Here is a 101,321-nt window from a genome sequence, read left to right on the forward strand (position 1 = left end):
CCGGTCGCCCCGGCCCGGTCGTGGTCGACATTCCGAAGGACGTGCAGTTCGCCAAGGGCATTTACGTGCCGCCGCAGACGGCGCCGCGCACCAGCTACCAGCCGAAGGTCCAGGGCGACCTGGAAAAGATCAAGGCCGCGGTCGAGCTGATGGCCGGCGCCAAGAAGCCGATCATCTATTCGGGCGGCGGCGTCATCAATTCCGGCCCGGAAGCAAGCCATCTGCTGCGCGAGCTCGTCGATCTCACCGGCTTCCCGATCACCTCGACGCTGATGGGTCTCGGCGCCTATCCGGCATCGGGCAAGAACTGGGTCGGCATGCTGGGCATGCACGGCACCTATGAAGCCAACATGGCGATGCATGATTGCGACGTGATGATCTGCATCGGCGCGCGCTTCGACGACCGCATCACCGGCCGGCTCACAGCCTTTTCGCCGAACTCGAAGAAGATCCATATCGATATCGATCCGTCCTCGATCAACAAGAACGTCCACACCGATGTGCCGATCATTGGCGATGTCGGCCGCGTGCTGGAGGACCTGGTGCGGCTGTGGCGGGCGACCGCCAAGACCGACAAGAAGGCGCTCTATCCATGGTGGGAGCAGATCGCGAAATGGCGCGCCAGGGATTCGCTCGCCTACAAGATGAACAACGACGTCATCATGCCGCAATATGCGATCCAGCGGCTCTACGCGCTGACCAAGGATATGGACACCTACATCACCACCGAGGTGGGCCAGCACCAGATGTGGGCGGCGCAGCACTATCACTTCGACAAGCCGAACCGCTGGATGACCTCCGGTGGGCTGGGCACGATGGGCTACGGCCTGCCGGCCGCGCTCGGCGTGCAGATCGCGCATCCCGATGCGCTGGTCATCGACATCGCCGGCGATGCCTCGGTGCAGATGACGATGCAGGAGATGAGCTCGGCGGTGCAGTATGAGGCGCCGATCAAGATCTTCATCCTGAACAACCAGTATATGGGCATGGTGCGGCAGTGGCAGCAGCTGCTGCACGGCAACCGCCTGTCGCATTCCTACACCGAGGCGATGCCGGATTTCGTCAAGCTGGCGGAAGCCTATGGCGGCCACGGCATCCGCTGCGACAAGCCGGACGAGCTCGACGACGCGATCCGGGAGATGATCTCGGTGAAGAAGCCGGTGCTGTTCGACTGCCGCGTGGCGACTCTGGCCAACTGCTTCCCGATGATCCCGTCCGGCAAGGCGCATAACGAGATGCTTCTGCCCGACGAGGCCACCGACGAGGCAGTGGCCAATGCCATCGATGCCAAGGGCAGGGAACTGGTGTAGGCAGCCACAAAGGCGGGGCTGTCGCGAGAAAGCCGTGCGCAAACAGAGAATTAGCTCAAAAGTCTGAAATCGAGATTCACGTCATGAACGCACAGCACCTTCAACCGACCGGCTCCGCCTATTTCATCGCCAAGGAAACCGAGAAGCCGGAAACGCATACGCTTTCCGTGCTGGTCGACAATGAACCGGGCGTGCTTGCCCGCGTCATCGGCCTGTTCTCCGGGCGCGGCTACAACATCGAAAGCCTGACCGTCTCCGAGACCGAGCACGAGAAGCATCTGTCGCGCATCACCATCGTGACGCGCGGCACGCCGCATGTGATGGAGCAGATCAAACATCAGCTCGAGCGCATCGTTCCGGTGCACCGGGTGGTCGACCTGACCGTGCGCTCGCATGAGCTTGGCCAGGAGCGGCCGCTGGAGCGCGAGCTGGCGCTGGTCAAGGTCGCCGGCACCGGCGATGCCCGTGTCGAGGCGCTTCGCCTCGCCGATGCCTTCCGCGCCTCGGTCATCGACGCCAACACCGAGCATTTCATCTTCGAGATCACCGGCAAAGGCTCCAAGCTCGACCAGTTCATCGCCATCATGAAGCCGCTCGGCCTGGTCGAGATCTGCCGCACCGGCGTCGCCGCGATGAACCGCGGCCCGCAGGGAATGTGATCGGGGGCGATCAGTCCGTTTTCAGCTTTTGGTCCGGCCGTTGCCCGCTTCTGGCTTTTGCGCGTTTGCTAAAAGGACAGTAGAGCTGACATATCTGGGAGGATATCATGTCGGCTGACGCCTTCCTTGGCCTTTTGGTCTATGCCCTCGTGACCTCGATCACGCCGGGGCCGAACAATTTCATGCTGCTGGCGTCCGGCGTCAATTTCGGCATCGTCAGGACGATTCCGCATATGCTGGGCATCAGCATCGGCTTCTTCGTCCTGCTGCTTGCCGTGGGCTTCGGCCTAGGCGCGGTGCTCACGGCGGTGCCTGCGCTGCATACCGCGCTGAAGGTCGCGGGCGCGGCCTATCTGCTCTGCCTTGCCTGGAAGATCGCGAAGTCGCGTTCGCTGAGCGGCAAGGGCGAGGCGGAAGCGAAGCCGATGCGTTTCATCGACGCGGCGGCCTTCCAGTGGGTGAACCCCAAGGCGTGGGTGATGGCGATCACCGCCATGGCCGTCTACACCAACGTCGACCATCCGTTCGTCTCGGTGGTGCTGATCTCCGCTGCCTTCGCCATCGTCAACCTGCCCAGCGTCTCCATCTGGGCCGGTTTCGGCACGGCGCTGCGCGGTTTCCTGTCGGATCCCGTGCGGCTGAGATGGTTCAACATCGCCATGGGCATATTGCTCGCGGCTACTCTGTGGCCGATGCTCCGTTAGATGCGTCGATATTCAGGTGAGGCCGGTCTGCAAACGCTGGCTTTCTGCGCTTCCGGTGCTCACGTACGAAAAGTACGCTCCGCTCCGGTTCTCGAAAGCCACCGTTTTCGACTCGGCCTGACCTGAATCTCAACACATCTGGCAGCTTTTCGGATAGCTTGGAGGGCGGTTCACGGACGGCTTAGCCGGCTGCCTAACCTTTGTGCACTGCACATTAAATCTTCGTAATGCCGCGTTTTGGCCCTTTTCCGCCAAAGCCTTGTCCTATCTATTCGGCGAAAATCGCGGCAAAGGGCCGTGAATCGAGCTAAGATGGACCACCGGGATCGGCGTGTCGGGTAGAGGGTTTATTTGTCGATGCGCGGGAAGATCGCCTTTGCAGTTGTTGCGGTCGCCTGTCTGGCGGGCGCCGGGCTCTATTATTCGCCCACGACGCTCGCCAAGGTCCAGCAGCTGATTTCGGGCAAGCAGGCCGCCGCGGACAAGACGGCGAGCGGCGACAAAACAGCCAAGGCCCCGGACAATTCGAAAGGCGACAATGCGAAGGGCGGCGGCGCGCGTTCCGCCTCGATCGTTTCGGCCACCGCAACGATCGCCGATTTCCCGATCCGCCGCTATGCCATCGGCTTCGTCTCCTCGCCGGCGGTGGTCAGCATCAATGCCCGGGTCTCCAGCCAGATCGTGTCGATCGCGGTCAAGGACGGTCAGATGGTCAAGGCCGGCGACCTTCTGTTCTCGCTCGACGACCGCGCGCTGAGGGCGCAACTCGCCAAGGACCAGGCGACGCTGGTCAAGGACCAGGCGATGCTGGTGAGCGCCCAGGCCGATCTGGAGCGCGCCAAGAGCCTCGTCGCCAAGCAGGCCGGCACGCAGCAGACCTACGATCAGGCACTGGCGGCCCAGAAGGCCGCGGCCGCGACCATCGACGCCGACAAGGCGACCATCGATGCCGATACCGTGCAATTGAGCTACGCGACCATCTCGGCGCCGATCGGGGGCAGGCTGGGCGCCGTGAACGTGTCGGTCGGCGATCTCGTCACCACCAGCAACGGCAACTCCAGCAGCTCGACGCCGCTGGTCACCATCACGCAGATGGACCCGCTGCAGGTGAATTTCACGCTGCCGGAAAGCAACCTTGCCTTGCTGCACAAGGCGCTCGCCGATCCGCAGCAAGGCGGCGTGACGCTGACCAAGGATGGGGTTCCGACGCCGATCGGCAAGGGCACGCTCGATTTCGTCGATTCCAGCGTCGATACGGCCTCCGGCACCATCGCCACGCGGGCGAGCATCCCGAACCCGGATCTCTCGCTGTGGCCCGGCCAGTATGTCAACGTCGTGCTCGACGCCGGCACGATGCCGCAAATGACCTCGGTGCCAACGGTGGCGGTGCAGCCCAGCCAGAAGGGTCCGTTCGTCTATGTCGTCAAGCCGGACAACACGGTCGAAATGCGGCCCGTGCAAGTGGCGCTGACGGTGGGCGACAACAGCGCCATCAGCGACGGTCTCAAGAGCGGCGAAAAGGTCGTCGTCGAGGGCCAGACACGATTGAAGAACGGCGCGGCGGTACATGAGGGCAAGGCCGCGGCCGGATCCGGCGACCAGGCTGCGCCCAAGGTCGCTCAGGCCGGCAAGCCCGGCGGGGCTGCCCAATGATCTCCGAATTCTGCATCCGCAGGCCTGTCGCGACACTCTTGATGTCGTTCGCCCTCGTGCTGGGCGGTATCTTTGCCTACAAGTTCCTGCCGGTGGCGGCGCTGCCCAGCGCCGAATTCCCGGTGGTCAACGTCTCGGCCCAATTGCCCGGCGCTTCGCCGGAAACCATGGCGACGTCGGTGGCGACGCCGCTGATCAAGCAATTCGCGACGATTGCCGGCATCGATTCGATCTCGACCACCAACTCGCTCGGCCAGACCTCGATCGCCATCCAGTTCGTGCTCAACCGCGATATCGACGCGGCGGCCGCGGACGTCCAGGCGGCGATCGCGCGCACGCAAAAATCGCTGCCGCCGGAAATGACGGCGCCGCCGAGCTACCGCAAGGTCAATCCGGCCGACGCGCCGATCCTGCTGATGTCGCTGGTGAGCGATACGGTCCCGCTGACCGATCTCGACGCCTTTGCCGAAAACGTCATCTCGCCCTCGCTGTCGACCATCGACGGCGTGGCGCAGGTCTCGATCTTCGGCCAGCAGAAATATGCCGTGCGCATCCAGATCGATCCGACCGCTCTCGCCGCGCGCGGAATCTCGATCGACCAGTTGCAGGCCGCCGTCGCTTCCGCCAACAGCAACACGCCGCTCGGCGTGCTGCAGAACGACAAGCAGCAGCTGACGATCACCGCCAACACGCAGCTTACCGACGCTGCCGGCTTCTCCAACCTCATCATTGCCACCAAGAACGGCCATCCGGTGCGGCTGGGCGAGGTGACGCGCGTCGTCGATTCCGTGCAAACCACGACGACGGCGAGCTGGTATGACGGCACCCGCGCGATCATCATGGCCGTGCAGCGCCAGCCCGACGCCAACACCGTCGACGTCGTCGACAAGGTCAAGGCGATGCTGCCGTCCTTCCAGGACCAGATGCCGGCGGCGGCCTCGATCAAGCTGCTCAACGACCGCTCGACCTCGATCCGCCAGGCCGTCGACGACGTCCAGTTCACGCTGCTCTTGACCATCGGGCTGGTGGTGATGGTGATCTTCGTCTTCCTGCGCAGGGTGACGGCGACGATCATTCCCGCGGTGGCGGTGCCGATCTCGCTCATCGCCACGCTCGGCGCAATGTTCCTGTTCGGCTTTTCCATCGACAACATCTCGCTGATGGGGTTGACGCTCGCGGTCGGCCTCGTCGTCGACGACGCCATCGTCATGCTCGAAAACATCTTCCGCCACATGGAGGAGGACGGGCTGTCGGCCTTCGATGCCTCGCTGAAGGGCGCGCGCGAGATCGGCTTTACCATCATCTCGATCTCGATCTCGCTGGTGGCGGTGTTCATCCCGGTGCTTTTGATGGGCGGCGTCATCGGCCGCATCTTCAACGAATTCGCCGTCGTGGTGACCGTCGCCATCCTGGCGTCGATGTTCGTGTCGCTGACGCTGACGCCGATGCTTTGTTCGCGGCTGCTGTCGGTGACGAAGGCGGATCGCGAGGCTCATGGCGCCGGCCACAGGCACGACATCGTCACGCGCAGCTATGACTGGCTGTTGAGCTTTTGCCTGCGCCACACCTTCCTGATTTTCCTGGTCTTCGTCGCCACCGCGGCGGCGTCGGTGTGGGTGATCCAGGTCTCGCCGAAGGGCTTCTTCCCGCAGGAGGATATCGGCCAGATCTCGGTGACGACGATCGCGCGCCAGGACATCTCGTTCGACGCCATGGCGAAGCTGCAAGGGCAGGTGGCAAGCGTGTTCTCGAAGTCGCCCTATGTCGACCATGTGGCGTGGTCGGCGGGCAGCGGCAACAATGCGCTCAACCAGGGGCAGCTCTTCGTCCAGCTCAAGAGCAAGGACAAGCGCCCCGACATCGAGAAGGTGCTTTCGGATCTGAGGCGCCAACTGGCCGGCGTGGCGGGCATCGAGACCTATATGCAGCCGGTGCAGAACCTGCGGCTGGGCTCCCGGCAGTCCGCCAGCGCCTACCAGCTCGTGGTTCAGGGGCTCGATACCGGCCAGACGGATATCTGGGCGCAGAAGCTCGATGATGCGATGGCGGCGGACCATACGACCTTCACCGACGTCACCAGTGACCTTCAGAACAACGCCTTGCAGGCGTCGCTGGTGATCGATCGCGACAAGGCCGCCCAGCTCGGCATCGATACCGATACGCTGCGTTCGGCCCTTTATGGCGGCTTCGGCACCGACCAGGTCTCGACGATCTTCGGTTCGGCCGACAGCTATCAAGTCATCACCGAGCTCGATCCCAAGATCGAGTGGTCGCCGGAGCATATGCTGGCCATCCAGGTGCGGACGACCAGCGGCAGCCTGGTGCCGCTCGGCGCTTTCGCCCGCGTCGACCGCACGGCCGGCGCCCTGACCGTCAACCAGCTTGGACAGCTGCCGGCGGTGACCATCTCCTACAATCTGCCGCAAGGCGTGTCGCTCGGCGACACGGTGACCCGCATCGATCAGCTCAAAGAGCAGATCGGCATGCCGACGGCGATCTCGACCAGCTTCGCCGGCACCGCCAAGACCTTCCAGGATTCGTTGGCCAACCAGGGCCTACTGATCGGCGGCGCCATCCTGACGATCTATATCGTGCTCGGCATGCTCTATGAGAGCTTCATCCACCCGCTCACCATCCTCACCGGCCTGCCGTCGGCGGTGCTGGGCGCGGTGGTGGCGCTGCGCTTCGCCGGCATGGATCTTTCGGTGATCGCGGTGATCGGCATCCTGATGCTGATCGGCATCGTCAAGAAGAACGGCATCATGATGGTCGACGTCGCGCTGGAGCTCAGGCGACAGGGCATGTCGGCGAAGGAGTCCATCCACAAGGCCTGCCTGATGCGTTTCCGACCGATCATGATGACGACGCTGGCAGCACTCATGGGCACGTTCCCGATCGCGCTCGGCACCGGCGCCAGCGCCGAATTGCGCCAGCCGCTCGGCGTCGCCGTGGTCGGCGGCCTGCTCGCCTCGCAGGCGCTGACGCTGTTCGTCACGCCGGTGATCTATGTCTATTTCGAAAACTTCTCCGGCTGGCTGCTCAGCTTCTCGCCGAAGAAGAGCCAGCCGGCGCTGCATGTGGTGGAGAGGGGCGAGCAACCCTCGCTGTTCGATGGCGAAGCCGAGCCGAAGAAGATGGCGGCCGAGTAGGAGCATGATCCCGAAAAGTTGCAGACTTTTCGGACAAGATCATGCCTCAGAAAACAAACCTGGAGCGAAGCCTCAGTTTCGCTCCAGTTCCACTGGCCCAAGGCGTGGCGCTTGCGGCCAACCGCGGCCGATCCTAGTTTGGGGTCATGACCCACGATCATGATCCCGACAATGAGCTCGACCCGTTCGCGGCGCGGGTGCGCGCGCTGGAGACGATCCTCACCGAAAAAGGCTTGATCGATCCTGCAGCCATCGACGTCATCGTCGACACTTACGAGACGAAGATCGGCCCACGCAACGGCGCCAGGGTGGTGGCGAAAGCGTGGAGCGATCCGGTTTACGCCGAATGGCTCAAGCGCGACGCGACGGCGGCGATCGAATCGCTCTCCTATAGCGGCCGCCAGGGCGAGCATATGCAGGCCGTGTTCAACACCGAGGAGACACACAACCTCGTCGTCTGCACGCTGTGCTCCTGTTATCCGTGGTCGGTGCTTGGCCTGCCGCCGGTCTGGTACAAGGCGCCGCCTTACCGCTCGCGGGCGGTGATCGATCCACGTGGCGTGCTTGAGGAATTCGGGCTGACGCTGCCGGCGCAGAAGAAGATCCGCGTCTGGGATTCGACCGCCGAGCTTCGCTATCTCGTGGTGCCGATGCGGCCCAAGGGCACGGACGGCTGGAGCGAGGAGCATTTGGCCGATCTGGTTAGCCGCGATGCGATGATCGGCACGGCTTTGGCCAGGGAACCGGCATGAACGGACCACAGGATCTCGGCGGGCAGATGGGTTTCGGGCCGGTCGCGCCCGAGATCGACGAGCCCTATTTCCATGCTGCATGGGAGCGGCGGGCGCTTGGCGTGACGCTCACCGCCGGCGGCATGGGCGCCTGGAACATCGACGAGAGCCGGCACGCACGGGAATCGCTGCATCCGGCCGACTATTACTCTTCGAGCTACTACCAGATCTGGATCAAGGCGCTGGAGACGCTGCTCAAGCGCCACGGCTTCGTCACCGAGCGCGACCTTGCCGCCGGCAAGGCGGTCGATGCAGCCGCCACGCCGAAAAGAGTTCTGATCGCGGCAGACGTGGCGGCAGTGCTCGCCAAGGGCGGGCCGTGCGACCGTCCGGTCGATACCCCGGCTCGTTTCCGGGTAGGCGATCGCGTGCGGATGAAGAATTTCAACCCGACCGGACATACGCGCCTGCCACGTTATGCACGTGGCAAGATGGGCACCATCGAGGCCGTCCGCGACGGCTTCGTCTTTCCGGACAGCAACGCGCATGGGCGCGGCGAGAACCCGCAATGGGTCTACACGGTGGTATTCGACGGAACGGAAGTCTGGGGCGAGGGCGCCGATCCGACATTGACCGTCTCCATCGATGCCTGGGAGAGCTATCTTGAGCCGGCATGAAGGCGCGTTGCCGGCAGGTTTCGACGAGCCGGTCTTCGCCGAGCCGTGGCAGGCTGAAGCGTTCGCCCTGACGGTTGCGCTGCACGGCAAGGGCCTGTTTTCGTGGAGCGAGTGGGCGGAGGCCTTGTCGGCCGAGGTGAAGCAGCCGGGCGCGGCGAGTGATGGCCACGATTACTATGAGCATTGGCTGGTGGCGCTGGAAAAGCTGCTCTCGCGAAAAGGGGTTGCCGGCAAAGGCGAGGTCGATGAGCTGGCTGCCGCTTGGGAACGCGCCGCGCACGCCACGCCGCACGGGAAGCCGATCCTGCTGGAAAACGATCCCGGACGCTGACAACCCTGGCCGTGCGCCGTCTGATCCAGTTCAACTTCCGTTACCTTAGCCCCGGCTTTGTATCCGGCGCCCGGTTGCATATATTTGAGCTGCCTGCGACCATCCGGTCATTATGGAAAAACCCGGCGCTCCATGGCCTTTGCTGCAAATCGCGATCGAGGCGAAGTCCAAGGCCGATCAGGAGAAGTTTTTTATTGCCCTGACAACGCTGGCCGATGAGGATCCCGACTTCCGCATTGCATGGGATGAGGAGGCCGGCCAGACGATCGTCGCTGGCAGGGACGAGCGTCACTTCGACATAATCGTCCAGCGCCTGCGCGACGAGTTCGAAATCGGCGTCCATGTCGGCGCACCGCAAGTGGCCTATCGCGAGACGATCACCCGTGCCCGCGAACAGGACTATACGCACAGGAAGATTTTCGCCGGCCAGGGACAGTTCGCCTGCGTCAAGATTCTGTTCCAGCCGAACGGGCAGAACGCGGATTTCGTGTTCATGTCGAGAGTTCCCGACAGCGCTTTTCCGGGTGATTATGCCGCCGGAGTCGAAAAAGGGCTGCGCACCATCCTGGTCTCGGGTCCCTATGCCGGCTTCCCGATGATCGGTATCAAGGCGACGTTGGTGGATGCCGCCCACCATCACACCGACTCTTCAGCTTCCGCTTTCGAGAGCGCCGGCCGTGCCTGCTTCAAGGAAGCTGCGCCCAGCCTGGGCGTGCGATTGCTCGAGCCGATCATGAAGGTTGAAGTGGTGACGCGGCATGATTATGCCCGCGATATCGTCGTCGATCTGAAGAACCGCCGGGGCAAGATCGAGGGTCAAGAAACTCGGGGTATGGACATTGTAATCAATGCGCTTGTGCCGCTCTCGACCATGTTCAAGCTGGAAGATGCGCTCCGGTCCTGTTCGAAAGGCCAAGCGCGCTTGACGGTCAGTTATGCCGGATACGCACCTCTCCCGGACGACGATGACGACCCGCCCGCCGCCGCGATGGCTCTTGCCCGGCGCTGATGGGTTAAAACACTTTGTTCTCTTTACGTTCTAGTTTGCGGCTGATGGCCTGAATTGTTGGAAGCGCGAACGTCCGCAGCCGACAACGGCCGATATGTCGGCCAATCTTGTCTTTCGCTTGCGAATCCGGTCTGTCGCACTGATGGAATTTTCTCCCCAACAGGACGAGGCACTGAAGGCGGTCGGGCGCTGGCTCAAAGAGGGCCGGCCGCAGATCTTTCGCCTGTTCGGCTATGCCGGCACCGGCAAGACGACGCTGGCGCGCTATTTCGCCGAGCATGTCGACGGCCAGGTGCAGTTCGCCGCCTTCACCGGCAAGGCCGCCCAGGTGCTCCGCTCCAAGGGCGCCACCAATGCCCGCACCATCCATTCGTTGATCTACCGGCCGAAGGGCGAGGAATCGGTCGAGGACGAGGTGACCGGCAAGACCTCGATGTCGCCGACCTTTTCACTCAACCGGCAAAGCCCGATTTCGCGCGCGAAGCTCGTCGTCATCGACGAGTGCTCGATGGTCGATGAACAACTCGGCCGCGACCTGCAGAGTTTCGGCACGCCGATCCTGGTGCTGGGCGATCCGGCACAGTTGCCGCCGATCTCGGGCGGCGGCTTCTTCACCGAGCACGAGCCTGACGTGCTGCTGACGGAGATCCACCGCCAGGCGCGCGACAATCCGATCATCCGGTTGGCGCTCGACGTGCGCGAGGGCCGCGAATTCATGCATGGGGATTACGGCACGGCGCAGGTGATCGGCAGGGAAGGCGTCAACCAGGATCTGGTGCTCAAGGCCGACCAGGTGCTGGTCGGCACCAACCGCACGCGCCGGCGCTATAATCAAAGGCTGCGCGAGCTGAAGGGGTTCAATGCCGATTTTCCACAGGCCGGCGACAAGCTGGTCTGCTTGCGCAACGATCCTGCCAAGGGGCTGCTCAACGGCTCGCTGTGGAAGGTGATGACCTCGTCGCGCGAGACGGTGAAGCCGGGCATCAACCTGCTGGTCTCGCCGGAAGAGGACGATCCCGACCGCGGCGTCGCCAAGATCAAGCTGCTCAAGGCGGCCTTCGAGGATCCGGATGCCGAGATCCCCTGGCAGCAGAAGAAGCGCTTCGACGATTTCGACTATGGCTATGCGCTGACCGTGCACAAGGCGCAGGGTTCGCAATGGAACGACGTCGTGCTGTTCGACGAGAGCTGGGCCTTCAAGGAGACCCGGCAGCGCTGGCTCTACACCGCCATTACGCGCGCCGCCGAGCGGCTGACGGTCGTGCGCTGACGTTTGCTGGGCATCACGTCGGTCTCGCGCCGAGCCATTGCCAGGCGGCTTCCTCATCGCCCACGTCAAAGCGTTTGAATTCGAAAGGCAGCGCCTTGGGGAAAACGCCGGTGACGAGGGAAGCCCAACGCGGGTCGCCGATGACCACGCAGCGCACGACGTGCTCCATCGCTCCGGCCATGCCTTGCTTCAGCGTTTCTTCCGAAATGTTGGCCCAGTCGACGCTTTCCGCGTCGGTCAGCCGCACCAGCACGTCTATCCTCGGATGCAGCGCATAGGCGGCCTCGAGCAGGCCGAACAGGTTTTCCGCGTCGGCCGGCGAGACATCGCCGACGACGTCGATGGCGAAAAGCGCGTCGCGATTGGTTTCGATGCGGCGGACCGCCGGCACGGCTTCGAGGAAATTCAACGGCAAATCCTTATGTTGGCCACCATCTATCTCCTGGAACACCCGAAACCCTGTATCTGTTCCCTTGAAAGGCGGTATAGATGCCCGCCGATCCACTGGACCCCAGTTCATGCCCGCCAAGCTTTCGGTCAACCTCAACGCCATCGCCATGCTGCGCAACCGCCGCGACCTGCCGTGGCCGAGCGTCATCGGCATTGGCCGTCTGGCGCTCGCCGCCGGCGCGCATGGGCTGACGGTGCATCCCAGGCCCGACGAGCGGCACACCAGGCATTCCGACCTGCCCGAGATCAGGGCGCTGATCGACGACGAGTTTCCGAAGGCGGAATTCAACATCGAGGGCTATCCGAGCGAGGATTTCCTGGCGCTTGTCGAGAAGAACCAGCCCGAGCAGGTGACGCTCGTGCCGGATGATCCGGCGCAGGCGACATCGGACCATGGCTGGAACTTCGTCGCCCAGGCGGCGTTCCTCACACCGATCGTCAAGCGATTGAAGAAAAGCGGATTGCGCGTGTCGCTGTTTTCCGACGCGGACACGGAAGGGATAAATGCGGCCCGCGATACCGGCGCTGACCGTATCGAGCTCTATACCGGCCCCTATGGCGGCTTTCACTCCGATTCCGAGAAGGCGGCGAAAGAACTGGAACGATTGGGAAAAACCGCGGACGCCGCATTCGTGGCCGGACTTGGCGTCAATGCCGGCCACGACCTGACCGTGCAAAACCTGCCGGCATTGGCCAGACGCATCCCGGCATTGGCCGAAGTATCGATCGGACATGGGTTGACAGCGGATGCGCTGGAGTATGGCATGGCCGGCACGGTCGGGCGGTTCTTGAAGGCCTGCGGATGGTAGGGCGCCTTGCGTAATTTCGGCGGTTTTGGTGCGTCCGGCGCGTTGCGGCGACCCCGGAGCGTGGCGAATCCGGTGACGTGGGGTTCGTGGTGCTAGCCAACGCCGGCGAAACAGAATCGCTCGAACGTTCGGGCCATGCCGAAAGCGAGCGGCAGCACAGCACCAAGGTGCTCATGCTTGGCGCGCTGGGCGTCGTCTACGGCGATATCGGCACGAGCCCGATCTACGCCTTCCGAGAAGCGCTGCACGCGTCGTCGAGTTCGGTTGCCCGCCATGACGTGCTCGGCGTGCTGTCGCTGATCGTCTGGGCGCTGACGATCATCGTCACGATCAAGTACGTCGCCTTCGTGCTCAGGGCCGACAACAAGGGCGAGGGCGGCACGCTGTCGCTGATGGCGCTGGCGCGCAGCGCCTATCCGCCAGGCTCCAGGCTCATCCTGGTGATCGGCCTTTGCGGCGCGGCACTGTTCTTCGGCGATTCGATCATCACCCCGGCGATCTCGGTGCTGTCGGCGGTCGAAGGCTTGGAAGTCGTCACGCCGGCGCTCGACGCCTTCGTGGTTCCGATCACGCTCGTCATCCTGGCGGTGCTTTTCGCCGTGCAGCGCTTCGGCACCGGCAAGGTGGCCGCGGTGTTCGGGCCGGTGACGGCGACATGGTTCTTGGCGATCGGCGCGGCCGGCCTCTATCACATCGTCGACGATCCATCCGTCTTCCTGGCGATCAATCCGTATTACGCGATCTACTATCTCGCCACCACGCCGACGGGCGCCTTCGTCACCGTCGGCGCCGTGTTCCTGGCGGTTACCGGCGCCGAGGCGCTTTATGTCGACCTCGGCCATTTCGGCCGCAAGCCGATCGTGATGGCATGGTTCGCAATCGTCTTCCCGTGCCTGCTGCTGAATTATTTCGGGCAAGGCGCCTTCGTACTCTCGCATGGCGGCAAGCCGACCAACCCGTTCTTCCAGATGCTGCCCGAATGGGCGCTGATGCCGATGGTCGGCCTGGCGACGGCGGCCACCGTCATCGCCAGCCAGGCGGTCATTTCCGGCGCCTTCTCGCTGACCAGGCAGGCCGTGCAGCTCAACCTTCTACCGCGCATCGAGGTGCAGCACACGTCCGAGATGCAGAGCGGCCAGATCTACATGCCGCGGGTCAACCTGCTGGTGGCGCTCGGCGTGATGCTCCTGGTCGTCGGTTTCGGCAGCTCAAGCGCGCTGGCCGCCGCCTACGGCATTTCGGTCACCGGCGAGATGCTGATGACGACGATCCTTTTGTTCGTGGTGATGCGCTGGCTGTGGAAATGGCAGGTTGCGGCCGCGCTGGCCCTGGTGGTGCTCTTCGGCGTCATCGATCTCGGCTTCTTCTCGGCCAATGTCGTCAAGATCGTCGAGGGCGGCTGGGTGTCGATCACGGTCGCCTCTCTGATGGGGTTGATCATGTGGACCTGGATCCGCGGCACCCGCTATCTGTTCGACAAGACGCGCCGCAACGAGATCCCGTTGGACTTCCTGGCGGTGAACCTCCTGAAAAAGAAGCCGCAGCTGGTGTCGGGCACGGCGGTATTCCTGACCAGCGATCCGCTCAGCGCGCCCACGGCGCTGATGCACAGCCTGAAGCATTACAAGGTTCTGCACGAGAAGAACGTCATCCTGTCGGTGGTGACGGCGCCGCAGCCTGTGGTGCCGGACAGCGAGCGCGTGAAGATGGAGACGGTCAACGAGCTGTTCATGCGCATCACGCTGACCTTCGGCTATATGGAGCAGCCGAATATCCCGCGCGCTTTGGCCATCTGCCGCAAGCAGGGCTGGAAGTTCGACATCATGACGACGTCCTTCTTCTTGTCGCGTCGCTCGCTGAAGGCTTCGCCCAATTCCGGCATGCCGGTGTGGCAGGACAGGCTGTTCATCAGCCTTGCGCGCTCGGCCGCCGATGCGACGGAATATTTCCAGATTCCGACCGGACGGGTGGTCGAGATCGGCACGCAGGTCGCCATCTGATGAGACGATTTCCACCGGACGAACAAGCCCGGCCGTTCCGTATACTGAAAGCCGTGCGTCGGCGGCATGGGAGCCCTCACGCAAGGGCACTTGATATTGCACCGCAGCAAGCGTAGAGCACCGCGCGTTTTATCGGAGTGTCGTCCATGGCCCTTGCCAATGGTGCTGAGGCAGAACCCGCCGACCAGTCGAGCCACCCGGAAGTAGAGCAGCACAGCACCAAGGTGCTGATGCTGGGAGCGCTTGGCGTCGTCTATGGCGATATCGGCACCAGCCCGATCTACGCCTTTCGCGAAGCGTTGCATGCTTCCTCGGGCGGAGACGTCGCCAATCGCGCCGACATCCTGGGCGTTCTGTCGCTGATCATCTGGTCGCTGACGATAACGGTCACCATCAAGTACATCATGTTCGTGCTGCGCGCCGACAATCGCGGCGAGGGCGGCGTGCTGTCGCTGATGGCGCTGGCGCGCGGCACTTTTCCGACACGCTCGGCGATCGTGCTTGGCATCGGCATCGTCGGGGCGTCGCTGTTCTTTGGCGACGCGGTCATCACGCCCGCCATCTCGGTGCTGTCGGCGGTCGAGGGCATGAATGTCGTCACACCTGCCTTCCAGCCCTATGTCGTGCCGCTGACCCTTTTGATCCTTGCGATGCTGTTCGCCGTCCAGCGATTTGGCACCGGTGGGGTGGGTCTGGTGTTCGGCCCGGTGACGGCGGTCTGGTTTCTCGCCATTGGCCTGTCCGGCCTCAATCACATCATCGACGACCCGGAAATCCTCTGGGCCATCAGCCCGCATTACATCGTCGCCTTCCTGATCAATTCGCCGGACGTGTCTTTTGTCACCATCGGCGCGGTCTTCCTGGCCGTTACCGGCGCCGAGGCGCTGTACGCGGATCTCGGCCATTTCGGCCGCAAGCCGATCGTGCTGGCGTGGCTGGCGATCGTGTTTCCCTGCCTGCTTCTGAACTATGCCGGGCAGGGCGCCTATGTGCTCGCCAAGGGTGGCGTGGTCGGTCACCCGTTCTTCGAGATGAACGAGGGCTGGGCACTCATCCCGATGGTCGTGCTGGCGGCTGCCGCGACTGTCATCGCCAGCCAGGCGGTCATCTCCGGCGCCTATTCGCTGACCCGCCAGGCCGTGCAGCTCAACATGCTGCCGCGGCTCGAAATCCTGCATACGTCTGAGAAGCAGTCCGGCCAGATCTATATGCCGCGCGTCAACATGCTGATCGCGCTCGTCGTGATGATGCTGGTGGTCGGTTTCGGCGAATCCAGCAAGCTCGCCTCGGCTTACGGCATCTCGGTCACCGGCAACATGCTGGTGACGACGACCCTGCTGTTCATCGTCATGACCCGCATCTGGAAATGGAAAATCTGGCCGGCCGCCGCGCTGACGGCGGTGTTCGCGCTGATCGACGTCGGCTTCTTTGCTTCCAACATCGTCAAGGTGTTCGAGGGTGGTTGGGCCTCGCTCGCGGTCGCCTTCGCCATCATCCTCGGCATGTGGACCTGGGTGCGCGGCAGCCGCTATTTGTTCGACAAGACCCGGCGTAACGAAATCCCGCTCGATTTCCTGGCAGCCAACCTTCTGAAGAAGAAGCCGCAGGTGGTTTCCGGCACGGCGGTGTTCCTTACCAGCGATCCGCTCAGCGCGCCGACGGCGCTGATGCACAGCCTGAAGCACTACAAGGTGCTGCACGAAAAGAACGTCATCCTGTCGGTGGTGACGGCGCCGCAGCCGGTCGTGCCCGACAGCGAGCGCGTGAAGCTGGAGACCGTCAACGAGCTGTTCATGCGCGTGACGCTGACCTTCGGCTACATGGAACAGCCCAACATCCCGCGCGCTTTGGCGATCTGCCGCAAGCAGGGCTGGAAGTTCGACATCATGACCACCTCCTTCTTCCTGTCGCGGCGGTCGCTGAAAGCCTCGCCCAATTCCGGCATGCCGATCTGGCAGGACCGGTTGTTCATCGGTCTGGCGAAGACGGCGGCGGACGCGACGGAGTATTTCCAGATCCCGACCGGACGCGTCGTGGAGATTGGCACGCAGGTCGCGATCTGAGACACTGCATCGCATAGGCCGGTTCAGTGTCGAAGGGGAGGCGGGCATGAGCGGCGAGTTGGTGCTTGTGACCGGCGGTTCCGGCTTCCTTGGCGCTCATTGCATCCTGGCGCTTCTGAATGCGGGCTACCGTGTGCGCACGACGGTGCGGTCCGCCAAGCGCGAAGCCGATGTTCTCGCCATGCTGAAGGTCGGCGACGCCGAACCGGGCGATGCGCTTTCCTTCGCCCGTGCCGATCTCATGAACGACAAAGGCTGGCCCGAAGCGGTCGCCGGATGCCGGTACGTCCTTCACGTTGCCTCGCCGTTCCCGCCAGGCGTGCCGAAACATGAGGACGACCTGATCGTCCCGGCGAGGGAAGGGGCGTTGCGGGTGCTGCGGGCAGCGCGCGATGCCGGTGTCGAACGGGTCGTGCTCACCTCATCTTTTGCCGCCATCGGCTATGGCCAGACGCCGGTTGCCGGCCATCCGTTCACGGAAGAGAACTGGACCGATCTTTCGCAGAAGGTCAGCGCCTATGTGAAATCGAAGACGCTGGCCGAGCGGGCGGCGTGGGATTTCATCGCCGCCCAAGACGGCGCGTTGGAACTGGCGGTGGTCAATCCGGTCGGCATCTTCGGACCGGTCTTGGGGCCGGATCATTCGACGTCGACGGATTTCATCCGGCGTTTGATGGATGGCGAGATGCCGGGCCTGCCGCGCATGGTGTTCGGCGTGGTCGATGCGCGCGACGTCGCCGACCTGCATCTTCGCGCCATGACCAATCCCGCCGCCAAGGGCGAGCGGTTCCTGGCCATCAGCGGCGATTTCATGACGATGCTGGAGATCGCGCGGACGCTGAAGGCGCGGCTGGGCAACGCCGCATCGCGCATCACCACCAGAGTGCTGCCGGACTGGCTGGTCCGGATCGTCGGACTGTTCGACGGGCAGGCGGCCCAGATCGTGTCGGAACTGGGCAAGCCGAGGAACGCGACGAGCGCCAAGGCCAGGCGCTTGCTCGGCTGGACGCCGCGATCGCGCGAGGATGCGCTGGTTGCCACCGGCGAAAGCCTGATCCGGCTTGGATTGCTCAAGAAGTCGAAATAGCGCCCCGGGGAACTGATCCCGAGGCGCCGACATATTTAGCCGAGCAGGGCGGCCCTGTTCGCTTCGAGGAACTGCCTCAGCGTCCGCGACTTGCGTCCGGAGAGCATTTCGACCGTGTCGGTCACCTCGCCGATGCGGCCGGCGCGGGTGTTGGCGTCGAAGGAGACGATGATGCGGGCGAAATCCTCCGGGACGCCATTCGCCTTGATGCCTTCGGTCAGGCCTTCGTCCGGGACCTGGACGACCTCGATCGGCTTGCCGGTCACGTCGCTGACCATCGCAGCGACCTCAGTCGTGGTGTAGGCCTGCGGGCCGGTCAGCGTGTAGATGTGGCTCGCCTTCTCGCCTGAGGCGAGGCTGGCGGCGATCGCGGCGGCCATGTCGTCGCGCGCGGCATGGGCGACGCGGCCGTCGCCCGCCGACGTGTACCACTTGCCCGACGAAATGGCGTGCGGCAGCGCCAAGAACAGGTTTTCCTGATACCAGCCGTTGCGAAAGATGGTGTAGGCGATCCCGCTCGCCTTGATCGCCTGCTCGGTGCCGTAATGGTCGCCGGCGAACAGCACCGGCGAGCCGGGTTCGGGATTGGGCATCGAGGTGTAGAGCAGGTGCGAAACGCCGGCGAGCTTGGCCGCGGCCACCGCCGTCTCATGCTGCTTCAGGCGCCGGCCCGTCTTGAGGTCGAGGTCGCCGGTCGAGATGATCAGCACCCGGTCGGCGCCGGCAAAGGCCTTCTCCAGCGAAGCCTTGTCGTTGAAATCGGCGGCCCTGACGGTGACGCCGCGTGCCGCCAGATCGGCGAGGTTCTCGGGATTGCGGGTGGCGGCGATGATGCCCGCCGGTGCCACCTTTTGTGCGCCGAGCAGATGATTGATGACGCCGCGGCCGAGCTGGCCGGAAGCGCCGGTGACAAGGAGGGTTTCGGTCATGGGAGGGTTCCTGAATTGCGCCTTTTGGCGGGTGCTGTTGGCAGTCTCGAAAAGAGACCAGCACTAAATTAGGAATTGACCCCCGGCCGTAAAGAAGGCAGTTTTTCGGGAGGTAGGCACACGCAAGGAACCACCGATGGATGGCAAGATCGTCAATCTGAAATCGAAGCTTGAGATCTACAAGGCCATGACCGCCGGCGCCAATTTCGCCGATTGCCCGGTTCGCGACGTCATCAACGGCATCAACGGCAAATGGAGCCCGCTGCTGGTCATGGCGCTGGCGGAAAAGCCCTATCGCTTCGGCGAGCTGCGGCGGCTGGTTCCCGACATCTCGCAGCGCATGCTGACGCAAACGCTGCATGAACTGCAGCGCGACGGCTATGTGCATCGCGAAGTGTTTCCGACCAAGCCGCCGAGCGTCGAATACAGCCTCACCGATCTTGGACGGTCGATGTTCGTTCCGCTCTGTCACCTCGTCCAATGGGCCGAGCTCAACCATGACGCGGTGCGCGAAGCGCGAGCCGCTTTCGACGCCCGGATGTGAAGGTGGTCTTTTTCCCGGTGACAAGCGTCAAAGCGCCAAGTTGATTTGACGTCGTCGATCGGGAATTGTGCCCGTCAATCGGTCTGGGCGGGCAATGAGCAAAAATCTGGATATCGCGATTGCCGGCGCCGGTCCGGCCGGATTGGCCGCCGCGCTCTATCTCAAGCGGGCAGGGCACAAGGTCACCATCTTCGAGCGTTTCGACGCGCCGAAGCCGGTCGGCTCCGGCCTCATCCTGCAGCCGACCGGGCTGACGGTGCTCGCCGATCTCGGCCTGCTCGACGACATCCTGGCGCTCGGCAGCCGCATCGAGCGGCTGCATGGCACCGACGCCAGGAGCGGGCGCACCGTGCTCAATGTCCGCTATAGCGCGCGGCGCTTCGGCCTCGCGGTGCATCGGGCGGCACTGTTCGGCGTGCTCTATCGCGCCGCCCAGCGAGAGGCGATCGCAATCGAAACCGATGTCGAGATCGAGATGCTGGAGAGCGGCGAACGGGCAACGCTTGTCTGCGCCAATGGAAGACGGCTGGGGCCTTTCGACCTCGTGGTCGACGCCAGCGGGGCGCGCTCGAGGCTGCGGCACTATCTGGGCGACCCTGCCGAGCCGCGCCCGCTCGCCTATGGCGCATTCTGGGCGTCGCTCGGCTGGCGGGACGGCTTTGACAAAAGCGCGCTGCTGCAACGCTACGACAAGGCGAGCGTCATGGTCGGCGTCTTGCCGATCGGCCGGCCGGAGCCAGGCGCTGAAACCATGGCCGCCTTCTTCTGGAGCCTCAAACCGGCCGATGCCGAACAGGTGAAGGCAGAGGGGCTGGAGGCTTGGAAGGCGAGGGTGATCTCGGTTTGGCCGGCATGCGAGGCCTTCACCGGCCAGATCGACAGCTTTGAGCAATTGTCGCTCGCCCGCTACGGCCACCACACGATGACGCTGCCGGCCGGCCGGCGGCTTGCCGTCATCGGCGACGCGGCGCATTCGACCAGCCCGCAGCTTGGGCAAGGAGCGAACATGGCGTTGCTCGACGCGGCGGCGCTCGGCCATGCGCTGGCGCAGGTGAGCGGCGTCGATGAAGCGCTGGGAATTTATGCGCGCGCACGCCGTTGGCATGTGCGCGTCTTCCAGGCGCTGTCGCTTTCGCTGACGCCGTTCTACCAATCGGACTCCGCAGCCTTGCCCTTTGTCCGCGACCGAATGGTGGCCGCGCTTGCCGGAATTCCGCCGGGGCCGCAGTTCCTCGCGGCCATGGTCGCCGGCACGGTGATCGACCCGTTCAGGCGGATCGGGCTTGCGGAGTTTCAGTGGCCTGCAGCCGGATGATCTCTGACAGGTAAGATCCTTTTGCCCGAAGGAAGGCGTGCAGCCGCCGCGGATAGTCCGGGTTCACGGCTTCTTTGACCGACCGCCGCTCGCTCAAAGCGTCGCGCCAGGCCTCGACGAGCGGCTTGCGGTCGAAAATGCCGAAATCGCCGATGCGATCGAACGTGTCGAAATAGCGGAAAATTGGCCCGTAGACGGCATCGACCAGCGAGAAGCGCTCGCCGGTGAACCAAGGGCCGCTTTGCCTGACCGACAATTCCGCCTCCACGCGCGCGAACATTTCCGACAAGCCTCTGCTTTCGTGAAGGAAAGCAGCTTCGTCGGCGGCGGAATAGAAGCGGCCTATGGCACTGAGGATCGCCGAGCCGAATTCGATCCATGCGCGATGCCTGGCCCGCGCCAAAGGATCGACCGGGTGCAACGGGTTGGCCTCGGTCTCCTCGAGAAATTCGAGGATGACGGCGGATTCGAAAATCACTGCTTCCGCATTGCCATGCCGGACGCGAAGCAACGGCACCTTGCCGAGCGGCGAGATGGCCTTGAACCAGTCAGGCTTGCTGGACAGGTCGACATTGATCCGCTCGAACGTCACGCCCTTCTCGGCGAGCGAGATCGCGGCGCGCTGGACGTAAGGGCACAGATGATGGCTGACGAGGGCTAGCCTTGCGGTCATTTCACTCTCCCCAGACATAATTGAGCGCGCCATCTTCGATGTGGGTCGATAGGAACATCAGGCGTGAGCCTTTCGGCGCCGGTCCTTCTAGACGCTCACCACTCTCCAGGCTGAACTTCGCGCCGTGCCACTGGCAGACGAAGGCTCCGTCCTTGCAGTCCAGCGGTCCGCCGAAATGCAGGCAGGCATTGGCGGCGGCGCGGATGCGCTCGCCGCAGCGCCAAACATGGACTTCGCGGCCGAAGAAGGGTGCGATCAGGCTGCCGGTTTGCGGAATGTCGACGATCTTGCAGATTTCATGTTTCATGGGTCTTCTCCATATCGATGCATTTGCATCTATATGGATGCGTTTGCATCGATCGTCAAGCTTGATGCAATTGCATCTATCTTATAGACTTCTCCAATGGCCAAGAGATCCCCATCACCCGAAGCCGTCACCGCCTGGGCGCGCCTCATGCGTGTCTCGCGCCAACTGGTCGAAAAGACCGAGGATGCCCTGAAGGCCGGCGGGCTGCCGCCGCTCGCCTGGTACGACGTGCTGCATGAGCTTGCGGAGGCGGGCGAGGGGGGACTGCGGCCATTCGAGCTGATCGATCGCGTTCTCCTGGCTCAGTATGGCGTCTCGAGGCTGCTGGCTCGGCTCGAAGCGGAGGGCCTGGTGGAAAAACTGCCGGTCTCGGATGACGGCAGGGGCCAGACCGTGCGCATCACGCCGAGCGGCCGGGACATGCGCCGCCGCATCTGGACCGTCTATGGCGCTTCGATCGCCGAGCTGATGGGCGACAGGCTGTCAGCCGATGAGCTCAAGACCCTGGCAACGCTGCTCGCACGATTGCGGCATCCGCCAATCGGGAATTAGCGGCGAAGGGCCGGGGGCCAGGCTGCAGGTTCGAATTTTCGACATCTCCCCTTGCGCAAGAAACCGGAATGCGCCATAAGCCGAACCGTAACGTACGGTACGCACTTGAAGCGTATCCGGAATTGGGGACAGTCGTGTTGCTGCCGGCCGAGATCGACACAAGCGAGACGCTGACGGAGCGCCAGCAGGCGGTTCTGGATGCGGCGCTTCGCCTGCTGGTCGAAGAAGGCGACAACCTGACCATGACCGCAGTGGCGCGGCGGGCCAGTTGCTCCAAGGAAACGCTCTACAAATGGTTTGGCGACCGCGACGGGCTGCTGACGGCGACGGTGCAGTGGCAGGCGTCGAAGGTGCGTGTCGCGGCGGTCGACCGCGAGAAACTGGATCTCGTCTCGCTCATCGCTAGCCTCGAGCGCTTTGCCTCCGACTGGCTCAAGGTCATCTCCAGCGATACCTCGATCGCGCTCAACCGCGTCGCGGTCGGCCACGCCGGTTCCGGCAAGGATGACCTTGGCGCGGTCGTGCTGCAGAATGGCCGCTTCGCGCTTGCCAGGCGCTTGAAGCCGGTGCTTGAAGCAGGGCACCAAGCCGGGCTGCTCGATTTCGACGACGCCGAGACGGCGTTCCGTACCTTTTTCGGCTTGGTCGGCCGCGACGTGCAGATACGTCTGCTGCTTGGCGACCGGGTGGAATTGACTGAGGCGGCGATCGGCGGCGATGCCCGCCGCGCGACGCAACAGTTTCTCGCTCTCTTCGGAGCAAACAACCGGCCGAAAGGCCTCTGATCTTCAAAACGGGAAGGAAGACGAAAATGCGTGTCTATTACGATCGTGACGCCGATCTCAATCTGATCAAGGGCAAGAAGGTCGCCATCATCGGCTACGGCAGCCAGGGCCGCGCGCACGCGCTCAACCTCAAGGATTCCGGCGCCAAGGAGATCGCCATCGGCCTCAAGCCTGGTTCCGCCACCGCCAAGAAGGTCGAGGCCGACGGGCTCAAGGTGATGACCGTGGCCGACGCCGCCAAATGGGCCGACCTGATGATGATGGCGACGCCCGACGAGTTGCAGGCCGACATCTACAGATCAGAGATCGCGCCGAACATCCGCGACGGCGCCGCGATCGCCTTCGCGCACGGCCTCAACGTGCATTTCGGTCTGATCGAGCCGAAGGCTTCGGTCGACGTCGTGATGATCGCGCCGAAAGGCCCGGGCCACACGGTGCGCGGCGAATACCAGAAGGGCGGCGGTGTGCCATGTCTGGTCGCCGTCAACCAGGACGCTTCGGGCAATGCGCTCGACCTCGCGCTCTCCTACGCCTGCGGCGTCGGCGGCGGCCGTTCCGGCATCATCGAGACCAATTTCCGCGAGGAATGCGAGACCGACCTGTTCGGCGAGCAGGTGGTGCTGTGCGGCGGCCTGGTCGAACTGATCCGAGCCGGTTTCGAGACGCTGGTGGAAGCCGGCTACGCGCCGGAAATGGCCTATTTCGAGTGCCTGCACGAGGTGAAGCTGATCGTCGACCTGATCTATGAAGGCGGCATCGCCAACATGAACTACTCGATCTCGAACACCGCCGAATGGGGCGAGTATGTCTCGGGTCCGCGCATCATCACCGCCGACACCAAGGCCGAGATGAAGCGCATCCTGAAGGACATCCAGACCGGCAAGTTCACCTCGGAATGGATGCAGGAATACCGCGCCGGCCTGTCGCGCTTCAAGGGCATCCGCCGCATGAACGACAGCCACCAGATCGAGGAAGTCGGCGCCAAGCTGCGCGCGATGATGCCGTGGATCGCCAAGAACAAGCTGGTCGACAAGGCCAAGAACTAAGCGAAGTTTTCGCGTGTAATATCAAAGCCGGCGGATCGATCCCGCCGGCTTTTTCTTTGCGAGATTGACGGCAGCACCGCCGTCGCTCAGCCGTAATGCCAATGCGGCTTGGGCTCGGTGCCGGTGAACTCGACGCCGATGCGATCCTCGCGGCGCCAACGTACCACGGCCCTGTAGCCGATACCGTCGACCGGCACATAGAGCAGGAATTCGTCCGGCACGCGCGCGTCGATCGGCACTTTCAACTCAGCGCCCTTAGAATGCATGTTGCGCACCGTGCATGTCACCTCGGAATTGTTGACGCCGGTCAGGATCGCCGCGCCCTTCAGCACGCGTTGCCGGTGTTGCTGCATCCTGTGTTCGTTTTCGGCCATGGCGGGCACGTCCTCGCGACCCGTTCACGCGAATCGTCATGCTGGGAATATCAGCATAACGAACAGCCGCGGATAAATTTAGGATTGTCGCCAATCGCGGCCAAGGGTTGCGACAAAATAGAAACGGCGCCGCGAAGGCGCCGTTCCTCGTCTTGTTGGCAGGCAAGGCAGCTCAGCTATAGGGCGACCAGCATTGCTTGCGCGGACCGTAGTTGGGCTGGAACGTATTGTCCCAGGCGCGATACGACCGGTACCGGTCGTAGCACCACCGGACATGCGCGCTGGACAGCCGCTCGGTCCGGTAGATGCGCCGCGGCTGAACGTAGCGCGGATAGGGGTCGTAATAGTAGGGATCATAATAGTTGCCGTAGGCCATGCTGCCCAGGCCCAGGCCGAGGCCCAGCCCCAGGATCGCGGCGTCGCTGTCATGGAAGTGCCGGCGGTGATGATGCCGCCAGCGCCAGTCGCCGCCGCCGTTCCATCCGCCGCCGTCCCAGTTGCGGGAGAACTGCCGCCGGTTGCCGTCGCGCCATCTGAAGTCGCCGCCGCGGTTACGCCAATGCCATTCCTCGAAGCTGCCATTGTTGTTGCCGCCGGCCCAGCTGTCACGCACCGGAATGATCGTCGGCGCGGCGGTGTTCGTTGCGACGCCGAGATCGGGTTGCAGGATCGGGCCGGCGACCGACGGCGCGGTCACGCCGGCAACGAGCCCAAGGGCCAAAAGCCCGGATTTGAAGGAAGAAAAGAGCGGTTTCATCTCACTCTCCAAGGGGTAAAGGCCCCACGCCCAGCACACCCCGGGGAAAGGCCTATTGTTGGAACTTTCCGTCTGAACGGAGGATGAACGGAAAGGTTCCGTCAACCATGACGAGCATCGAGCCTGGCTCTTGTCTTCGCCCTCGCTTGCGGGCAAAGGTCACGGCCATGTCGCTGCGGCTCGCCACCTTCAATGTCGAGAACCTGATGAACAGGTTCGATTTCTCGGGCTATCGCAACCAGCTCAATGAGGACCGCACGCTGGCGCTGTTCGACATCCAGAGCGAGGCTGAATACCGGATCCTCGAACAGGCCCGCACGATCGCCCAATCCGACGACACCCGGCAGTTGACGGCACTCGCCATCGCGGCAACACGCGCGGACATCATCTGCATGCAGGAGGTCGACAACATCGAAGCGCTGAAGGCCTTCGAATATGGCTATCTGTTCAAGATGGTCGGGCAGGGCTATCGCCAGAAATACACCACCGCCGGCAATGATACGCGCGGCATCGATGTCGCCGTGATGATGCGCAACGAGACCGCGCAAGGGCAGCCGATCGAGTTCGTGCGAATGACCAGCCATGCCTATGTCACCTTCGAGCAACTCGACCTGTTCACCCCGGAGCTCGCCGCGCTGGGGTATCTCGCCACCGAACGTATTTTTCGCCGTGACTGCCTGGAGATCGACGTGAGGGTCGGCGGCGCCCCGCTGACGCTTTATCTCGTGCATTTCAAATCGATGGGTCCGCCGCGCAACGGGCTGGACGGCCGCGAGGCGACGATGCCGCTGCGCATGGCCGAGGCGCAGGCGGTGCGCCGCATCATCCAAGAGCGGTTCGGCAAGGAGCATGCGGCCGACAAGCGCTGGGCGATCTGCGGCGACATGAACGACTACCGGCAGCGCGTCAGGATCGACGGCGACGGAATCGACGGCTACCGTTTCGAGGTGGTCGACGAGGCCCTGTCCTCGGTCAACGTTCTGACCGCCGGCGGCTTTTGCGAGAATGTCGTCGAGCGGCGGCCGGAGATGGACCGCTGGAGTTTTTATCACACACGCGGTCCCGAGGAGCGGCATCTGTGCCAGCTCGACTATATTCTCCTGTCGAAGGCGCTGGCGGCGAACAACGCCACCGCCGTCCCCGACATCATCCGCAACGGTCAGCCCTGGCGCACCATCTTTCCGCCCGGGCAGGAGGTCGAACGTTTCCCGCGCGCCGGGTGGGACAGGCCAAAGGCCTCCGATCACTGTCCGGTGGCGGTCACCCTGGATATGGCGTGATCCCTTGAGTTTCGATCTGCCCCGCAACGTCATCCTGCCGGTCGACGCGATCGACGTCCGCCTGGACCCCGGTCCGCACCCCTTCGCTGTCAGCAATGCGGAGGCGATCGCCGACAATTGGCGGCAGGAGATTGCGGCCAATCCGGCGCTGTTCGACGGCACCGTGGTGCTGCTTTCGGCGCTTGCTTACCGGGACAGCCGCCTCGTCGGCCGCTGTCATGCGGTCAACTATTCGACCTTCATGCTGTGGCGTAAGCGCCGCGAGAATTCCGGCGCCGAGCACGCCTATGCGCACGCCATGCTGGTCACGGGAGACAATGCGCTGGTGGCGATCCGCATGGGGTCTCATACGGTCAATGCCGGCCGCGTCTATTTCGCCGCCGGCTCGTTCGAACCGGTCGACTTTCGCGACGGTGTGGTCGATGCCGATTTCAACATGATCCGCGAGGTCGGTGAGGAGACCGGGCTCGACCTGTCGAAGGCGGAACGTGGACAGCGCTATCATGCGCTGTCGACGGCGAGCGGCACGGTGATCTTCCGACGCTACCGGGTAGCCGAACCGGCCGACGAACTGGCGCGGCGCATCGGCGCCTTCGTCGCCGCCGAGGCGGATCCGGAGATCGAGGGGCCCGTCATCATCCGGCATGCCGCTGATCTACCCGACGGCTTGATGGCGCACATGAAGCCGCTGATCGAGTGGCATTTCGCAGGCGCCGTTTCCTGACCTCACAGCGGCATCGATGCCTCCGGCCTATGGAAAGAGCGGCGGCAGCGCATCATCGTGCGGCACGCTTTTGCGGGCGCCGCCATCATCCTTGTAATAATAGCTGTAGCCGTTGATGGCCGGCGCGCCGCCGAGATGCGCGTAGAGAATTCTCGAGCCTTCGGGAAAGAAGCCTTTCCTGGTCAGATCGATCAGCCCCTGCATCGATTTTCCCTCGTAGACCGGATCGGTGATCATGGCCTCGGTGCGGGCCGCCAGCCGGATCGCGTCATTCGTCTCTTCGGACGGAACGCCGTAGGCTGGATAGGCATAGTCGGGATTGATGACGATCTCATCGTCCCGTACGGCGCGGCCCAGCCCGACGAGGGCGGCGGTGTCGTCGACGATGCGGCGGACCTGGGCGCGGGTCTGGTCCAGCGTGCCGGAGGCGTCGATGCCGATCACCCGGTCGGCGCGGTTTTGCGCGGCGAATCCGACGATCATGCCGGCCTGGGTCGAGCCGGTCACGACGCAGACGATGATGTAGTCGAAGGCAAAGCCGAGTTCGCTCTCCTGCCTGGCGACCTCCTCGGCGAAGCCGACATAGCCGAGACCGCCGAACTTGTGCACCGAGGCGCCGGCGGGAATAGGATAGGGCCTGCCGCCTGCCTCCTTCACCGACTGGATCGCGTCCTGCCAGCTTTTGCGGATGCCGATGTCGAAGCCGTCGTCGACAAGCCGGCTGTCGGCGCCCATCAGGCGCGTCAGCAGGATGTTGCCGACCCGGTCATAGACCGCATCATAGTGCGGCACCCATTTTTCCTGGATGACCACGCACTTCATGCCGATCTTGGCCGCCGTCGCGGCAACCATGCGGGTGTGGTTCGACTGCACGCCACCGATCGACACCAGCGTGTCGGCGCCGGACGCAATCGCATCGGGCACGATATATTCGAGCTTGCGCAATTTGTTGCCGCCCATGGCCAGTCCGGAATTGCAATCGTCACGCTTTGCGTAGACCTGCACCTTTCCGCCCAGCGCCGCGCCGAGGCGCGGCAGATGCTCGATCGGCGTCGGGCCGAAGGTCAGCGGATACCGTTCAAACTTGTCGAGAAGTGACATCCACCTGCCTCCGCCGTGTTCGTTTTTCGATGCGCAGAGAATAGACGAATTGCGGCGAAAGGTGCTCTCGAAGGGGCCTCGGCCTTTTTTGCATCCTTGCAAAGAATTGCGATATATTTAGTTCAATCATCCATTGAGATAGACAAAAATGGAAGAATCTTCCGAACAGACTTTCGACCGCATCGACATCAAGATCCTGCGGGCGCTTCAGGCCGAGGGGCGGCTGACCAATGCCGAGCTGGCGGCCCGCGTGAATGTCAGCGCCGCCACCTGCCATCGGCGCACGCAACGCCTGTTCGAGGAGGGCTACATCACCGGGGTCAGGGCGGAGATCGCGCCTGCCGCGGTCGGGCTCGGCGCGCTGGTCATGGTCGGCGTCGTGCTCGACCGCTCGACACCTGAAAGCTTCGCCGCTTTCGAGGAGGCCGCCCTCAAGCTCAAGGAGGTGCTGGATTGCAATCTCGTGGCCGGCGACTTCGACTATCTGTTGAAGATACGCGTGCGCGACATGGCGGATTTCAACAAGCTGCACGGTCAGAAGCTGATCGCGCTGCCCGGTGTGCGGCAAACCCGGACTTTCTTCGTCATGAAGGAGGTCAAGGAGAACGCGCGGCTGCCGTTCTGACGAGCAGTAGCCAGCTCTGTTCCTTCGCGACGATCAGGGCCGCCCCTTTTGCGGCAATGCCTTGCGGTCGTTACGCGCCGCGACGAAGAACAGGATGAAGCAGAGGCCGAGAACTCCGCCCATCGCCATTCCCATGGTCTGGCCGACCACCTCCCGGAAATTGGCGGCGACGCGGTCGGGATTGGCCAGGCCGTAACGGGCCAGATACCACCAGACGCCGGCCAGCATTGCTTCGATGATCACCCCGGTCAGGATGACCCGCGCTTTCTTACTCATTCGCCCCTCCTTCGAAGTATCCAAAGAGGCCGCTGTATCATCGCCGGGTTTGCGGCAACAGAGCGGAAGCGGCCTACTCGTGCCGTAGCGCGTCGATTGGATCGAGGCGGGCACCGCGCAATGCCGGGAAGAAGCCGAACACCATGCCGATCAGCGCCGAGAAGCCAACGGCGAGCAGGACCACGGCGGGGCTTGGCGCAAAGGGTATCGTCAGCGCCATCGAGGCGAGTCCGGCCAGCGAAAGCCCGATCACGATGCCGATGATGCCGCCAAGCAGCGACAGCACCGTCGCTTCGACCAGGAACTGGATGAGGATATGCTTTTCATGCGCGCCGATCGCCAGCCTGATGCCGATCTCGCGCGTGCGCTCGGTGACCGAGACCAGCATGATGTTCATGATGCCGATGCCGCCGACCAGCAGGCTGACGCCGGCGACGGCGCCGAGCATGCCGGTCATGGTGGTGGTGGCGCTCGTCATCGCATCGGCGATCTGGGTCATGTCACGAATGGCGAAATCCGGATCGCGGTCCGGCGTGACGCGGCGCGTGTCGCGCAAAATGTCCTCGACGCGCGGCTGCAACTCGCTGGTCGGCGTCCGCTCGTCGGCGGCGATGTAAATGTTGTCGATGTCGCGGTTGCCGGCGATACGCCGCTGATAGGCGTGCAAGGGCATCAGCACGACATTGTCCTGGTCCTGGCCGAAGCCGGTGTAACCCTTCGGCTCGAGCAGGCCGATGATCTTGCAGGAGGTGCGGTTGACGCGGATGATCTCGCCCTCCGGATCGCCGGCGCCGAAGAATTGCTGGCGCACCGTTTCGCCGATCAGGCAGACGCCGGTGCCGGCGCGCGTTTCGGAATCGCTGAACGGCCGCCCGGACACCAGTTTCCAGTCGCGGGCGTCGAGATAGGCGCTGTCGGTGCCGGTCACGCCCGTGGTCAGGCTTTCGGTGCCGAAGATGACGCGGACCTGCTTTTGCGCAGCAGGCGAAATCGCGCGCGCGCCGCTCAGATGCGCAACGAGCGCGGCGATATCCTTTTCGGCCAGCGGCCGCACCGTCTGATCGGGGCCTCCCGGTCCGCCGGGCCCCGCGGGGCGGCCGGCCCGAACGACGAGCAGGTTGCTGCCGAGCTTCGAAATGTCGGCCTTGACCTTTTCCGTCGTGCCCGAGCCGATGGTGAGCATGGCGATGACGGCGGCGACGCCGATGACGATGCCAAGCAGCGTCAGGAACGAGCGCAATATGTTGCGGCGGATCGAGCGCAGCGAGAGGCGGACGGTTTCCCAGATCATGCCGCCGCCTCCGCTTTCAACGTATCGGAGGCGACATGGCCGTCGAGGAAGCGGATGGTGCGGCCGGCATAATCCGCGACGTCGGCCTCATGCGTGACCATGACGATGGAGAGCCCGAGCCCGGTGTTGAGCCTGGCCAGCAGCTCCATGATCTCATGCGTGCGCGCCGTATCGAGATTGCCGGTCGGCTCGTCGGCGACGAGCAGGGTCGGCCGGGTGACTATGGCGCGGGCGATCGCCACGCGCTGCTGTTGGCCGCCCGAGAGCTCGGCCGGCGTGTGATGTTCGCGCCCGACAAGTCCGACCTCGGCCAGCGCCTGCATGGCGAGATCGCGGCGCTCGCGGGCGGCAACGCCGCGATAGATCAGCGGCAGCTCGACATTTTCCGCGGCGGTCGTGCGCGGCAGAAGATTGTAGCCCTGGAAGACGAAGCCGACATAGAGGTTGCGCAGCAAGGCGCGACGGTTGCGGTCGAGGCGGCCCGCATCGACGCCCATGAAAGAGTAGGTACCGGCGGTCGGCGTGTCGAGGCAGCCGATGATGTTCATCGCCGTCGATTTGCCGGAGCCGGAAGGGCCCATGATGGCGACGAACTCGCCGCGCCGGATGGCGAGATCGACGCCGGCCAGCGCATGTACGCGGGCCTCGCCCTCGCCATAGCTCTTCCAAACCTGGTCGAAGGTGATGAGCAGGGGAGCCGACACCGGTCAGCTCCGCTGCTGCGCGCCGGTGATGACTTGCGCGCCCTCGTCGAGGCCTGACGTGATTTCGGTCAGCTCGCCGTCGGTCGAACCGATCTTGACGTTGACCGGATGCGGCCTTCCGTTCTCCAGCACGTAAAGCGTGCGCGAGCCGTCGATCGGCGCCTTCGTCGCCTCGCGCTGCCGGTTGGGGCGGCCCATGCGGCCGGTGAAGAGGTCGCCCAGGTTCCAACCGCGCGCGGCCTGTTGCATCGGGCGATAGCGGAAGGCTGTCGAGGGAACGGTGAGCACGCCCTTGGCCTGCCGGGTCACGACCGAGACCGTGGCCGTCATACCGGGCCGCAAGAGAAGCTCGCCATTGTCGACCTCGAGCCGGGCCTTGTAGGTGACGACGCCGTCGGTGGTGACCGAGGCATAGGAGATGTCGCGGATCTCGGCGTCGAACGGCCTGTCCGGAAAAGCGTCGACGGTGAAGCGGGCGTGCTGGCCGGGTTTCACCGCGCCGATGTCGGCTTCGTCGACCGCAGCCTGCAATTCCATGTTGCGAAGGTCGGCGGCGATGACGAAGAGCACCGGCGCCTGCAGCGAGGAAGCGACCGTTTGGCCGGGATCGACCGAGCGCGTCAGCACGATGCCGTCGATCGGCGCATAGATGGTGCTTTTGGCTAGGTCCGTCTGCTGTGCCTTAAGGTCGGCCTGGGCGATGGCGAGATTGGCTTCGGCACTGTCGAGCGCCGCCTTGGAACGGTCGCGCGTCGCGGTCGCTGCCTCGAGCGACTGGTCCGTCGCCATGCCGCGCTTGGTCAGCGCGCTCGCGCGCACCACGGCGTTCTCATTTTCCCGCAACGTTACCTCGGCATCCTCGACGGCCGCCGCCGCCGCCTTGGCGGAGGCGGTCGCGCGCTCGATCTGGACCTCCAGCTTCGCGGTATCGAGCGTCGCCAGAACGTCGCCCTTCTTGACCTGCTGGTTCTCGCTGGCCGTGACGGAACGGACGATGCCGGACAACTCGCTGGAAATGTCGACCTGCGTCAGCGGCTGCAGCGTGCCGGTGGCCGATACCTCGACGGTGAGGTCGGCGGTCGCCGCCGGAACGGTGGTATACTCGATCCTTGGCGGCGCGGCAGCGTACCATTGATAGGCGGCAATGCCGGCCACGACGATCGCTGCCGCCAGCAGCGCGTAGAGCCACAAGCGGCGACGCTTGCGGCTCACGCCCTTACGGTCGAGCCCAAGTGCTGCCTCGATGGAAGTATCGGATTCCGCCTTTGGCGGATTGACAAGCTGGTCCACCCCGGACCCCTATGCTGAAAATCGATGTCCCTATCCGTTCACAGATCAGGCTTCAAAGTTCGAATTTCAAATTAAATTTCCCTCATGTTGGGATTGAGGCAGAAATTCGGGGCGAGGCGAAAGGTTTTCTCGATGGCGCGCAATTACTTGCTTTACGATGTGTTTACCACCGAGCGGCTGGCCGGAAATCCGCTAGCGGTGGTGCTCGACTGCGAGGGGCTCGACACTGCCGGCATGCAGGCGATCGCGCGCGAATTCAATCTGTCCGAGACGGTGTTCGTGCTGCCCCCCGAGAATCCAAAGCACCGCAACCGTATCCGCATCTTCACGCCCGATTATGAAATGCCTTTCGCGGGGCATCCGACGGTCGGTTCGGCGATCGCGCTGGCCGAACTCGCCGGCGAGGCGACCGGCATCTTCGTGCTGGAGGAGAATATCGGACCGGTCCGCTGCGCGGTGAGCAGGCATGACGGCTCGACCTTCGCCGAGTTCGATCTGGCCAAGCTGCCGGAGCGGCTGGAGCTCAAGGCCGATCCCGAAGCGATCGGCGCCGCGCTCGGCCTTGCCCCGCACGAGATCGGCTTCGAGAATCACCGCGTCGCCTTCTGGTCGGCCGGCGTGCCCTACGTCACCATCCCGGTTGCGGACCTCGAGGCGGCAGCCAAGATCAGGCTCGACAATCAGGCGTGGTCGGAATTGGCACCCCGCAAGAGCGAATGGGCGTTCGCCAGCCCCTATGTCTATTGCCGCCAGACGGTGCATCACGACAGCGCCTTCCATGTGCGCATGATCGTGCCGGGCACTCCGTCCTACGAAGATCCCGCGACCGGTTCGGCCGCCGCGGCCTTTGCCGGCACCATCATGCATTTCGATGCCCCGACCGACGGGATATCGCAGCTCTGGATCGAGCAGGGACTGGAAATGGGCCGGCCGTCGCGCATCCGACTCGAACTCAATGTCGAGGCCGGAAAACTGGCCTCCGCGCGCATTGGCGGCTACGCCGTCAGGGTGGCCGAAGGCAGACTGTTTATCTGAACCCTGGCGCCGGTCCTGCGGAAACGGGGCCGGCGGGCTCGGGTGAGGGGAGAATCACATGGGGTGGGCGACAGGATATATCGGGCGCCTGCAGGCAGGAGAGACGGTCCAGTTTCGCCCGCGCGGCAATTCGATGACAGGCAAGGTCGAGAGCGGGCAACTCTGCACGGTCAAGCCAATGGAAGATGCGAGCCTGCTTGGCGTTGGCGACATCGTTCTGTGCCGCGTCGGCGGCGCTCAATATCTGCATCTGGTGAAGGCCATGAGGAACGGTCAGTTCCAGATCGGCAACAACCGAGGCGGCATCAACGGATGGATAAGCGCGAAGGCTATCTTCGGCATTTTGATCGAAGTGGCTGACTGAAATCGAGCCACACGCCCAGTTTCGTGTATCTGGGCGCCAAGCTCAGGCCGCGCTCTCGCTCTCAAAAACACTATCATCCGGCCTACGGCTCCGGTTTTGGAGGAGAGCTAGAAATCAAAGGCAGGCGATTTGTCGGGAAATGATCCAGCAGGGCTAGACATCACCGAAAGCGGCGGCTATATGCGCCGCCGACGCTGGTTTTTCCGGCGGTGTGGGTGTGTAGCTCAGTTGGTAGAGCAGCTGACTCTTAATCAGCGGGTCCACAGTTCGATCCTGTGCACACCCACCAAAAACTCTTTGAAATCATATACTTGCTAGGGGTGAGTGCCGACTCGTGTCCGCTTGATTTCGTGTCCGTAGGGTGTCCGTAAAATCGAGGAGGGGCGATTGAACTTCAATTGGGTCGGCAATACGGACTGGGTGAACGTCGCGGGCGTCATTGCCACGACCGTCGCCCTAGGGCTTTCGGTTCATTTCTGGAGGCGGCAGTTTCGCCCGATCGTCACTGCCATGGTCAAGACGCACGCGGGCGGCAACACCGGGATCGCCTACAATCTCGTAGTGCTCAATTCAGGGTCGATCCCGGCGCGCCACGTTTGGTTCGAGGTGGCAAGCCCGCACGCGCTCAACGCCGCTATTGCGCGCCGAGACCACCCAGCGAAGCGGGATTGGCTGGCCTGCTTTGACAGAAAAGACCTGATCCCCGTTCTGCACAACGGTGCGCAGGTCTCCTGCTCGTTTGGCACGACCGAGCGTGGCGACGGAGGGTTCTGGAAAAACGAGGCCGAATTTCCTATCCGCGTCCACTACAAAGGATGGTTCGGAACTACCTATATTGACGAGATGAAGCTGCGAATTGTCGATAGCGACACCTTCACCGGCTTCATGTGGGAGTGAACCCGAAAAGCCGCTCGCAAGATGGAGGGAGCCATACAGGACGAAGGCGAAGACGAAGAGGGCCGCCTACCGCCCTACCCCGAGAAGGATGGGCGCTCGGGTCCCTACCACGTCGCGCGAACGGCGATCGATGCCGGTGCGGCCATTACTCTCATCCCTGGCGCGGGCTACGCGATAGGGCAGATCGTTGAAAGGTTCGTGGCCGAGCCGCTGCAGAAACGGCGGGATAAGTGGTTCACCAAGGTAGGCGAAGGCCTTCGCGATCTCCAGGCACGCCTGCAGGACTTCGACCCTTCGAAGCTGGACGAAAACGACGATTTCATTTCCGCAGTAGCAGAGGCCACTGCGGCGGCCACGCGGACTGCCAAACAGGAAAAGATCGAGGCGCTGCGCAACGGCGTCCTCAACATCGCAAAAGGACTGCAGCTCGACGACGTTCTCCGTGGCATATTCTTCGGATACATCGAGCGCTTTTCGCCAGCGCATATTCAGGTGCTGAAATTGTTGGCCGCCCCCTCGTCGTCGCCGGAGATGAGGCAGAAGGCGAGCCAGATGATGGCTGGCGCGCAAATGTCGGTTCTTGAAGCGGCGCTCCCCGCCAGCGTGATCTCGCCCGGAGCCTTGGACCGCGTACTGTCAGACCTGCACCGTGAGGGCTTGGCCGATACCAACAGCATGATGGCCATGGGGACTTCGGGCGTCTTCCTCGCGAAGAGGAGCACAGGGATCGGCGACTCGTTCCTGCAGTTCATTGCGGACCCGCTGCCAGGCCAAGGGTAACGGGGTGTCTGCGCAATGACCTTTGCGCTTGCAATGATCACCGATCGCTTGGCGTTCGTCGCTGCCGACCGCCTCTACAGCGGTGTCGGCAGCTTGAAGGGTTTCGCGGGCACGAAGATTGCGAGGCTGGAGACCGCCGACGGTCAAGGGCTCATCACCTACGCCGGCGCTGGCGCCCGAGCTGATAGAAAGCCCTTCGAGGTTAGCGAGTGGATCGAAGGCGTACTGCGTGGCTTCAATCGCACGCTCAACCAGTCGCTACACGAAATTGCCGCCGCTGCCGAGGAGCAAGGTTTAGACAAGCATGCGCCCGGCCACACATTTGCGTATGCGGGCTTCGTCAACGGTAAAGCTCATGTGGCGGTCGTAACCTCGCGGGACCAACTGCGGATGCGGGGGAAGGGAGGGCGCCCAGTCAACTCGACAGGGCCGAACAGATTTCGTGTCGTCGATTTCGAGCTTGAACCCCGCATTCATAATTTTGGCGTCGCGCTCGGCTCAGGCGCCGAGCATATGCCGCCCTCTGCGGAGTTGGAGATGATCGGGCGTCAGGCTCGCCGAGCGAACACAAAGGAAGCGGCGGCCGACCGTCTGTCTGCGCAGTTCGTGAGGCTAAACAGAGGGATCAGCAAGAAGGAACCGGCGACCGTTGGCCCGGAGGCGGTTTGTGCCTGGACATTTGCCCAAGGAGGCGGTGCGCACTTCGCGTACGATGCCGATGGTCGTCGTACCAACAACACCGGCGTCTTGCCGTCTGTCGCTCGAGGGATGCCCATGACCCAGTTCGTCGACAGCCTTATGGCGCTTATGGAAACAAAGGGCGCGCCAACAGATGCTGGTTGGGCGAGCCAAGAAGAACTGGACCAGCTCGCTCGATCGATTGACAACCGTCCGCGACGCAAATTTTGAGGGGGCTATTCCAACGCTTCCCGCCAACTCGTGGTTTCTCGGCCTGGCTGCAAAAGCGGCCACGCCCAGGCGTAGCACCTGTCGCTTCCGGGCAGTGGCGAAATTAGGCCCCCTGGGGTTGTCGCCTAAGAACCGTCCCGGTATCAAAGATTGTAAAAGTATCTCCGTCATCCACGGTATTCAGCGGCGTTCCATCAGAGAGGCGAGCGTGTTTCAATCCGGGATATCTTGGTAGCATTCCGCCGGGAGCATTCATGGACCGCCGCTCGTGGAACTCCTGATAGATGGTGATTCTGTACTGGTCCCCATCGTCATCGACGGCAATAAGTTGCTCAATGATCTCAATCTCAGGCATGGGCTAAATCCTCCATGTCGGTAACTCATAGCATGAGTGCTGGGTGATTCGCTTCTACTTCTCCGAAACACCGGCCTCGGCAAAGCTCGCCATCTTCGCATGGCACTCCAGCGCCGAGCGGACGATGTTGATGGCAAGGCAGGCGCCGGAGCCTTCGCCGAGCCGCATGCCGAGATCGAGCAGCGGCGGCAGGCCGAGTGATTCGAGCAGGCGACGGTGGCCCGCTTCGGCCGAGACATGGGCGGCGATGGTGTGGGCGAGGCCGGTCGGGTGCAGCCTGGCCAGCGGTGCCGCGGCGGCGGTGCAGACGAAGCCGTCGAGCAGCACCGGCACGTTGTTGTGGCGGGCGGCAAGCGTGGCGCCGAAGATCGCCGCCAGCTCGCGCCCGCCAAGGGCCGCCGCGATCTTCAGCGGGTCGGAGAGCGAATCGGCATGGCGCTTGAGGCCGGCTTCGATGGCGACGACCTTGCGCTGCAGGCCGGCGTCGTCGACGCCGGTGCCGCGTCCGGTCCATTTTTCCGCGCCGCCGCCGAACAGGGCGGTCGAGATCGCGGCCGCCGGCGTCGTGTTGCCGATGCCCATCTCGCCGAAGCAGACGAGGTCGAGATCCTTGGTCACGGCGTCATAACCGGTCGAGACGGCGGCGAGGAAAGCCTTCTCGTCCATCGCCGGGACCTGCGTGAAATCGCCGGTCGGATGCTCCAGATCGAGCGGGATGACATCGAGCTTCGCGCCGGCGATGCGGGCAAGCTGGTTGATGGCAGCACCGCCGCCGGCGAAATTCGCCACCATCTGCACCGTCACTTCCGAGGGATAGGCCGAGACGCCCTGCGCGGTGACGCCGTGATTGCCGGCGAAGACGAAGACTTTGACTGCATCGAGCTTCGGCATGTCGCGGCCCTGCCAGCGGCCCAGCCAGGCGGCGATGGTTTCCAGGCGGCCGAGGCTGCCCTGCGGCTTGGTCAGCGTGTCCTGCCGTCTCACGACGGCGCTGGCGGCACCGTCGCTGCCGGCAGGGAGATCGAGGCTGGCGGCGCGAAGGTCTTCGAGGGATTTGAAGCTCATGGGGGCAAGGTCTCCGAACGGGAATCAGGAAAGACAAACGGAAGCGGTAAGCAGCACCGCGATCTCGCCGAGCTGCTGCAGCGCGCCGATCGTGTCGCCGGTCTGGCCACCGATCTGGCTGAGGCAAAGCGAGCGGAACGCGGCGAAGAGCAGGCCGAGCAGGATCAGCGCCGCGATCGCGCCGCCGAGGCCAAGCGCCAGCAGCGCCACCGCGCCGAGCGCAGCACCGATGATGGCGGTCCCCGTCGTGACGGAGCCCGCATTGGCGGACAGGCCATCGGCGCGAGCCGGGGGCAGAAGGTGCATGAAGGCGCCGAAAAGGCCGCGCGAGGCGGCATGCGCGGCAAGCAGCGCCAGGAAGATGTGGCCGGGACCGGCAAGTTCGGACAGCGCGCTCCAGCGGATGAGCAGCGAGATGCCGAGGGCGGCGGCGCCGTAGGCGCCGATGCGGCTGTCGCGCATGATTTCCAGTTTCCGGTCGCGTGTCCTGCCGCCGCCAAAACCGTCGGCGATGTCGGAAAGCCCGTCCTCATGCAGGCAGCCGGTAACGAGCATGGTCGCGGCGAGCGTCAGCGCCGCGGCCGGACCGGTGGCGAGCCCAAGGGCAGCGGCGATGGCGTAGACGAGCGCGCCGATGGTCGCCACTGCGAGCCCGGCAAAGGGTGCTGCCCAGATCGCATCCGCCAGGCTGCGGCCGCCGAAATCGCTCGACGGCAACCTCAGCCGGGTGAAGAAGACGAGGCTGAGGCCGATATCGTCAAGCAATTGCCTTGGGGCGGAAGGACCGCTCATGCGCCCCTCGCGATGGCATGGAAGAAGGTGCCGCTGACATGGCCGCGCCGGTAGCCCGAGGCGCCGAGCGGATTGCCCTGGCCATCGGCAAGGTCGGCCAGCGGCTCGTCATTGCCGGTGGCGGTCATCTGCGCGTAGTGGAACTCGTGGCCGCGGATCAGTGTGCCCTCCGGCCCCAGCGGGCAGTCCGCTCGCAGCCGCGCCTCGCGATAACCGAGGTTCATCTTGCGCCTGGCGAAGCTGGTCGAATGGCCGAGCAGGCCGAGCATCTTGTGGCTCTCGCCGTCCGCGTCTTCCAGCACTTCGCCCAGCACCATGAAGCCGCCGCACTCGCCGTGAACCGGCTTTGTCGCCGCAAAGCGCCCCATTCCCGCTCGGAAGTTCGTTGCGGCCGCCAGCTTGCCGGCGTGCAGTTCGGGATAGCCGCCGGGCAACCAGCAGACGTCGCAGTGCTGCGAAGGCGATTCGTCGGCGAGCGGCGAGAAAGGCACGATCTCGGCGCCTGCCCTGCGCCAATGCGTGGCGACATGCGGATAGAGGAAGGTGAAGGCGGCGTCCTCCGCCAGCGCGACGCGCTGTCCGGGCGGCTGCAAGGCCTCGCCGAAGTCGCCGGGCGCCGGTTCGAGCGGTGTCGCCAGTGCCAGAATGGCGTCGATGTCGAGCGATTTCTCGACCATGTCGGCCAGCCGGTCGAGATGTGCCAGCAGGTTTTCGTATTCACCGGCCTGGACGAGTCCCAGATGCCGTTCCGGCAGGTTGAGCGTCGGATCGCGCAGGATGGCGCCGACCACAGGCAGGCCGATCGCCTCGATCGCGTCGCCCGACAAACGCCGGTGGCGTTCGCTGCCGAGGCGATTGAGCACGACGCCGGCCATGCGCACATCCGGATCATAGGTGGCGAAACCCTTGGCGACGGCAGCCGCCGTGGTCGACTGTCCGGAAACGTCGAGCACCAGAAGCACCGGCAGGCCGTAGAGCCGCGCAAGATCGGCGGCCGAGCCGGAGCGGCCTTCCGGTGCGGGGATGCCGTCGAACAGGCCCATCGCGCTTTCGAGGATGACGTATTCGGCGTCGTCCGTGGCTTGGGCCGCCAGCGCATTGAGCAGGGAAGGCGGCATCGCCCAGCTGTCGAGGTTGACGCCGGACAGGCCGGTGGCGGCGGTGTGGAAGCCGGGATCGATATAGTCCGGCCCGGACTTCGCGCCACGCACTTTCAGCCCGCGCCGGGCAAGCGCGCGCAGCAGGCCGATGGTGACGCTGGTCTTGCCCGAGCCGGAGCGCGGCGCGCCGATGATGATCGCGCGCGCCGTCATGCGTCGCCACCGAGCGCCGCGCGCATGGCGACGATGCCGCCGACCACGATCAGCGCCGGGGAAGCGAGGCCGGCGGCCGCGGCTTCGTCGGCGATGGTGGCGAGCGTGGCGACGACGATCCGCTCCTGCGGCGTGGTTGCCGCGACGATCACCGCGGCTGGCGTCGACGGCGCGAGGCCGCCGCTGAGCAGCTTTGCTGCGATCACCGGCAGATTGGCCATGCCCATATAGACGACGACCGGCTGTCCGGTGTGGGCGATCGCCGCCCAGTCGATATCGTCATCCGTACCAGCGGCGTGGCCGGTGGCGAGGATGACGGCCTTGTTGATGCCGCGCATCGTGGCGGGAATGCTGGTGGCCGCAAGCGCGCTGAGGCCGGAGGTGAGGCCGGACAGGACCCGAAACGGAATTGCTTCGCGCGCCAGCGCCAAAGCCTCTTCGCCGCCGCGGCCGAAAATATAGGGGTCGCCGCCCTTCAGGCGCACGACGCGGCGGCCTTCATGCGCCAGCCGCACTAGAAGGGCGTTGATGTCGTCCTGCTTCATCGAAGGCTGGCCGCCGCGTTTTCCTGCGTAGAAAAGCTCGGCGCCCTGCGCGACCGCCACGACATCGGGCGAGACCAGCGCGTCATAGACCAACGCGTCACATTGTCCGAGGGCAGCCAGCACCTCCAGCGTCAGGCAGCCGGGATCGCCGGGGCCGGCGCCGGCCAGCCAGACATGGCCGCGCTCCAGTTCGCGTGGCTTGAAGTTCAGCCGCGCCAGCGCCTGCTCCACATTTGCCCGTCCGTTCGCATTGGCGCTGCCGTTCACAATCCGTCCCGTCCGCGAAAACGCCGCTGATAGTGGGCGTCATAGAGTGAGCTTTCGCCGAAATCCTGCGCGGCAAGCGCGCTGCCGACGAAGATGATGGCCGTCCGTTCCATCGGGTTTTCCGCCAGCAGCGCTTCAATGGTGCCGAGCGTGCCGGTGAGGATGCGTTCGTCCGGCCAGGAGGCGCGGAAGACGACCGCCACAGGGCATTCGGCGCCATAGAACGGTGTCAGCTCGGCAACGACGCGGTCGATGGCGTGGATGGCAAGGTGAATGGCAAGCGTGGCGCCGGTGCGACCGAAGCCGGCCAATGTCTCGCCCGGCGGCATTTTCGAGGCACGGCCCGAGACGCGGGTCAGCACCAGGCTTTGCGCGAGTTCGGGAATGGTGAGCTCGCGGCGAAGTGCTGCCGCCGCCGCCGCGAAAGAGGGTACGCCCGGGGTCAGCGTGTAGGGGATGCCGTGCTTTTCCAGCCGCCTTATCTGCTCGGCGACCGCGCTCCACACCGAAAGGTCGCCGGAATGCAGGCGGGAGACGTCGTGCCCAGCCTTGTGCGCGGCGACATATTCGGCCTCGATCTCGTCGAGCGACATCGGCGCGGTATCGATCAGCTTCGTGCCGGGCGCGCAGTGTTCGAGCAGCTCCGGGGCGACGATCGAGCCGGCATGGAGGCAAACCGGGCAACTGGCCAGGAGCCGAGCGCCGCGCAAGGTGATGAGATCGGCCGCGCCTGGACCGGCGCCGATGAAATGGACCGTCATGGCGCGTCTCCGCTGATGGCGATGGCGCAGGTGACCGGGCCAAGCACCGTGCGGGGTCCCAGCAGTCTTGCACCGGCCCCGGCAACCGCGAGGGCGGACGCCTCCGAGACCGACGGCGTGCCGGCGCGGCTCTGCGAGAGATCGCAGCGGCTGCGGGCGCCCGGCGAGGCCAGCCGCAGGACCTGCTCATCGGCAATGACCACCGGCAGGTTGAGCGCGCGGCCGGCGGCGGAAATCGCCGCCTCATCCTTCTTGAGTGGGGCGGTCGCCAGCGCCGAAAGCGCCGTCATCGCGAGGCCATGCGCTTCAAGCGCGGTCTCGATCGCCGCCAGTACCTCTTCGACGCTCACGCCCTTCCGGCTGCCGATGCCCGCGACCATCATGGTTTCACCCAGCTCCACTGCGTGATCGGCAGGGCCGGTCGCCAGGCCTGCATGGAGCCGACGGGCGCGGCGCGCGACAGCGCGATGCGGGTCAGGTCACCGCCCAGCCTGTTGTTCTGGTCGAGCAGCAGCGCCTCCATCTCAAGCGTCACCGCGTTGGCGACCAGACGGCCACCGGGACGCAGCGCCTTGATCGCTTTGTCCAGCACGCCGGCATCGCTGCCGCCGCCGCCGATAAAGATGGCGTCGGGCGTTTCGAGTCTGGCGAACGCCTTGGGCGCGGCGCCTTCGACCACGACGAGGCCGGGCACGCCGCAATGCGCGGCGTTGCGGGCGATGCGGGCGGCGCGCTCGCCGTTGGCCTCGATGGCGATGGCGCGAAGCGACGGATGCGCCAGCATCCATTCGATGCCGATCGAGCCCGAGCCGGCGCCGACGTCCCACAGCAGCTCGCCGCGCTTTGGCGCCAGCGCGGACAGCGTGATTGCCCGGATCTCGCGTTTGGTGATCTGGCCGTCATGCTCGAACAGGTGGTCGGCAAGGCCGGCGGCCAAAGGCAGGACGCGCGCATCCGGCGTCGATTCAATTTCGAGCGCCAGCACGTTGAGCGGATTGATGTTTTTGACATCGAAGGCGTTCGCGCGGGCGGTACGACGCTTCTCGTCCGAGCCACCGAGCGCTTCGAGGACCGTCAGCCGCGAAGGGCCGAAGCCGAGTTCGTCGAGCAGTCCGGCGATGGCCGCCGGCGCGTCGCCGTCCGATGTCAGGGCAAGGATGCGCGCGCCGGGGTGGAGCAGGGGCCGGATCAGGTCGATCGAATGGCCGTGCAGAGAGATGGTCTCGACGTCCTGCAACGCCCAGCCGAGGCGCGATGCCGCGAGCGACAGGGAGGAGGGCGCCGGCAAGACGAGCATCTCATCCGCTTTCACCTTGCGCGTCAGCGTGACGCCGACGCCATGGAAGAACGGGTCACCGGAAGCCAGCACGCAGATTTGTTTCCCCGCGAGCCCCAGCACGTCGCGCATCTCGGTATCGAAGGGCGTCGGCCACGGGCGCGCTTCGCCCTTGGCCAGGTTCGAGACGAGAGCAAGATGCCGCTTGCCGCCGAAGATGACGTCCGCCCCAGCTATGCGCTGCTTGGCCTCGTCGCCGAGACCCGCTACACCGTCCTCGCCGATGCCGACGATGGTGAGCCACTTTGAGGCGGGCTTGGCGGCGCGCAGACCTTTAGCAGGCATGATGACCCACCGTATCTTGATCCTCGGCGGAACGACGGAAGCCCGGCAACTGGCCGGGAAGCTTGCCCGTCGCGAGGATTTCTCCGTCACGCTGTCGCTTGCCGGCCGCACCGAAAGCCCGGTGTCGCAAGGCGTGCCTGTGCGTGTCGGCGGCTTTGGCGGCGCGGACGGGCTGGCTGCATATCTCCGCGAAGAGCGCGTTAATCTGCTGATCGACGCCACTCATCCTTACGCTGCCCGTATTTCGGCCAATGCCGCCGAAGCGGCACGGCAGGCCGGCGTGCCGATTTTCGCGCTGCGACGTCCCGGCTGGGTGCCCGTCGCGGGTGATCGCTGGGCGCTGGTCGACGGTGTCGCCGAGGCGGCGCGGGCGCTGGGCGCGGCGCCGCGCCGCGTCTTTCTGGCGATCGGCCGGCAGGAGGCTGGCGCCTTCGAGGCCGCGCCGCAGCACCGTTACCTGATCCGCAGTGTCGATCCGGTCGAGCCCAAGTTGGCGGTGCCCGATGCGCTCTATCTGCTGGCGCGCGGACCGTTCCCGGAAGCGGACGAGCGGGCGCTGCTCGAACAGCACGGCATCGATGCGATTGTGTCGAAGAACAGCGGCGGCGAGGCGACCTATGGCAAGATCACCGCGGCGCGGGCGCTCGGCATCGACGTGGTCATGGTCCGCCGCCCGGCCCTGCCGGACGTTCCCTCGGCCGAAACCGTCGATGCGCTCGCCGCGATGGCCGGTCATCTCTTCGACCCCGTTGCCGAACGCGGCGTGTAGACCAGCGCCGGCCTTTCACCGCGCCTGATGATCCGGGTCTCTGGCGAGCCGATGATGATGCAGGTCGACATGTCGGCTTTTTCCGCGTCGGCGTCGGCCAGAAGAAACACCTCGATGCGCTCGTCGGGCCGGCCGGCGGCGCGGCCGAAGATCACCGGCGTGATGCCGGGCAGGATCGCCTTCAGGCATTCGAAAGCGCGGCCGAGCTGCCAGGGGCGAGCCTTGCTGATCGGATTATAGAGCGCGATGACGAAGCCGGCTCCGGCCGCCGCCAGCAGGCGCAGCTCGATCAGGTCCCACGGCTTGAGATTGTCCGAGAGCGAAATGGCGCAGAAATCATGGCCAAGCGGCGCGCCGATGCGGGCGGCGACCGCCAGCATGGCGGTGACGCCGGGAACGACCGACAGATCAATGGCGCGCCATTCGGCCGGGCCGGCTTCGATCGCCTCGCAGATGGCCGCGGCCATGGCAAAGACGCCGGGATCGCCGCCGGACACGACTGCAACGCTGTGGCCCTCGGCCGCCTTGGACAGCGCCTCATTGGAACGGGCAAGCTCTTCGCGGTTGTCGGAGGCGATGCGGATCTGATCGTCCCTCAGTTCCAGCCGGTCGAGATAGGGCTTGTAGCCATAGAAGAAGGAAGCCTCGGCGACTGCATTGGCGGCCTGCGGCGTTACCTGGTCGGCGTTTCCGGGGCCGAGGCCGATGACGGTGAGACGGCCGCTCATGGCTTTGCTCCGGGGCGAGCCGACCAGCCTGCGACCAGCACGATGGCGAAGTAGGGCGCTTTGTCATCCAGCTTTTCGGCGAGCCGCATCGAGACGCTGCCCGGCATGGTGCCGCGCTCGACATAGACGGCTTTGGCCAGCTTGCCGGTCGCTTCCAGCGCGCGGCGGATCTTCGGCAGGTTGCGGCCGACCTTCATTATCACAGCGGCATCGGTATCGGCCAGCCGACGGGTCAGCTCGAATTCGCTCATCGTGCCGGGCAGCACGGTCAGCACGTCGTCGCCCTGGACGACAGGCAGGCCGGTCTGCGACCAACAGCCCGACATGGCGGTGATGCCCGGGATGACCTCGGTCGGAAATCGGTGGGCGAGGCGCACATGCAGATGCATGTAAGAGCCGTAGAAGAGCGGGTCGCCTTCCGACAGCACCGCGACCATCCTGCCGGCGCCGAGATGTTCGGCGACCTGTTCGGCCGACTGTTCGTAGAAATCGGTGATCTGCGAACGGTAGTCGTCGTGATCCTTGTCGATTTCGGTCGTCACCGGATAGAGCAGCGGCAGCTCGATCATGTCCGGCCGGAAGCGCGCTTCGACGATGGCGCGCGCATTGCTGTTGTTGCCGCGCTTGGCGAAATAGGCGACGACGTCGGCCTCGGCCAGCGCGCGTGCCGCCTTGAGCGTCAACAATTCCGGGTCGCCGGGGCCGGTGCCGACGCCAACCAACCGGCTTTTCATGATCGCGTTCACAGGCCGGGCCTCGCCAACGAATTGAGCGCCGCCGCCGTCATGGCGCTGCCGCCCAGCCGGCCGCGCACGATGGCGTAAGGCACGCCATAGGATTTCTCTGCCAGGGCGTCCTTGGATTCGGCGGCGCCGACGAAGCCGACCGGCATGCCGATGATCGCGGCCGGCTTCGGCGCGCCGTCGCGCAGTTTTTCGAGCAGATAGAAGAGCGCGGTCGGCGCGTTGCCGATGGCGACGACAGAACCGGCCATGCGCTCGCCCCAGAGGTCGATGGCCGCGGCCGAGCGGGTGTTGCCGATTGCCTTGGCGATGTCATGCGTGCGCGGGTCGCGCAGCGTGCAGATCACCTCGTTGCCGGCCGGCAGCCGGGCGCGAGTGATGCCGTGCGCCACCATCTCGGCGTCGCAGAAGATCGGCGCACCGGCGGCAAGGGCCGCGCGTGCGGCGGCGACGAAATCGCTGGAGAAGACGAAGTGGCTGGCGGCCTCGACCTGGCCGCAGGCATGGATCATGCGGATCGCGACATCGGCCTCGGCCTCGGAGAAGCGCGACAAATCCGCCTCGGCACGGATGATGGCGAAAGAGCGCTCATAGATCGCCATCCCGTCATGGATATAATCGTAGGCGGCCATTCACTGGTTCCGTCGATAGAGTTCAGCGATCATCGCAGCGCCAAGCCTTGCCAGGCAGGCAGCGGCGGTCTCGCCTTGATGTCGTGCGTCGTGGATCGCCGCCGCAATGCCGGCGACCCCGCGCGCGGCGTCATAGCCCGGCCTGTATCCGGCAGGAAGGGCCTTTGCCGTCCCGTCCACGACAAGTCCGGCTCCGTTTTCGTCGCCGACCAATGTCAGCGTTGCTAGGCCCGGATGCGCGCAGCCCTTGGCGCAGCCGGAAATGTGCAGCGTGAGCGAGCCGTCGAAGAGATCGGCGCTTTGCTTTGCGATCACTTCGGCGATGGCGCGGGTGGCGATGCGGCCGGAGGCGCAGGCCGGCGTGCCGGGGCAGGCGGCGATGCGGGTGCGGGGATCGGCGGCGGAGGTGACGAAACCGAGGGCGGCGGCGGAGGCCTGCAGTGAGACGCAGACGGATGGGGAGAGGCCGAGGACAAGCAGGGCACGGCCGGGGGCAAGGCGGATTTCGGTGGCGCCGAGGTTTGAGGCTCGCGTGGCGAGGTCGATGAGGTTTTGGGCCGGCATGCTGCCGAAGGGCAGGCCGATACCGAGGGCGTGGCTCTTACCTAGGTTGAAGAGGCCAATCGGCGAGCGAAGGCGCTCTACGGCGCCCCCCTCTGTCCTGCCGGACATCTCCCCCACTTGGGGGGAGATTAGGCTGGCGCCGTCGGTTTCGCCAATCGCGGAGGTCGGAATAGGAGAGTTCGTTGCGGAAAGTGAGCCGGCGGCGAAGCTGCCAATCTCCCCCCAAGCGGGGGAGATGTCCGGCAGGACAGGGGGGGGCGCGAAGGAATGCCAGCCAGCCAGAGACGCCAACTGCCGCGCCGACAAATCACGCGTATGCGCCTCGCGACCTTTTTCGGCGACCATCCGAAGAGCCGCCACGGCGATGTCGCGCGCAGCATCATCATCGACTGTCGCAAGCGGCCTTGCACCGCGTGCGTCGCCGGCAACCGATACGCTCCAACGGATATCCTCGCCAGCCCGCACCGCCTCCAGTCTTACATCGGCCGTCACCCGGTCCATCGTCAACTGCCCGCCGCCGTCGACAACCACCGACACTTTCGGTCCCAGTCGTGCCGTCAGCCGGGCCTCCTCGATCGCCACCCTGATCCGATCTGCCAGCAGACGCGGATCCGCAATCTCCTGCGGATCGATACCCGTCAGCGGCCCGGTCTCGACCGAAACGCCACTGCGCACCGCAATGCCCAGCGCATCGACCTCTGCCGCCAGCAACCGGGCGCTTTCCGCCGTTAGGCCGCGGATCTGCAGGCTGCCGCGCGCGGTCACTTCCATGATGCCATTGCCGTGGCGCAGAGCGGATTCGCCGAGTCCGATCAGCGACTTCGGCGAAAGTCCTCCCGCGACCGGATTGAGCCGCACCAAGAACCCGTCGCCGGTTTGCATGGGTGCGCTGAGGGCAGGACAGGCGCCGCGGCGCGAGAACGCGTTCATGCCGCCACCCCGCTGGCCTGTGCCTCGGCGATCAAGGCGGCGAGATCGTCGTCGATGGAATTGCGGAGCGGATGCCAGAGGCCGCGCCGCCGGGCGGCGAGGAAGCGTTCGGCGATGACCTTCGCCGCCGCCGGGTTCTCGCGCAGCAGGAAGGCGCGGACGTCCGGGTCGCCGACATAGGCGTCGTGCACGGCCTCGATCAGCGCGCCCGAAATGGCATGCGTGGTTTCGGCAAAGCCGACCAGACGGTCGACCGTCTCGGCGAATTCCGAGGCGCCGCGCGGGCCGTGGCGCATCTGGCCGGTGATGAAGCGGGGATTGACGGCGCGCGCCCGCACAACCCTTGCGACGGCTTCGCCGACCGAACGCGGCTTCGGCTTCTGCGGGTCGCTCGTATCGAGCACGATGACGTCGGCATTGCGGCCAAGTGCTGCAAGTGCTGCCGAAAATCCGCCGATGAAGGCGACATCGGCCGAGCCTTCGAGGATATCGCGGCCTGGATCGTCACCGGTGTGGACGAGAAGATCGGCCTCGGCGATGCGGCCCTCGAAGGCGCCGGGCGCCGAGATCGCTTCGCCGTCGGCGCCGCCATAGGCGTGGGAGGTGGCGTCGAGATAGGCGCGGCCGATCTCCTCGCGCGCGGCCCATTCGCCGCGCGACAGCAAATCCTCGACGCCGGCGCCATAGGTGCCGGGCGAGGTGCCGAAAATGCGCGGGCTGATCTTGCCAGCGGCGCGGGTGGCGGCGGCAAGCGGGTTCTCGGAATCGTCCTCCTCGCGGCCGGCAACCGCATTGCCGGCGGCATCGATCAGCGCGATCTGGGTCGGGAACATGTCGCGGAACAAGCCGGAAATGCGCCAGGTCACGTCGACGCGCGGCCGGCCGAGTGCTCCGGGCGGCAGCACCTCGATGCCGGTGACGCGGCCGGTGGCGGCATCCCACTGCGGCCGGCAGCCCATCAGCGCCAGGCCTTGCGCGATCTCTTCCCCGCCCGTGCGCAAGGAGGCCGAGCCCCAGAGGTCGATGACCAGCGAGCGCGGCCAGTCGCCATGGCTCTGCATATAGCTGCGCACGACTTCTTCCGCCGCTGCCTGTCCGAGATCATAGGCGGTCGGCGTCGGCATGGTGCGCGGATCGGAGGTGAAGAGGTTGCGGCCGGTGGGCAGCACATCGGAGCGGCCACGCGCCGGCGCGCCGGCGGGTCCGGCCTTGATGTGACGACCATCGAGCGCGGCGAGCAGGGCAACCTTCTCGGCTTCCGCGCTTTGCCGGCGCAGCGGGTCGGCTTCGTCTTCCGGCGCGCGGCCATAGACATGCAGCCCGTCCTTGACGGCGAAATCCTTGAGATCGCAAAGCCAGGCGTCGATGCGACGCAGCGCTTCGTCGGGCGCGTCGGTCTTGGCAACGCCGGCTTCCGAGGCAAGCCCGGTTTTCCGAGCCGTCTCGACGATCAGCCTGGCCAGGCGGTCACGGCGGCGACGGTCGAGTCCATCGGCCTGGGCATATTCGTCGACCAGCCGCTCGAGCTTCTGTTGGGTCTCGTCGAGTCCGGCGCCGATGAGGGGTGGCGGCAGGTGACCGAGCGTTATCGCCGAGATGCGGCGCTTGGCCTGCGCCGCCTCGCCGGGATTGGAGACGATGAAAGGGTAGATGACCGGCAGCGAGCCGGTGACGATCTCGGGGAAACACGTGCCGGAGAGCGCGACAGTCTTGCCCGGTAGCCACTCCAGCGTGCCGTGGGCGCCGACGTGGATAATAGCATGCACGCCGAGCGATTTTTGCAGCCAGAGGCCGAAGGCGATCAGTTCGTGGCGCGGGGGCAGCGTCGGGTCGTGGTAGTCGGCGCGGCGGTCGGCCGAGCGGCCGCGGTCGGGGGCCAGTCCCACGGTGACGTTGCCGAAGGTCGCGGCGCGGAAAGGGAAGCGTTGCGGGGCGGCAGCCTTCAAAGGCAGGCGTTCCGTCGCCCCCCTCTCTGTCCTGCCGGACATCTCCCCCTCAAGGGGGGAGATTATTCCTTGCGCTCGGCTTTCGCCAATTTTCGGCCTAGCAAGGGGAGAGCCGGCGGCGGAGCTGCCAATCTCCCCCCCTGAGGGGGAGATGTTCGGCAGGACAGAGAGGGGGGCCTCGCGCATACCTGTCTCGTCTGCCTTACGCCATGCCGACTTAACCGAGGCTCGCGCTGCTTCAGGCAGTTCGGTTGAAAAGGCAACGTACTCCGTCAGGGCAAGGCCGTGCCCACCCACTTCCAACGCATCCAGCAGCTCCCGCGGCGATTGCGGAATCCCGTCAACCGCATAGCCCTGTTCCTTCAGATCATGCAGCATGGCAAGCACGCTGGACGGCACATCTAACCCAACCGCGTAACCTGTCCGCCCGGGCGCGCTCGGATAATCCGGAATCAGGATCGCCAGCTTGCGCTCGGACGGCTCCGTCCGCTGCAGCCGAACGAACGCCGCGATGCGCTTGGCGACCTGCGCGACGCGATCCATCTCCGGCAAGTTGGCAAAGGCGCGAAAGGCCAGCGCCGGATCGGTCTCAACCTCGCCCTTGAACGAGATGGCGCCGGCGAGGATGCGGCCGTCGAGCTCGGGCAGCACGACATGCATGGCAAGGTCTGCGGGCGCCAGGCCGCGCTGGTTTTTCTCCCAGACCTCGCGGCGCGTCGTGGCGACGATGACCTGGAAGGCCGGCACGCCGGCGCGGTCAAACAGGGTCTCCGCACCCGGCTCCGCGCCGGAGGCGAAGGCCGTGGCGGTGACGATGGCGGCGGGCTTCAGTGCAGCGAGAGCAGTTTCGACGAAAGCGAGGGAGGTTGCATCCTTGAGGCTGGACACGAAGATCGGCACCGGGGCCATGCCCTGCGAGCGTATTGCGTCGACCAGCGCATCGATCGGCGCGATGTCCGCGGCAAGCAACATCGAGCGGTAGAAGAGGATTGGGATGACGGGAGCGCCGGTGTTGTCGGGGTCGAGTTTCGTCACACCCCCCTCTGTCCGGCAGGACAGAGGGGGGTGCGAAGGAACGCCGACATTTGCGAGGTACGGCTTTTCTGAGACACCAACTCCCGGCTGATAATATCCCGCCTTCGGAACGCTCACCGGCTCAGCCACGGCTGCATCCGACCCGGCCAGCCGCGCCAGTCTCTGCACCAGCGCCGCCATGTTTGCCGGGCCGCCTTCGCGGAAATAGCCGAGCAGGGCGTCGAGTTCTGGGCGCGGCAGCGTCGAGCCTTCGATCAGCCGCTGGTCCTCGTCATGGCTCTCGCCCGGCAGCAATGCCAGCTTTATGCCGCGCTCGCGCGCCACCGCGGCGAGCTGGTCGCAGCCATAGCGCCACCAGTCATAGCCGCCGAGGATGCGGACGAGGACGACCTTGGCATGACGAGCGACGCTGTCGATCCACAGGTCCACCGACATCGGGTGGCGAAGGTCGCGGAGCGCCGCAAGCCGCATCGAGGGCAGCCGCGCCGCGTCGGCCTGCCAGGCGGCGACCAGGCCGGCGAGGTCGCTGTCGGTGAAGGACAGCGCCACGACATCCGCAGGCGTCTGCCTGAGATCGATCGGCTCGGCGAGATCGTCGAGCGAAGCGGATGTCGTGGCGAGGATATGCATCGCTTTTTCGTGTTGGCCTTTCGTGTTGGCCCTCAGCCGGCGAGGATACGCTCGATCGCCGGGCGGTTCAGCCCCTTCAAGCCGATGACGACGAGCCGCGAACGGCGGTCGTCCTCCGCTGTCCAGGCGCGGTCGTAATAGTGGTTGACGCGCGGGCCGACGGCCTGAAGAAGGAGGCGCATCGGCTTGCCGCCGACTTCGACGAAGCCTTTGACGCGCAGCACGTTCTCCTGCTCGGCGGCAAGGGCGACGCGCTTCGCCAGCTCGTCCGGGTTGGCGATCGCGGGGATATCGAGGACGAAGGAATCGAAATCGTCATGCTCGTGGTCGAGCTCGTCGTCGTGATGCGTCTTGCGGTTCTCGATGTCGTCCTCGACGGCAAGGCCAAGGCCAAGCAGCACCGAGGGGTCGACCTTGCCCTGCGCGGTCGGCACGACCTTGACGGCGCGCGCGACATGCTCGCCGATGACGGCGTTGGCGCGCTGCGAGCCCGCCGCGTCCATCAAATCGCTTTTCGACAGGATGATCAGGTCGGCGCAGGCGATCTGGTCCTCGAACACCTCTTCGACCGGATCGTCATGGTCGAGGGAATCGTCCGCCGCGCGCTGTGCCTGCAAGGCGTCCATGTCGGAGGCGACGCGGCCTTCGGCCAGTGCCGGGCCATCGACCACGGCGACGACGCCGTCGACCGTGACGCGGGTCTTCACCGTCGGCCATTGGAAGGCCTGGACCAGCGGCTTCGGCAGAGCGAGGCCGGAGGTTTCGATCAGAATGTGGTCGACCTTCGGCGTGCGCGAGAGGATCTGGTCGAGCGCCGGCACGAAATCGTCGGCGACGGTGCAGCAGATGCAGCCATTGGCGAGCTCGACTATGTTTTCTTCCGGACAGGTGTCGACACCGCAGCCCTTCAGGATCTCGCCGTCGATGCCGACATCGCCGAACTCGTTGACGATGATCGCCAGCCGCTTGCCCTTGGCGTTTTCGAGCAGGTTGCGGATCAGCGTCGTCTTGCCGGCGCCGAGGAAGCCGGTGACGACGGTGCAGGGCACGCGGGAAACGGAAGCATTCATGGTCAGTCCTTCAGCATGTCGAGAGGTGGGATGCGGGCAACCAGGCCGCGCTTGAGGGAATCGGGCCGGCCGCGCCAGGGGATAAGGCCGTCGGTCGCGGTGGCGAAGAGCTTTGCGCCGGCGACCAGATCGGCTCCGCTGGTCGCATTCAGATCACCGAAGACGTAACTCCAACAACCGTCGCGCAGAAGTGCCGCGCTCAGGCGGCGTTTGCAATTGCCGAGGCATTCGACGGTGCGGATGCGGATGCTTTCGCCCGATGCGGCGCGGCGCGTGTCGTCGGCCAGCAAGGCGCCGGCGCGCGGATGCGCGTCCGAGCCGGTTTCGTCACGGCAGGACGAGCAGACCATGACGGTTACGCCAGCCAACGCGTCGGGCTCGGACGAAATGTCCGCGATGTTTGCCGGGAAACTGCCGTTGCGATCCAAAACCAGGCTCCTTGCCCGGAAAACCCGCCGGACATTCGGATACTTAAAGTCTCAGACGGCAGGTCTCCTGGCTCGCGGGTCGTCGCCTTGATGCCGCCTTCCCGGGAACATCCCAGTGGTTTTCGGCCAAGGCTCGTCGCTTACAGTTGCGGGGACAGCCGCGGATTTGGGTTTTCGGCCCGCACCGCATTCCCTCTTGGCTCCTCCCTTTGCCGGGAGAAGACCGTCCAGGTCGGGATTTAGGCTTAGAGCTACGGGGCTGTCAACGCGCGGCTACGACACCTTGATGTCGGCCAGCGCCGGGCCGAGGTCGCCGGCCGGCGTCACTTCGATCGCCTCCAGGCCAAGCCATGCCTGTATCTGCTTCAGCTCATCGAAGAGTTGCGCGGCGGTCTCGGGTGGCGCGCCGGCCTCGGCATAGGCGGCGTGAACGCGCAAGATGCTGGCCGGGCGGTCGGCGCGGAGGTCGACGCGAGCGACGATGCGGTCGCCGAGCAGGAAGGGCAGCACATAATAGCCGTACTGGCGTTTTTCGGCCGGCGTGTAGATTTCGATGCGGTAGCGAAAATCGAAGAGCTTTTCCGTCCGCGTGCGTTCGAAAACGACGGGATCGAATGGCGCGAGCAGGGCGCGCGCCTCTATCCGGCGCGGGGTACGGGCGTCTTTATGAAGGTAGGCGGTCCTGTCCCAGCCTTCGACCTTCACCGGCAGCAATTCGCCGGTTTCGACCAGTTCCTCGATGCGGCCTTTCGTATCGCCCGGCGCCAGGCGAAAATAGTCGCGCAGGTCACCATAGGTGGCGATGCCGTGGGCGCGGGCTGAAATGCGCAGCAATTCGCGATGCGCGTCCTCCACCGAAGGTACTGGCAGATCGAGCACCGCCTGCGGCAAAACGCGCTCGGGCAGGTCGTAGTAGCGTTCGAAGCCGCGCCGGTAGGCGGTGGTGATGCGGCCGGCCCAGAACAGCCACTCGAAAGCGTGCTTGGCTTCGCTCCAGCCCCACCAGCCGCCATTGCCCTTGTGGCCCTCGATGTCGGAGGCGGCGATCGGCCCGCGATCCGCCACCTCCTTATAGATCTCGTCGATCATCGCCTTGCGCTCACGGCCCCATCTGGCGAGGCCGAGATACATCTCGTCGCCCTGTTCGGCGCGCTGCATGCGCCAGCGCATCAGCGGGTAGGTTTCGACAGGCAGGAACGACGCCTCATGCGCCCAATATTCGAAGACGGCGCGCTTGCGGGTGACCGCGGCGTTGTCGAGAAGCGTAAGCGGGTAGGGGCCGAGGCGCGAATAGAGCGGCATATAATGCGCGCGCACCACCGCGCTCACGGAATCGATCTGCAACAGGCCGGTTCGGGAGAGCACGCGGGCCAGGTGGCGGCGATCCGGAACGCTATTGGGCCTGGGGTCGTTGAACCCCTGTGCTCCAAGCGCAATGCGCCTCGCCATGGCCAGCGAAATCTTATCCTTCATCGAGGCGCCTTTGCCCTGATCGTTTGCCGGATTTTTAGCCGGTGATTCCGGTCATGCTAGCAGGCAAATGGCGGGAGATGTGTCAGGAGAGAAAAGTGGAGTAAAAAGTGAAGGAAATCAAACAGGAGCGGATCGGACCGGTTTCTTCCGATATGGCGTCCAGGGCCGCGAATTGAACAACGTTTGACTTGCGTCACCGGAACCGCTGCGCTAACCGTCGCCGCGTTGCAGCATGGGCCTCTTAAAACGGTTCAGCGGTTAAACTGTCACGCTTCCGCATTAGAGTTCGTTGCTGTAATCAAAGTGAACTGCCCCGCCGAAGGAAAGCCGCCGCATGAGCGCACTCCTGAGTTCCTATCTGCCGATCGTCCTGTTCATCGCCGTGGCGTTGGTCGTCGGCCTGGCGCTGCTGGTGGCGCCCTTCCTTGTGGCCTATCGCAATCCCGATCCGGAAAAGCTTTCCGCCTATGAATGCGGCTTCAACTCGTTCGACGATGCCCGCATGAAATTCGACATCCGCTTCTACCTGGTGTCGATCCTGTTCATCATCTTCGATCTCGAGGTCGCCTTCCTGTTCCCCTGGGCGGTGTCCTTCTCGAAAGTCGGCATGCTCGGCTTCTGGTCGATGATGGTGTTCCTGGCGGTGCTGACCATCGGCTTTGCCTATGAATGGAAAAAAGGAGCGCTGGAATGGGATTGAACGACAGTTCAGGCACCCTCGTCGCGCCGAAGCCCAAGGGCATCATCGACCCCAACACCGGCAGGCCGGTGGGGGAGGACGATCCCTTCTTCCTCGAAATCAACAATGAGCTTGCCGACAAGGGTTTCCTCGTCACCTCGACCGAGGCGCTGATCACCTGGGCGCGCAGTGGCTCGCTGATGTTCATGACCTTCGGTCTGGCATGCTGTGCCGTCGAGATGATCCACACCTCGATGCCGCGCTACGATAGCGAGCGTTTCGGCGTCGCGCCGCGCGCCTCTCCGCGCCAGTCCGACATCATGATCGTTGCCGGCACGCTGACCAACAAGATGGCGCCGGCGCTGCGCAAGGTCTACGACCAGATGCCGGAGCCGCGCTACGTCATCTCGATGGGCTCCTGCGCCAATGGCGGCGGCTATTACCACTATTCCTATTCGGTGGTGCGCGGCTGCGACCGCGTCGTGCCGGTCGACATCTACGTGCCCGGCTGCCCGCCGAGCGCCGAAGCGCTGCTCTACGGCATTCTCCTTCTGCAGAAGAAGATCCGCCGCACCGGCACGATCGAACGGTGAGCCGATGACCCTGGCGTTGAACGAACTCTCCACCCATCTCGGCGAGAAGCTCTCCGGCCGCATCGGCGAAGCCGTGCTTGCCTATGGCGAGCTGACAGTATCCGTCGAGCCGGGCAACCTGATCGAGGTGGCGACCTTCCTACGCGACGATGCGCGCTGCCAGTTCATCTCGATCATCGACATTTCCGGCGCCGATTATCCTTCGCGCGCCAGGCGTTTCGATGTCGTCTACCACCTGCTGTCGCCGAAGCAGAATGTGCGCATCCGCCTGAAGGTCCAGGCCGACGAGGAGACGCTGGTGCCGTCGCTGACGGCCGTCTATCCCGGCGCCGACTGGTACGAGCGCGAGACCTACGACCTCTACGGCGTGCTGTTCTCGGGCCACCCCGATCTGCGTCGCCTTTTGACCGACTACGGCTTCGAGGGTCATCCGCTGCGCAAGGATTTCCCACTGACCGGCTTTGTCGAGGTTCGCTACGACGACGAGGCCAAGCGGGTCATCTACGAGCCGGTGGAGTTGAAGCAGGAATTCAGAAACTTCGATTTTCTCTCGCCCTGGGAAGGCACGGACTATGTGCTGCCGGGGGATGAAAAAGCGAAACAGTGAATGGTGAATAGTGAATAGTGAATAGTGAATGGAAAGGGACAGAGTACCTGGGAAAATCAATGACTATCGAGATCTGAACGTTTGGAAGGACTCGATGGACTTGGCTGTAGATATCTATCTCGCGACGAAAGCGTTCCCGCGAGAAGAGATGTTCAGCATGACAACCCAGATGCGTCGCGCGGCATCCTCAATCCCGGCTAACATTGCCGAGGGTTTCGGGCGCGATCAGCGAAAGCCGTTCGTTCAGTTCCTTCGCGTTGCACAAGGTTCGCTGAAAGAATTAGAAACTCATACGCTTCTGGCGATGCGTGTAGGTTTGTTGGACAAAGAGAATGCAGGACTGCTGTCACTACGAGAAGTTGGGAAAGATGATGCGTTCGTTCATTCGATCCCTGGAGGCTGGTGCGGCCCAATGACTATTCACCATTCACCATTCACCATTCACTTGGTGCGCGAGCAACACGTCCATGGCTGAAACCTCCGTCCGCAACTTCAACATCAACTTCGGTCCGCAGCATCCTGCGGCGCACGGCGTTTTGCGCCTGGTGCTGGAGCTGGACGGCGAGGTGGTCGACCGCGTCGATCCGCATATCGGCCTGCTGCATCGCGGCACCGAGAAGCTGATCGAGGCCAAGACCTACCTGCAGGCGGTGCCTTATCTCGACCGGCTCGATTATTGCGCGCCGATGAACCAGGAGCATGCCTTCGCTTTGGCCGCCGAGCGCCTGCTCGGCATCGAGGTGCCGAAGCGCGGCCAGCTGATCCGCGTGCTCTATTCCGAGATGGGCCGCATCATGTCGCACATCCTGAATGTGACGACGCAGGCGATGGATGTCGGCGCGCTGACGCCGCCGCTGTGGGGCTTCGTCGAGCGCGAAAAGCTCATGGTGTTCTATGAGCGTGCCTCGGGCTCTCGCATGCACGCGGCCTATTTCCGGCCGGGCGGCGTGCACCAGGACCTGCCGCAGAAGCTGATCGAGGACATCGGCAAGTGGATCGATCCGTTCCTGAAGTCGATCGACGATCTCGACGCGCTGCTCACCGGCAACCGCATCTTCAAGCAGCGCAATGTCGATATCGGCATCGTGTCGCTGGCCGACGCCTGGGCCTGGGGTTTCTCGGGCGTGATGGTGCGCGGCTCGGGCGCCGCCTGGGACCTGCGCAAATCGCAGCCCTATGAATGCTATTCCGAGATGGATTTCGACATCCCGATCGGCAAGAACGGCGACTGCTACGACCGCTACCTGGTGCGCATGGAAGAGATGCGCCAGTCGGCCAAGATCATGCGCCAGTGCGTCGACCTGTTGCTCGGCAAGGAAAGCGCCGGCCCGGTGTCGAACCTCGACGGCAAGGTCGTGCCGCCGAAGCGCCAGGCCATGAAGCGTTCGATGGAAGCGCTCATCCATCACTTCAAGCTCTATACCGAGGGCTACCGCGTGCCGGCCGGCGAGGTCTATGCGGCCGTCGAGGCGCCGAAGGGCGAGTTCGGCGTCTACCTCGTCTCCGACGGCACCAACAAACCCTATCGCTGCAAGCTGCGCGCGCCCGGTTTCGCACATCTGCAAGCCATGGATTTCCTGTGCCGCGGCCACATGCTGGCCGACGTCACCGCCGTGCTTGGCTCCCTCGACATCGTGTTTGGTGAGGTCGATCGCTAAATGTCAGTCCGCCGTCTCGCAGATGCCAGCGTCCAGCCAGCTTCCTTCGCCTTCAGCAAGGCGAATGAGGCTGCGGTTCAGCAATGGATCGCCAAATACCCGAAGGGACGCGAACAGTCGGCCATCATCCCTTTGCTGATGATCGCGCAGGAGCAGGAAGGCTGGGTCACCAAGGCGGCGATCGAGACGATCTCCGACATGCTCGGCATGCCGCGCATCCGCGGCCTCGAGGTCGCGACCTTCTACACGCAATACCAGCTCAATCCGGTCGGCACGCGGGCGCATATCCAGGTCTGCGGCACCACGCCCTGCATGCTGCGCGGCTCGGAAGCGCTGATGGATGTGTGCCGCTCGAAAATCCATCACGACCAGTTCCACACCAATGACAAGGGCACGCTGTCGTGGGAGGAGGTCGAATGCCTCGGCGCCTGCGTCAACGCGCCCATGGTCATGATCTTCAAGGATACTTTTGAGGACCTTACGCCTGAGCGGTTGGCCGAGATCATCGATCTCTACGACGCCGGCAAGGGCGCCGAGGTCAAGCCAGGCCCGCAGAACGGCCGCCACGGCTCCGAGCCAGCCGGCGGCCTGAAGACGCTGACCAGCGAAAAGGCGATCCTGAAGTCGACCCGCGACAAGGAAGCCAGGGCTGCCGCGAAGGCGGCCAAGGATGCGGCTGCCGCCGCGCCAGCCGCCGCGCCCGCGGCCGTCGTTTCGCAGGCAGCACCTGTTCCGGCCGCGCCAGCGGCTCCGGCACCCGCCGCGCCGCCAGCCCCAGGCCCGGTCGCGCCGTCCAAATCCAGCAAGCCGAAGACTCACGCGGCTGAAACCAGCCCGGCGCTCAACACGCCGTCGCCGGTCAAGGTTGCCCCGGCCACCGAGAACGGCGCCAGCGTCAAGGCGCCGCGCCATTCGGCCGCGAACGCCAACAAGGCCGATCCGGACGTCGAGGCGGTTTCCAAGCCGCGCAGCGGGCCGAAGACCAAGGCCGAACCGGCGAGCGCTTTCAAGGCGCCGGAAACCAAGCAGCCCGTCGCCAAGACGGCGAAGCCTTCGCTCGAGGACAAGAACCGGCCCGCCGGCATCGAGCGGCCGGCGACGGTCGACGATCTCAAGCTGATCTCCGGCGTCGGCCCGAAGATCGAGGCGACCCTGCATACGCTCGGCATCTACACCTTCGCGCAGGTCGCCGCCTGGAAGAAGGCCGAGCGCGAATGGGTCGACGGCTATCTCAGCTTCCACGGGCGCATCGACCGCGACGACTGGGTGAACCAGGCCAAGGCGCTCGCCAACGGCGGCGTCGCCGAATACATCCGCGTCTTCGGCAAGAAGCCGGTCTGAGGGACGACAAATGCTTCAGGACAAAGACCGCATCTTCACCAACATCTACGGCCTCTTCGACACGTCGCTGGCCGGCGCGCAGTCGCGCGGCATCTGGGACGACACGCCGGGCCTGATCGCCAAGGGGCGCGACTGGATCGTCAACGAGATGAAGGCGTCGGGCCTGCGCGGCCGTGGCGGCGCCGGCTTCCCGACCGGTCTGAAATGGTCGTTCATGCCCAAGCAGAGCGACGGCCGGCCGAGCTATCTGGTCGTCAACGCCGACGAATCCGAGCCGGGCACTTGCAAGGACCGCGACATCCTGCGCAACGACCCTCACACGCTGGTCGAGGGCTGCCTGATTGCCGGCTTCGCCATGGGCGCGGTCGCGGCCTACATCTATGTGCGCGGCGAGTTCATCCGCGAGCGCGAGGCGCTGCAGCGCGCCATCGACGAGGCCTACGCGGCCAAGCTCATCGGCAAGAACAACATTTCGGGCTACGACTTCGACGTCTACATGCATCACGGCGCCGGCGCCTATATCTGCGGCGAGGAGACTGCGCTGCTCGAAAGCCTCGAGGGCAAGAAAGGCCAGCCGCGGCTGAAGCCACCGTTCCCAGCCAATGTCGGCCTCTATGGCTGCCCGACCACCGTCAACAACGTCGAGTCGATCGCCGTGGCGCCGACCATTCTTCGCCGTGGCGCGGCCTGGTTCTCTTCCTTCGGCCGGCCGAACAATGCGGGCACCAAGCTGTTCTGCGTCTCCGGCCACGTCAACAATCCGTGCACCTTCGAAGAAGCGATGTCGATCCCGTTCCGCGAGCTGATCGAGACGCATTGCGGCGGTATCCGCGGCGGCTGGGACAATCTGCTGGCGGTCATTCCGGGCGGCGCTTCGGTGCCGCTGGTGCCGGCCGAGCAGATCATGGACGCGCCGATGGATTTCGACGCGCTGCGCGACCTGAAATCTGGCCTCGGCACCGCGGCAGTCATCGTCATGGACAAGTCGACCGATATCGTGAAGGCGATCGCCAGGCTCTCCTACTTCTACAAGCACGAAAGCTGCGGCCAGTGCACGCCGTGCCGCGAAGGCACCGGCTGGATGTGGCGAGTGATGGAGCGTCTGGTGCGCGGCGAAGCGCAGAAGCGCGAGATCGACATGCTGCTCGACGTCACCAAGCAGGTCGAGGGCCACACGATCTGCGCGCTGGGCGACGCGGCGGCCTGGCCGATCCAGGGCCTGATGCGGCATTTCCGCGGCGAGGTGGAACGCCGCATCGACGAGTTTTCGCGCAACGCCCACCGGGTCGAGCCGGTGATGGTGGCGGCGGAATGAGATTTTGGAATATGGGCGAAAGCCCAAGACTGAAAGCAGGGGCGGGGCATACGAAGAAACGACCAGGAGATCTCTATGGCGCCGTATTCGATACCCTATCCGTTCATACCTGATTTGGACCAACTCGAGAAAATGAACCAGGACCTGACCAAGATGATGCCAAAGGAGATGGCCAGCGCCGTCAACCTTTTCGCGCATCCGGTCGCGGGCGCCGCCGCAATGTCGGCGCTCGGCATCGGTCTTGCCAACCATGCCGTCGGCATGTGGATGGGTGCCTTCACCGGCGCGCTGGAAGCCTCGCAGCGCATGTTCCAGCCATTCCTCGACGACCTCGAGGCGCAGAACGAAGCGGCGGCCAACGCATCCAAGGCGCGCAAGGCGACCGAAACGCTGATCGCCAAGGCGCAGACCTTCGCCCGCGACGTCACCGACATCGCCGCGACCGCTACCGAGAAGGCGATCGGCGCCGACGCTGTCGAGGAACCTGCCACGGCCGCGCTGATGCCGGAAGATTTCCGCCAGCCGAAGGCCGTCGACAAGCCGGCGACGCCGTCGGACCTGAAGGCGATTTCGGGTATCGGACCGAAGCTGGAGAAGGTGCTCAACGGCCTCGGCATCTGGACCTATGGCCAGATCGCCGCCTGGACGTCGCAAGAGATCGCCTGGGTTGAAGACTATCTGTCGCTCGCCGGCCGCATCGGCCGCGATGACTGGAAGGCCCAGGCGGCGGCGCTCGCCGCGGCCAAGTAAAATTGACATGCCGGGCGTGGCTCGAGCCGCGCCCGGAAATTAGAGATTGCGGAAATCCGCAGGGGTTTGAGGCGAATGGCAAAGCTAAAGGTCGACGGGAAAGAGATCACGGTACCCGACCATTACACGCTGCTGCAGGCGGCCGAGGACGCCGGCGCGGAAGTGCCGCGCTTCTGCTTCCATGAGCGGCTGTCGATCGCCGGCAATTGCCGTATGTGCCTGATCGAGGTGAAGGGCGGCCCGCCCAAGCCGCAGGCGTCCTGCGCCATGGGCGTGCGCGACCTGCGCCCCGGCCCGAATGGCGAGCCGCCGGAAATCTTCACCAACACGCCGATGGTCAAGAAGGCCCGCGAAGGCGTGATGGAATTCCTGCTGATCAACCACCCGCTGGACTGCCCGATTTGCGACCAAGGCGGCGAGTGCGACCTGCAGGACCAGGCGATGGCCTTCGGCGTCGATTCCTCGCGCTACCATGAGAACAAGCGCGCCGTCGAAGACAAGTATATCGGCCCGCTGGTCAAGACGGTGATGAACCGCTGCATCCATTGCACGCGCTGCGTCCGCTTCACCACGGAAGTCGCCGGCATTTCCGAGCTCGGCCTGATCGGTCGCGGCGAGGATGCCGAGATCACCACCTATCTCGAACAGGCGATGACGTCGGAGCTGCAGGGCAATGTCATCGACCTTTGCCCGGTCGGCGCGCTGACCTCGAAGCCCTTTGCTTTCCAGGCGCGGCCGTGGGAGCTGACCAAGACGGAATCGATCGACGTCATGGATGCCGTCGGCTCGGCGATCCGCGTCGACTCCAGGGGCCGCGAGGTGATGCGCATCCTGCCGCGCGTCAACGAACAGGTGAACGAGGAGTGGATCTCCGACAAGACCCGCTTCATTTGGGACGGCCTGCGCACGCAGCGCCTCGACCGTCCGTATGTGCGCAAGAACGGCAAGCTCGTGCCGGCAAGCTGGGCGGAAGCCTTCGCCGCGATCAAGGACGAGGTGGGCAAGACCGCGCCCGAGCGGATCGGCGCGATCGCTGGCGACCTCGCGGCTGTCGAGGAAATCTACGCGCTCAAGCTTCTGATGAATGCTCTCGGCTCGAAGAACGTCGACTGCCGCCAGGACGGCGCCGCGCTCGATCCGTCGCTCGGCCGCGCCAGCTACATCTTCAACCCGACCATCGAAGGCATCGAGCAGGCCGACGCGGTGCTGATCATCGGCGCCAATCCGCGCTTCGAGGCCTCGGTGCTCAATGCCCGCATCCGCAAGCGCTGGCGCGTCGGCAACCTGCCGGTCGGCGTCATCGGCGAGATCGGCGACACCCGCTACGACTATGAGCTGATCGGCGCCGGGCCTGAATCGCTGAAGGGTCTTGCGGACGGCACCGGCAAGTTCTTCGAAGTGCTGAGCAAGGCGACGCATCCGCTGATCATCGTCGGCCAGGGCGCGCTGGCGCGAGCCGACGGCGCGGCGGTGCTCGGCCAGGCGGCAAAGCTCGCGGCGGCCGTCAACGCGGTCACCGCCGACTGGAACGGCTTCGCGGTGCTGCACAATGCGGCGGCAAGAGTCGGTGGCCTCGATGTCGGCTTCGTGCCGGGCGAGGGCGGCAAGAACGTCGCCGGCATGCTGGGCGACACCGATGTGCTCTTCCTGCTCGGCGCCGACGAGATCGACATGGCCAGGACCGGCGGTGCCTTCGTCGTCTATATCGGCACGCATGGCGACGCCGGCGCGCATCGCGCCAACGTCATCCTGCCGGCCGCTGCCTACACGGAAAAGTCCGGCACTTACGTCAACACGGAAGGCCGCGTGCAGCAGACCAACCGCGCCGGCTTCGCCCCCGGCGAGGCCCGCGAGGACTGGGCGATCCTGCGGGCGCTGTCGGATGTGCTCGGCAAGAAGCTGCCCTTCGATTCGCTGGTGCAACTGCGCGCCAAGCTCTATGGCGACCACCCGCATCTCGCCCGCATCGACCGGGTGCAGGCCGGCAGCGGCGACGACATCGCCAAGGTGGCGAAGCTCGGCGGCCGGCTGAACAAGGGCACTTTCACCTCGTCGGTAAAGGACTTCTATCTCACCAACCCGATCGCGCGGGCGTCGGCCGTGATGGCCGAATGCTCGGCGCTGGCCAAGAGCGGCTTCAAGCAGGCGGCGGAATAAGCATGGAAACTTTCTTCTCCTTCTACGTGCTGCCGGCGCTGCTGATCCTGTTGAAGTCGGTCGTGCTGATCGTCGTGCTTCTGATCGGCGTCGCTTACCTGCTCTATGCCGACCGCAAGATCTGGGCGGCGGTGCAGTTGCGTCGCGGCCCGAACGTCGTCGGTCCGTGGGGTACGCTGCAGGCCTTTGCCGATCTTCTGAAATTCGTCTTCAAGGAGCCGGTGATCCCGTCGGGCGCCAACAAGGGCGTGTTCCTTCTGGCGCCGCTGGTGTCGGCGGTGCTGGCGATTTCGGCCTGGGCGGTCATTCCGGTCAACGACGGATGGGCGATCGCCAACATCAATGTCGGCATCCTCTACGTCTTCGCCATCTCCTCACTCGAGGTCTATGGCGTGATCATGGGCGGCTGGGCGTCGAACTCCAAATATCCGTTCCTCGGCGCGCTGCGCTCGGCCGCGCAGATGGTGTCCTACGAAGTCTCGATCGGCTTCGTCATCGTCACCGTGCTGCTCACCGTCGGGTCGCTCAATCTCTCGGACATCGTCATGTCGCAGCAGGATGGTCTGGGCACCCGGCTTGGGCTGCCCAACACCTTCCTCGACTGGCACTGGCTGTCGCTGTTGCCGATGTTCGTGGTGTTCTTCATCTCCGCGCTCGCCGAGACGAACCGCCCGCCTTTCGACCTTGTGGAGGCGGAATCGGAACTCGTCGCCGGCCACATGGTCGAATACTCGTCGACGCCGTTCCTGCTCTTCTTCCTCGGCGAGTATGTCGCCGTCGTCCTGATGTGCGCGCTGGCGACCATCCTGTTCCTCGGCGGCTGGCTGCCACCGTTCAACTTCGCGCCCTTCACCTGGGTTCCAGGCGTGATCTGGTTCGTGCTGAAGATTTGCCTGATGTTCTTCATGTTCTCGATGGTGAAGGCATTCGTGCCGCGCTACCGCTACGACCAGCTGATGCGTCTGGGCTGGAAAGTCTTCCTGCCGATCTCGCTGTTCATGGTCGTGGCCACCGCGGCCTTCCTCAAGATCACGGGGTTTGCGTGATGTCCGCTCTGGCCCAGGCCGCAAAATCGCTGCTGCTGAAGGATTTCGTCAGCGCCTTCTTCCTGTCGATGCGCCAGTTCTTCGCGCCGAAGGAGACGATCAACTACCCGCATGAAAAGGGGCCGACGAGCCCGCGCTTCCGTGGCGAGCATGCGCTGCGTCGTTACCCGAACGGCGAGGAACGCTGCATCGCCTGCAAGCTCTGCGAAGCGATCTGCCCGGCGCAGGCCATCACCATCGAGGCCGGTCCGCGCCGCAATGACGGCACGCGCCGCACCGTGCGCTACGACATCGACATGGTGAAGTGCATCTATTGCGGGTTCTGCCAGGAAGCCTGCCCGGTCGACGCCATCGTCGAGGGGCCGAATTTCGAATTCGCGACCGAGACGCGCGAGGAGCTTTACTACAACAAGGAGAAGCTGCTCGCGAACGGCGATCGCTGGGAGCGGGAGCTGGCGCGCAACATCGCGCTTGACTCGCCTTATAGGTGATTAGCGTGCTTCTCCCCGTTTACGGGGAGAAGATGCCGGCAGGCAGATGAGGGGCGGCGCCAGCTTCTGGAAACTTGGCGTTACCCCTCATCCGGCCCTTTGGCCACCTTCTCCCCGTAAACGGGGAGAAGGAACAAGAAAGTGGACGGCACAACGTCGTCCGTCTAAGGAACACGCGGTTTCGAACCGGAGGCGGGTCGGAGTCGGAATTTGGAACCCGGGGAATCCCATGCTGACTGGATTAGAGGCGGCCTTTTTCTACCTCTTCGCCTTTATCGCCGTGGCGTCGGCCTTCATGGTCATTTCGTCGCGCAACCCCGTGCATTCCGTGCTGTTCCTGATCCTCACCTTCTTCAACGCCGCCGGCCTGTTCATGCTGACGGGCGCCGAGTTCCTGGCGATGATCCTGCTCGTCGTCTATGTCGGCGCGGTGATGGTGCTGTTCCTGTTCGTCGTCATGATGCTCGACGTCGACTTCGCCGAGATGAAGCAGGGCGCGCTGCAATATGCGCCGATCGGCGCGCTGGTCGGGCTGATCCTGGCGGCGGAGCTGATCGTCGTGCTCGGCGGCTACACATTCGCGCCACAGCTGGCCTCGACGGTCGCCAAGGCAACGCCGGATCTCGCCACGCGCTCCAATACGGCGGCGCTCGGCGACATCCTCTACACGGACTACCTCTATTACTTCCAGATTTCCGGCCTGGTGCTGCTGGTCGCCATGATCGGCGCGATCGTGCTCACCTTGCGCCACAAGGAAGGCGTCAAGCGGCAGTCGATCGCCGCCCAAGTCGGCCGCACCCCGGCGACGGGCATGGAAATCCGCAAGGTCAAATCAGGCGAGGGCATCTGAGATGGTCGTCGGCATCGCACATTACCTGACCGTATCGGCGATCCTGTTCACGCTCGGCGTGTTCGGCATCTTCCTGAACCGCCGCAACATCATCGTCATCCTGATGTCGGTCGAGCTCATCCTGCTTGCGGTCAACATCAACTTCGTCGCTTTTTCCGCGGCGCTGCACGATCTCGTCGGACAAGTCTTCGCCCTGTTCGTGCTGACGGTCGCGGCCGCCGAGGCCGCGATCGGTCTTGCCATTCTTGTCGTCTTCTTCCGCAACCGCGGCTCGATCGCGGTCGAAGACGTGAGCTCGATGAAGGGTTGACGGGAACCACCATGTATCAGGCTATCGTCTTCCTTCCGCTGCTTGGCTTCCTGATTGTCGGCCTGTTCGGCAATTCGCTCGGCGCCAAGGCCTCCGAATACATCACCTCCGGCTTCCTGGTGATCGCGGCGGTGCTTTCGTGGATCGCCTTCTTCACCGTCGGCTTCGGCCATGGCGGGGTGTTCACCGTGCCGGTGCTGCGCTGGATCCAGTCGGGCGGCATCGACGCCTCCTGGGCGCTGAGGATCGACACGCTGACGGTGGTGATGCTGGTCGTCGTCAACACGGTGTCGGCGCTGGTTCACATTTATTCGATCGGCTACATGCACCACGATCCGAACCGGCCGCGCTTCTTCGCCTATCTGTCGCTGTTCACCTTCGCCATGCTGATGCTGGTAACGGCCGATAATCTCATCCAGATGTTCTTCGGCTGGGAAGGCGTCGGTCTCGCCTCCTATCTGCTGATCGGCTTCTGGTACAAGAAGCCGTCGGCCAATGCAGCGGCGATCAAGGCTTTCGTCGTCAACCGCGTCGGCGACTTCGGCTTCGCGCTCGGCATCTTCGGCGTGTTCGTGCTGTTCGGCTCGGTCAATCTCGGCACCGTGTTCGCCAACGCCGCATCCTTCTTGCCGGCCGAAGGCGCGCCGGCGGGTACTGCCGTGCTGACTTTCCTCGGCCATGCGCTCGACAAGCAGTCGGCGCTGACCGTGGTCTGCCTGCTGCTCTTCATGGGCGCCATGGGCAAGTCGGCGCAGGTGCCGCTGCACACCTGGCTGCCAGACGCCATGGAAGGTCCGACCCCGGTCTCCGCGCTTATCCACGCGGCAACGATGGTGACCGCCGGCGTGTTCATGCTGGCGCGGCTGTCGCCGCTGTTCGAGCTGTCGCATACGGCGCTGACCGTCGTCACTTTCATCGGCGCCTTTACCGCCTTCTTCGCGGCGACGGTCGGCCTGGTGCAGAACGACATCAAGCGGGTCATCGCCTATTCGACCTGCTCGCAGCTTGGCTACATGTTCGTGGCGCTCGGCGTCGGCGCCTATGGCGCCGCGATCTTCCATCTGTTCACGCACGCCTTCTTCAAGGCGCTGCTGTTCCTCGGCTCGGGCTCGGTGATCCATGCCGTGTCCGACGAGCAGGACATGCGCAAGATGGGTGGCTTGAGGACGCTCATCCCCAAGACCTACTGGATGATGGTGATCGGCACGCTGGCGTTGACCGGCGTCGGCATCCCGGCGACGGTGATCGGCACCGCCGGCTTCTTCTCCAAGGACGCCATCATCGCAACCTCCTTCGCCAGCCATAATGCGGTTGCGGGCTTCGCCTTCATCCTGCTGGTGATCGCCGCCTGCTTCACCAGCTTCTATTCGTGGCGGCTGATCTTCATGACCTTCCACGGCGAGCCGCGCGCCAGCCACGACGTCATGCACCATGTCCATGAATCGCCGCCGGTGATGCTGGTGCCGCTCTATGTGCTGGCCGCCGGCGCGCTGTTCGCGGGCATCATCTTCCATGGCGCCTTCATCGGCGAGGGCTATGCCGAGTTCTGGAAGGCGTCGCTGTTCACGCTGCCGGACAACCACATCCTGCACGAGATTCACGAATTGCCGCTCTGGGTGGAACTGGCACCGTTCGTCGCGATGCTGATCGGCTTGGCTGTCGCCTGGCAATTCTACATCCGCAAGCCGGAGGCGCCGAAGGAACTGGCGGCACACCATCGCGGCCTCTACGCCTTCCTGCTCAACAAGTGGTATTTCGACGAACTCTACGACTTCCTATTCGTGCAGCCGGCCAAGCGCCTGGGCAGGTTCCTGTGGAAGACCGGTGACGGCACCATCATCGACGGTCTCGGCCCCGATGGGATATCGGCGCGCGTCGTCGACGTCACCAACCGGGTCGTCAAGCTGCAGACCGGCTACCTCTACCACTACGCCTTCGCCATGCTGATCGGCGTGGCCGCTCTCGTCACCTGGATGATGCTCTGATGACCGCTTGGTCCAACCTCCTGTCGCTGGTCACCTTCCTGCCGCTGGTTGGTGTTCTGCTCATCCTGTTCATCAGCGATGACAGCGAAAACGCCCGCCGCAACATCCGTGCGATCGCCTTCACCACGACGGCTTTCACCTTCTTGGTGTCGCTGTTCATCTGGACGGGCTTCGACAATTCGCAGGCCGGGTTCCAGTTCGTCGAGAAGCACGCCTGGCTGGATTCGGGCATCTCCTATCACATGGGTGTCGACGGCATCTCGATGCTGTTCGTCATCCTGACCACATTCCTGATGCCGTTCTGCATCCTCGCCTCCTGGGAGGCGATCGAGAAGCGGGTCAAGGCGTATATGATCGCCTTCCTGATCCTCGAGACCCTGATGATCGGCGTGTTCTGCGCGCTCGACATCGTGTTGTTCTACGTCTTCTTCGAGGCCGGCCTGATCCCGATGTTCATCATCATCGGCGTCTGGGGCGGCAAGCGCCGCGTCTATGCCTCGTTCAAGTTCTTCCTCTATACGCTGGCAGGCTCGGTGCTGATGCTGCTCGCCATCATGGCGATGTTCTTCCAGTCGGGCACCACCGATATCCCGACGCTTCTGACGCATAACTTCCCGGCCAGCATGCAGACCTGGCTGTGGCTCGCCTTCTTCGCCTCCTTCGCGGTGAAGATGCCGATGTGGCCGGTGCACACCTGGCTGCCCGACGCCCACGTCGAGGCGCCGACGGCTGGTTCGGTCATCCTGGCCGCTATCCTGTTGAAGATGGGCGGATACGGCTTCCTGCGCTTCTCGCTGCCGATGTTCCCGCAGGCCTCAGAGATGTTCGCACCGCTGATCTTCACGCTTTCGGTCGTCGCCATCATCTACACCTCGCTGGTGGCGCTGATGCAGGAGGACATGAAGAAGCTGATCGCCTATTCCTCGGTCGCCCATATGGGCTTCGTCACCATGGGCATCTTCGCGATGAACCAGGAAGGCGTGCAGGGCGCGATCTTCCAGATGCTCAGCCACGGCCTCGTCTCGGGCGCGCTGTTCTTGTGCGTCGGCGTCATCTACGACCGCATGCACACGCGCGAGATCGACGCCTATGGCGGCCTAGTCAACAACATGCCGAAATACGCGACCGTGTTCATGATCTTCACCATGGCCAATGTCGGCCTTCCCGGCACCAGCGGCTTCATCGGCGAATTCCTGACCATGCTCGGCGTGTTCAAGGTCAACACCTGGGTCGCGTTCTTCGCTGCCACCGGCGTCATCCTGTCGGCGGCTTATGCGCTGTGGCTCTATCGCCGGGTGATCTTCGGCGCGCTGACCAAGGACAGCCTGAAGAATCTGCTGGATCTGTCGCCGCGCGAGAAGGCGATCATCTACCCGCTGGTGGTGCTGGTCATCTTCTTCGGTATCTACCCGGCGCCGGTGTTCGACGCGACGGCCGCTTCGGTCAAGACGCTCGTCACCAACGTCACCGCATCCATCAATTCCGCGCAGACCGCGGCGGCGAACTGACTGGGGATAAACCATGACGCCGGACCTTCTCTCCAGTCTTTCGCTCTCGACGCCGGAACTGATCCTGGCCGTCGGCGCGCTGGCGCTCCTGATGATCGGCGCCTATTCGCGCAGCAACAACACCATGACCGTGACAGGGCTGGCCGTCCTCGTGCTGGTGGTGGCCGGCCTGTGGCTCGCCTTCTCCGGCGGGCAGGGCGCTGCCTATGGCGGAGCCTTCGTGCAGGATTCCTTCAGCGCCTTCATGAAGATGCTGGCGCTGATCGGCTCGGCGGTGACGCTGGTCATGTCGATGCGCTTTGCGCGCCAGGAACATTTCGACAAGTTCGAATTCCCCGTACTGATACTGCTCTGCACGCTCGGCATGATGCTGATGATCTCGGCCAACGGCATGATCGGGCTCTATCTCGGCCTTGAGCTTCAGTCGCTGGCGATCTACGTGCTGGCCGCGATCAACCGCGACAATCTGCGCTCGACCGAAGCCGGCCTGAAATATTTCGTCCTCGGCGCGCTGTCGTCGGGCATGCTGCTCTACGGCATCAGCCTCGTCTACGGTTACACCGGCAATACCGGTTTCCATGAAATCGCGACGGCGCTGGGCAGCGGCGAGCGCCAGCTAGGCCTCGTCTTCGGCCTTGTGTTCGTGCTTGCCGGCCTTGCCTTCAAGATCTCGGCCGTGCCGTTCCACATGTGGACGCCGGACGTCTATGAAGGCGCGCCGACGCCGATCACCGCCTTCCTGGCGGCGGCGCCGAAGATGGCGGCGATGGCGCTGATCGTGCGCGTCACCATGGGCGCCTTCAAGCCGGTCGCCGCCGACTGGCAGCAGATCATCGTCTTCATTTCGATCGCTTCGATGGCGCTCGGGGCTTTCGCGGCCATCGGCCAGACCAACATCAAGCGCCTCATGGCCTATTCCTCGATCGGCCATATGGGCTACGCGCTGGTCGGCCTCGCCGCCAATAGCCAGGCCGGCGTGCGCGGCGTCGCCATCTACATGCTGATCTATCTGGTGATGACGCTGGGCACTTTCGCCTTCATCCTCGCCATGCGGCGCAAGGAAGGCAATGTCGAGCAGATCAGCGATCTCGCCGGTCTGTCCTCGACCAACCCGATCATGGCCACCATCCTCACCATCCTGATGTTCTCGCTGGCCGGCATTCCGCCGCTCGCCGGCTTCTGGGGGAAGTGGTACGTGTTCCTCGCCGCCATCAACGCGCATCTCTACGCGCTGGCGATCATCGGCGTGCTGGCCTCGGTGGTGGGTGCTTACTACTATCTGCGCATCATCAAGATCATGTGGTTCGACGAGCCGGTCGGCGGTTTCGTGCCGATGGCCAGCGAGTTGCGCCTCGTGCTCGGCGTCAGCGGTGCCTTCGTGCTGTTCTATGTGCTGATCGGCGGGCCGATCGGCAGCTATGCCGAAGCAGCCGCCAAAACCTTCTTCTGACGGGATGGCATTTCGACTGGCTCCAACCGCGGCGCCGGAGGGGTTCCGGCTCGAGGCTCATGACAGCGTCGGCTCCACCAACGCATTGGCGCTGGAGCATGCGCGCGCGGGCGATCCGGGAAAACTCTGGGTCGTCTCGAAGAAGCAGGAAAGCGGGCGTGGTCGACGCGGCCGTGCCTGGGCGACGCCCGAGGGCAATCTGGCGGCAACGCTGCTCCTGGTACCCGGCGGCGAGTTGCGGCTTGCCGCGACGCTCGGCTTCGTCGCGGGCCTTGCACTGGCCGACGCGCTCGACGCCGTCGTGCCGAAAGGCCGGATCGCCGTCGCGCTGGATGGCGCAAGCCAGGGCCGCAATCGCTTCGAGTTGAAATGGCCGAACGATGTGCTTGCATCGGGCGCCAAGCTAGCCGGCATCCTGCTGGAGTCGGCGATGCTGGACGGTGGCCGCTTTGCCGTCGCTATCGGCATCGGCGTCAATGTCGTGGCTTACCCTGAGGATTTGCCTTATCCGGCGACATCGCTGCAGGCGCTGGGCGCCACTTGCGATGCCGAGACGCTGTTCCTGGCGCTTTCGGATGCCTGGAGCGAGAATGCCCGGATGTGGGACGACGGGCGCGGGCTCAATGCCATCAGAAAGCGCTGGCTTGCCCGCGCGGCGGGCCTCGGCGGCGAGGTTGCTGTCAGAATTGACGGCAATGTGGTGCGCGGCGTCTTCGAGACCATTGACGAGGACTGCCGTTTCGTGATCCGCGACGATGAGGGATCGGTTCTGACGATAGCGGCCGGCGACGTGCATTTTGGCGCTGTCGCCTCGGCCCGCGTATAGTTTTGTTCTTGCGCAATTCCGGACGGAAAACCGTTAGACGCTTTTCCTGGAATTGCCCGGTTGACTTGGCCTGAGAGGCCAGGAAGGAAAGAATTCATGGCGAAAAAGGAAAACGCCGAACTCGTCTTCGCGCCACTGGGCGGCGTCGGCGAGATCGGCATGAACTTCGCCCTTTACGGTTATGGGCCCGCCGGCGCGCGCGAATGGATCGTCGTCGATGTCGGCGTCACCTTCCCGGACTCGGCACATCCGGGCGTCGATCTCATCCTGCCCGATACGCGCTTCATCGAGGAGAACCTCGACGGCCTGCGCGGCATCGTCATCACCCATGCGCATGAGGACCATTACGGCGCGCTGCTCGACATCTGGCCGAAGCTGAAGGCGCCTGTATGGATGACGCCGTTCACCGCCGGCCTGCTCGAGGCCAAGCGGCAGGGCGAGCAGAATGCGCCGAAGATTCCGGCGTCGATCTACCGGGCCGGCGAAAAATTCACCGTCGGGCCTTTCGAGATCGAGGCTATTCCAGTCGCGCATTCGATCCCCGAGCCGATGTCGCTGGCGATCACCACGCCCGCCGGCACCGTGATCCACACCGGCGACTGGAAGATCGACCCGGCGCCGACGATCGGCCCGAAGACCGACGAGGCGCGGTTCCGCGCCTATGGCGACAAGGGCGTGCTGGCGCTGATCTGCGATTCGACCAATGCGCTACGGGAAGGGGAGTCACCGTCGGAAGTGGCCGTCGGCGAAGGCCTCAAGGGCGTCATCGAGAAAGCCAAGGGGCGTGTCGCGGTCACCACCTTCTCCTCCAATGTCGGGCGCATCGTTTCGATCGCGCGTGCGGCGCGCGACGCCGGCCGGCAGTGCCTGGTGCTCGGCCGCTCGCTGAAGCGCGTCATCGATGTGGCGGGCGAACTCGGCTACATGGACGGCTTGCCGGAGTTCATCGCCGAGGAAGACTACGGCTACATCCCGCGCGAGAACCTGGTGATCATCTGCACCGGCAGCCAGGGCGAGCCGCTGGCGGCGCTGGCCAAGCTGTCGCGCGACGAGATGAAGTCGGTGGCGCTGACGGCCGGCGATACGGTGGTGTTTTCCTCGCGCACCATTCCCGGCAACGAAAAGGCGATCCTCGAGATCAAGAACCGGCTGATCGATCTCGGCATGAAGATCATCGAGGACGGCGACGCGCTGGTGCATGTCTCGGGCCATCCGCGCCGCAGCGAATTGCGCAAGATGTATGAGTGGGTGCGGCCGCAGATCGGCGTTCCCGTGCACGGCGAGGCGGCGCATCTGGTGGCGCAGGGTTCGCTGATGTCGATGTCGGGCATCGGCCAGGTGGCGCAGGTGCGCGACGGCGACATGCTAAGGCTCTGGCCCGGCCCGGCGACGATCATCGACCAGGTGCCGTTCGGCCGCCTCTATAAGGACGGCAATCTGATCGGCACCGACCAGGCGATGGGCATACGCGACCGCCGCAAGCTCTCCTTTGCCGGCCATGTCGCGGTCAATGTCGTGCTCGACGACAAATACGAGCTTGCCGGCGATCCCGACCTGGTGGCGATCGGCGTCGCCGAGGCCGATGCGAAGGGCGAGACCCTGGAAGACCTGATGCTCGACGCGGCGGTCGGGGCGGTGGACTCCATCCCGCGCCAGCGCCGGAAGGACCTCGACCTGGTGCAGGAAGCGGTTCGCCGCGCCGTGCGCGCCGCCGCCAACGAGGCCTGGGGCAAGAAGCCGCTGGTGACGGTGTTCGTCACGCGGTGACGAATAGGGGAATAGGGGAGTAAGGCAGTAGGGCAGTACGGAAAGGGCGATCAAGCCGACATTCTTCCCTACTGCCGTACTGCCCTATTGCCTTACTCCCTTAATGCGGAGCGCTTTATGCTTGGACGTCTGAACCATGTCGCGCTTGCCGTGCCGGATCTGGCTGTGGCAATGGCGGCCTATCGTGACACACTCGGCGCGCGATTGAGCGCTCCGCAGGCGCTGCCGGAGCATGGCGTGACCGTGGTGTTCGTCGATGTCGGCAACACCAAGATCGAGTTGCTGGAGCCGCTCGGCGAAGCCTCGCCCATCGCGGCGTTCCTCGAGAAGAACCCTTCGGGCGGCATGCACCATGTCTGCTACGAGGTCGACGATATCCTGGCTGCCCGCGATCATCTGAAGGCAAGCGGCGCGCGCGTGCTGGGTGACGGCAACCCCAAGACCGGCGCGCATGGCAAGCCGGTGCTGTTCCTGCATCCCAAGGATTTCTTCGGCACGCTGGTCGAACTGGAGCAGGCATGAACTGGGTCCTGTTCGCCGCGCTGTTCTTCGTCACCTGGTGGCTGGTGCTGTTCGTCGTGCTTCCATTCAGCCTGCGCACCCAGGATGACGATCAGGATGTCACGCTCGGCACCGTTTCCAGCGCGCCGCGCGGGCCACATATGCTGCGCGCCTTCCTGCGCGCGACGATCGTAACGGTGATCGTCATGGGCATTCTCTACGGTCTGACGATGGGGCTGGGATTCAGCTTCGACGACATCATGCGGATCATGCCGGACTTTAGTCCGAATGCCAGTCACTGAAGCTGATAATACAGTTTCGGCAAGTATTGAGCACGATGACGCGCGCTAAAGTTGAAACCGGAAGCCGGCTTCCGAATCCTGCGAGCGCATGACGATCAGGCTGTTTGGCAGATGATCGTGCTAAGCAGATGATTGCACAAAAAAAATGCAAGGCACGAGGCCTTGCAATTTAAACGCGTCCGATCCGTTTCCGGTGTCCGGCGGCAGCGAGTTACCGCGCCTAGATCGCATCCTCCCAAGACTTTGACCGCGTAGGAGAGCAGATTTTTCTCCGCCCTCTCGGTTATCGGGGCACACTAGACCAAGGCAGGTGAAAATGTCACGAAGAATTTTGCCTCGAAACAGGCAATATCGTGCTGCACTGCACAATAGTGCGGCAGGGCTTGCTTGTGAATCGATCAAAAGGCCATTTGCGGCACTTTGCAGCCAAAATCGCCTTTTTGGTAAGGTGCAGAAGCCCCCGATACTTTGGGGCACTCGGGTTCCCATTCCGTCATGAAATGGCTATGAAGCCGGGGCAAGCAGCCCTTTCGCGCCGATTCCCGCGCGTCATTTTTCATTCACGGACCAGTCCATGCGTTTGTCGCGCTATTTCCTGCCCATTCTGAAAGAAAATCCCCGCGAGGCCGAAATCGTCTCGCACCGGCTGATGCTGCGCGCCGGCATGATCCGCCAGCAGGGGCAGGGCAGCTTTTCGTGGCTGCCATTGGGCAAGCGCGTGCTGGACAAGGTCTGCCAGATCATCCGTGAGGAGCAGAACCGCGCCGGTGCGCTGGAAATCCTGATGCCGACCATCCAGTCGGCCGATCTGTGGCGCGAAAGCGGTCGCTACAACGACTATGGCAAGGAGATGCTGCGTATCAAGGATCGCCAGGATCGCGACATGCTCTACGGTCCGACCAACGAGGAAATGGTCACCGAGATTTTCCGCGCCTACGTCAAGTCTTACAAGGATTTGCCGCTGAACCTCTACCACATCCAGTGGAAGTTCCGCGACGAGGTGCGGCCGCGCTTCGGCGTCATGCGCTCGCGCGAGTTCCTGATGAAGGACGCCTATTCCTTCGACCTCGATTTCGAGGGCGCCAGAGCCGCTTACAACCGCATGTTCGTCTCCTACCTGAGGACGTTCACGCGCATGGGCCTGCAGGCCATTCCGATGCGCGCCGACACCGGCCCGATCGGCGGCGACCTCAGCCACGAGTTCATCATCCTGGCCGAGACCGGTGAAAGCCAGGTGTTCTGCGACCGCGCTTACCTTGCGCTCGACGTGCCGGGCGCCGGCACCGACTTCTCCAACGATGCCGAGATCGGCGATATCGTGACGAAATGGACGACGCCTTACGCGGCCACCGACGAGATGCATGACGAGGCGGCCTGGTCCAAGGTTGCCGAGGGCGACCGGCTCTCGGCGCGCGGCATCGAAGTCGGCCACATCTTCCATTTCGGCGAGAAGTACTCAAAGCCGATGAATGCCAAGGTGACCGGCCCCGACGGCAAGGACCATTACGCCTCGGGCGGCTCTTATGGCATCGGCCCTTCGCGGCTGGTCGCGGCGATCATCGAGGCGAGCCATGACGAGAACGGCATCATCTGGCCGGAAGCCGTGGCGCCGTTCGACATCGGCCTGATCAACATGAAGGTTGGCGACGCCGAATGCGACCGCGTCTGCGGCGAGCTTTATGCCGCGCTTAACGCAGCCGGCAAGGACGTGCTCTATGACGACACGGACCAGCGGCCGGGCGGCAAGTTCGCCACCGCCGACCTGATCGGCCTGCCGTGGCAGGTGATCGTCGGGCCGCGCGGCGTGGCGGCCGGAGAGGTCGAGATCAAGAACCGCAAGTCGGGCGAGCGCGAGACGCTGCCGCTCGCCGAGGCCAAGAAGCGCCTGGGTATCGCCGCATGAGCGAGGCGGCGACAGCGGCCAGGTCAGGGGCGGGCGCCTTTTCCGGTTTCGAGCGCATGGTGGCGTGGCGTTACCTGCGCTCGCGCCGCAAGGAGACGGTGATCTCGGTCATCGCCTCGATCTCCTTCCTCGGCATCATGCTGGGCGTCGCCACGCTGATCGTCGTCATGGCGGTGATGAACGGTTTCCGCGCCGAATTGCTGACCCGCATCCTCGGCGTCAACGGCCATCTCATCGTGCAGCCGCTCGATTCGCCGTTGGAGGACTACGCCCAGGTGGCGAGCCGCATCAACGGCATCGCCAGCGTCAAATACGCGATCCCGCTGATCGACGGCCAGGTGCTGGCGCAAGGCAATGTGGGCGGCGGCACGGGCGCCCTGGTACGCGGCATCCGTGGCGAGGATCTCGGCAAGATTTCGATTGTCGCCAGCAACATCAAGCAGGGCACGCTCGACGGTTTCGATGCCGGCGAAGGCGTGGCGATCGGCAAGCGAATGGCCGAGAATCTCGGCCTCACGCTTGGCGACACCATCACCCTGATCTCTCCCGATGGCGATGTCACCCCACTCGGCACCACGCCGCGCATGAAGGGCTACAAGGTGGCGGCGATCTTCGAGGTCGGCATGTCGGAATATGACAGCTCGATCGTCTACATGCCGTTTTCGGAAGCGCAGCTCTACTTCAACATGGACGGGCGGGCGCAGACCATCGAGATCTATGTCGACAATCCCGACAATGTCGACGCGCTGAAGCCGCTGGTCGAGCAGGCGGCGCAGCGGCCCATCGACATCGTCGACTGGCGCCAGCGCAACGAGACCTTCTTCTCGGCCCTGCAGGTCGAGCGCAACGTCATGTTCATGATCCTGACGCTGATCGTGCTGGTGGCGGCGCTCAACATCATTTCGGGCCTGATCATGCTGGTGAAGGACAAGGGCCACGACATCGCCATCCTGCGCACGATGGGCGCCTCGCGTGGCGCGATCCTGCGCATCTTCCTGATGACGGGGGCGGCGATCGGAGTCACCGGGACGATCGCCGGCGTGCTGCTCGGCGTCGTCATCTGCGTCAACATCGAATCGATCCGCCAGTTCTTCTCCTGGATGACCGGCAGAATCCTGTTCAACCCCGAGCTCTATTTCCTCAGCCAGCTGCCGGCGAAGATGGATCCGCGCGAGACGACCTATGTCGTGATCATGGCGCTGGCCCTGTCGTTCCTCGCGACCGTGTTCCCGGCCTGGCGGGCCGCCCGGCTCGATCCCGTCGAAGCCTTGAGGTACGAATGATGGCCGAGGCCATTATCGAGTTGAAGGGCGTCGAGCGGCACTACGTGCAGGGGCCGCGCAAGCTCACCATCTTGAACGGCGCCGACTTTTCGCTGCGGCGCGGTGAGATGGTGGCGCTGGTGGCGCCGTCGGGTACGGGCAAGTCCACCCTGCTGCACACGGCCGGCCTGCTCGAGCGGCCGGACGCCGGCGACGTGGTTCTCAACGGCCGTGCCTGCGGCCGGCTGTCGGACGAGGAACGCACCGCGATCCGCCGCAACGATGTCGGCTTCGTTTATCAGTTCCATCATCTGCTGCCAGAGTTTTCGGCGCTCGAGAACATCATGATGCCGCAGCTGATCAAGGGACTTTCCCGCAAGGACGCGGCGGAACGGGCGGCGCAGCTGCTCGACTACATGCAGATCGGCAAGCGCGCGCAGCACCGGCCGGCCGAGCTATCCGGCGGCGAGCAGCAGCGCGTCGCCATCGCCCGCGCGGTCGCCAATGCGCCGCTGGTGCTTCTGGCCGACGAGCCGACCGGCAATCTCGATCCGGTCACCGCGTCCTACGTCTTCGACGCGCTGGAGGCGCTGGTCAGGCAGTCGGGCCTTGCGGCATTGATCGTTACCCACAACCATGAACTCGCCGGACGCATGGACCGGCGGGTGACGCTGGCCGAAGGCAAGGTCGTGCCTCTCTGAGACCAGGCTGACAATCTCCCCAGAGCGGCCTGGACCCGGTTCCGGGCAGCAAAACGCTGTCATGGCAGCCGGCCGTACATCCGCCGCGGATGTGGTAGAATGCGACCTCCCGCCGGTCGGAGGCCGCCGTGAAAAAGCTCATTCTCGGGATTGTCGTTCTTCTGTTCCTGGCGGTCGCCTTGTCGACCGTCTACTCCCTGCTTTTCGGTTGCCCGCATGGCGGTTCATACCGGTGCGTCCAGGGCTTCAACCGGGAAACCTGTGGCTGCCCACAGACGTAGCTTTCGGGTGCTCCTGTCGCGAAGACAGCTGGCAATCGTCAGCACTTTGCGCGCGAGGGCAAAGTCGTCTCTCCTTGAGGCGCATTGAGGTTCGAGTGCGGAGGGTGGCTTATCTTTCGAAGAACTTCGCAGTGTCGTAGTTTGCGATAGCCATCGCCAAAGACCTAGGGCTCACGCCATGAACGTTCGCTGCATCAGGGTCCGCGCCAGCATTCAACAGGGGGGTGATAGCCTCAGGACCACCCCGATAGGACATTACCGCCCGCCACAATGGGCTGTTGCCGTTGCGATCTCGTGGCTCCAGCGCAGCTCTAGCTCCAATGAGCATCTGAACTAAATCGGCATCGCAGTTCTGGGCGGCAAAGTGCAAGGCGGACCAGCCTGCAGCATCAAATGCGTTCGGGTCTGCGCCACTTTCCAGCAAGCGTTGCGCGAGCATTGTCTCGCGATCAATCGCTGCGTTGATGAGGGCGGTGCGTCCGGCTCTGTCCCTATCCATTCCCAAGGAATACCACAGTTTGCCAGATCACTGCAGGCGGTGGCAGCTGTGCGCCCGCGCCCGTCAACCTTTCCTTAACCCTGCCCAAACGGGCCGCCCGGATTCGTTCCGGCTGGCTGTTGGAGGTCGTTGACATTCGAACAAAATTAGAACAAATTACGAACATACTAACAACGGAGAGAGTTATGTCTGATCTGGTTCAGGATGTCGTCTCGCTGGTTTGCATGAGCACCTTCCTCGTTTCCATGGCCATCTGGATCGGCGCCATGTGAGAGTACGGCTATCGCCGCCGTTCGGGACGGGCAAGCGCCCGCCCTTTGCGGGACGGGAGACAACGTCCGCCCCGGGACGGGCAAGAGCCCGCCCGTCGTTAAGTCTTTCTTGGCCGCGCCGCCGCTAGGCTGCTCCTTCAAGACAGGGAGCCAAGGCAGTGTCGGTCATCGTCACGGTCACCCTCGTGGCCGGCAATCTCGGACTGATCTTTCTTTTGATGACCGTGCCGCTCGGTTTGCGCACGGTCCGGGTCAGCCGCGTCATCAAGGCTGACCGCAATCGCCTCTGGCAGGCGCTGTGGCCGTTCGGCGACGATGCCGGCTGGTCCGGCGAGATCCTCTCCGCCGAGCCGGTGGACGGCGAGGGGACTGCGCTGATCAAATTGTCCTGGGAAGGCCGGGACGGTAGCCCGATCGAACGCAAGGCGCGGTTCGAGGATGTGAGGGAAGGAAGCTACTTCTCGATGCGCGTCATCGAGGATACGGCGCTCGATCCGTCGTTCTGGGCCAATTACTGCGAGACTGCGGAACTCGTGCCCAAAGGCGATGCCACGCGGGTCACGCTCGCGCAGACCGACCGCTACCGCGGCGTCGCCTTCCTGATCTTCCGCTTCTTCGCCATGCGCCGCGAACTGCGCAAGCTGGACGTCTGGGCGACTACCGGCGAATATCGTAAAGGCGGCTGGTTCGAGCACCCGGTGAGCCAGGTTGGCTTTGCCGTGCTTTCGGCCTTCATCCTGTGGCCGTTCTTCGGGCTCAACCTCGGCGGCTTCGCGCTGGCCGCGATCCTGACCTCGGTGGTCGCGCTGCACGAGCTTGGCCACATGGCGGCTTTCCGGCTGTCGGGCCATCGCCGGGCGCGGATGATCTTCATCCCGCTGCTTGGCGGCATAGCCATCGGCGGCAGGCCCTATGACAGTCGCTTCGAGGTCGCCTTCGTGGCGCTGATGGGCGCCGGCTTCTCGGCTTTCCTGGTGCCAGTGCTGATCGCCGCCAGCGGCTTTGCCGGCGCAGAGGGCCATCGCCTGGCCGCGGCTCTGCTGGCGACGCTTGCCGGCTGCGCGTCGCTGTTCAACATCGCCAATCTGGTGCCGGTGTGGAAATTCGACGGCGGCCAGGTGCTGCGCCAAATCTGCCCCGGGCCGATCGCGCTGGCGATGGCGTCCTTCTTCCTGCTGTCGGCGCTGCTGGCGCTCGGCTGGCGGGCCGGTTTCTCGCCGAGCTTCCTGCTGATCGCCGGCGCGGTGTTTTCGATCCTCAGCCTGATCACCATGGGCAGCGGCGTAAAACCGCGTCACGAGCTGAAGCCGATCCAGCCTTTCGACCGGCTGGCCATGGCCGGCGCGCTGCTGGCGGTCTTTGCCATCCATGGTTACGGGATGCTGTGGGCCTCTGCCCAATTAATGTAGGCGGCTTAGCCAACCTTGCGCTTGGCCTCGGCAACGGGAGCTGCGGCAGGCCCAAAAACATCTTCGAAAGCGGATTTCAGCGCCAGATCGAGGTCGGCCATGGTGACCGGCAGGCCGAGATCGCCGAGGCTGGTGACGCCGTGATCCGAGACGCCGCAAGGCACGATGCCACTGAAATGGGAAAGCTCCGGTTCGACATTGATGGCGATGCCGTGAAAGCTCACCCAGCGGCGCAGCCGGATGCCGATGGCCGCGATCTTGTCCTCGGCGGGTGAGCCGTCGGGCAAAGCAGGGCGGTCCGGCCGCACCACCCAGACGCCGACGCGATCCTCACGCCGTTCGCCGCGCACGTTGAAGGCGGCAAGCGTGCCGATGATCCATTGTTCGAGCGCCGCGACGAAGGCGCGCACATCCTCGCGCCGGCGTTTCAGGTCAAGCATGACATAGGCCACGCGTTGTCCCGGGCCGTGATAGGTGTATTCGCCGCCGCGCCCGGCGGCAAAGACCGGAAACCGGTCGGGATCGATCAGGTCCTCGCTGCGGGCGCTGGTGCCGGCGGTGTAAAGAGGTGGATGCTCGACCAGCCAGACTATTTCGCCAGCCGCACCGGAGCGGATGGCTTCGGCCCGGGCTTCCATGAAGGCCAGCGCATCCGGATAGGACGTCAGACCGGGTTCGACCGCCCACTCGACCGGCGGCGAGCCGGGCAAGGGCAGGAACGACGTGGCGATCTGGCTGCGTTCTGTCATGGACCAATCTCGACTTGCCCTTCATATGGCGGCAAACGGCCAAAACGTCCAGTTCCGCCCGCGTGAAGCCAGGCCGTGGAAGGTTGTGCATGCCGGTTTGTCCGATGCATGTCGTTCTCCCAAAACCGCTCCGCACTTTTGGGCGGCATGCATTAGCGATTATTCCGCACGGCGCACTTGTTTCGCCGGAAACGATTTGCTACAGGCCCCGGGCCGGACGGTTCCGGCTCCTACCACGTGCGGTCGTGGCGGAATTGGTAGACGCGCAGCGTTGAGGTCGCTGTGGGGCAACCCGTGGAAGTTCGAGTCTTCTCGACCGCACCATTCTCCCCAAAAAGATGTTACTTGGATGAGCCGGCAGGTGACGGTCGCAATCGCGCCGTCAGCCTTCCTGCAGGGCAAACGGAAGCGGCGCCGGGTCCTGAGGACCGCGCCGCTGCTTTGGGTTTTTCAGTCCTTTACTGAGCAAAAGGCCGAGCCTAACCCGTCCACCCCAGACCAGCCGAGATGCAGTTGATCGACACGAGCAGGGCGTCGGTCGCCCGCTTTTGATCCGCCGTGCCGGTGCTTGCCCGGACTTCGCGCAGCAGATCGACCTGCAGCCGGTGGATGTCGTCCATCTGCCGGCGCAAGCTGTCGAAACGGCGCTTGAACATCGGAAAGCGCGCCGAAAGGTCGCCGCCCGTGAGGTCGCCGATCAGGCGCCGCGTCAGCTTGTATTCGGCGGCGATACGGGTGTAGATCCGCCCAGCCGCATCGCCGTCGGAGACCAGGCCGGCGTAGAGTTGCGCGATCTCCATGTCGGCCTGGTAGAGCGTCTTTTCGGCCTCGTCGACGATCAGGCGGAAGAAGCGCGAATGCTCGAACATGCGGGTGAGAAGCTCGCGCCCGGCCTCGCCGCGCACGGTGACGAAGGCGCTAAGCGCGCTGCCGATGCCATACCAGCCGGTCAACAGGTGACGGTTCTGGCTCCAGGCGAACACCCACGGAATAGCGCGCAGATCGGCAATGCCTTTGGCGCCGAAGCGGCGGTCCGGCCGTGAGCCCATTTTCAGGAGCGCCAGTTCGGCTACCGGGCTCGCCTGGTTGAAATAATCGAGGAAGCCCGGCTCGGCCATCAGCCCGGCATAGGAGGCCTGCGACATGCCGGCCAGCGCTTCCAGCGCTTCGTCGAACTCCGGCGTTTCCTTCGGCGCGGCATCGCCGGGCGATCCAGTGCTGTGGGCCAGCACGGCGGCGGCCAGGATCTCGAGCTGGTTGAGGCCGGTGCCGCGATTGGCGAATTTCGACGACACCACCTCGCCCTGCTCGGTCACTCGCATCGATCCGGCGACGGTGCCCTGCGGTTGGGCCGCGATCGCGCGGCCGGTCGGCGCGCCGCCGCGGCTGACCGAGCCGCCGCGACCATGGAAGAAGCCGATCCTGACCTTGTGCTTGCGGCCAATGGCAGCGAGGCGCTTTTGCGCTTTCGCCAGTTCCCAATTGGACGCGAGGAAGCCGCCATCCTTGTTGGAGTCCGAATAGCCGAGCATGATTTCCTGGCGCGCGCCGAAATCGCGCACCGTGCGCCGCACCAGCGAAACGTCGAGCAATCCGTTCAGTATGGCAGGGGCGGCCTGCAGATCGGCGATGGTCTCGAATAAGGGCACGATGCGCAGCCGGATCGTGCCGCCGCTGGGCGCGGTCGATAGCCCGCAATATTGCGCCAGCAGATACACGCCAAGCAGATCGTCGGCTGAGCGGGTCATGCTCAGAATGAAGGAGCCGACCGCGTCGGCATCTGCGCCGGAAGCGTGCCTGGCGATGACGTCGAACGTCGAAAGCAATTCGGCTGCTTCAGCCGAGAGCTGGCCCCTGTCGATCTCCAGTTGCTCGCCCTGGCTCAAGGCTGCGCGAATGCGTGCCGACCATCGCGGTGTGCCGGCGGCGACCGGATCGGCGGGATTGATCAGCGCGAACAGCTCGGCCAGCACCCGGTTGACCACCGTGGAGTTCTGCCGGATGTCGAGCGAGACCGTGCGGAAACCGAAGCTTCCGAGCTGCCAAATGAGAGGTTGGACGAAACGCCGGGCGACCGCGCGCCCGCCGATCGCTTCGAGCACCGAGGACAGCGCGCTGAGATCGGCGCGAAACGCCTCCGCCGAGAGGTAGGCTTCCTTACCGCTGTCGCGCGTGGCGACCAGCCGGGCAAGCATAGCCGAAGCAAATTGGCGGAGCGGTTCGTCAGGATTGCGGGCGGCGATCTCTTGCGCCTCGGCACTTTTCTCAAGCGCGGTTTGCAGCACCGGCCTGAAGCTCACCGGTAGCTCGACGACGTTCGAGCTGGCGCTCAGCACCGACACCAGCCGCTGCACCTGTGCCAGATACCAGCCGATGGCGGTGTTGCGGTATTCGGCCATGGCATGGGCGGTGGCCTCGGCCGTCACATTCGGATTGCCGTCGCGGTCGCCGCCGATCCACGAGGCATAGCGCATGAAGGAGGGAATTTTGATCGGCTCGCCAGGATAATGACGCTCGAAGGCGCCTTCAAGCTTGCCATAGAGCTGCGGCGTCGCCTCGAAGATGACTTCGCGGAAGAAATGCAGGCCCCAGGCGATCTCGCGTTCGACCGTCGGGCGCTCCAGCCGCAGCTCGCCGGTCATCCACAGAAGCTCGATCTCGCTTTCCAGGTCGGCGACCAGGAGATCGCGTTCGCGCGGCGCCCAGCGCGGCTGGTCGAGCTCGGTCAGCTTGCGATAGATGCGGCGGTGGATCTCAAGCACCGTGACGCGTTTGGCCTCGGTCGGATGCGCGGTCATGGTCGGCCCGACGCGAAGCTCGTCAAGCGCCGCCTGGACTTCCTGCGCCGAGTGGCCGTTTGCCGCCATCTGCGCGATAACGCTGGCGAAGGATCCGGGCACTTCGTCGACACCGGCGCCCTGCTCGAGCTCGCGACGCGCCCGCATGGCAAGCAGCTCGTCGGCGATCGTCAGCAACTGGAACCAGACGCCGCTAGCCTGAAGCGCCGGGATGCGCTGCTCCGGGGCAAGCGAAACAAGCGACCTGCGTCCGTTCAGAACGGCGGCGATCTCGGGCTCGCGCGCGCTTGCGACCTGAAGCAGCAGGCGCAACAGCAGGCTGCGCTCGTCCTCACGAAATTTTATCCGCTTGCTCTGTTCCAAAGCGCTATCCTCGTCCGCATCGATTACAATTGCGGCGGCGCCCGAATGATGCTGGCGCGGCGTCAGGCGACCCGGTCGGGGACCGGGCGACCCTCGAAGAAGGCGGTCAGGTTCTCCACCACCTTCATGCCCATCGCCACCCGTGTTTCCTCGGTCGCGCTGCCGAGATGCGGCAACAGCACGACGTTCTCCAATTGCTTCAGCGCCTCCGGAACGGCCGGCTCGCCGTCGAAGACGTCGAGACCCGCGCCTGCAATCTCGCGCCTTTCCAGCGCGCCGATCAGGGCGTCCTGGTCGACGACGTCGCCGCGCGCCGTGTTGATCAGGAACGCGCCGGCTTTCATCGACCGCAGGCGCCGGGCATCGATGAGATGACGGTTTTCCGCGCCGCCCGGACAGTGCAGCGACACGAAATCGGACACAGCCAGCACATCGTCCAGATTCGGCAGCTGCACCGCACCCATGGCGCGCGTCTCGTCATCATCGACCGGCGAGCGATTGAAGAAGACGATCTTCATGCCGAAGCCGAAATGCGCGCGCCTGGCGGTCGCCTTGCCGATGCGCCCCATGCCGACAATACCCAAGGTCTTGCCCGATACTTTCGCGCCGGCCATGTGGGTCGGCGACCAGCCACGCCACTCGCCGGCCCTGAGCTGCCGTTCGCCTTCACCGGTGCGGCGGGCGACGGCCAGGATCAGGCTGAGCGCCAGGTCGGCTGTGCAGTCGGTCAGCACGCCCGGCGTGTTGGTCACCACAATATCGCGATCGCGAGCCGCCGCGACGTCGATATGACTGAAGCCGACGCCGAAATTGGCGATGATCCTGGTGCGGGCCTCGCCGTCGGGAAACACCGCGACCGGCAAACGGTCGCTGACCGTTGCCAGGATCGCGTCATAATCCGCGAAGGCGGACGTCATTGCGTCAGGGCTCAGCGGCGTATCGCTGGCGTTGAGCGTCGTGTCGAAGCGCTCGGCAAGGATCGCTTCGACGGCGGCCGGCCATTTGCGGGTGACAATCAAACGCGGTTTCATCGGATTTCCTGCCGATCGATAGGCCGCCGCGATGCGTGCGGCGGCCTGGATTTCACATTCTGCGGGCTATGCGGCCGTCACGCCGCTTTTTTCGTCCGCGCCAGTGTATCGGCCACGACCTCGCCGAAAGAGGCGGGCGTCGGCACGATGACGACACCGGCGTCCTTGAGGATCTCGACCTTCTCCTGCGCCGACTCGCCGAACGCCGAGATGATCGCGCCGGCATGGCCCATGCGGCGGCCTTTCGGGGCCGAGAGGCCGGCGATGTAGGCGATCAGCGGCTTCCTCATATTGTCGCGCGCCCAGATCGCGGCTTCGGCTTCCTGCGGGCCGCCGATCTCGCCGATCATCACCACCGCGTCGGTATCTTCGTCGCGATCGAAGAGCTGCAGGATGTCCTTGAAGGACGAACCGTTGATCGGGTCGCCGCCGATGCCGACGCTGGTCGAAACGCCGATGCCGAGCGCCTTCATCTGCGAGGCTGCCTCGTAGCCCAGCGTGCCGGAGCGACCGACGATGCCGACGCGTCCAGGCAGGTAGATGCTACCCGGCATGATGCCCATCAGCGCCTGTCCAGGTGTGATGACGCCGGCGCAGTTCGGACCGACGAGGCGCATGCGGTCCTCGAAGCGGTAGCGGCGCATGTAGCGCTTGACCTGCATCATGTCCTGCGAGGGGATGCCGTCGGTGATGCAGACGCACAGTTTGATGCCGGCATCCGCCGCTTCCATGATCGAATCGGCCGCGAAGGGCGGCGGCACGAAGACGATGCTGGCTTCGGCGCGGGTCTCTCGCACGGCGCCCTTGACGGTGTTGAAGACGGGCAGACCGAGATGCGTCTGGCCGCCCTTGCCGGGGGTGACGCCGCCGACCAGCTTGGTGCCGTAGCGCTTCATGTCGTCGGCGTGGAAGCTGCCGATCTTGCCGGTGAAGCCTTGCACGATGACGCGCGTGCTGCGGTTGAGCAGGATTGCCATTTTCTCTCCCTCCCTCAGGCTGCTTTTTTCTTCTTGGCGGCGGCACGCCAGGCGGCGACGGCTTTTTCGGCGGCTTCGGCCAGCGTCTCGGCGACGATCACCGCCTCACCGGAATCGGCCAGGATCTTGCGGCCTTCCTCGACCTTCGTGCCGGAGAGACGCACCACCAGCGGCACCTCGACACCGACCTCGCGGATCGCCTTGATGACGCCCTCGGCGACCCAGTCGCAGCGGTTGATGCCGGCGAAGATGTTGACCAGGATGGTCTCGACATTCTTGTCGCCGAGCACGGCGCGGAAGGATTTCGCCACCCGCTCGGGCGAGGCGCCGCCGCCGATGTCGAGGAAGTTGGCCGGTTCGCCGCCGGCGATCTTGATCATGTCCATGGTCGCCATGGCGAGGCCTGCGCCGTTGATGATGCAGCCGATATTGCCGTCCAGCCCGACATAGGAGAGGCCACGGTCGCTGGCGAAGGTCTCGCGCGGGTCTTCCTGGCTCTTGTCGCGCAATTCCGAGATTTCCGGCCGGCGGAACAGCGCATTCTCGTCGAACGACATTTTCGCGTCGAGCGCGACCAAGCTGCCGTCGCGCGTCACCACCAGCGGGTTGATCTCCAGCATCGAGGCGTCGTAATCGCGGAACACCTGGTAGCAGCCGAGGATGGTCTCCGTCGCCTTGCCGATGAGGTTGCTTTCGAGCCCGAGGCCGAAGGCGATCTCACGCGCCTGAAAACCCTGCATGCCGACGCCTGGATCGACGGTGGCGCGGATGATGGAATCCGGCTTTTTCTCGGAGATGTCCTCGATCTCCATGCCGCCGGCGGCCGACGCCACGATCATGACGCGCTCTTCTTTACGGTCGAGCACGAAGCCGAGATAGAGCTCCTGCGCGATGTCGACGGCTTCCTCGAGATAGAGGCGCGAGATCAGCTTGCCGCGCGGGCCGGTCTGGTGCGTCACCAGCTTGCGGCCGAGCATGGCTTCCGCCGCGTTGGAAATCTCCTCGTCATTGGAGCAGAGCTTGATGCCACCGGCCTTGCCGCGCGCGCCGGAATGAACCTGCGCCTTCAGCACCCATTTCGAGCCGCCGATCTCCCTGGCACGGTAGGTCGCCTGCTCCGGGCTGTAGGCGAGGCCGCCGCGCGGCACATGCACGCCATGACGGGCAAGCAATTCCTTGGCCTGGTATTCGTGGATGTCCATTGTAGTCCTCCCGTAGTTCTTATTGCGCGGCGGCGGCGTGCGGCTTTTGTTCGCTAACAAGTTGGCCGGCGCGTTCGATCGCCTCGTTCACCACCAGCACATTGCGCGCCATGCGTTCCGAAGCGGCGTCGATCATCTTGCCGTCGAGCGCCGCGGCACCCTTGCCGAGCGCTTCCGCCTCCTTCAGCACTTCGAGGATGCGGCGGGCGCGGGTGACTTCCTTTTCCGGCGGCGAGAACACGTCGTTGGCCAGAGCGATCTGCGAGGGGTGGATCGCCCATTTGCCTTCGATGCCGAGCGCTGCGGCGCGCCTGGCGGCGGCCTTGTAGCCTTCGGGGTCGGAGAAATCGCCGAATGGCCCGTCAATGGCGCGCAGGCCATAGGCGCGGCAGGCGACCGTCATGCGCGACAAGGCAAAATGCCACTGGTCGCCGGGGTAATCGGGGTTGAGGCCGCCGATGTTGACGGTGCGCGCCTTGTTGCTGGCGGCATAGTCGGCGACGCCGAAATGCATCGCTTCCAGCCGGCCCGGCGTCGCGGCGATCGCCTCGACATTGGCCATGCCGAGCGCCGTCTCGATCAGCGCTTCGAGGCCGACGCGGGTCTTGAAACCCTTGGCCATCTCGATCTGGTTGACCATGGCCTCGACCATATAGAGGTCCGCCGGCACGCCGACCTTCGGCACCAGGATGGTGTCCAGCCGGTCGCCGGCCTGTTCCATAACGTCGACGACGTCGCGGTACATGTAGTGCGTGTCGAGGCCATTGATGCGCACCGAGACGGTCTTGCCCTTGGCGCGCCAGTCGATGTCGTTCAGCGCCTGGATGATGTTCTTGCGGGCGCGCTCCTTGTCCGGCGGCGCGACAGCGTCCTCGATGTCGAGGAAGACGAAGTCGGCGGTGCTGTTCGCCGCCTTGTCGATCATCTCCGGGCTCGAGCCGGGCACTGCGAGCTCGCTGCGCTGCAGCCGCAGTTTCTTCAGGTGGTTGATGGTGTGGCTCATGGTTCGCTCCTCATGCAGCCTTGGCGACCGGCATGTCGGCCGTGCGGCGGAAGTGCTCGATCGCCGCCGCCACGCCCGAGCCCGGCGCCAGGCGCACGCCGCAGTCGAGCAGCGTCATTTCGGCGGCCGACAGCGAGGCCAGCACCATCACCTCGTTCAGCCAGCCGAGATGGCCGATGCGGAAGACCTTGCCGGCAACCTTGTTGAGGCCGCCGCCGAGCGACGTCTGGTAGGCGTTGTAGGCGCGCTTGACGACATTGGCGCTGTCGATGCCTTCCGGCACCAGGATGGCGCTGACCGTGTCGGAGTGCCATTGCGGCGCCTTGGCGCAAAGCTTCAGGCCCCAGGCATCTACCGCCTTGCGCACGCCTTCGGCGAGGCGATGGTGACGGGCGAAGATGTTCTCCAGCCCTTCCTCGGCGATGAGGTCGAGCGAAGCGCGCAGGCCGCGCAGCAGCTGCGTCGCCGGCGTATAGGGGAAAAAGCCGGCGTCGTTGGTGCGGATCATGTCATCGAAGGAGAAGTAGCAGTGCCGGTGCTTTGCCACTCGCGCAGCGGCAAGCGCCTTCTGGCTGACCGACAGGAAGCCGAGGCCGGCCGGCAGCATGAAACCCTTCTGCGAGCCGCTGACGGCGCAATCGACACCCCATTCCTCCTGGCGGAAATCGATCGAGCCGATCGAGGAGACGCCGTCGACGAACAGCAGGGCAGGGTGCTTCACGGCATCGAGCGCGGCGCGGCAGCCGGCGACATCGCTGGTAACGCCGGTCGCGGTCTCGTTCTGGGTGCAGAAGACGGCCTTGATGCGGTGCGCCTTGTCGGCGCGAAGCTTCTCGGCATAAAGCTCGAGCGGGACGCCGGTGCCCCATTCGCAGTCGATGACGTCGACCTCGAAGCCGAGGCGCTCGGCCATGTCGACCCACAGATGCGAGAACTGGCCGAAGCGCGACATCAGCACGCGGTCGCCGGGGCTGAGCACATTGGTCATCGCCGCTTCCCAGGCGCCCGTGCCGGAGGAGGGGTAGATGAAGACGCGGCCGGTCTCGTTCTTGAAAACCTTCTTGATGTCCTCGAACAGCGGCAGCGTCAGGTTGGGGAAGGAAGAGGCGCGCATATCCTCCATCGGCAGGTTCATGGCCTGCCGGACCTGCTCCGGAATGTTGGTGGGTCCTGGGATAAAAAGATGGGTGAACCCAGCCATGCGCGAAACTCCTCCGATCGTTGGGATTTGTGGTGGAATTCTCGTTTTGAACAGGTTCGCCAACAACACCTTGCCGGGTAAGTTGTTGGCCCTTGCGGGTGGGATGGCCCTACCCGATTGGCGACCTGGGCGGCCTACCCGATCGGCGATTTCGAGTTGCGCCGCTTCTCGCTGGCGTAGAGCGCGACGGCCATGGCGCGGTTGCGGACGTCCAGCTTGTCGTAGAGATTCTTGAGGTGGTATTTCACCGTGTTTTCCGAGATCCCGGTCCGCGTCGCGATCTGGAGGTTGGTCCAGCCATCTGACAGCACCGCCAGCAATTCGCGCTCGCGCACGGTGAGCTGCGCCAGCGGCGTGTCGTTGACCTTGTTGATGTCGATGTAAGGAATGCAGATGCGGCCATGCGCGACCGCCAGGATCGTCTCGAAGATGATCGGCGGGTCGTCGAACTGGAAGCAGTAACCCTGGGCGCCGAGGCGCACGCACTGCTTGAGGATGCCGATGTCATGGTCGTTGGAGAAGACCGTGATGCGCACGCCGAGCTTGCGGTCCTGGACCTCGGCCAGAATGTCGGCGCCATCCATGTCGGCAAGCTTCCAGCCGATGACGGCGACGTCGAATTCGGCTTCCGCAGCCAACTCCAGGAATTGCTTGCCGCTCTGCACGGCGCTGACCAACTCGAAGCGCCCGTCGCATTCCAGCATTTCGCGCAGCGCCGAGATAACGAGCGGATTGCGTTCGGCGACGACCACGCGAACGCGGCGTTCGCCAACTGCTTCGTCCGTTTTCCGCGACGCGAGGTTCAAGGCTTGCTGCTCACCCTGTCGATTCCACCGGTTGCCGGCCTCTGCGGACCGTTTCATGACAATTCTGCCTCAACCGCAAAGGAGCGCTCTTTCCCCAGCGACATGTACTGTCGCGTCGGCTGAAGCCGGAATCGCCCCGCGCCGAGACGGCAGCCGAGTTGCGCGGCAGATGTATTTCGTCGGCAATTCCGCACGTTAGGGCGGTATCTTGCCGGAACGAATCTCATCGCTGCGCTATCTTGCGCCCGGGCCTCGAAATTTCGTGGAAAAGCGGTTTCCACTTTTCGGGATCATGCTCTAGACCTGATTGCGCACCCTTTCCGGATTGCTGTTGGCGGGAGGCGCTGGTGGAAGGCCAGGACAGACAGACGACCGGCGCCAGGGCCGCCGACGAGCACCACGCCGACATCTATGGCGAGGACGGCGCCGTACTGTCGTCCTTCCTTGCCCAGATCGGCGCGGCCATCGCCGACCGGGACACGCTCACGCTCAAGCGGGAAGTGGATGACCTGCACCAGTCGGAGCTCGGCGATCTGCTCGAGGCGCTGCATCCCGAGCAGCGGCGCGCCCTGGTCGAACTGCTCGGCACCGATTTCGACTTCTCCGCGCTGACCGAGGTCGACGAGGCGATCCGCCTCGATATCGTCGACAACCTGCCCAACGAGCAGATCGCGCAGGCGGTGCAGGAACTCGATTCCGACGACGCCGTCTACATCCTCGAGGATCTCGACCAGGAAGACCAGGACGAGATCCTGTCGCAGTTGCCGTTCACCGAGCGCATCAGGCTGAGACGCGCGCTCGACTATCCGGAAGAGACGGCCGGCCGGCGCATGCAGACGGAGTTCGTCGCCGTGCCGCCGTTCTGGACGATCGGCCAGACCATCGACTACATGCGCGAGGACAACAACCTTCCGGACCGCTTCAGCCAGATCTTCGTCATCGACCCGAGCTTCAAGCTGCTCGGCGCCATCGATCTCGACCAGATTCTGCGCACCAAGCGCGCCGTCAAGGTCGAGGATGTGATGCATGAGACCAGGCACGCCATTCCGGCCACGATGGACCAGGAGGAGGCTGCGCGCGAGTTCGAGCAATACGACCTTCTGTCTGCCGCCGTGGTCGACGAGAATGAGCGGCTGGTCGGCGTGCTTACCATCGACGACGTCGTCGACGTCATCCAGCAGGAAGCCGAAGAGGACCTTCTGCGCATGGGCGGCGTCGGCGACGAGGAATTGTCGGACACCGTGCTTGCCACCTCGCGCTCGCGCGTGCCCTGGCTGCTGGTCAACCTGTTGACGGCGTTCCTGGCCGCGTCGGTGATCGGTCTTTTCGACCATACGATCGAGCACATCGTGGCTTTGGCCGTGCTGATGCCGATCGTCGCCGGCATGGGCGGCAATGCCGGCTCGCAGACCATGACGGTCACCGTGCGCGCGCTGGCGACCCGGGATCTCGACATCTACAACGCCGCGCGCATCATCCGCCGCGAGCTGGGCGTGGGTTTCATCAACGGCGTGGTGTTCGCGGTGCTGATCGGCATCGTCGCGGCGGCTTGGTTTCGCGATCCCAATCTGGGCGGCATCATCGCGGCGGCGATGATCATCAACATGTTTGCCGCAGCCCTTGCCGGAATCCTGATCCCGCTGGTGCTCGACCGCTTCAAGATCGATCCGGCGGTGGCGTCGGCTGTCTTCGTCACCACCGTCACCGATTGCGTCGGCTTCTTCGCCTTCCTTGGGTTGGCGACGTGGTGGTTTAGCGTGCCCTAAAATCAGCAGGCCGCGTTAATTGACTTTTACGTAAATGCCGTGCGAGGTTGCCCTGGGGTTAAGTGCCGATTCCGGCATGGAAGGGTCTAATCGGCGGGAAGGGCGACGCTCCAGGCGGCGGTGTCCGGACTTTGGGAGCGGGAATGCGGGAATATTATACGATCACCGAGCTGACACGCGAGTTCGACGTGTCGACGCGGACGTTGCGTTTCTACGAGGACGAAGGGCTGGTGCAGCCCGTCAGGCGCGGCCGCACGCGGCTGTTCCGGCCGTCGGACCGGCACCTCATCCGTCAGATCATGCGGGGAAAGAGGCTCGGTTTCTCGATCAACGAGATCCGCGAGATCATTCAGATGTACAAGGAACCGCCCGGCGAGGTCGGCCAGCTCAAGCTGATGATCCGGCGTATCGAGGAGAAGCGCGAGGATCTGCGCCAGAAGCGGCGCGACCTGGAAGAGACGCTGGCCGAGCTGGACCAGGCCGAGGAGTCCTGCGTGGAGCGCCTGGTGGAGTTGGGCGTCAACACCTGAAGCGCGTCGCGACGAAAACACACGCTCCAGGGTTTGTGGTGAAGCTCATAAATTGAGCGCGATAACTGCGCAGCCATAGGCCTCCAGTTGCAGCGCACCTGCAACGGGTTTGCCCGTCAGCAGATCGACGCCCGCGGGGACGTTCGGCACCATGACTGGAGTTTCCGTGGTGTTCAGCACGAACATCAACCGGCGGTCGTCGGCTTCCCGGATAGAGACCTCCACTCCGGCAGGCAGGTCGGGCAGCAAAGGCGCGATACCGGCCTTGGCCAGCACGACATCGACAAGTTTCTCCGCCAGCTGCGGCGTGAGATATGTGCCGACATAGACGACCTGGCCTTGCCCCACCTTGCGTGCGGTGATTGCCGGAGAACCGGCGGCGAAGCGGTTCGACCAGGCGCCGAGCACCTCGACGTCAGGCGCTGTCTCCAGCAACTCGTACAAATGCGAGGCCTGGAACTCTTCATTGCCAAGGGTGAAGAAGTATTTGCGTTCGACCGACGAGGCCGGCAGCGGCGGCGGTGCATAGGCGCCCATGGCGGCCGGACGGAACAGGGGAAACAGCCCGCTGCCGCCTTCGGCAACGACGCGGCCGAACTCCACGACCTTGACGCCGCTGAGCGCCGCCAGGACGTTGCCGGGAGCCTGCTCGCGAATGATGTGGTTGTTCTCGTCCCTGGTTCCGCTCAATGCCGACAGGATTAACGTGCCGCCATTGCGCACGAACGTCTCGACGGCGTCGTTCCATTGATCCTTCCACATCACCCAATGCGGGATGTAGAGCGCCTTGAGCCGCGAAAGATCGTCCTCGGGATGAATGAACCCGCAAGCAATGCCATTGTGATAGCAGTGGCGATGAAGCAGCGTCGCGTCTTCGAGCGGGCTGGGAAGGCCGATCGGATATGTCTTGTGAGCCTCCTGGTTGTCGAAGTCGGCGCCGGCGATGCCTAGATCCATCCGCACCACCGTGCCGAGCACCTTGTCCTTGATGGCGGCGATCTCATGGAAGAAGCGGCTTGCCTCGTCATAGCGGCGGCGCGGCACGTCGTCGTGATCGATGACGCCCATCCAGTAGATTTCGGCGCCGAAATGCGCGGGACGCCAACGGAAGAACATGACGCCGTCGGCACCGCGCGCCACTGAAGTCATGGCCATACGGCGCATTTCGCCGGGCTCCGGCGTCATCGTCGAGAAGCCGGGCTGGCTGCCGAAGCCCGAGGACTGCTCCGGAACGATGAAGTTGCCGGAGTAGGCGCGGCATATATCGAGATGGAGGGCCTGGGTCGCCGCGTGGCCGCCGGTCCGGCGCATCTCGTCGTACAGCATCGGATAGATGTCGAAGCCGATGAAATCGAGGTCCTGTCCGAACTGGCCGCGGAAGTCGATGTCGGCAAGCTGGCCAAGATTGTGGAAGATGAACCAGTCCGGATTGGCGGCGCGCAGGATTTCGACCTGGTCATGCTGGAAGGCAGCGGTCGCTGCGGCCAGAAAGCGGTGGTAGTCCTGCACATGGCCGGGGCTGGGGTAGGACGGCATGAGCGGTCTCGGCAGGTCGATCTGCGAGAAATCGTCGTAGGCCGTCGCCCAGAAGTGGCCGCCCCATGCGAAGTTCAGCGCCTCGATGGTGCCGTAGGCGTTCTGCAGGTATTTCTGAAACTCCAGCCGGGTCGAAGGCGCAAACGTTTCCGACACGGTGGTGTTGAGTTCGTTGTCCGTCTGCCAACCGATCACACGCGGGTTGTCCCGGTAGTGCTCGGCCATGGCGCGGGTGATGCGGCGGCTGTGGGCGCGGAACACCGGGCTCGTGGTGTCGGCATGCTGGCGCGATCCGTGGCTCGATGCCCGCCCGTTGATGTCGACGCGCAGCACTTCGGGATAGTTGACGGTGAGCCAGCGGGGAGGGGTCGCCGTCGGCGTGCACATGATCGTGTCGATTCCCGCCTGGCTCAGAATTTCGATCGCGCGATCGAACAGGCCGAATTCGAACCTGCCTTCACGAGGCTCGAAAATGTGCCAGGCGAACTCTCCCATCCGCACGGTGTTGACGCCGGCGGCAGCCATGCGCTCGGCATCACGCCGCCAGCAGCCTTCGTCGACATGTTCAGGGTAGTGAGGAGCTCCGAGCAGAAAGTGGTCGAGATTGAGGGGCCGCCATACGGATAGCGGGGCGGGCTTCTTTCGGTTCATGCTTATGGGGCTTTCGAATTTCGGGGTTCAGGTTGAAGCGACAGGCTTTCTTGGCGTGAGCGTGCGGCCGTCGGGGCCGAAGAGGTAGGCGTCGCCGGTTTCGAAGCCTGCTCGCAATGTGGCGCCGACCGCGACCGTGGAAACCTTGTTGAGCTGAAGCGTGAAATTGCCGGTGCCGCTGTCGGAATTCGTGGTCTGAAGCGGAGAGGCGTCGACGTAGAGGACGGTGTCGCGCCCCAACTGCTCGACCAGCCGCACCTGACTGGAGAAGACCGGCATTACGCCGTCCCCTGCCTCGACGACACGCAGCCCCTCCGGCCGGATGCCGATAGTCACGGCGTCGCCAGCTGAAAGGCCGGTCACGTCGATGCCGCCTAAGCTCAGTGCCGGCAGGCCGGCTGCCGCTACCGAGACGCCGGATGCGTCGACGCTGACCGCTTTCGCCTCAATGAAATTCATGCGCGGAGCGCCAAGGAACCCTGCGACGAAGATGTTCGCGGGGTTGGCGTAGAGTTCCAGCGGAGAGCCGATCTGTTCGATCCGGCCCTTGTTGAGGATCACGATCCGGTCCGCCATGGTCATGGCCTCGACCTGGTCGTGGGTAACGTAGATCATCGTTGATCCGAGCTGTGTATGCAGGCCCGAAAGCTCGACCCGCATCTGGGTGCGCAGCGCGGCGTCGAGATTCGACAGCGGCTCGTCGAACAGGAACACCTCGGGCGAACGGGTGATGGCGCGACCGATCGCGACGCGCTGGCGCTGTCCGCCCGACAATTGCTTCGGCCGCTTGCCGAGCTGTTCCTCCAACCGCAGGATCTGCGCGGCGCGTTTGACCGCGGCATCGATCTCGGCCTTCGGCCGGTTGGCCATCCTTAGGCCGAAGCCCATGTTCTCGGCGACGGTCATATGCGGGTAGAGCGCATAGGACTGGAAGACCATGGCGATGCCGCGGTCGCCTGGCTCTTCCCTGGTGACGTCGCGCCCGTTGATCACGATCTGGCCGGAGTTGATGGTTTCCAGCCCGGCGATCGTCTTCAGTAATGTCGACTTTCCGCAGCCGGAGGGGCCGACCATGACGACGAACTCGCCCTTTTCGATCTTCAGGTCGACCGTCTTCAGGGCATGGTAGCCGGCATAATGCTTGTCGACTTTTCGCAATTCCACGCTGCTCATATCGAGGCGCCTTTCCGTGCGTGTCGGGTGCGGCAGGGTTCGCGGCGGATCATCCCTTGACCGCTCCCATGGTGAGGCCGGCGACAAAGTGCTTCTGCATCATGAAGAACATCACGACCGGGGGCAGGGCGACGAAGATCGTGGCGGCCGAGACGATGTTCCAGGCCGATGTCCATTCGCCGCGCAGATTGTTCAGGCCGGCGGTAACTGGTTTGACCGCATCGCTCTGGGTAAGCACGATCGCCCAGAAATAGTCGTTCCAGACGAAAGTGAAGGTAAGGATGGCGAGTGCCGCCAGCGCCGGCCGCACCAGGGGGACCACCACGTGGCGCAATGTCTGGAACGGCGAGGCGCCTTCGGCGCGCGCGGCCTGAAAGAGTTCGCCCGGCAAGGCGGCGATGAAGTTGCGCATGAAAAGCGTGGCGAAACCGGTCTGGAACGCGATGTGGAAAATGATCAGCGCATAGACGGTGTCATAGAGACCGAGCCGCACCATCAGGTCGCGGACCGGGATCATCATGATCTGCGCCGGCAGGAAGTTGCCGCCGACGAAGAGCGCGAAGATGAGGTTGGAGCCGCGGAACGGGTAGCGCGACAGGACGAAGCCGGTCAGCGTCGACAGGATGAGGACGCCGATGACGGAGGGAATGGTGATCAGCAGGCTGTTGAGGAAAAAGCGCAGCATGGCGGTCTGCTCGAAAACCGCCTTGTAGTTCTCGATCAGGCTGAATTTCTGCGGCCAACCCCAGTAGTTGCCGGCCATCAGCTCCTCGTTGGAACGGATCGAGGTCAGCATGACGGCGAGCAGCGGCAGCAGCCACAGGATCACGACCAGGGCAACACCGCCCAGATAGAGGGCTCGCTGGATCCTTGCATCTTCGGGAATGGGGCGCGGGTACATCAGGCGTTGCTCCGCTCGGCCTTGATGAGGCCATTGAGATACCAGGCGATGAAGACGATCATGATCACGAACAGCACCGTGGCGATCGCGGCGCCGTAGCCGAAGCGATAGGAAAAGATCGACTCCTGGTACATCTGGTAGGCGAGCACGGTGCATGAGCCGTAGGGGCCGCCACTGGTCATGACCGCGATCATATCGAAGGAGCGCAGCGCGCCGATCACCGTCACCGCAATTGCGATGAAGCCGACCTGCGACAGTTGCGGCAGGACGACATGGCGCAACATGCGCCAGCCGCGCGCGCCGTCGACGCGCCCGGCGGCGATCAGATCGTCGTTGAGGCTGTTCAGCCCCGCCAGGAACAGGATCATGCAGAAGGCGATCTGTGGCCACAGACCGGCGGCGGCTACCGCGAAGGTGACGAAGGTCTCGTCTGAAAGCAGCGCCGGGGCGGTGCCGCCAAAGGCGCCGAAGAGAAGCTGCAGCAGCCCGAAGTTTGGATCGTAGACCCAGCCGAACACGACGCCGACGGTGACGGTCGCCAGCACCAGCGGCACGAAGAACAGCGACTTCAGGATGCGCATGCCGCGAATCTGCTGGTTCACGATCAGCGCAAGCGCGAGGCCGATCGGCGGCGCCAGCATGAAGATCAGCAGCCAGATAACGTTGTTCTTGAGCGAGACGTAGAACTGCGGGTCGTCGGCCAGTTCGATATAGTTTGCCAGGCCGACCCAGGTCTTGGCGCCGATACCATCCCAGTCGTGCAGCGAAATCCAGACCGTCTCGATGGAGGCGGCAAGGATCACCGTTCCAAACAGGATGAGACCCGGCAGCAGGAACAGGGCAGGGGTCACCCAATGACGATTTCTGCGCCATAGACGAGACATGGCAGTCTATCCCAAAAGAGACTGGGTTATCCGAAACGACCGGTCACCCGAAAAAGAGGCGGGAGCCGCCGAAAGGCGGCGCCCGCCAGCCAGGGAGGATCAGCCGAAGATTCTCTTGCGGGTTTTCTCGAGCCGCCCGAGGATCTGGTCGCGGCGGTCTGGCTTGACCATGAATTCCTGAAGCGCGGTCATGCCTTCCTGAGCCATGTCCGGATCGGTGTCGCGGTCGTAATATTGCGATGTCGCGACCACCTTCTTCAGTTCCTCGACCGCGGCATTGACCAGCGGGTCGTGGCTTGGCGGGCAGTCGTTGCGCGGCGGGATGGCGCCTTCTGCGGCAAGGAACGCTCCGAGATTTTCCGGCTTGTAGAAATAGGCGAGGAAGTCGCGCGCGCCCTGCCTGTTCTTGGCATTTGCCGGCACATGGATGGAATTGACGGAAAAGTCCTCGTAGCGGGCGACGCCGGGCACGATCTCGGGAAACGGCGCGTAGGCAAGCTGGGGCAAGTCCGCCTCCGGGAAAGCGGACCTGACGAAACCGCCAAGGTCCATCATGGCCGCCTTCTTCTGCGCCAGTGCAGCACCTGCCTGTTCCCAGCCGAAGGAACTGTGGCTCGGCGAGAAGAAGCCGGCCTTGAGCAGGTCGTTCCATTTGTCGAAGACGGGCGTCAGCATCGGATCGGTGTACTGGACCTTGCCGTCCATCAGGGCGATGTGCTTGTCGAGGCCGTTGATGCGCAGGTTCATGTGGTCGAACCAGCCGCCTGCCGGCCACAGTTCCTTGGTGCCCATGCTGATCGGAACGAGGTTCGCGGACTTTGCCGCTTCGCCGAAGGCCAGGAATTCCTTCCAGTCCTTCGGAGGCGTCCAGTTGTGCTGCGCAAAGACGTCCTTGCGATAGAACAGGCCCCAGAGGATGCCGCCCATCGGCAGGCCATATTGCTTGTCGCCGACCGTGACGGCGCTCGTCGTTGCGCCGAGCACGCTCTTGTAGTTTTCCCTGGCGAACAGATCGGAGATGTCGTCGAAAAGGCCCTTGGCGACGAACGCCTTCATGCGGTTGCCGGAGAACCAGAAGCAGATGTCGGGAGCACCGACGACGAGATAGCTGCGAATGGCCGTCTTGTGCGCCTCGTGGTCCATGTTGTTTATGACCACCTTGGCGCCGGACTTCGCCTCGAATTCGGTGGCCAGCCGCTGCAGGATTTCGCGTTGCTGCGCATTGCCGAGGTTGGAGATGATGGTGATTTCCTGCGCCTGCGCCAATGCCGGCAGGCAAAGTCCCCCGGTGGCGGACGCAGCAAGCGCCGCGCCGGTGCCTTTCAGGAAACGGCGCCGAGTCGTCGACAAAGCGGCGAGCTTGGTTGTCATGGCTTTTATCTCCTCCCTGAGAATAGCCGGATTCCAATTGAACCGAGGCAATGCGTAGCGTATGCAGGTAGGATCGGTCAATAATTAATTTACAAAATTAATAATGGAACAAGCATGAAGCTCAAGGGCGACCAGCAGACGTCACGCGCCATAAATCGGCGGCTGATCCTCAACCTGCTGCGGCGGGAAGGAGCGATCAGCCGCGCCGAGATCGCAGCGATCACCGGACTCAGCCCGGCGGCTGTGACGTTTGTCGTCACCGAACTGCTGGATGAGAAAATCCTTGTCGAGGGAGAGGCGAGCCCGGGCGCGCCGGGGCGCCGGCCGATCCCGATCAACATAAACTATGCCGGCCGGCTGGTGGTCGGATTGCAATTGAAGGTCGGTGCGATCGATTGCGTGCTGACCGATCTCGCCACGACCCCGCTTGTGACCAAGCAGGTCGCCGTCCCCGATCCGTCACCGCAAAGCACGGTGGAAGCCTGCGCCGCAGCGGTCAACGAGTTGATCTCAGATCGCGGAGCCCCGACCACGGCGCAGCTCAGCGGAATCGGCATCGCGATACCAGGCGTCATCGAGAACGGCGTCTGTCGCCTCAGCCACCGGTTCAACTGGGTCGACGTGCCGATCGCCGCCATGCTTGCCGAGCTCGTGCATGTTCCCGTCTGGGCTGACGACGACACCAATGCTTTCGCGCTTGCACAGCAACTGTTCGGCCTTGGCAGGCATCATCGCACCGTCGGCGCGTTGGCCATCGGCGCCGGGATCAGCTGCGCGGTCGTGATCGACGGCTCCGTCCATCACGGAGCGAATGGAGCCGCAGGCAAGATGGGTCACTCGATATACGACCTCGATGGACCGCTATGCGAATGCGGTCGACGCGGCTGCCTGCAAACCTTTTTCTCGGAGCCGGCCTTGGTGCGGCGATGGAAAGAGGCCCGTCGCCTATCCGGGGAAGTCACACGCCACGAGATGCTGAGCGCGGCTCAGGCCGGCGATCGCACCGCGATCGATCTGTTGCGGGAGGCGGGCGAGGGAATAGGAAGGTTCCTTGGCGGCTTCTGCAACATCGTCGATCCGGAAGTGATTGTCGGCGGCGGCGAAGCCGTCACATTCGGCGATTTTCTGTTCGAGCCGATGCGCGACGCGCTGAAGCGTTACGCAATGTGGAGCCCGCCACCCATCACGCCTGACTGGGCGGACGATTCATGGGCGCGTGGTGCTGCGGCGCTCGCGACCCAAAGGCTCTTCGACTTCGAAAGCAGCCCGGGGGAAGTGGCCGGTATGGTGTAGCCGGCCACTTTCTCGGATTCATCGGCCGCCGCCGACATTTCAAATCCAGCGCCGTACCCGCTTGGCGTAGTCGCGGTATTTTTTGCCGAACTTCGCCGACAGGATCTTTTCTTCCTTCTCGATCGCCAGCTTCTGCGTCGCGAAGGCGGCGAGGAAGGCAAAGATCAGGAACCAGGCGATACCGGTGATGAAGGCGACGCCTGTCCAGCCGATAGATGGGTAACACTTTGAACCGGATACATGGGTTACAGTTTTCTCCCTGAGTTGCTGTCCGCCGCAGCGCCATCTGGTCGGGGTTGGATGGGGCTGCGGCGGACCAGTTTCTTGTGCCGGCCGTCGATGAAGCCGAGCGGGTGGGCATAGAAGTGGAGCGCCCATTGCCCTGTCTCGGTCTCGGTCGCGGCAACCGCTTCGCCGGCCAGCGTCTTCGACACGTAGATGAAGCCGCCGTTCCACTTGATCTCGCCATTTTGCCGGACGCTGCGCACCGCAGCCT

Annotated in this window: 95 protein-coding genes, 2 tRNA genes, 3 pseudogenes and 1 riboswitch (1 of these 101 cut by a window edge); of the genes and pseudogenes, 57 read left to right on the plus strand and 43 right to left on the minus strand. The window is 64.3% G+C overall.

Annotated features, from left to right (window positions below):
* From DPM33_RS24335 to DPM33_RS24380, 10 genes are all read left to right on the plus strand, one after another.
* Window positions 1-1,310, plus strand: partial view of an acetolactate synthase 3 large subunit gene (locus DPM33_RS24335; protein ID WP_112099943.1) — the 3' portion only. Its footprint begins 472 nt before the window's first position; only the last 1,310 of its 1,782 coding nucleotides appear in the window; the start codon falls outside the window, past its left edge; the stop codon is at window positions 1,308-1,310.
* Between the two features lie 83 nt (window positions 1,311-1,393).
* Entirely contained in the window at window positions 1,394-1,969 is a 576-nt protein-coding gene (gene ilvN, locus DPM33_RS24340) for an acetolactate synthase small subunit (protein WP_027169049.1), read from the plus strand.
* A 107-nt stretch (window positions 1,970-2,076) separates the two neighbouring features.
* Window positions 2,077-2,673, plus strand: coding sequence for a LysE family translocator (locus tag DPM33_RS24345; RefSeq protein WP_112099944.1), 597 nt, complete (start codon window positions 2,077-2,079; stop codon window positions 2,671-2,673).
* A 357-nt stretch (window positions 2,674-3,030) separates the two neighbouring features.
* Window positions 3,031-4,326 carry an efflux RND transporter periplasmic adaptor subunit gene (locus tag DPM33_RS24350; protein WP_112099945.1) on the plus strand — a complete coding sequence of 432 codons (1,296 nt, stop codon included), beginning with the start codon at window positions 3,031-3,033 and terminating at the stop codon, window positions 4,324-4,326.
* Window positions 4,323-7,475, plus strand: coding sequence for an efflux RND transporter permease subunit (locus DPM33_RS24355; RefSeq protein ID WP_112099946.1), 3,153 nt, complete (start codon window positions 4,323-4,325; stop codon window positions 7,473-7,475). The genes DPM33_RS24350 and DPM33_RS24355 overlap by 4 nt, the downstream gene beginning before the upstream one ends.
* A 146-nt stretch (window positions 7,476-7,621) precedes the next feature.
* Complete coding sequence (gene nthA, locus DPM33_RS24360) at window positions 7,622-8,227, plus strand: nitrile hydratase subunit alpha (protein WP_112099947.1); 606 nt, start codon at window positions 7,622-7,624, stop codon at window positions 8,225-8,227.
* Window positions 8,224-8,883 carry a nitrile hydratase subunit beta gene (gene nthB, locus DPM33_RS24365; protein ID WP_112099948.1) on the plus strand — a complete coding sequence of 220 codons (660 nt, stop codon included), beginning with the start codon at window positions 8,224-8,226 and terminating at the stop codon, window positions 8,881-8,883. The genes nthA and nthB overlap by 4 nt, the downstream gene beginning before the upstream one ends.
* Window positions 8,870-9,214: a nitrile hydratase accessory protein gene (locus DPM33_RS24370; protein ID WP_112099949.1), complete on the plus strand. Its 345-nt coding sequence runs from the start codon at window positions 8,870-8,872 to the stop codon at window positions 9,212-9,214. Before nthB ends, DPM33_RS24370 begins: the two co-directional genes overlap by 14 nt.
* Window positions 9,215-9,353: 139 nt before the next feature.
* Window positions 9,354-10,223, plus strand: coding sequence for a translation factor GTPase family protein (locus tag DPM33_RS24375; RefSeq protein ID WP_167449199.1), 870 nt, complete (start codon window positions 9,354-9,356; stop codon window positions 10,221-10,223).
* Between the two features lie 142 nt (window positions 10,224-10,365).
* Window positions 10,366-11,493, plus strand: a complete 1,128-nt coding sequence (locus DPM33_RS24380) for an ATP-dependent DNA helicase (RefSeq protein WP_112099951.1) — start codon at window positions 10,366-10,368, stop codon at window positions 11,491-11,493.
* A 13-nt stretch (window positions 11,494-11,506) separates the two neighbouring features.
* Here DPM33_RS24380 and DPM33_RS24385 read toward each other — a convergent pair whose 3' ends face one another.
* A complete protein-coding gene (locus DPM33_RS24385; protein ID WP_112099952.1) occupies window positions 11,507-11,902 on the minus strand; it encodes a SpoIIAA family protein in 396 nt (131 codons plus the stop codon).
* A 109-nt stretch (window positions 11,903-12,011) separates the two neighbouring features.
* Between DPM33_RS24385 and DPM33_RS24390 the strand changes: the two genes are divergently transcribed.
* The 4 genes from DPM33_RS24390 (at window position 12,012) to DPM33_RS24405 (ending at window position 17,902) form a co-directional block, all read left to right on the plus strand.
* The gene (locus DPM33_RS24390; protein WP_112099953.1) at window positions 12,012-12,752 is read left to right on the plus strand and encodes a pyridoxine 5'-phosphate synthase; all 741 of its coding nucleotides are present in this window, start codon (window positions 12,012-12,014) and stop codon (window positions 12,750-12,752) included.
* A gap of 173 nt (window positions 12,753-12,925) precedes the next feature.
* Window positions 12,926-14,752: a potassium transporter Kup gene (locus DPM33_RS24395; RefSeq protein ID WP_245442360.1), complete on the plus strand. Its 1,827-nt coding sequence runs from the start codon at window positions 12,926-12,928 to the stop codon at window positions 14,750-14,752.
* A 146-nt stretch (window positions 14,753-14,898) separates the two neighbouring features.
* Window positions 14,899-16,815 (plus strand): potassium transporter Kup, encoded by a 1,917-nt coding sequence (locus DPM33_RS24400; RefSeq protein ID WP_112099954.1) that lies wholly within the window; start codon window positions 14,899-14,901, stop codon window positions 16,813-16,815.
* A 46-nt stretch (window positions 16,816-16,861) separates the two neighbouring features.
* On the plus strand, window positions 16,862-17,902 hold the full coding sequence (locus DPM33_RS24405; protein ID WP_112099955.1) for an SDR family oxidoreductase: 1,041 nt from the start codon (window positions 16,862-16,864) through the stop codon (window positions 17,900-17,902).
* Between the two features lie 35 nt (window positions 17,903-17,937).
* Here DPM33_RS24405 and DPM33_RS24410 read toward each other — a convergent pair whose 3' ends face one another.
* Complete coding sequence (locus DPM33_RS24410) at window positions 17,938-18,831, minus strand: SDR family oxidoreductase (protein WP_112099956.1); 894 nt, start codon at window positions 18,829-18,831, stop codon at window positions 17,938-17,940.
* 136 nt (window positions 18,832-18,967) lie between these two features.
* On the opposite strand from DPM33_RS24410, the gene DPM33_RS24415 reads away from it, so the two are divergent.
* The gene (locus DPM33_RS24415) at window positions 18,968-19,375 is read left to right on the plus strand and encodes a winged helix-turn-helix transcriptional regulator (RefSeq protein WP_112099957.1); all 408 of its coding nucleotides are present in this window, start codon (window positions 18,968-18,970) and stop codon (window positions 19,373-19,375) included.
* A gap of 94 nt (window positions 19,376-19,469) precedes the next feature.
* Window positions 19,470-20,690: an FAD-dependent oxidoreductase gene (locus DPM33_RS24420; RefSeq protein WP_112099958.1), complete on the plus strand. Its 1,221-nt coding sequence runs from the start codon at window positions 19,470-19,472 to the stop codon at window positions 20,688-20,690.
* On the opposite strand, the gene DPM33_RS24425 is transcribed toward DPM33_RS24420, so the two are convergent.
* Both DPM33_RS24425 and DPM33_RS24430 read right to left on the minus strand, forming a co-directional pair.
* Window positions 20,644-21,363, minus strand: a complete 720-nt coding sequence (locus DPM33_RS24425; RefSeq protein WP_167449200.1) for a glutathione S-transferase family protein — start codon at window positions 21,361-21,363, stop codon at window positions 20,644-20,646. The genes DPM33_RS24420 and DPM33_RS24425 overlap by 47 nt on opposite strands.
* Window position 21,364: 1 nt before the next feature.
* Complete coding sequence (locus DPM33_RS24430) at window positions 21,365-21,670, minus strand: Rieske (2Fe-2S) protein (RefSeq protein ID WP_112099960.1); 306 nt, start codon at window positions 21,668-21,670, stop codon at window positions 21,365-21,367.
* A gap of 96 nt (window positions 21,671-21,766) precedes the next feature.
* On the opposite strand from DPM33_RS24430, the gene DPM33_RS24435 reads away from it, so the two are divergent.
* The 3 genes from DPM33_RS24435 to ilvC all read left to right on the plus strand — a co-directional run bounded on the left by DPM33_RS24435 (window position 21,767) and on the right by ilvC (window position 24,053).
* Window positions 21,767-22,222, plus strand: a complete 456-nt coding sequence (locus DPM33_RS24435; protein ID WP_112099961.1) for a MarR family winged helix-turn-helix transcriptional regulator — start codon at window positions 21,767-21,769, stop codon at window positions 22,220-22,222.
* A gap of 134 nt (window positions 22,223-22,356) precedes the next feature.
* Window positions 22,357-23,007, plus strand: coding sequence for a TetR/AcrR family transcriptional regulator (locus tag DPM33_RS24440; RefSeq protein WP_245442355.1), 651 nt, complete (start codon window positions 22,357-22,359; stop codon window positions 23,005-23,007).
* A 26-nt stretch (window positions 23,008-23,033) separates the two neighbouring features.
* On the plus strand, window positions 23,034-24,053 hold the full coding sequence (ilvC, locus tag DPM33_RS24445) for a ketol-acid reductoisomerase (protein WP_112099963.1): 1,020 nt from the start codon (window positions 23,034-23,036) through the stop codon (window positions 24,051-24,053).
* Between the two features lie 86 nt (window positions 24,054-24,139).
* On the opposite strand, the gene DPM33_RS24450 is transcribed toward ilvC, so the two are convergent.
* Both DPM33_RS24450 and DPM33_RS24455 read right to left on the minus strand, forming a co-directional pair.
* Entirely contained in the window at window positions 24,140-24,427 is a 288-nt protein-coding gene (locus tag DPM33_RS24450) for a PilZ domain-containing protein (RefSeq protein WP_112099964.1), read from the minus strand.
* A 172-nt stretch (window positions 24,428-24,599) separates the two neighbouring features.
* The gene (locus DPM33_RS24455) at window positions 24,600-25,184 is read right to left on the minus strand and encodes a BA14K family protein (protein ID WP_112099965.1); all 585 of its coding nucleotides are present in this window, start codon (window positions 25,182-25,184) and stop codon (window positions 24,600-24,602) included.
* 167 nt (window positions 25,185-25,351) lie between these two features.
* Here DPM33_RS24455 and DPM33_RS24460 point away from each other — a divergent pair, with 167 nt between their 5' ends.
* Together DPM33_RS24460 and DPM33_RS24465 are read left to right on the plus strand one after the other, a co-directional pair.
* Window positions 25,352-26,464: an endonuclease/exonuclease/phosphatase family protein gene (locus tag DPM33_RS24460; protein WP_112099966.1), complete on the plus strand. Its 1,113-nt coding sequence runs from the start codon at window positions 25,352-25,354 to the stop codon at window positions 26,462-26,464.
* Between the two features lie 4 nt (window positions 26,465-26,468).
* Window positions 26,469-27,188: a hypothetical protein gene (locus DPM33_RS24465; protein WP_112099967.1), complete on the plus strand. Its 720-nt coding sequence runs from the start codon at window positions 26,469-26,471 to the stop codon at window positions 27,186-27,188.
* Between the two features lie 27 nt (window positions 27,189-27,215).
* On the opposite strand, the gene DPM33_RS24470 is transcribed toward DPM33_RS24465, so the two are convergent.
* Window positions 27,216-28,289 carry a 1-aminocyclopropane-1-carboxylate deaminase gene (locus DPM33_RS24470; RefSeq protein WP_112099968.1) on the minus strand — a complete coding sequence of 358 codons (1,074 nt, stop codon included), beginning with the start codon at window positions 28,287-28,289 and terminating at the stop codon, window positions 27,216-27,218.
* 148 nt (window positions 28,290-28,437) lie between these two features.
* Here DPM33_RS24470 and DPM33_RS24475 point away from each other — a divergent pair, with 148 nt between their 5' ends.
* Window positions 28,438-28,914, plus strand: a complete 477-nt coding sequence (locus DPM33_RS24475; protein WP_112099969.1) for an Lrp/AsnC family transcriptional regulator — start codon at window positions 28,438-28,440, stop codon at window positions 28,912-28,914.
* A gap of 33 nt (window positions 28,915-28,947) precedes the next feature.
* On the opposite strand, the gene DPM33_RS24480 is transcribed toward DPM33_RS24475, so the two are convergent.
* From DPM33_RS24480 to DPM33_RS24495, 4 genes are all read right to left on the minus strand, one after another.
* Window positions 28,948-29,190, minus strand: a complete 243-nt coding sequence (locus tag DPM33_RS24480; RefSeq protein WP_112099970.1) for a hypothetical protein — start codon at window positions 29,188-29,190, stop codon at window positions 28,948-28,950.
* Between the two features lie 73 nt (window positions 29,191-29,263).
* Window positions 29,264-30,481, minus strand: coding sequence for an ABC transporter permease (locus DPM33_RS24485; protein WP_112099971.1), 1,218 nt, complete (start codon window positions 30,479-30,481; stop codon window positions 29,264-29,266).
* Window positions 30,478-31,185 carry an ABC transporter ATP-binding protein gene (locus tag DPM33_RS24490; protein WP_112099972.1) on the minus strand — a complete coding sequence of 236 codons (708 nt, stop codon included), beginning with the start codon at window positions 31,183-31,185 and terminating at the stop codon, window positions 30,478-30,480. The genes DPM33_RS24485 and DPM33_RS24490 overlap by 4 nt, the downstream gene beginning before the upstream one ends.
* Before the next feature lie 3 nt (window positions 31,186-31,188).
* On the minus strand, window positions 31,189-32,475 hold the full coding sequence (locus DPM33_RS24495) for an efflux RND transporter periplasmic adaptor subunit (RefSeq protein ID WP_112099973.1): 1,287 nt from the start codon (window positions 32,473-32,475) through the stop codon (window positions 31,189-31,191).
* 132 nt (window positions 32,476-32,607) lie between these two features.
* Here DPM33_RS24495 and DPM33_RS24500 point away from each other — a divergent pair, with 132 nt between their 5' ends.
* From DPM33_RS24500 to DPM33_RS24525, 6 genes are all read left to right on the plus strand, one after another.
* Entirely contained in the window at window positions 32,608-33,510 is a 903-nt protein-coding gene (locus DPM33_RS24500; RefSeq protein ID WP_112099974.1) for a PhzF family phenazine biosynthesis protein, read from the plus strand.
* A 133-nt stretch (window positions 33,511-33,643) separates the two neighbouring features.
* Window positions 33,644-33,874 (plus strand): hypothetical protein, encoded by a 231-nt coding sequence (locus DPM33_RS24505; protein ID WP_208648448.1) that lies wholly within the window; start codon window positions 33,644-33,646, stop codon window positions 33,872-33,874.
* A 213-nt stretch (window positions 33,875-34,087) separates the two neighbouring features.
* Window positions 34,088-34,163: transfer RNA gene (locus DPM33_RS24510), tRNA-Lys, on the plus strand.
* A 98-nt stretch (window positions 34,164-34,261) separates the two neighbouring features.
* Window positions 34,262-34,771 carry a hypothetical protein gene (locus tag DPM33_RS24515; protein WP_112099976.1) on the plus strand — a complete coding sequence of 170 codons (510 nt, stop codon included), beginning with the start codon at window positions 34,262-34,264 and terminating at the stop codon, window positions 34,769-34,771.
* Window positions 34,772-34,792: 21 nt separating this feature from the next.
* Window positions 34,793-35,551 carry a hypothetical protein gene (locus DPM33_RS24520; protein WP_112099977.1) on the plus strand — a complete coding sequence of 253 codons (759 nt, stop codon included), beginning with the start codon at window positions 34,793-34,795 and terminating at the stop codon, window positions 35,549-35,551.
* Between the two features lie 15 nt (window positions 35,552-35,566).
* Entirely contained in the window at window positions 35,567-36,460 is an 894-nt protein-coding gene (locus DPM33_RS24525) for a hypothetical protein (RefSeq protein WP_112099978.1), read from the plus strand.
* A 103-nt stretch (window positions 36,461-36,563) separates the two neighbouring features.
* Here the strand turns inward: DPM33_RS24525 and DPM33_RS24530 are convergent, their stop codons facing one another.
* The 8 genes from DPM33_RS24530 to cbiE are packed head-to-tail and all read right to left on the minus strand — an operon-like array spanning window position 36,564 to window position 43,179.
* Window positions 36,564-36,815, minus strand: coding sequence for a hypothetical protein (locus DPM33_RS24530; protein ID WP_112099979.1), 252 nt, complete (start codon window positions 36,813-36,815; stop codon window positions 36,564-36,566).
* A gap of 54 nt (window positions 36,816-36,869) precedes the next feature.
* The gene (cobT, locus tag DPM33_RS24535; RefSeq protein ID WP_112099980.1) at window positions 36,870-37,880 is read right to left on the minus strand and encodes a nicotinate-nucleotide--dimethylbenzimidazole phosphoribosyltransferase; all 1,011 of its coding nucleotides are present in this window, start codon (window positions 37,878-37,880) and stop codon (window positions 36,870-36,872) included.
* A 24-nt stretch (window positions 37,881-37,904) separates the two neighbouring features.
* Window positions 37,905-38,672: an adenosylcobinamide-GDP ribazoletransferase gene (locus DPM33_RS24540; RefSeq protein WP_112099981.1), complete on the minus strand. Its 768-nt coding sequence runs from the start codon at window positions 38,670-38,672 to the stop codon at window positions 37,905-37,907.
* Window positions 38,669-39,985: a cobyrinic acid a,c-diamide synthase CobB gene (locus DPM33_RS24545; protein WP_112099982.1), complete on the minus strand. Its 1,317-nt coding sequence runs from the start codon at window positions 39,983-39,985 to the stop codon at window positions 38,669-38,671. The genes DPM33_RS24540 and DPM33_RS24545 overlap by 4 nt, the downstream gene beginning before the upstream one ends.
* A complete protein-coding gene (gene cobA, locus DPM33_RS24550; RefSeq protein ID WP_167449201.1) occupies window positions 39,982-40,797 on the minus strand; it encodes a uroporphyrinogen-III C-methyltransferase in 816 nt (271 codons plus the stop codon). Before cobA ends, DPM33_RS24545 begins: the two co-directional genes overlap by 4 nt.
* Window positions 40,794-41,558 carry a precorrin-4 C(11)-methyltransferase gene (gene cobM / locus DPM33_RS24555; protein ID WP_112099984.1) on the minus strand — a complete coding sequence of 255 codons (765 nt, stop codon included), beginning with the start codon at window positions 41,556-41,558 and terminating at the stop codon, window positions 40,794-40,796. Before cobM ends, cobA begins: the two co-directional genes overlap by 4 nt.
* Entirely contained in the window at window positions 41,555-41,941 is a 387-nt protein-coding gene (locus DPM33_RS24560) for a cobalamin biosynthesis protein (RefSeq protein ID WP_112099985.1), read from the minus strand. The genes cobM and DPM33_RS24560 overlap by 4 nt, the downstream gene beginning before the upstream one ends.
* On the minus strand, window positions 41,938-43,179 hold the full coding sequence (cbiE, locus tag DPM33_RS24565; protein ID WP_112099986.1) for a precorrin-6y C5,15-methyltransferase (decarboxylating) subunit CbiE: 1,242 nt from the start codon (window positions 43,177-43,179) through the stop codon (window positions 41,938-41,940). Before cbiE ends, DPM33_RS24560 begins: the two co-directional genes overlap by 4 nt.
* Window position 43,180: 1 nt before the next feature.
* Between cbiE and DPM33_RS24570 the strand changes: the two genes are divergently transcribed.
* Window positions 43,181-43,948 carry a cobalt-precorrin-6A reductase gene (locus DPM33_RS24570; RefSeq protein WP_112100045.1) on the plus strand — a complete coding sequence of 256 codons (768 nt, stop codon included), beginning with the start codon at window positions 43,181-43,183 and terminating at the stop codon, window positions 43,946-43,948.
* Here the strand turns inward: DPM33_RS24570 and DPM33_RS24575 are convergent.
* From DPM33_RS24575 to DPM33_RS24610, 8 genes are all read right to left on the minus strand, one after another.
* Entirely contained in the window at window positions 43,912-44,676 is a 765-nt protein-coding gene (locus DPM33_RS24575; RefSeq protein ID WP_112099987.1) for a precorrin-3B C(17)-methyltransferase, read from the minus strand. The two genes, DPM33_RS24570 and DPM33_RS24575, sit on opposite strands and share 37 nt — an antisense overlap.
* Window positions 44,673-45,410, minus strand: a complete 738-nt coding sequence (locus DPM33_RS24580; RefSeq protein WP_425373574.1) for a precorrin-2 C(20)-methyltransferase — start codon at window positions 45,408-45,410, stop codon at window positions 44,673-44,675. Before DPM33_RS24580 ends, DPM33_RS24575 begins: the two co-directional genes overlap by 4 nt.
* Window positions 45,411-45,418: 8 nt before the next feature.
* Window positions 45,419-46,051, minus strand: a complete 633-nt coding sequence (locus DPM33_RS24585) for a precorrin-8X methylmutase (protein ID WP_112099989.1) — start codon at window positions 46,049-46,051, stop codon at window positions 45,419-45,421.
* Complete coding sequence (gene cobG / locus DPM33_RS24590) at window positions 46,052-47,545, minus strand: precorrin-3B synthase (RefSeq protein WP_112099990.1); 1,494 nt, start codon at window positions 47,543-47,545, stop codon at window positions 46,052-46,054.
* A complete protein-coding gene (cobN, locus tag DPM33_RS24595) occupies window positions 47,542-51,156 on the minus strand; it encodes a cobaltochelatase subunit CobN (RefSeq protein ID WP_112099991.1) in 3,615 nt (1,204 codons plus the stop codon). The genes cobG and cobN overlap by 4 nt, the downstream gene beginning before the upstream one ends.
* Window positions 51,157-51,188: 32 nt before the next feature.
* Window positions 51,189-52,226: a cobalamin biosynthesis protein CobW gene (gene cobW / locus DPM33_RS24600; protein WP_112099992.1), complete on the minus strand. Its 1,038-nt coding sequence runs from the start codon at window positions 52,224-52,226 to the stop codon at window positions 51,189-51,191.
* A gap of 2 nt (window positions 52,227-52,228) precedes the next feature.
* A complete protein-coding gene (locus DPM33_RS24605) occupies window positions 52,229-52,654 on the minus strand; it encodes a DUF1636 family protein (RefSeq protein WP_112099993.1) in 426 nt (141 codons plus the stop codon).
* 40 nt (window positions 52,655-52,694) lie between these two features.
* Window positions 52,695-52,897: riboswitch (cobalamin riboswitch) on the minus strand.
* Between the two features lie 30 nt (window positions 52,898-52,927).
* On the minus strand, window positions 52,928-54,127 hold the full coding sequence (locus DPM33_RS24610) for a winged helix-turn-helix domain-containing protein (protein WP_112099994.1): 1,200 nt from the start codon (window positions 54,125-54,127) through the stop codon (window positions 52,928-52,930).
* A gap of 334 nt (window positions 54,128-54,461) precedes the next feature.
* Here DPM33_RS24610 and DPM33_RS24615 point away from each other — a divergent pair, with 334 nt between their 5' ends.
* The 23 genes and pseudogenes from DPM33_RS24615 (at window position 54,462) to DPM33_RS24725 (ending at window position 78,129) form a co-directional block, all read left to right on the plus strand.
* Window positions 54,462-54,827 (plus strand): NADH-quinone oxidoreductase subunit A, encoded by a 366-nt coding sequence (locus DPM33_RS24615; RefSeq protein WP_112099995.1) that lies wholly within the window; start codon window positions 54,462-54,464, stop codon window positions 54,825-54,827.
* Window positions 54,818-55,399 carry a NuoB/complex I 20 kDa subunit family protein gene (locus DPM33_RS24620; RefSeq protein ID WP_015317338.1) on the plus strand — a complete coding sequence of 194 codons (582 nt, stop codon included), beginning with the start codon at window positions 54,818-54,820 and terminating at the stop codon, window positions 55,397-55,399. The genes DPM33_RS24615 and DPM33_RS24620 overlap by 10 nt, the downstream gene beginning before the upstream one ends.
* Before the next feature lie 4 nt (window positions 55,400-55,403).
* Window positions 55,404-56,006 carry an NADH-quinone oxidoreductase subunit C gene (locus DPM33_RS24625; protein WP_112099996.1) on the plus strand — a complete coding sequence of 201 codons (603 nt, stop codon included), beginning with the start codon at window positions 55,404-55,406 and terminating at the stop codon, window positions 56,004-56,006.
* A gap of 28 nt (window positions 56,007-56,034) precedes the next feature.
* Window positions 56,035-56,422: pseudogene (locus tag DPM33_RS24630) on the plus strand (four helix bundle protein).
* A gap of 51 nt (window positions 56,423-56,473) precedes the next feature.
* Complete coding sequence (locus DPM33_RS24635; protein WP_112099997.1) at window positions 56,474-57,664, plus strand: NADH-quinone oxidoreductase subunit D; 1,191 nt, start codon at window positions 56,474-56,476, stop codon at window positions 57,662-57,664.
* Complete coding sequence (locus DPM33_RS24640) at window positions 57,665-59,005, plus strand: NADH-quinone oxidoreductase subunit E (RefSeq protein WP_112099998.1); 1,341 nt, start codon at window positions 57,665-57,667, stop codon at window positions 59,003-59,005.
* 10 nt (window positions 59,006-59,015) lie between these two features.
* Window positions 59,016-60,320, plus strand: a complete 1,305-nt coding sequence (nuoF, locus tag DPM33_RS24645; protein ID WP_112099999.1) for an NADH-quinone oxidoreductase subunit NuoF — start codon at window positions 59,016-59,018, stop codon at window positions 60,318-60,320.
* 75 nt (window positions 60,321-60,395) lie between these two features.
* Window positions 60,396-61,070 carry an NADH-quinone oxidoreductase subunit E gene (locus DPM33_RS24650; protein WP_112100000.1) on the plus strand — a complete coding sequence of 225 codons (675 nt, stop codon included), beginning with the start codon at window positions 60,396-60,398 and terminating at the stop codon, window positions 61,068-61,070.
* Between the two features lie 75 nt (window positions 61,071-61,145).
* A complete protein-coding gene (gene nuoG, locus DPM33_RS24655; protein ID WP_112100001.1) occupies window positions 61,146-63,227 on the plus strand; it encodes an NADH-quinone oxidoreductase subunit NuoG in 2,082 nt (693 codons plus the stop codon).
* A 2-nt stretch (window positions 63,228-63,229) separates the two neighbouring features.
* Window positions 63,230-64,273, plus strand: coding sequence for an NADH-quinone oxidoreductase subunit NuoH (gene nuoH / locus DPM33_RS24660; protein ID WP_112100002.1), 1,044 nt, complete (start codon window positions 63,230-63,232; stop codon window positions 64,271-64,273).
* Window positions 64,273-64,764: an NADH-quinone oxidoreductase subunit NuoI gene (nuoI, locus tag DPM33_RS24665; RefSeq protein ID WP_042643165.1), complete on the plus strand. Its 492-nt coding sequence runs from the start codon at window positions 64,273-64,275 to the stop codon at window positions 64,762-64,764. Before nuoH ends, nuoI begins: the two co-directional genes overlap by 1 nt.
* Before the next feature lie 229 nt (window positions 64,765-64,993).
* Complete coding sequence (locus DPM33_RS24670) at window positions 64,994-65,614, plus strand: NADH-quinone oxidoreductase subunit J (protein WP_112100003.1); 621 nt, start codon at window positions 64,994-64,996, stop codon at window positions 65,612-65,614.
* Window position 65,615: 1 nt separating this feature from the next.
* A complete protein-coding gene (gene nuoK / locus DPM33_RS24675) occupies window positions 65,616-65,924 on the plus strand; it encodes an NADH-quinone oxidoreductase subunit NuoK (protein WP_112100004.1) in 309 nt (102 codons plus the stop codon).
* 11 nt (window positions 65,925-65,935) lie between these two features.
* Window positions 65,936-67,909 carry an NADH-quinone oxidoreductase subunit L gene (gene nuoL / locus DPM33_RS24680; protein WP_112100005.1) on the plus strand — a complete coding sequence of 658 codons (1,974 nt, stop codon included), beginning with the start codon at window positions 65,936-65,938 and terminating at the stop codon, window positions 67,907-67,909.
* Window positions 67,909-69,417 (plus strand): NADH-quinone oxidoreductase subunit M, encoded by a 1,509-nt coding sequence (locus DPM33_RS24685; protein ID WP_112100006.1) that lies wholly within the window; start codon window positions 67,909-67,911, stop codon window positions 69,415-69,417. Before nuoL ends, DPM33_RS24685 begins: the two co-directional genes overlap by 1 nt.
* 13 nt (window positions 69,418-69,430) lie before the next feature.
* Window positions 69,431-70,867, plus strand: a complete 1,437-nt coding sequence (gene nuoN / locus DPM33_RS24690; RefSeq protein WP_112100007.1) for an NADH-quinone oxidoreductase subunit NuoN — start codon at window positions 69,431-69,433, stop codon at window positions 70,865-70,867.
* 4 nt (window positions 70,868-70,871) lie between these two features.
* Window positions 70,872-71,693, plus strand: coding sequence for a biotin--[acetyl-CoA-carboxylase] ligase (locus DPM33_RS24695; protein ID WP_112100008.1), 822 nt, complete (start codon window positions 70,872-70,874; stop codon window positions 71,691-71,693).
* Window positions 71,694-71,789: 96 nt separating this feature from the next.
* Entirely contained in the window at window positions 71,790-73,460 is a 1,671-nt protein-coding gene (locus DPM33_RS24700) for a ribonuclease J (RefSeq protein WP_112100009.1), read from the plus strand.
* Between the two features lie 117 nt (window positions 73,461-73,577).
* Window positions 73,578-73,982 carry a methylmalonyl-CoA epimerase gene (gene mce, locus DPM33_RS24705; protein ID WP_112100010.1) on the plus strand — a complete coding sequence of 135 codons (405 nt, stop codon included), beginning with the start codon at window positions 73,578-73,580 and terminating at the stop codon, window positions 73,980-73,982.
* Complete coding sequence (locus DPM33_RS24710) at window positions 73,979-74,263, plus strand: DUF1467 family protein (protein WP_112100011.1); 285 nt, start codon at window positions 73,979-73,981, stop codon at window positions 74,261-74,263. Before mce ends, DPM33_RS24710 begins: the two co-directional genes overlap by 4 nt.
* 574 nt (window positions 74,264-74,837) lie before the next feature.
* Window positions 74,838-76,166 carry a proline--tRNA ligase gene (proS, locus tag DPM33_RS24715; RefSeq protein ID WP_112100012.1) on the plus strand — a complete coding sequence of 443 codons (1,329 nt, stop codon included), beginning with the start codon at window positions 74,838-74,840 and terminating at the stop codon, window positions 76,164-76,166.
* On the plus strand, window positions 76,163-77,449 hold the full coding sequence (locus DPM33_RS24720) for a lipoprotein-releasing ABC transporter permease subunit (protein WP_112100013.1): 1,287 nt from the start codon (window positions 76,163-76,165) through the stop codon (window positions 77,447-77,449). The genes proS and DPM33_RS24720 overlap by 4 nt, the downstream gene beginning before the upstream one ends.
* Window positions 77,446-78,129, plus strand: coding sequence for an ABC transporter ATP-binding protein (locus DPM33_RS24725; RefSeq protein ID WP_208648449.1), 684 nt, complete (start codon window positions 77,446-77,448; stop codon window positions 78,127-78,129). Before DPM33_RS24720 ends, DPM33_RS24725 begins: the two co-directional genes overlap by 4 nt.
* A gap of 390 nt (window positions 78,130-78,519) precedes the next feature.
* On the opposite strand, the gene DPM33_RS24730 is transcribed toward DPM33_RS24725, so the two are convergent.
* A complete protein-coding gene (locus DPM33_RS24730; protein ID WP_112100014.1) occupies window positions 78,520-78,909 on the minus strand; it encodes an ankyrin repeat domain-containing protein in 390 nt (129 codons plus the stop codon).
* 430 nt (window positions 78,910-79,339) lie between these two features.
* On the opposite strand from DPM33_RS24730, the gene DPM33_RS24735 reads away from it, so the two are divergent.
* The gene (locus DPM33_RS24735) at window positions 79,340-80,590 is read left to right on the plus strand and encodes a site-2 protease family protein (protein WP_112100015.1); all 1,251 of its coding nucleotides are present in this window, start codon (window positions 79,340-79,342) and stop codon (window positions 80,588-80,590) included.
* Window positions 80,591-80,595: 5 nt separating this feature from the next.
* Here the strand turns inward: DPM33_RS24735 and lipB are convergent, their stop codons facing one another.
* Complete coding sequence (lipB, locus tag DPM33_RS24740; protein ID WP_112100016.1) at window positions 80,596-81,339, minus strand: lipoyl(octanoyl) transferase LipB; 744 nt, start codon at window positions 81,337-81,339, stop codon at window positions 80,596-80,598.
* Between the two features lie 239 nt (window positions 81,340-81,578).
* Here lipB and DPM33_RS24745 point away from each other — a divergent pair.
* Window positions 81,579-81,663 (plus strand) — tRNA-Leu (locus DPM33_RS24745).
* Between the two features lie 155 nt (window positions 81,664-81,818).
* Here DPM33_RS24745 and DPM33_RS24750 read toward each other — a convergent pair.
* The 7 genes from DPM33_RS24750 to DPM33_RS24780 form a co-directional block, all read right to left on the minus strand.
* On the minus strand, window positions 81,819-84,500 hold the full coding sequence (locus DPM33_RS24750; protein ID WP_112100017.1) for a phosphoenolpyruvate carboxylase: 2,682 nt from the start codon (window positions 84,498-84,500) through the stop codon (window positions 81,819-81,821).
* A 62-nt stretch (window positions 84,501-84,562) separates the two neighbouring features.
* Window positions 84,563-85,531, minus strand: coding sequence for a 2-hydroxyacid dehydrogenase (locus DPM33_RS24755; protein ID WP_112100018.1), 969 nt, complete (start codon window positions 85,529-85,531; stop codon window positions 84,563-84,565).
* Between the two features lie 77 nt (window positions 85,532-85,608).
* Entirely contained in the window at window positions 85,609-86,508 is a 900-nt protein-coding gene (gene sucD / locus DPM33_RS24760) for a succinate--CoA ligase subunit alpha (protein ID WP_112100019.1), read from the minus strand.
* A gap of 14 nt (window positions 86,509-86,522) precedes the next feature.
* The gene (locus DPM33_RS24765; RefSeq protein ID WP_112100020.1) at window positions 86,523-87,710 is read right to left on the minus strand and encodes a malate--CoA ligase subunit beta; all 1,188 of its coding nucleotides are present in this window, start codon (window positions 87,708-87,710) and stop codon (window positions 86,523-86,525) included.
* A 19-nt stretch (window positions 87,711-87,729) separates the two neighbouring features.
* The gene (locus DPM33_RS24770) at window positions 87,730-88,713 is read right to left on the minus strand and encodes an HpcH/HpaI aldolase/citrate lyase family protein (RefSeq protein WP_112100021.1); all 984 of its coding nucleotides are present in this window, start codon (window positions 88,711-88,713) and stop codon (window positions 87,730-87,732) included.
* 10 nt (window positions 88,714-88,723) lie between these two features.
* Window positions 88,724-89,914: an aminotransferase class V-fold PLP-dependent enzyme gene (locus tag DPM33_RS24775; protein WP_112100022.1), complete on the minus strand. Its 1,191-nt coding sequence runs from the start codon at window positions 89,912-89,914 to the stop codon at window positions 88,724-88,726.
* 134 nt (window positions 89,915-90,048) lie between these two features.
* Window positions 90,049-90,777 (minus strand): LuxR C-terminal-related transcriptional regulator, encoded by a 729-nt coding sequence (locus DPM33_RS24780; RefSeq protein WP_425373575.1) that lies wholly within the window; start codon window positions 90,775-90,777, stop codon window positions 90,049-90,051.
* A gap of 290 nt (window positions 90,778-91,067) precedes the next feature.
* Here DPM33_RS24780 and mgtE point away from each other — a divergent pair, with 290 nt between their 5' ends.
* A complete protein-coding gene (gene mgtE, locus DPM33_RS24785; RefSeq protein ID WP_112100023.1) occupies window positions 91,068-92,486 on the plus strand; it encodes a magnesium transporter in 1,419 nt (472 codons plus the stop codon).
* Window positions 92,487-92,629: 143 nt separating this feature from the next.
* Complete coding sequence (locus DPM33_RS24790) at window positions 92,630-93,016, plus strand: MerR family transcriptional regulator (RefSeq protein ID WP_112100024.1); 387 nt, start codon at window positions 92,630-92,632, stop codon at window positions 93,014-93,016.
* Between the two features lie 45 nt (window positions 93,017-93,061).
* Here the strand turns inward: DPM33_RS24790 and DPM33_RS24795 are convergent, their stop codons facing one another.
* The 5 genes from DPM33_RS24795 to DPM33_RS24815 form a co-directional block, all read right to left on the minus strand.
* Window positions 93,062-95,203 carry a beta-galactosidase gene (locus tag DPM33_RS24795; protein WP_112100025.1) on the minus strand — a complete coding sequence of 714 codons (2,142 nt, stop codon included), beginning with the start codon at window positions 95,201-95,203 and terminating at the stop codon, window positions 93,062-93,064.
* 27 nt (window positions 95,204-95,230) lie between these two features.
* Window positions 95,231-96,376: an ABC transporter ATP-binding protein gene (locus tag DPM33_RS24800; RefSeq protein WP_112100026.1), complete on the minus strand. Its 1,146-nt coding sequence runs from the start codon at window positions 96,374-96,376 to the stop codon at window positions 95,231-95,233.
* Window positions 96,377-96,425: 49 nt separating this feature from the next.
* Window positions 96,426-97,277, minus strand: a complete 852-nt coding sequence (locus DPM33_RS24805) for a carbohydrate ABC transporter permease (RefSeq protein ID WP_112100027.1) — start codon at window positions 97,275-97,277, stop codon at window positions 96,426-96,428.
* Window positions 97,277-98,161, minus strand: coding sequence for a carbohydrate ABC transporter permease (locus DPM33_RS24810; RefSeq protein ID WP_112100028.1), 885 nt, complete (start codon window positions 98,159-98,161; stop codon window positions 97,277-97,279). Before DPM33_RS24810 ends, DPM33_RS24805 begins: the two co-directional genes overlap by 1 nt.
* Window positions 98,162-98,260: 99 nt before the next feature.
* A complete protein-coding gene (locus DPM33_RS24815; protein WP_112100029.1) occupies window positions 98,261-99,532 on the minus strand; it encodes an ABC transporter substrate-binding protein in 1,272 nt (423 codons plus the stop codon).
* Between the two features lie 114 nt (window positions 99,533-99,646).
* Between DPM33_RS24815 and DPM33_RS24820 the strand changes: the two genes are divergently transcribed.
* On the plus strand, window positions 99,647-100,825 hold the full coding sequence (locus DPM33_RS24820; RefSeq protein WP_112100030.1) for an ROK family protein: 1,179 nt from the start codon (window positions 99,647-99,649) through the stop codon (window positions 100,823-100,825).
* 39 nt (window positions 100,826-100,864) lie between these two features.
* Here DPM33_RS24820 and DPM33_RS37105 read toward each other — a convergent pair.
* Together DPM33_RS37105 and DPM33_RS24830 are read right to left on the minus strand one after the other, a co-directional pair.
* Window positions 100,865-101,026 (minus strand): annotated as a pseudogene (locus tag DPM33_RS37105) (methyltransferase family protein); the annotation flags it as partial.
* Between the two features lie 44 nt (window positions 101,027-101,070).
* Window positions 101,071-101,321: pseudogene (locus DPM33_RS24830) on the minus strand (integrase); the annotation flags it as partial.

Source organism: Mesorhizobium hawassense (assembly GCF_003289945.1).
In the GTDB taxonomy this organism is placed as follows: Bacteria; Pseudomonadota; Alphaproteobacteria; order Rhizobiales; family Rhizobiaceae; genus Mesorhizobium; species Mesorhizobium hawassense.

Excerpts from the sequence above, each read along its gene's own strand:
- ilvN (WP_027169049.1), top strand. The coding sequence starts at position 1,394 with ATGAACGCACAGCACCTTCAACCGACCGGCTCCGCCTATTTCATCGCC.
- DPM33_RS24345 (WP_112099944.1), top strand. The coding sequence starts at position 2,077 with ATGTCGGCTGACGCCTTCCTTGGCCTTTTGGTCTATGCCCTCGTGACC.
- DPM33_RS24350 (WP_112099945.1), top strand. The coding sequence starts at position 3,031 with ATGCGCGGGAAGATCGCCTTTGCAGTTGTTGCGGTCGCCTGTCTGGCG.
- DPM33_RS24355 (WP_112099946.1), top strand. The coding sequence starts at position 4,323 with ATGATCTCCGAATTCTGCATCCGCAGGCCTGTCGCGACACTCTTGATG.
- nthA (WP_112099947.1), top strand. The coding sequence starts at position 7,622 with ATGACCCACGATCATGATCCCGACAATGAGCTCGACCCGTTCGCGGCG.
- nthB (WP_112099948.1), top strand. The coding sequence starts at position 8,224 with ATGAACGGACCACAGGATCTCGGCGGGCAGATGGGTTTCGGGCCGGTC.
- DPM33_RS24380 (WP_112099951.1), top strand. The coding sequence starts at position 10,366 with ATGGAATTTTCTCCCCAACAGGACGAGGCACTGAAGGCGGTCGGGCGC.
- DPM33_RS24390 (WP_112099953.1), top strand. The coding sequence starts at position 12,012 with ATGCCCGCCAAGCTTTCGGTCAACCTCAACGCCATCGCCATGCTGCGC.
- DPM33_RS24395 (WP_245442360.1), top strand. The coding sequence starts at position 12,926 with ATGCTTGGCGCGCTGGGCGTCGTCTACGGCGATATCGGCACGAGCCCG.
- DPM33_RS24400 (WP_112099954.1), top strand. The coding sequence starts at position 14,899 with ATGGCCCTTGCCAATGGTGCTGAGGCAGAACCCGCCGACCAGTCGAGC.
- DPM33_RS24405 (WP_112099955.1), top strand. The coding sequence starts at position 16,862 with ATGAGCGGCGAGTTGGTGCTTGTGACCGGCGGTTCCGGCTTCCTTGGC.
- DPM33_RS24410 (WP_112099956.1), bottom strand. The coding sequence starts at position 18,831 with ATGACCGAAACCCTCCTTGTCACCGGCGCTTCCGGCCAGCTCGGCCGC.
- DPM33_RS24415 (WP_112099957.1), top strand. The coding sequence starts at position 18,968 with ATGGATGGCAAGATCGTCAATCTGAAATCGAAGCTTGAGATCTACAAG.
- DPM33_RS24420 (WP_112099958.1), top strand. The coding sequence starts at position 19,470 with ATGAGCAAAAATCTGGATATCGCGATTGCCGGCGCCGGTCCGGCCGGA.
- DPM33_RS24425 (WP_167449200.1), bottom strand. The coding sequence starts at position 21,363 with ATGACCGCAAGGCTAGCCCTCGTCAGCCATCATCTGTGCCCTTACGTC.
- DPM33_RS24430 (WP_112099960.1), bottom strand. The coding sequence starts at position 21,670 with ATGAAACATGAAATCTGCAAGATCGTCGACATTCCGCAAACCGGCAGC.
- DPM33_RS24435 (WP_112099961.1), top strand. The coding sequence starts at position 21,767 with ATGGCCAAGAGATCCCCATCACCCGAAGCCGTCACCGCCTGGGCGCGC.
- ilvC (WP_112099963.1), top strand. The coding sequence starts at position 23,034 with ATGCGTGTCTATTACGATCGTGACGCCGATCTCAATCTGATCAAGGGC.
- DPM33_RS24450 (WP_112099964.1), bottom strand. The coding sequence starts at position 24,427 with ATGGCCGAAAACGAACACAGGATGCAGCAACACCGGCAACGCGTGCTG.
- DPM33_RS24455 (WP_112099965.1), bottom strand. The coding sequence starts at position 25,184 with ATGAAACCGCTCTTTTCTTCCTTCAAATCCGGGCTTTTGGCCCTTGGG.
- DPM33_RS24460 (WP_112099966.1), top strand. The coding sequence starts at position 25,352 with ATGTCGCTGCGGCTCGCCACCTTCAATGTCGAGAACCTGATGAACAGG.
- DPM33_RS24470 (WP_112099968.1), bottom strand. The coding sequence starts at position 28,289 with ATGTCACTTCTCGACAAGTTTGAACGGTATCCGCTGACCTTCGGCCCG.
- DPM33_RS24475 (WP_112099969.1), top strand. The coding sequence starts at position 28,438 with ATGGAAGAATCTTCCGAACAGACTTTCGACCGCATCGACATCAAGATC.
- DPM33_RS24480 (WP_112099970.1), bottom strand. The coding sequence starts at position 29,190 with ATGAGTAAGAAAGCGCGGGTCATCCTGACCGGGGTGATCATCGAAGCA.
- DPM33_RS24485 (WP_112099971.1), bottom strand. The coding sequence starts at position 30,481 with ATGATCTGGGAAACCGTCCGCCTCTCGCTGCGCTCGATCCGCCGCAAC.
- DPM33_RS24500 (WP_112099974.1), top strand. The coding sequence starts at position 32,608 with ATGGCGCGCAATTACTTGCTTTACGATGTGTTTACCACCGAGCGGCTG.
- DPM33_RS24505 (WP_208648448.1), top strand. The coding sequence starts at position 33,644 with ATGACAGGCAAGGTCGAGAGCGGGCAACTCTGCACGGTCAAGCCAATG.
- DPM33_RS24520 (WP_112099977.1), top strand. The coding sequence starts at position 34,793 with ATGGAGGGAGCCATACAGGACGAAGGCGAAGACGAAGAGGGCCGCCTA.
- DPM33_RS24525 (WP_112099978.1), top strand. The coding sequence starts at position 35,567 with ATGACCTTTGCGCTTGCAATGATCACCGATCGCTTGGCGTTCGTCGCT.
- DPM33_RS24530 (WP_112099979.1), bottom strand. The coding sequence starts at position 36,815 with ATGCCTGAGATTGAGATCATTGAGCAACTTATTGCCGTCGATGACGAT.
- cobT (WP_112099980.1), bottom strand. The coding sequence starts at position 37,880 with ATGAGCTTCAAATCCCTCGAAGACCTTCGCGCCGCCAGCCTCGATCTC.
- DPM33_RS24540 (WP_112099981.1), bottom strand. The coding sequence starts at position 38,672 with ATGAGCGGTCCTTCCGCCCCAAGGCAATTGCTTGACGATATCGGCCTC.
- DPM33_RS24545 (WP_112099982.1), bottom strand. The coding sequence starts at position 39,985 with ATGACGGCGCGCGCGATCATCATCGGCGCGCCGCGCTCCGGCTCGGGC.
- cobM (WP_112099984.1), bottom strand. The coding sequence starts at position 41,558 with ATGACGGTCCATTTCATCGGCGCCGGTCCAGGCGCGGCCGATCTCATC.
- DPM33_RS24560 (WP_112099985.1), bottom strand. The coding sequence starts at position 41,941 with ATGATGGTCGCGGGCATCGGCAGCCGGAAGGGCGTGAGCGTCGAAGAG.
- cbiE (WP_112099986.1), bottom strand. The coding sequence starts at position 43,179 with ATGCCTGCTAAAGGTCTGCGCGCCGCCAAGCCCGCCTCAAAGTGGCTC.
- DPM33_RS24570 (WP_112100045.1), top strand. The coding sequence starts at position 43,181 with ATGACCCACCGTATCTTGATCCTCGGCGGAACGACGGAAGCCCGGCAA.
- DPM33_RS24575 (WP_112099987.1), bottom strand. The coding sequence starts at position 44,676 with ATGAGCGGCCGTCTCACCGTCATCGGCCTCGGCCCCGGAAACGCCGAC.
- DPM33_RS24580 (WP_425373574.1), bottom strand. The coding sequence starts at position 45,410 with ATGAAAAGCCGGTTGGTTGGCGTCGGCACCGGCCCCGGCGACCCGGAA.
- DPM33_RS24585 (WP_112099989.1), bottom strand. The coding sequence starts at position 46,051 with ATGGCCGCCTACGATTATATCCATGACGGGATGGCGATCTATGAGCGC.
- cobG (WP_112099990.1), bottom strand. The coding sequence starts at position 47,545 with ATGAACGCGTTCTCGCGCCGCGGCGCCTGTCCTGCCCTCAGCGCACCC.
- cobN (WP_112099991.1), bottom strand. The coding sequence starts at position 51,156 with ATGCATATCCTCGCCACGACATCCGCTTCGCTCGACGATCTCGCCGAG.
- cobW (WP_112099992.1), bottom strand. The coding sequence starts at position 52,226 with ATGAATGCTTCCGTTTCCCGCGTGCCCTGCACCGTCGTCACCGGCTTC.
- DPM33_RS24610 (WP_112099994.1), bottom strand. The coding sequence starts at position 54,127 with ATGAAGGATAAGATTTCGCTGGCCATGGCGAGGCGCATTGCGCTTGGA.
- DPM33_RS24615 (WP_112099995.1), top strand. The coding sequence starts at position 54,462 with ATGAGCGCACTCCTGAGTTCCTATCTGCCGATCGTCCTGTTCATCGCC.
- DPM33_RS24620 (WP_015317338.1), top strand. The coding sequence starts at position 54,818 with ATGGGATTGAACGACAGTTCAGGCACCCTCGTCGCGCCGAAGCCCAAG.
- DPM33_RS24625 (WP_112099996.1), top strand. The coding sequence starts at position 55,404 with ATGACCCTGGCGTTGAACGAACTCTCCACCCATCTCGGCGAGAAGCTC.
- DPM33_RS24635 (WP_112099997.1), top strand. The coding sequence starts at position 56,474 with ATGGCTGAAACCTCCGTCCGCAACTTCAACATCAACTTCGGTCCGCAG.
- DPM33_RS24640 (WP_112099998.1), top strand. The coding sequence starts at position 57,665 with ATGTCAGTCCGCCGTCTCGCAGATGCCAGCGTCCAGCCAGCTTCCTTC.
- nuoF (WP_112099999.1), top strand. The coding sequence starts at position 59,016 with ATGCTTCAGGACAAAGACCGCATCTTCACCAACATCTACGGCCTCTTC.
- DPM33_RS24650 (WP_112100000.1), top strand. The coding sequence starts at position 60,396 with ATGGCGCCGTATTCGATACCCTATCCGTTCATACCTGATTTGGACCAA.
- nuoG (WP_112100001.1), top strand. The coding sequence starts at position 61,146 with ATGGCAAAGCTAAAGGTCGACGGGAAAGAGATCACGGTACCCGACCAT.
- nuoH (WP_112100002.1), top strand. The coding sequence starts at position 63,230 with ATGGAAACTTTCTTCTCCTTCTACGTGCTGCCGGCGCTGCTGATCCTG.
- nuoI (WP_042643165.1), top strand. The coding sequence starts at position 64,273 with ATGTCCGCTCTGGCCCAGGCCGCAAAATCGCTGCTGCTGAAGGATTTC.
- DPM33_RS24670 (WP_112100003.1), top strand. The coding sequence starts at position 64,994 with ATGCTGACTGGATTAGAGGCGGCCTTTTTCTACCTCTTCGCCTTTATC.
- nuoK (WP_112100004.1), top strand. The coding sequence starts at position 65,616 with ATGGTCGTCGGCATCGCACATTACCTGACCGTATCGGCGATCCTGTTC.
- nuoL (WP_112100005.1), top strand. The coding sequence starts at position 65,936 with ATGTATCAGGCTATCGTCTTCCTTCCGCTGCTTGGCTTCCTGATTGTC.
- DPM33_RS24685 (WP_112100006.1), top strand. The coding sequence starts at position 67,909 with ATGACCGCTTGGTCCAACCTCCTGTCGCTGGTCACCTTCCTGCCGCTG.
- nuoN (WP_112100007.1), top strand. The coding sequence starts at position 69,431 with ATGACGCCGGACCTTCTCTCCAGTCTTTCGCTCTCGACGCCGGAACTG.
- DPM33_RS24695 (WP_112100008.1), top strand. The coding sequence starts at position 70,872 with ATGGCATTTCGACTGGCTCCAACCGCGGCGCCGGAGGGGTTCCGGCTC.
- DPM33_RS24700 (WP_112100009.1), top strand. The coding sequence starts at position 71,790 with ATGGCGAAAAAGGAAAACGCCGAACTCGTCTTCGCGCCACTGGGCGGC.
- mce (WP_112100010.1), top strand. The coding sequence starts at position 73,578 with ATGCTTGGACGTCTGAACCATGTCGCGCTTGCCGTGCCGGATCTGGCT.
- DPM33_RS24710 (WP_112100011.1), top strand. The coding sequence starts at position 73,979 with ATGAACTGGGTCCTGTTCGCCGCGCTGTTCTTCGTCACCTGGTGGCTG.
- proS (WP_112100012.1), top strand. The coding sequence starts at position 74,838 with ATGCGTTTGTCGCGCTATTTCCTGCCCATTCTGAAAGAAAATCCCCGC.
- DPM33_RS24720 (WP_112100013.1), top strand. The coding sequence starts at position 76,163 with ATGAGCGAGGCGGCGACAGCGGCCAGGTCAGGGGCGGGCGCCTTTTCC.
- DPM33_RS24725 (WP_208648449.1), top strand. The coding sequence starts at position 77,446 with ATGATGGCCGAGGCCATTATCGAGTTGAAGGGCGTCGAGCGGCACTAC.
- DPM33_RS24730 (WP_112100014.1), bottom strand. The coding sequence starts at position 78,909 with ATGGATAGGGACAGAGCCGGACGCACCGCCCTCATCAACGCAGCGATT.
- lipB (WP_112100016.1), bottom strand. The coding sequence starts at position 81,339 with ATGACAGAACGCAGCCAGATCGCCACGTCGTTCCTGCCCTTGCCCGGC.
- DPM33_RS24755 (WP_112100018.1), bottom strand. The coding sequence starts at position 85,531 with ATGAAACCGCGTTTGATTGTCACCCGCAAATGGCCGGCCGCCGTCGAA.
- sucD (WP_112100019.1), bottom strand. The coding sequence starts at position 86,508 with ATGGCAATCCTGCTCAACCGCAGCACGCGCGTCATCGTGCAAGGCTTC.
- DPM33_RS24765 (WP_112100020.1), bottom strand. The coding sequence starts at position 87,710 with ATGGACATCCACGAATACCAGGCCAAGGAATTGCTTGCCCGTCATGGC.
- DPM33_RS24770 (WP_112100021.1), bottom strand. The coding sequence starts at position 88,713 with ATGAGCCACACCATCAACCACCTGAAGAAACTGCGGCTGCAGCGCAGC.
- DPM33_RS24775 (WP_112100022.1), bottom strand. The coding sequence starts at position 89,914 with ATGGCTGGGTTCACCCATCTTTTTATCCCAGGACCCACCAACATTCCG.
- DPM33_RS24780 (WP_425373575.1), bottom strand. The coding sequence starts at position 90,777 with ATGAAACGGTCCGCAGAGGCCGGCAACCGGTGGAATCGACAGGGTGAG.
- DPM33_RS24790 (WP_112100024.1), top strand. The coding sequence starts at position 92,630 with ATGCGGGAATATTATACGATCACCGAGCTGACACGCGAGTTCGACGTG.
- DPM33_RS24795 (WP_112100025.1), bottom strand. The coding sequence starts at position 95,203 with ATGAACCGAAAGAAGCCCGCCCCGCTATCCGTATGGCGGCCCCTCAAT.
- DPM33_RS24800 (WP_112100026.1), bottom strand. The coding sequence starts at position 96,376 with ATGAGCAGCGTGGAATTGCGAAAAGTCGACAAGCATTATGCCGGCTAC.
- DPM33_RS24805 (WP_112100027.1), bottom strand. The coding sequence starts at position 97,277 with ATGTACCCGCGCCCCATTCCCGAAGATGCAAGGATCCAGCGAGCCCTC.
- DPM33_RS24810 (WP_112100028.1), bottom strand. The coding sequence starts at position 98,161 with ATGTCTCGTCTATGGCGCAGAAATCGTCATTGGGTGACCCCTGCCCTG.
- DPM33_RS24815 (WP_112100029.1), bottom strand. The coding sequence starts at position 99,532 with ATGACAACCAAGCTCGCCGCTTTGTCGACGACTCGGCGCCGTTTCCTG.
- DPM33_RS24820 (WP_112100030.1), top strand. The coding sequence starts at position 99,647 with ATGAAGCTCAAGGGCGACCAGCAGACGTCACGCGCCATAAATCGGCGG.